This window comes from Paenibacillus sp. JJ-223 (assembly GCF_927798175.1).
GTDB classification, from domain to species: domain Bacteria; phylum Bacillota; class Bacilli; order Paenibacillales; family Paenibacillaceae; genus Paenibacillus; species Paenibacillus hubeiensis.
Genome location: NZ_CAKMMP010000003.1, coordinates 1 through 115,343, shown reverse-complemented (window position 1 = coordinate 115,343; position 115,343 = coordinate 1). Strand labels below are relative to the sequence as shown.

The 115,343-nt window shown below is 50.9% G+C and carries 99 protein-coding genes and 2 pseudogenes (1 of these 101 running past the window's edge); 23 read left to right on the top strand and 78 right to left on the bottom strand.

Annotated elements, in window-relative coordinates:
- A protein-coding gene (locus L6H98_RS06900) for a DMT family transporter (RefSeq protein ID WP_236414347.1) crosses the window boundary here: on the top strand, positions 1 to 233 show its final stretch. Its footprint begins 625 nt before the window's first position; the window shows 233 of its 858 coding nt (coding positions 626–858); its start codon lies off the left edge, out of view; it ends in the stop codon at positions 231 to 233.
- 299 nt (positions 234 to 532) lie between these two features.
- A complete protein-coding gene (locus tag L6H98_RS06895; RefSeq protein ID WP_236413879.1) occupies positions 533 to 1,507 on the top strand; it encodes a sensor domain-containing diguanylate cyclase in 975 nt (324 codons plus the stop codon).
- A 113-nt stretch (positions 1,508 to 1,620) separates the two neighbouring features.
- On the opposite strand, the gene L6H98_RS06890 is transcribed toward L6H98_RS06895, so the two are convergent.
- The 5 genes from L6H98_RS06890 to L6H98_RS06870 all read right to left on the bottom strand — a co-directional run bounded on the left by L6H98_RS06890 (position 1,621) and on the right by L6H98_RS06870 (position 6,383).
- Positions 1,621 to 2,025 carry a VOC family protein gene (locus L6H98_RS06890; protein ID WP_236413877.1) on the bottom strand — a complete coding sequence of 135 codons (405 nt, stop codon included), beginning with the start codon at positions 2,023 to 2,025 and terminating at the stop codon, positions 1,621 to 1,623.
- A gap of 47 nt (positions 2,026 to 2,072) precedes the next feature.
- Entirely contained in the window at positions 2,073 to 2,444 is a 372-nt protein-coding gene (locus L6H98_RS06885; RefSeq protein ID WP_236413875.1) for an iron chaperone, read from the bottom strand.
- 92 nt (positions 2,445 to 2,536) lie between these two features.
- A complete protein-coding gene (locus L6H98_RS06880) occupies positions 2,537 to 3,706 on the bottom strand; it encodes a GNAT family N-acetyltransferase (RefSeq protein ID WP_236413874.1) in 1,170 nt (389 codons plus the stop codon).
- A 195-nt stretch (positions 3,707 to 3,901) separates the two neighbouring features.
- Complete coding sequence (gene pdxS / locus L6H98_RS06875) at positions 3,902 to 4,783, bottom strand: pyridoxal 5'-phosphate synthase lyase subunit PdxS (RefSeq protein ID WP_236413872.1); 882 nt, start codon at positions 4,781 to 4,783, stop codon at positions 3,902 to 3,904.
- A 169-nt stretch (positions 4,784 to 4,952) separates the two neighbouring features.
- On the bottom strand, positions 4,953 to 6,383 hold the full coding sequence (locus L6H98_RS06870; protein ID WP_236413871.1) for a PLP-dependent aminotransferase family protein: 1,431 nt from the start codon (positions 6,381 to 6,383) through the stop codon (positions 4,953 to 4,955).
- A gap of 340 nt (positions 6,384 to 6,723) precedes the next feature.
- Here L6H98_RS06870 and L6H98_RS06865 point away from each other — a divergent pair, with 340 nt between their 5' ends.
- Complete coding sequence (locus L6H98_RS06865) at positions 6,724 to 7,473, top strand: YqcI/YcgG family protein (protein WP_236413870.1); 750 nt, start codon at positions 6,724 to 6,726, stop codon at positions 7,471 to 7,473.
- 110 nt (positions 7,474 to 7,583) lie between these two features.
- On the opposite strand, the gene L6H98_RS06860 is transcribed toward L6H98_RS06865, so the two are convergent.
- The gene (locus L6H98_RS06860) at positions 7,584 to 9,002 is read right to left on the bottom strand and encodes an amino acid permease (RefSeq protein ID WP_236413869.1); all 1,419 of its coding nucleotides are present in this window, start codon (positions 9,000 to 9,002) and stop codon (positions 7,584 to 7,586) included.
- A gap of 112 nt (positions 9,003 to 9,114) precedes the next feature.
- Between L6H98_RS06860 and L6H98_RS06855 the strand changes: the two genes are divergently transcribed.
- The 3 genes from L6H98_RS06855 to L6H98_RS06845 all read left to right on the top strand — a co-directional run bounded on the left by L6H98_RS06855 (position 9,115) and on the right by L6H98_RS06845 (position 12,908).
- The gene (locus L6H98_RS06855; protein WP_236413868.1) at positions 9,115 to 9,750 is read left to right on the top strand and encodes a LysE family transporter; all 636 of its coding nucleotides are present in this window, start codon (positions 9,115 to 9,117) and stop codon (positions 9,748 to 9,750) included.
- A 200-nt stretch (positions 9,751 to 9,950) separates the two neighbouring features.
- Positions 9,951 to 10,568 carry a TetR/AcrR family transcriptional regulator gene (locus tag L6H98_RS06850; protein WP_236413867.1) on the top strand — a complete coding sequence of 206 codons (618 nt, stop codon included), beginning with the start codon at positions 9,951 to 9,953 and terminating at the stop codon, positions 10,566 to 10,568.
- A gap of 27 nt (positions 10,569 to 10,595) precedes the next feature.
- The gene (locus L6H98_RS06845) at positions 10,596 to 12,908 is read left to right on the top strand and encodes an MMPL family transporter (protein WP_236413866.1); all 2,313 of its coding nucleotides are present in this window, start codon (positions 10,596 to 10,598) and stop codon (positions 12,906 to 12,908) included.
- A gap of 173 nt (positions 12,909 to 13,081) precedes the next feature.
- Here the strand turns inward: L6H98_RS06845 and L6H98_RS06840 are convergent, their stop codons facing one another.
- A complete protein-coding gene (locus L6H98_RS06840; protein ID WP_236413865.1) occupies positions 13,082 to 13,810 on the bottom strand; it encodes an amino acid ABC transporter ATP-binding protein in 729 nt (242 codons plus the stop codon).
- Positions 13,803 to 15,212 carry an amino acid ABC transporter substrate-binding protein/permease gene (locus L6H98_RS06835; protein ID WP_236414346.1) on the bottom strand — a complete coding sequence of 470 codons (1,410 nt, stop codon included), beginning with the start codon at positions 15,210 to 15,212 and terminating at the stop codon, positions 13,803 to 13,805. Before L6H98_RS06835 ends, L6H98_RS06840 begins: the two co-directional genes overlap by 8 nt.
- 456 nt (positions 15,213 to 15,668) lie before the next feature.
- Here L6H98_RS06835 and L6H98_RS06830 point away from each other — a divergent pair, with 456 nt between their 5' ends.
- Entirely contained in the window at positions 15,669 to 16,697 is a 1,029-nt protein-coding gene (locus L6H98_RS06830; RefSeq protein ID WP_236414345.1) for a pectate lyase, read from the top strand.
- Positions 16,698 to 16,834: 137 nt separating this feature from the next.
- Here the strand turns inward: L6H98_RS06830 and pcp are convergent, their stop codons facing one another.
- The 9 genes from pcp to L6H98_RS06785 form a co-directional block, all read right to left on the bottom strand.
- On the bottom strand, positions 16,835 to 17,482 hold the full coding sequence (pcp, locus tag L6H98_RS06825) for a pyroglutamyl-peptidase I (protein WP_236413864.1): 648 nt from the start codon (positions 17,480 to 17,482) through the stop codon (positions 16,835 to 16,837).
- Between the two features lie 126 nt (positions 17,483 to 17,608).
- Positions 17,609 to 18,313, bottom strand: a complete 705-nt coding sequence (locus L6H98_RS06820) for a glycosyltransferase (RefSeq protein WP_236413862.1) — start codon at positions 18,311 to 18,313, stop codon at positions 17,609 to 17,611.
- Positions 18,314 to 18,543: 230 nt separating this feature from the next.
- Positions 18,544 to 20,733: an MMPL family transporter gene (locus tag L6H98_RS06815; RefSeq protein WP_236413861.1), complete on the bottom strand. Its 2,190-nt coding sequence runs from the start codon at positions 20,731 to 20,733 to the stop codon at positions 18,544 to 18,546.
- A gap of 179 nt (positions 20,734 to 20,912) precedes the next feature.
- Positions 20,913 to 21,566: a response regulator transcription factor gene (locus L6H98_RS06810; RefSeq protein ID WP_236414344.1), complete on the bottom strand. Its 654-nt coding sequence runs from the start codon at positions 21,564 to 21,566 to the stop codon at positions 20,913 to 20,915.
- Positions 21,566 to 22,765: a sensor histidine kinase gene (locus tag L6H98_RS06805; RefSeq protein WP_236413860.1), complete on the bottom strand. Its 1,200-nt coding sequence runs from the start codon at positions 22,763 to 22,765 to the stop codon at positions 21,566 to 21,568. The genes L6H98_RS06810 and L6H98_RS06805 overlap by 1 nt, the downstream gene beginning before the upstream one ends.
- A 244-nt stretch (positions 22,766 to 23,009) precedes the next feature.
- Positions 23,010 to 24,662 carry a DUF4179 domain-containing protein gene (locus tag L6H98_RS06800; protein WP_236413858.1) on the bottom strand — a complete coding sequence of 551 codons (1,653 nt, stop codon included), beginning with the start codon at positions 24,660 to 24,662 and terminating at the stop codon, positions 23,010 to 23,012.
- Positions 24,646 to 25,179, bottom strand: a complete 534-nt coding sequence (locus L6H98_RS06795; protein WP_236413857.1) for an RNA polymerase sigma factor — start codon at positions 25,177 to 25,179, stop codon at positions 24,646 to 24,648. The genes L6H98_RS06800 and L6H98_RS06795 overlap by 17 nt, the downstream gene beginning before the upstream one ends.
- Before the next feature lie 325 nt (positions 25,180 to 25,504).
- Positions 25,505 to 26,731, bottom strand: coding sequence for a chromate transporter (locus L6H98_RS06790; RefSeq protein ID WP_236413856.1), 1,227 nt, complete (start codon positions 26,729 to 26,731; stop codon positions 25,505 to 25,507).
- A gap of 453 nt (positions 26,732 to 27,184) precedes the next feature.
- The gene (locus tag L6H98_RS06785; protein WP_236413855.1) at positions 27,185 to 29,215 is read right to left on the bottom strand and encodes a LuxR C-terminal-related transcriptional regulator; all 2,031 of its coding nucleotides are present in this window, start codon (positions 29,213 to 29,215) and stop codon (positions 27,185 to 27,187) included.
- Between the two features lie 116 nt (positions 29,216 to 29,331).
- On the opposite strand from L6H98_RS06785, the gene ilvB reads away from it, so the two are divergent.
- Together ilvB and ilvN are read left to right on the top strand one after the other, a co-directional pair.
- A complete protein-coding gene (gene ilvB / locus L6H98_RS06780; RefSeq protein WP_236413854.1) occupies positions 29,332 to 31,080 on the top strand; it encodes a biosynthetic-type acetolactate synthase large subunit in 1,749 nt (582 codons plus the stop codon).
- Positions 31,073 to 31,549, top strand: coding sequence for an acetolactate synthase small subunit (gene ilvN, locus L6H98_RS06775; protein ID WP_236413853.1), 477 nt, complete (start codon positions 31,073 to 31,075; stop codon positions 31,547 to 31,549). The genes ilvB and ilvN overlap by 8 nt, the downstream gene beginning before the upstream one ends.
- 165 nt (positions 31,550 to 31,714) lie before the next feature.
- On the opposite strand, the gene L6H98_RS06770 is transcribed toward ilvN, so the two are convergent.
- The 4 genes from L6H98_RS06770 to L6H98_RS06755 form a co-directional block, all read right to left on the bottom strand.
- Positions 31,715 to 32,713: a hypothetical protein gene (locus L6H98_RS06770; RefSeq protein WP_236413852.1), complete on the bottom strand. Its 999-nt coding sequence runs from the start codon at positions 32,711 to 32,713 to the stop codon at positions 31,715 to 31,717.
- A gap of 85 nt (positions 32,714 to 32,798) precedes the next feature.
- Positions 32,799 to 33,014 (bottom strand): DUF6366 family protein, encoded by a 216-nt coding sequence (locus L6H98_RS06765; RefSeq protein ID WP_236413851.1) that lies wholly within the window; start codon positions 33,012 to 33,014, stop codon positions 32,799 to 32,801.
- Entirely contained in the window at positions 33,011 to 34,528 is a 1,518-nt protein-coding gene (locus tag L6H98_RS06760) for a response regulator (protein ID WP_236413850.1), read from the bottom strand. The genes L6H98_RS06765 and L6H98_RS06760 overlap by 4 nt, the downstream gene beginning before the upstream one ends.
- A 12-nt stretch (positions 34,529 to 34,540) precedes the next feature.
- Complete coding sequence (locus L6H98_RS06755) at positions 34,541 to 36,310, bottom strand: sensor histidine kinase (RefSeq protein ID WP_339278079.1); 1,770 nt, start codon at positions 36,308 to 36,310, stop codon at positions 34,541 to 34,543.
- Positions 36,311 to 36,518: 208 nt separating this feature from the next.
- Here L6H98_RS06755 and L6H98_RS06750 point away from each other — a divergent pair, with 208 nt between their 5' ends.
- From L6H98_RS06750 to L6H98_RS06740, 3 genes are all read left to right on the top strand, one after another.
- Complete coding sequence (locus tag L6H98_RS06750) at positions 36,519 to 37,832, top strand: ABC transporter substrate-binding protein (RefSeq protein ID WP_236413848.1); 1,314 nt, start codon at positions 36,519 to 36,521, stop codon at positions 37,830 to 37,832.
- A gap of 69 nt (positions 37,833 to 37,901) precedes the next feature.
- On the top strand, positions 37,902 to 38,774 hold the full coding sequence (locus L6H98_RS06745; RefSeq protein WP_236413846.1) for a sugar ABC transporter permease: 873 nt from the start codon (positions 37,902 to 37,904) through the stop codon (positions 38,772 to 38,774).
- Position 38,775: 1 nt separating this feature from the next.
- Positions 38,776 to 39,606 (top strand): carbohydrate ABC transporter permease, encoded by an 831-nt coding sequence (locus L6H98_RS06740; RefSeq protein WP_236413844.1) that lies wholly within the window; start codon positions 38,776 to 38,778, stop codon positions 39,604 to 39,606.
- Positions 39,607 to 39,879: 273 nt separating this feature from the next.
- On the opposite strand, the gene L6H98_RS06735 is transcribed toward L6H98_RS06740, so the two are convergent.
- The 6 genes and pseudogenes from L6H98_RS06735 to L6H98_RS06710 form a co-directional block, all read right to left on the bottom strand.
- Positions 39,880 to 41,640 (bottom strand): CotH kinase family protein, encoded by a 1,761-nt coding sequence (locus L6H98_RS06735; RefSeq protein ID WP_236413842.1) that lies wholly within the window; start codon positions 41,638 to 41,640, stop codon positions 39,880 to 39,882.
- A 168-nt stretch (positions 41,641 to 41,808) separates the two neighbouring features.
- Positions 41,809 to 41,941, bottom strand: a pseudogene (locus L6H98_RS06730) (thymidylate synthase); the annotation flags it as partial.
- Positions 41,942 to 41,967: 26 nt separating this feature from the next.
- Entirely contained in the window at positions 41,968 to 42,474 is a 507-nt protein-coding gene (locus L6H98_RS06725; RefSeq protein ID WP_236413841.1) for a DinB family protein, read from the bottom strand.
- 83 nt (positions 42,475 to 42,557) lie between these two features.
- On the bottom strand, positions 42,558 to 43,475 hold the full coding sequence (locus L6H98_RS06720) for a YafY family protein (protein WP_236414341.1): 918 nt from the start codon (positions 43,473 to 43,475) through the stop codon (positions 42,558 to 42,560).
- An 82-nt stretch (positions 43,476 to 43,557) separates the two neighbouring features.
- Positions 43,558 to 43,986, bottom strand: a complete 429-nt coding sequence (locus L6H98_RS06715) for a DUF1801 domain-containing protein (protein ID WP_236414338.1) — start codon at positions 43,984 to 43,986, stop codon at positions 43,558 to 43,560.
- A gap of 245 nt (positions 43,987 to 44,231) precedes the next feature.
- Positions 44,232 to 44,975: an SDR family NAD(P)-dependent oxidoreductase gene (locus L6H98_RS06710; RefSeq protein ID WP_236413839.1), complete on the bottom strand. Its 744-nt coding sequence runs from the start codon at positions 44,973 to 44,975 to the stop codon at positions 44,232 to 44,234.
- A 388-nt stretch (positions 44,976 to 45,363) separates the two neighbouring features.
- Between L6H98_RS06710 and metE the strand changes: the two genes are divergently transcribed.
- Both metE and L6H98_RS06700 read left to right on the top strand, forming a co-directional pair.
- Complete coding sequence (gene metE / locus L6H98_RS06705) at positions 45,364 to 47,661, top strand: 5-methyltetrahydropteroyltriglutamate--homocysteine S-methyltransferase (protein ID WP_236413838.1); 2,298 nt, start codon at positions 45,364 to 45,366, stop codon at positions 47,659 to 47,661.
- A gap of 497 nt (positions 47,662 to 48,158) precedes the next feature.
- Positions 48,159 to 48,938, top strand: coding sequence for a DUF817 domain-containing protein (locus L6H98_RS06700; RefSeq protein WP_236413837.1), 780 nt, complete (start codon positions 48,159 to 48,161; stop codon positions 48,936 to 48,938).
- 153 nt (positions 48,939 to 49,091) lie between these two features.
- On the opposite strand, the gene L6H98_RS06695 is transcribed toward L6H98_RS06700, so the two are convergent.
- Positions 49,092 to 49,481, bottom strand: a complete 390-nt coding sequence (locus L6H98_RS06695; RefSeq protein ID WP_236413836.1) for a helix-turn-helix domain-containing protein — start codon at positions 49,479 to 49,481, stop codon at positions 49,092 to 49,094.
- A gap of 203 nt (positions 49,482 to 49,684) precedes the next feature.
- Here L6H98_RS06695 and L6H98_RS06690 point away from each other — a divergent pair, with 203 nt between their 5' ends.
- A complete protein-coding gene (locus tag L6H98_RS06690; RefSeq protein WP_236413835.1) occupies positions 49,685 to 50,926 on the top strand; it encodes an MFS transporter in 1,242 nt (413 codons plus the stop codon).
- Entirely contained in the window at positions 50,923 to 51,765 is an 843-nt protein-coding gene (locus L6H98_RS06685) for an aldo/keto reductase (RefSeq protein ID WP_236413834.1), read from the top strand. Before L6H98_RS06690 ends, L6H98_RS06685 begins: the two co-directional genes overlap by 4 nt.
- A gap of 225 nt (positions 51,766 to 51,990) precedes the next feature.
- Here L6H98_RS06685 and L6H98_RS06680 read toward each other — a convergent pair whose 3' ends face one another.
- The 4 genes from L6H98_RS06680 to L6H98_RS06665 form a co-directional block, all read right to left on the bottom strand.
- Positions 51,991 to 53,496 carry an S-layer homology domain-containing protein gene (locus L6H98_RS06680; protein ID WP_236413833.1) on the bottom strand — a complete coding sequence of 502 codons (1,506 nt, stop codon included), beginning with the start codon at positions 53,494 to 53,496 and terminating at the stop codon, positions 51,991 to 51,993.
- A 120-nt stretch (positions 53,497 to 53,616) separates the two neighbouring features.
- Positions 53,617 to 54,315, bottom strand: a complete 699-nt coding sequence (locus tag L6H98_RS06675; RefSeq protein WP_236413832.1) for a response regulator transcription factor — start codon at positions 54,313 to 54,315, stop codon at positions 53,617 to 53,619.
- Positions 54,287 to 55,789: a HAMP domain-containing sensor histidine kinase gene (locus L6H98_RS06670; protein WP_236413831.1), complete on the bottom strand. Its 1,503-nt coding sequence runs from the start codon at positions 55,787 to 55,789 to the stop codon at positions 54,287 to 54,289. The genes L6H98_RS06675 and L6H98_RS06670 overlap by 29 nt, the downstream gene beginning before the upstream one ends.
- Before the next feature lie 102 nt (positions 55,790 to 55,891).
- A complete protein-coding gene (locus L6H98_RS06665) occupies positions 55,892 to 56,791 on the bottom strand; it encodes a LysR family transcriptional regulator (protein ID WP_236413830.1) in 900 nt (299 codons plus the stop codon).
- 236 nt (positions 56,792 to 57,027) lie between these two features.
- Here L6H98_RS06665 and L6H98_RS06660 point away from each other — a divergent pair, with 236 nt between their 5' ends.
- Both L6H98_RS06660 and L6H98_RS06655 read left to right on the top strand, forming a co-directional pair.
- Positions 57,028 to 57,621 carry an ankyrin repeat domain-containing protein gene (locus tag L6H98_RS06660; protein WP_236413829.1) on the top strand — a complete coding sequence of 198 codons (594 nt, stop codon included), beginning with the start codon at positions 57,028 to 57,030 and terminating at the stop codon, positions 57,619 to 57,621.
- A gap of 76 nt (positions 57,622 to 57,697) precedes the next feature.
- The gene (locus L6H98_RS06655) at positions 57,698 to 59,026 is read left to right on the top strand and encodes a uracil/xanthine transporter (RefSeq protein WP_236413828.1); all 1,329 of its coding nucleotides are present in this window, start codon (positions 57,698 to 57,700) and stop codon (positions 59,024 to 59,026) included.
- Between the two features lie 79 nt (positions 59,027 to 59,105).
- On the opposite strand, the gene bshB2 is transcribed toward L6H98_RS06655, so the two are convergent.
- From bshB2 to L6H98_RS06585, 14 genes are all read right to left on the bottom strand, one after another.
- Positions 59,106 to 59,780, bottom strand: a complete 675-nt coding sequence (gene bshB2, locus L6H98_RS06650) for a bacillithiol biosynthesis deacetylase BshB2 (protein WP_236413827.1) — start codon at positions 59,778 to 59,780, stop codon at positions 59,106 to 59,108.
- A gap of 23 nt (positions 59,781 to 59,803) precedes the next feature.
- Positions 59,804 to 60,148 (bottom strand): YojF family protein, encoded by a 345-nt coding sequence (locus L6H98_RS06645; RefSeq protein WP_236413826.1) that lies wholly within the window; start codon positions 60,146 to 60,148, stop codon positions 59,804 to 59,806.
- 106 nt (positions 60,149 to 60,254) lie between these two features.
- Positions 60,255 to 61,580 (bottom strand): MFS transporter, encoded by a 1,326-nt coding sequence (locus L6H98_RS06640; protein WP_236413825.1) that lies wholly within the window; start codon positions 61,578 to 61,580, stop codon positions 60,255 to 60,257.
- A gap of 70 nt (positions 61,581 to 61,650) precedes the next feature.
- On the bottom strand, positions 61,651 to 62,316 hold the full coding sequence (locus tag L6H98_RS06635; protein ID WP_236413824.1) for a metalloregulator ArsR/SmtB family transcription factor: 666 nt from the start codon (positions 62,314 to 62,316) through the stop codon (positions 61,651 to 61,653).
- A gap of 190 nt (positions 62,317 to 62,506) precedes the next feature.
- Positions 62,507 to 62,896 carry a tautomerase family protein gene (locus tag L6H98_RS06630; RefSeq protein ID WP_236413823.1) on the bottom strand — a complete coding sequence of 130 codons (390 nt, stop codon included), beginning with the start codon at positions 62,894 to 62,896 and terminating at the stop codon, positions 62,507 to 62,509.
- A gap of 80 nt (positions 62,897 to 62,976) precedes the next feature.
- A complete protein-coding gene (locus L6H98_RS06625) occupies positions 62,977 to 65,565 on the bottom strand; it encodes a glycoside hydrolase N-terminal domain-containing protein (protein ID WP_236413821.1) in 2,589 nt (862 codons plus the stop codon).
- A complete protein-coding gene (locus L6H98_RS06620) occupies positions 65,562 to 66,707 on the bottom strand; it encodes a glycoside hydrolase family 88 protein (RefSeq protein ID WP_236413819.1) in 1,146 nt (381 codons plus the stop codon). The genes L6H98_RS06625 and L6H98_RS06620 overlap by 4 nt, the downstream gene beginning before the upstream one ends.
- An 80-nt stretch (positions 66,708 to 66,787) precedes the next feature.
- Positions 66,788 to 68,845: a glycoside hydrolase family 65 gene (locus tag L6H98_RS06615; RefSeq protein WP_236414336.1), complete on the bottom strand. Its 2,058-nt coding sequence runs from the start codon at positions 68,843 to 68,845 to the stop codon at positions 66,788 to 66,790.
- Positions 68,846 to 68,904: 59 nt separating this feature from the next.
- On the bottom strand, positions 68,905 to 71,199 hold the full coding sequence (locus tag L6H98_RS06610; protein ID WP_236413817.1) for a helix-turn-helix domain-containing protein: 2,295 nt from the start codon (positions 71,197 to 71,199) through the stop codon (positions 68,905 to 68,907).
- A gap of 185 nt (positions 71,200 to 71,384) precedes the next feature.
- Positions 71,385 to 72,926, bottom strand: a complete 1,542-nt coding sequence (locus L6H98_RS06605) for an extracellular solute-binding protein (RefSeq protein WP_236413815.1) — start codon at positions 72,924 to 72,926, stop codon at positions 71,385 to 71,387.
- 24 nt (positions 72,927 to 72,950) lie between these two features.
- Positions 72,951 to 73,820 (bottom strand): carbohydrate ABC transporter permease, encoded by an 870-nt coding sequence (locus tag L6H98_RS06600; protein ID WP_236413812.1) that lies wholly within the window; start codon positions 73,818 to 73,820, stop codon positions 72,951 to 72,953.
- Positions 73,820 to 74,683, bottom strand: a complete 864-nt coding sequence (locus L6H98_RS06595; protein WP_236414334.1) for an ABC transporter permease subunit — start codon at positions 74,681 to 74,683, stop codon at positions 73,820 to 73,822. The genes L6H98_RS06600 and L6H98_RS06595 overlap by 1 nt, the downstream gene beginning before the upstream one ends.
- 389 nt (positions 74,684 to 75,072) lie before the next feature.
- A complete protein-coding gene (locus L6H98_RS06590; RefSeq protein ID WP_236414332.1) occupies positions 75,073 to 75,645 on the bottom strand; it encodes an alpha/beta fold hydrolase in 573 nt (190 codons plus the stop codon).
- 169 nt (positions 75,646 to 75,814) lie between these two features.
- On the bottom strand, positions 75,815 to 76,213 hold the full coding sequence (locus tag L6H98_RS06585; protein ID WP_236413811.1) for a helix-turn-helix domain-containing protein: 399 nt from the start codon (positions 76,211 to 76,213) through the stop codon (positions 75,815 to 75,817).
- 136 nt (positions 76,214 to 76,349) lie between these two features.
- Here L6H98_RS06585 and L6H98_RS06580 point away from each other — a divergent pair, with 136 nt between their 5' ends.
- Complete coding sequence (locus L6H98_RS06580; protein ID WP_236413810.1) at positions 76,350 to 77,384, top strand: zinc-binding alcohol dehydrogenase family protein; 1,035 nt, start codon at positions 76,350 to 76,352, stop codon at positions 77,382 to 77,384.
- Positions 77,385 to 77,470: 86 nt separating this feature from the next.
- Here L6H98_RS06580 and L6H98_RS06575 read toward each other — a convergent pair whose 3' ends face one another.
- The 10 genes from L6H98_RS06575 to L6H98_RS06530 all read right to left on the bottom strand — a co-directional run bounded on the left by L6H98_RS06575 (position 77,471) and on the right by L6H98_RS06530 (position 88,334).
- The gene (locus L6H98_RS06575; protein ID WP_236413809.1) at positions 77,471 to 78,691 is read right to left on the bottom strand and encodes a PliI family lysozyme inhibitor of I-type lysozyme; all 1,221 of its coding nucleotides are present in this window, start codon (positions 78,689 to 78,691) and stop codon (positions 77,471 to 77,473) included.
- 267 nt (positions 78,692 to 78,958) lie between these two features.
- Positions 78,959 to 80,134, bottom strand: coding sequence for an MFS transporter (locus L6H98_RS06570; protein WP_236413808.1), 1,176 nt, complete (start codon positions 80,132 to 80,134; stop codon positions 78,959 to 78,961).
- A gap of 85 nt (positions 80,135 to 80,219) precedes the next feature.
- Entirely contained in the window at positions 80,220 to 80,975 is a 756-nt protein-coding gene (locus L6H98_RS06565; protein WP_236413807.1) for an ABC transporter ATP-binding protein, read from the bottom strand.
- Entirely contained in the window at positions 80,941 to 81,783 is an 843-nt protein-coding gene (locus tag L6H98_RS06560; protein WP_236413806.1) for an ABC transporter ATP-binding protein, read from the bottom strand. The genes L6H98_RS06565 and L6H98_RS06560 overlap by 35 nt, the downstream gene beginning before the upstream one ends.
- The gene (gene opp1C, locus L6H98_RS06555; RefSeq protein ID WP_236413805.1) at positions 81,764 to 82,648 is read right to left on the bottom strand and encodes a nickel/cobalt ABC transporter permease; all 885 of its coding nucleotides are present in this window, start codon (positions 82,646 to 82,648) and stop codon (positions 81,764 to 81,766) included. Before opp1C ends, L6H98_RS06560 begins: the two co-directional genes overlap by 20 nt.
- 2 nt (positions 82,649 to 82,650) lie before the next feature.
- Positions 82,651 to 83,586 carry a nickel/cobalt ABC transporter permease gene (gene opp1B, locus L6H98_RS06550; protein WP_236414330.1) on the bottom strand — a complete coding sequence of 312 codons (936 nt, stop codon included), beginning with the start codon at positions 83,584 to 83,586 and terminating at the stop codon, positions 82,651 to 82,653.
- Between the two features lie 10 nt (positions 83,587 to 83,596).
- Positions 83,597 to 85,237, bottom strand: a complete 1,641-nt coding sequence (nikA, locus tag L6H98_RS06545) for a nickel ABC transporter substrate-binding protein (RefSeq protein WP_290371425.1) — start codon at positions 85,235 to 85,237, stop codon at positions 83,597 to 83,599.
- 54 nt (positions 85,238 to 85,291) lie between these two features.
- Positions 85,292 to 86,617: an opine metallophore biosynthesis dehydrogenase gene (locus L6H98_RS06540; protein ID WP_236413804.1), complete on the bottom strand. Its 1,326-nt coding sequence runs from the start codon at positions 86,615 to 86,617 to the stop codon at positions 85,292 to 85,294.
- Between the two features lie 47 nt (positions 86,618 to 86,664).
- Positions 86,665 to 87,462 (bottom strand): SAM-dependent methyltransferase, encoded by a 798-nt coding sequence (locus tag L6H98_RS06535; RefSeq protein ID WP_236413802.1) that lies wholly within the window; start codon positions 87,460 to 87,462, stop codon positions 86,665 to 86,667.
- Positions 87,450 to 88,334 carry a diaminopimelate epimerase gene (locus L6H98_RS06530; RefSeq protein ID WP_356722656.1) on the bottom strand — a complete coding sequence of 295 codons (885 nt, stop codon included), beginning with the start codon at positions 88,332 to 88,334 and terminating at the stop codon, positions 87,450 to 87,452. Before L6H98_RS06530 ends, L6H98_RS06535 begins: the two co-directional genes overlap by 13 nt.
- A 309-nt stretch (positions 88,335 to 88,643) precedes the next feature.
- Between L6H98_RS06530 and L6H98_RS06525 the strand changes: the two genes are divergently transcribed.
- From L6H98_RS06525 to L6H98_RS06515, 3 genes are all read left to right on the top strand, one after another.
- Positions 88,644 to 89,294: a bZIP transcription factor gene (locus L6H98_RS06525; protein WP_236413800.1), complete on the top strand. Its 651-nt coding sequence runs from the start codon at positions 88,644 to 88,646 to the stop codon at positions 89,292 to 89,294.
- Between the two features lie 282 nt (positions 89,295 to 89,576).
- Complete coding sequence (locus tag L6H98_RS06520) at positions 89,577 to 90,485, top strand: winged helix-turn-helix domain-containing protein (protein WP_236413798.1); 909 nt, start codon at positions 89,577 to 89,579, stop codon at positions 90,483 to 90,485.
- A gap of 50 nt (positions 90,486 to 90,535) precedes the next feature.
- Positions 90,536 to 91,792, top strand: a complete 1,257-nt coding sequence (locus L6H98_RS06515) for an MFS transporter (protein ID WP_236413797.1) — start codon at positions 90,536 to 90,538, stop codon at positions 91,790 to 91,792.
- A 126-nt stretch (positions 91,793 to 91,918) separates the two neighbouring features.
- Here L6H98_RS06515 and L6H98_RS06510 read toward each other — a convergent pair whose 3' ends face one another.
- The 16 genes and pseudogenes from L6H98_RS06510 to L6H98_RS06435 form a co-directional block, all read right to left on the bottom strand.
- Positions 91,919 to 92,323: an RDD family protein gene (locus L6H98_RS06510; protein WP_236414325.1), complete on the bottom strand. Its 405-nt coding sequence runs from the start codon at positions 92,321 to 92,323 to the stop codon at positions 91,919 to 91,921.
- Between the two features lie 190 nt (positions 92,324 to 92,513).
- Positions 92,514 to 93,623 carry a nitric oxide reductase activation protein NorD gene (locus L6H98_RS06505; RefSeq protein WP_236413796.1) on the bottom strand — a complete coding sequence of 370 codons (1,110 nt, stop codon included), beginning with the start codon at positions 93,621 to 93,623 and terminating at the stop codon, positions 92,514 to 92,516.
- Complete coding sequence (locus L6H98_RS06500) at positions 93,620 to 94,720, bottom strand: AAA family ATPase (RefSeq protein WP_236413795.1); 1,101 nt, start codon at positions 94,718 to 94,720, stop codon at positions 93,620 to 93,622. The genes L6H98_RS06505 and L6H98_RS06500 overlap by 4 nt, the downstream gene beginning before the upstream one ends.
- A gap of 18 nt (positions 94,721 to 94,738) precedes the next feature.
- Positions 94,739 to 95,947, bottom strand: coding sequence for an MFS transporter (locus tag L6H98_RS06495; RefSeq protein WP_236413794.1), 1,209 nt, complete (start codon positions 95,945 to 95,947; stop codon positions 94,739 to 94,741).
- Position 95,948: 1 nt separating this feature from the next.
- Positions 95,949 to 96,428, bottom strand: coding sequence for a DUF6530 family protein (locus L6H98_RS06490; protein ID WP_236413793.1), 480 nt, complete (start codon positions 96,426 to 96,428; stop codon positions 95,949 to 95,951).
- 216 nt (positions 96,429 to 96,644) lie between these two features.
- On the bottom strand, positions 96,645 to 97,124 hold the full coding sequence (locus tag L6H98_RS06485) for a DUF6530 family protein (RefSeq protein WP_236413792.1): 480 nt from the start codon (positions 97,122 to 97,124) through the stop codon (positions 96,645 to 96,647).
- A gap of 113 nt (positions 97,125 to 97,237) precedes the next feature.
- The gene (locus tag L6H98_RS06480; protein WP_236414324.1) at positions 97,238 to 98,734 is read right to left on the bottom strand and encodes a right-handed parallel beta-helix repeat-containing protein; all 1,497 of its coding nucleotides are present in this window, start codon (positions 98,732 to 98,734) and stop codon (positions 97,238 to 97,240) included.
- Positions 98,735 to 99,114: 380 nt separating this feature from the next.
- Entirely contained in the window at positions 99,115 to 100,284 is a 1,170-nt protein-coding gene (locus L6H98_RS06475; RefSeq protein ID WP_236413791.1) for an MFS transporter, read from the bottom strand.
- Between the two features lie 328 nt (positions 100,285 to 100,612).
- Positions 100,613 to 101,137 carry an HPP family protein gene (locus tag L6H98_RS06470; RefSeq protein WP_236413790.1) on the bottom strand — a complete coding sequence of 175 codons (525 nt, stop codon included), beginning with the start codon at positions 101,135 to 101,137 and terminating at the stop codon, positions 100,613 to 100,615.
- A gap of 164 nt (positions 101,138 to 101,301) precedes the next feature.
- Entirely contained in the window at positions 101,302 to 102,699 is a 1,398-nt protein-coding gene (locus L6H98_RS06465) for a PQQ-binding-like beta-propeller repeat protein (protein ID WP_236413789.1), read from the bottom strand.
- 287 nt (positions 102,700 to 102,986) lie between these two features.
- Positions 102,987 to 103,079: pseudogene (locus tag L6H98_RS06460) on the bottom strand (DNA-binding response regulator); the annotation flags it as partial.
- 141 nt (positions 103,080 to 103,220) lie between these two features.
- Positions 103,221 to 104,231: a phosphotransferase gene (locus tag L6H98_RS06455; protein ID WP_236413786.1), complete on the bottom strand. Its 1,011-nt coding sequence runs from the start codon at positions 104,229 to 104,231 to the stop codon at positions 103,221 to 103,223.
- Between the two features lie 197 nt (positions 104,232 to 104,428).
- Positions 104,429 to 105,223 (bottom strand): SDR family NAD(P)-dependent oxidoreductase, encoded by a 795-nt coding sequence (locus L6H98_RS06450; RefSeq protein ID WP_236413784.1) that lies wholly within the window; start codon positions 105,221 to 105,223, stop codon positions 104,429 to 104,431.
- Between the two features lie 31 nt (positions 105,224 to 105,254).
- On the bottom strand, positions 105,255 to 106,307 hold the full coding sequence (locus L6H98_RS06445) for an AraC family transcriptional regulator (RefSeq protein ID WP_236413782.1): 1,053 nt from the start codon (positions 106,305 to 106,307) through the stop codon (positions 105,255 to 105,257).
- A 290-nt stretch (positions 106,308 to 106,597) separates the two neighbouring features.
- Positions 106,598 to 107,518 carry a DUF4180 domain-containing protein gene (locus L6H98_RS06440; protein ID WP_236413781.1) on the bottom strand — a complete coding sequence of 307 codons (921 nt, stop codon included), beginning with the start codon at positions 107,516 to 107,518 and terminating at the stop codon, positions 106,598 to 106,600.
- A 167-nt stretch (positions 107,519 to 107,685) separates the two neighbouring features.
- The gene (locus L6H98_RS06435; protein WP_236413779.1) at positions 107,686 to 108,558 is read right to left on the bottom strand and encodes a LysR family transcriptional regulator; all 873 of its coding nucleotides are present in this window, start codon (positions 108,556 to 108,558) and stop codon (positions 107,686 to 107,688) included.
- 112 nt (positions 108,559 to 108,670) lie between these two features.
- Here L6H98_RS06435 and dapA point away from each other — a divergent pair, with 112 nt between their 5' ends.
- Positions 108,671 to 109,558 (top strand): 4-hydroxy-tetrahydrodipicolinate synthase, encoded by an 888-nt coding sequence (gene dapA / locus L6H98_RS06430; RefSeq protein WP_236413777.1) that lies wholly within the window; start codon positions 108,671 to 108,673, stop codon positions 109,556 to 109,558.
- A gap of 296 nt (positions 109,559 to 109,854) precedes the next feature.
- On the opposite strand, the gene L6H98_RS06425 is transcribed toward dapA, so the two are convergent.
- The 6 genes from L6H98_RS06425 to L6H98_RS06400 all read right to left on the bottom strand — a co-directional run bounded on the left by L6H98_RS06425 (position 109,855) and on the right by L6H98_RS06400 (position 114,954).
- A complete protein-coding gene (locus L6H98_RS06425; protein WP_236413775.1) occupies positions 109,855 to 110,454 on the bottom strand; it encodes a sugar O-acetyltransferase in 600 nt (199 codons plus the stop codon).
- A 185-nt stretch (positions 110,455 to 110,639) separates the two neighbouring features.
- Positions 110,640 to 112,031 carry a HAMP domain-containing sensor histidine kinase gene (locus L6H98_RS06420; protein ID WP_236413773.1) on the bottom strand — a complete coding sequence of 464 codons (1,392 nt, stop codon included), beginning with the start codon at positions 112,029 to 112,031 and terminating at the stop codon, positions 110,640 to 110,642.
- Positions 112,022 to 112,681, bottom strand: a complete 660-nt coding sequence (locus tag L6H98_RS06415) for a response regulator transcription factor (protein ID WP_236413771.1) — start codon at positions 112,679 to 112,681, stop codon at positions 112,022 to 112,024. Before L6H98_RS06415 ends, L6H98_RS06420 begins: the two co-directional genes overlap by 10 nt.
- Positions 112,682 to 112,743: 62 nt before the next feature.
- Positions 112,744 to 113,502, bottom strand: a complete 759-nt coding sequence (locus L6H98_RS06410) for a lantibiotic immunity ABC transporter MutG family permease subunit (protein WP_236413768.1) — start codon at positions 113,500 to 113,502, stop codon at positions 112,744 to 112,746.
- Between the two features lies 1 nt (position 113,503).
- On the bottom strand, positions 113,504 to 114,244 hold the full coding sequence (locus L6H98_RS06405; protein ID WP_236413766.1) for a lantibiotic immunity ABC transporter MutE/EpiE family permease subunit: 741 nt from the start codon (positions 114,242 to 114,244) through the stop codon (positions 113,504 to 113,506).
- 2 nt (positions 114,245 to 114,246) lie between these two features.
- Entirely contained in the window at positions 114,247 to 114,954 is a 708-nt protein-coding gene (locus tag L6H98_RS06400) for a lantibiotic protection ABC transporter ATP-binding protein (protein ID WP_236413764.1), read from the bottom strand.
- Positions 114,955 to 115,343: the final 389 nt, after the last annotated feature.

Genomic DNA, 115,343 nt, shown 5'->3' with positions numbered 1-115,343 from the left:
TTTCCGGCATTGTTGCGTCCGCGCTTGCGTTTGTATTATGGACCAACATTCTGTCCAAACTTGAGGCCAGCAAAGCATCGATTACATTGTTGACTGTTCCCATCATCGGGGTGTTGTCCGGTTGGCTCTTCCTACATGAATCCTTCAAGATCGCCACGCTTGGAGGCATCGCCCTCGTCCTGTTCGGCATTTGGATCGTAAACAGCAAACCTGCGGCGCCTAAAGCCGCTTGATGATCCTCTCATGCTCTTTTTTGATCCAACTAAACTTTTCCCTAGAACATTTTCCAATTGGTCAGCATTATACGATGGACTTCCTAAACCTCGTTTTAGGAAGTCCTGTTTTTTCATTTTATTAAAAATTGAAAATATTTTTGTTTTTTTGAATGTAAGTTTTTAGTAATATATAGGTTGATACTATTTTTAAACGAAATCAACAAGAAGACCCGGACACCCGGTCTTGAATACATATTTCACAGCGATAACCTGATCGTCTGCAACTATATATATTTGATATTAAGGAGAGTTACATTATGAGTCAGCCCATCAAAGAATTTCCTTTTTATACAAATTTCAACGAGGTCACGCACGATATTTTGGAAATGGCCAATCAGATTCTCCGGGATAAGTTTTTATTCCTGAGTTCCCTCACCGACACAGAGCAAGTCATCCTGAAAGTGTTGGACAATGATAAAACGATCGGAATCCATGAAGGGATGACGATTCAAGTCGACTCCACCGTATGCAACCGGATTGATTTCTCATGCGATGCGCCGTTGGTCTATGAAGATATCACCCAAGACTCGGCATTGGATGATCTGCTGCCTGCTTTAAAGGAAGCCAGGATCGGTTCCTACCTAGGGGTTCCCATAATCCTGAGAAACGGGGATGTATTCGGCACGTTATGCGCCGTGAATTCCTCGGCTTCGGTATTTGACTGCACAAGCGTGAATTTGTTTCAAAAAGTGGCGAGGCTGTTTTCATATTATTTGGATTTGGAAAAATTGGCCTTCAGGGATTCGTTAACGGGGGCTTACAACAGGCAGTTCCTGCATAAATACTTTGATGAGCATCCAACAGCATATGGAGCTTTGTTGTTCCTTGATCTGGATGGCTTCAAAAATGTCAACGACTTGTTCGGCCATCATGCGGGAGATTTGGTATTGAAGGAAGTGTCCCTTCGTTTGGAAGAGCTGATGCTGCACAATGACGGGTTTGTCGTTCGGCTTGGCGGGGATGAATTCGTGGTTTATTATCATCATTTGTCGGATCGGCATCAGATTGTGAACCAGGCAGAGTTGATTCTGGGTCGGTTATCCTCCTGGGACAGTCTCAGGGATAAGGAGAAATTCCAATTATCGGTGAGCATTGGCATTATTCCTTATACCGAACAAATGAATATCGATCTGTCCACGCTGCTTGAGCATGCGGATGCCGCATTATATCAAGCCAAATCAAGCGGCAAAAACAAGTATCAGTTTTATGAAGGCGTGGGTCTTGAAGCCTGAAATCATTGCTTATCGGAGCAATCGAAGATATTGAACGGAGCAAGCTTGTCCGAATTCTTGCTCCGTCATGATTGCTTTCAGCCTACGATTTACGCGCTTTTTCAGAGAACGGATCAGGCCAGGTTAAGCTGCCACGTCACGCCGAATTTGTCTCCGACCCAGCCGAATTTGGAACTGAATGGATAAGCGCCAAGCGGCATGTACACGGTTCCTCCATCCAGCAATTTGGCAAACGTGCGTTCAATTTCCTCATCCGATTCACACTCCACAAACAGGGAAATGGCAGGCGTAAACGAAAAAGCATGCTTCACGTAGCTATCGATACACATGAACGTTTGCCCGGCCAGCTTGAATGTTGCTTGATGCAAAGAACCTTCCGGACCATCTTCATTCGGGCCGTATCGTTGAATGCTTGTGATTTCAGAGTCTTCGAACAGACTCACGTAGAAGTTCATCGCCTCTTCTGCCTGACCTTCAAACATCAAAAACGTTTTGATTTTAGGGCCGATTTTTGCCATGACGGGATCTCCCTTTTTATTTTTGTAGTGTGCTTCGAGCTTGCTTACTATTTTCTCCAAAACGTAGTGCACTCAGCCTTGTCCATTATATTGAACTCGATCAGTTTCGCAAGCAAACCAAAATCGACTTCATTTTTCCACGGCATACGAATCAGTTCCTTGGTATGGGTGTATCCTGCTTGGGTAATGTCATCCGCAAAACGTTCAATGACCACCTTCTCTGGAGCTACGGCGATGTGCTGTTTGGACACGCTAAACCCGATAATAAACGTATCGTGATCGGTAAACATGGGCTGATTCCATGCAATTTTGGGCGATAAAACCGGATAAGACTCCTTTACCCAATTCAATACTTCTTCCATTCGGGCACGGTGCTCCGGATGATCGATGCGCGTCAAATATTCCGCAAAAAATTCCATAATCCCCCTCCTCAAGAGCAATATTTTCAGTTGACGATGATCATCGCCATCCCATTTTACCATGAATCGAAACCGTACAAGGATGAACATATTTACTTTAAAACATTCGGAGATGCCAGCACGACCGACGTTTCAATCTGCCTTTCCGGCACGTCCCAATATCGCTGCAGCAGCTCCGCTTTTTTCTCCGGCGGAACCAGGGCGAAGCCGTTTTTCTCATAAAACGCGATGGCCCACGATGCCGCTTCCCATGTGCCGATCAGGATCGGTTTGTCGGTAAATCCAACGATGTGATTCAGCAGCATGGTGCCAATGCCGCCCTGGCGGCTTGACGTTTGTACGTAAGCATGACGGATTAACGCCACATCCCCTTTGTCTTGGATACCCATGACGCCGACAAGTTGTCCGCCAAGCTCGACGCCCCAGAAGTTTACGCCACTGTTCATCTCCTGCTTCAGCTCTTCCAGGCTCATATACGGCACATGATACCGATCTTCCGGAATAACCCCTTGATAGGCGGTAGCTGCATCGTTAATAATGCGGAAAATGGCAGGTTCATCGCTCTCCTCACATGGTCGAATGACGGGTGTCGTATGTACGATTTCTTGCAGCCGTTCCTTCACATGATTCGTGACGGCGCCGCCATGATAAGCGATCACTGCATCCACGTCGAGCTCCAGCAATTTCGCGATCGACTGCAAAGCGGTGGATGGATCTAACGTATGTTGGGGGTCAAAGGAGAGAAGATTGCCTTCTTGCGAAGTCAATGCATCACCGGCGATCAGCGTTTTGCTCGGAATATGGTACAGTGACATGTGATCCGGCGTGTGCCCCGGCGTATAGACGACCTGAATGCCGCCGGCCAACGGAAGAATGTCGCCATCCTGAAGTGCCGTATGCACCTGCACGGACGGTGCGAAAACCTTGCTTTTGATGAGCGGGATCGCTGCGGTCAAATAAGGGACGGCCTCCTCATGCGCCAGCACCGCGACCTGGCCTTCCCTGGCTTGCACCACTTCCGGCAGACTGCCGATATGGTCGCGGTCTTGATGGGTGATGATGACATGCGTCAAATCGTCCAAAGCAAACCCTTCCTTTTCCAGCATCGTACGGATCAGGTCCAATTGCCCGGAAATGCCGGTATCGACAAGAACGACATGCTGCTCGTCCCACAACAATGTCGGATGTACGACGAACGCTTCCCCATTCACGTCCATCCGAAGCTCCATCGCTTGAATTCCTGCGGGGGTCAGTGGCATCATTTCATCTTCCTTTCTTCTTGCGGATATGCCTTATTGTATAAGGTTTGGCAGGGTATTAAAAGTGTAAGTCGTTCCTTCGGCATTTCCCCTTTTCGTACAGTTGCCCTGCGTAAAAAGAAGAAGCACCACTCCATAAAGAGTGATGCTTTCTTGACCTATAGTCCTCCACGGTCACACACCATGGTCTTGATGATCTTACCAGCCGCGGTCCGACATGCGCTCCGACGGTGCAAGCGTGGCAATGTCGATGCCTTTCATCGGCGTACCCAGGTTTTTGGATACTTCGGCGATCAATTTGTAATCCGTGTAGTGCGTCGTTGCTTCCACGATCGCACGCGCAAACTTCTCAGGGCTGTCCGATTTGAAAATGCCTGATCCTACGAATACGCCGTCTGCGCCCAGGTGCATCATCAACGCCGCATCCGCCGGGGTGGCTACACCGCCTGCCGCAAAGTTGACGACCGGCAGTTTGCCGTTTTCGTGTACATCCAGCAGCTGCTCATAAGGAACGCCGAGCAATTTGGCTTCATGATACAGCTCGTCTTTGGACATGCCCGCCACTTTCTTGATCTGGCTGTTGATCAAACGCATATGACGGACCGCTTCAACGATATTTCCGGTTCCCGGCTCGCCTTTGGTACGGATCATCGAGGCACCCTCTCCGATCCGGCGCAGCGCTTCACCCAGATCCTTCGCGCCGCAAACAAACGGAACGACGAATTCACGTTTGTCGATATGGTACACCTCATCGGCTGGTGTCAACACTTCACTCTCGTCCAGGTAATCCACGCCCAGGGATTCCAGCACTTTGGCTTCCACGTAGTGGCCGATGCGTGCTTTGGCCATAACCGGGATCGTTACCACTTTCATGACTTCTTCCACGATCGTTGGATCTGCCATCCGTGCAACGCCGCCTGCGGCACGAATATCCGATGGCACGCGCTCCAGCGCCATAACTGCTGTCGCTCCGGCCGCTTCTGCAATCTTTGCCTGTTCGGCGTTCATGACGTCCATGATGACGCCGCCTTTTTGCATTTCTGCCATGCCTCTTTTCACACGATCGGTACCTGTATTCATCTGTAGTCCCCCTATCCGAATTCGAACGAACCATCCAAGCATTGCATGCTTTTATTTCGTCTTTGTTAACTGGCTCTTATAAATTAAACCATTCCGGGAGTAATGGGTAGGGCCAGATTTTAAATTTTATATAGGACCACAACGCGTTACCGTGCAAAACCGGGACAAATTATCGTCCACGAAACCAAGCCTCGCAGAGCAGAGAAACGCCTTCGCGGATCCGTTCCTCATTCAATCCTCCGAAACCAAGCAGGACCTGCGCGTTTCCCGAATGATGCTTTTTCTCATAAAAAGCAGACATCGGATAGACCAAAACGCCATTATGCTGCGCGGCGGCGATAAGTTCTTCCTCGGTCATGCCGTTGCGCGGCTCCAGCACCAGGTGCAGCCCTGAAGCCGAACCGATGATTTGAACGCTGTCCTTCATGTAATCCTTGATTGCCGTCAATAACGCATGATGTCTTTTTTTATAAATGTTTCTGGCTTTGTTGAGATGTTTGCTCCATTCGCCGCTTTCCATGAACATCTCCAGCGTATGCTGATCCAGTTTGGACACGGTTTGTTTGTAACCCGCGTACCGCTCGTTGTACGTTCCTAGCAGTTTTTCCGGAAGCACCATGAAGCTGATTCGTATGGAAGGCATCAACAGTTTGGAAAACGTGCCTAAATACACGGTGTTTCCATGCATATCCAAACTATGCAGTGAGGGAATAGGCCTGCCTTCATACCTGAATTCGCTGTCGTAATCGTCTTCGATGACGTACCCGTCGTTATTTTTTGCCCATTCGATCAGCTCCAACCGCCTGGAGATCGGCATGACGGTACCTGTCGGGAACTGATGCGAAGGCGTAACATATACGGCCTTTACGTCTGTGTTCATCAGCTCGACCACGCTCAGGCCGTGTTTGTCGAGAGGGATCGGTTCTACTTGTTTTGCGTAATCCTTGATGACCAGAAGGGCCTGATCGTACCCGGGATCTTCCACCCCGAAACCATGCTCCCTGCCGATGATCTTGCATAGCATGCTTAATAGATACTGCGTGCCCGCACCAATAACGATTTGTTCTTCCCGGCAATTTACGCCGCGGGATTGATAGATGTACTCCGAAATTTGCTTGCGCAGTCCAAGTTCTCCTTGCGGTTCCCCGGCCAAAATCACGCTATTTTGTTCGGCCATGATGCTTTTCATCATCATTTGACGCCATAGCTTGAAGGGGAAATGAGTCAGGTCCACTTCCCCATATTTAAAATCGAATGCGTACTTTTGCGCCGGTCCCTCGAGTCCGGCAGCTTCACCTTCGCTTCCGGACTGCAGTGCATCATGCGGAAGGCCGGCCAGCAGAAACGTATCCTGCATCTCGGCGACGAACAGCCCCCGGCGTTCTTCGCTGATGACGTACCCTTCGGCAACGAGCTGCTGGTATGCCGCGTCTACCGTATTGCGGCTGATGTTCAAATACGAGGACAAGCGCCGTTGCGAAGGCAATTTGCCGTTAGCCGGAATTCTTTTTTTCTGTATTTCGTCTTTCAGGTATTCATATAGCTGCAAATACATCGGCTCATCCGAGGCCGGATCAAGATTAGGGGTAATTTCGAGCATATGTTCCATCTCCCAAAGATCATTAAATCAAAAATTCTGGCCCCCCTAGTTCTTGTCTTTGTCATTATTTCAACGAGGCCAAAATCATATTCATCTTAAATGGGATCAGGTTGGATGTAAAGATCCATAAGCGGGAAAAAGCCGCCATTAAGGACGGCTTGCCGAATACCTTCGTGCAAACAAAGCAGCCCATTCAATCTCCGGATGTGCGCTGGGCTGTTTGTTTACACGGGCAAGACAGCACGCGCCTGTTGTCGTTATAGGCCTTGCGCAAAACGTCAACTGGACAGTCACCATTTTCCTTCTGGGCGATATCCTATAAGGAAAAGGAGGACTGTTCATGTCGCTGTTGTTCGAACATACCGAGATCGAGCGTGAAGAGCTTTCACTGGATGACTGGAAAAAAGACGCCTGTAAGCGATTCGCTTCCAAAATGGGCGATCGGGAACACCGGTTTCCCTGCATTCCGGCAACGCATGCCTTCGCACTGGGCCACCTCCGTTATGGGTTCGTGTCCAATTCGGGCAATGGGTCTGCAGGCAGCCAACTGGCAGCCATCATTGCAGAATATGGACAATATTCACGCTCTTTCGGCGATTATTCTTCCCTGGTCGTTTTTTTCGAACCCGGGGATAGTATTGAAGACGTATTGAGTTATGAAACGTTTTTCTGGAATCTGTTAAGCGAGGTCAGCGGTCACGACGATGCATCCTGGCCGTCCGACATTCCGGAAGATCCGGAAAATGCCATGTGGGAGTACTGTTATGACGGGGAACGTTATTTTGTCTATTGCGGCACGCCGGCGCACGTCCTTCGCCAAAGCCGCAGCTTCCCTTATTTCATGTTAGCCTTAACGCCCCGTTGGGTGCTTGATCGCTGGAATGCCCATCCCCAAAAGGCGGCTGCCATTGCTCCGAGAATCCGCGAGCGCTTGGTCAAATACGATGCTGCTCCCGCCCACCCGGAATTGAAACCGTACGGATCGCAAGGAAACCTTGAATACAAGCAGTATTATCTGCGGGATGACGAGACTTCTTTATCCAAGTGCCCGTTTCATCGCGCCCTGCAAAAAGGACAGCGGCAGGAGTGATTCGAAACGTGCTTGTCAACGAATTAACAGAACCTTGTCCTAGAAGGACCCTCCTTCGAATAGGATGTTAAAAGCAGTCCTTTCGAAAGAGGGCTTTTGTCATGCCTTCATCATTTCAGTTTGTTTCTTCGCTTCGCAAATGTCGGCATCCGTTCGGAATAATGCATCGCATCGGCATTCCCTGGATGGGGCTCTGACAGACGCGCCCTCTTTTTGCGGACATGCTGGACCATGAAGTCGCTTGCACCAATCAGTGCAACAAGCAGCAGGCTGACGAAAAATCCGGGGCGGCTGAGCGGATGGAACAAGCTTCCCGTAACGGCCGCTCCGATGAGCAGCAATCCGACCCAGCGCTTGATTTTCCCGAAAGCAGTCGCCTTAACCAACTTGCCCGAAGACATCAAAATAAAGGACCAGTTGTACAGCAACATTAATCCGGCTGCCGTCGTAACGTACTCATACACTTTTTCCGGCAGCATTATGGAAACGGCAATGGTTCCGATCAAGCCGCAGCCGATGAGGGTTAACGCAAACAGCGGATATTTTTTCTTCCATTTTCGCGAAAAAAGCTTAGGCGCATCCCCCTCCTGTGCTAGGGTGATCATCATCGACGTGACGGCGTACAGGGATGCAGTCATGGTGGAAAATCCGGCAATGATCAACACTCCATTGAACACGTGGGGGATGAATTTCAGATGATCGCTGCTCAGCGCCAACACGAACGGGCTTTCCTTCGGATTAAACGCGCTTAATGGAACCATGCTTACGGCAAGTCCGATGGATAAGGCGTAAACTGCCGCAAGGGTGATCAACATGACTTTCCCGGCTCTGGGCGCCTGTTTGGGGTCTTTTAGCCGATAGGACAAGATACCTAACACTTCAATGCCGCCATAAGCATAGAACGCAAACAGAAAAGACGACCACAGCCCGTTCCATCCTTTGGGCAAGACCTCTGCAGCATCGAGGGGCAGATCGGCATTGAATTTCGCTCCCCCGATCCATCCGGCCAGAAGTGAACATGCCAGTATCAAAAACATCGCAATGGCAGCAATCTTGATGATCGCCAACACATGCTCGACCCGGTCGAATCCTTTATTGCCGAAAAAGACGATGCACATGCCTGCCAGTCCGAAACCAGCAGCGAATATCCACAACGGAACTGCAGGAAACCAGAATCGCGAGAAAATAGCTAATGCGGTCAGTTGGCTTCCCATGATGAGCAGCTCCGAAAACCAGTAGATCCATCCGCTCGCAAACCCTGCCCAGCTGCCATACGCGTTCTTCGCGTAGGAACGAAAGGAGCCTTGCTCGGGATGACCGGCCGTCATCCGAGCCAGGGCATCGAACACTACATAGGTCCCCAGCGCGGCCAAAACATAAGCAAACAATACCGCCGGTCCGCCGATGGAGATGGCCAGTCCCGATCCCAAAAAATAACCCGTACCGATCGTGCCAGCAACGCCAAGCAGGCTTAGCTGCCACCATTTCAGTTTTTTCTCCTTGTCTGACGCATTTGATGCAGTACCCATGGATTCATTCCTTTTTCATATGAGTGAGTGATGTTGCTTTCTAAGTAGCTTTGCCCATGCCGTCTTTTTTCATGTCTCCACGTGGATTCCCGATAGTGAAAGGAGCTTTTTTATGGAAATTTACATCAAATATGTTTTAATCGGTCTCGCCATAGCCATGCCTGTCGGCGCTATTACGGTCGAGATGACGAAGCAAGGATTAAAAAACGGGTTCGTTCACGGGTGGGCCGTGGGTCTGGGCGGCATGACGGTCGATGTTTCGCTGATCCTGGCGATGTATTTCGGGTTTGCTTCCTTGCTTGCATTGCCTTATGTGCAAATTCCGCTTTGGCTTGCGGGCGCAGCCGTTCTGGCCTACCTGGGCTATGATTCGATCCGGAACGCAGACCAGGACATCACCCCGGCAGATGAAAAAACGAAAAAATCGTTCTGGAGCACATTCTTCAGCGGACTGCTGGTTGCTGTATCCCCCGGCAATCTGATCTTCTGGATCTCCGTTTTCGGAGCCGTGTTATCGGCTTCTTACAATTCGGGCAAAGAAAGCTTTGCCATCGCGGCCATCGGCGTGTTATGCGGCATTGTGATTCATGACTTGGGCTTGATGTCCATCGTTTCCGTTTCGCGCAAAGTGATGAGCCGGGCCATGATTCGTTTTGTCTCCGTCATTGCAGGCATACTTTTATTGGGATTTTCATTCTATTTCTCCTATCAGTTCATATTGGCACTCTGGCACATGTTCAGTGTCTGATTGGTTGTATGTAACGTACGCTAGCAATAGACGTATGTGACTTGCATGTGAGACCTTGGGCCCTCAGCCTTATGGTCTTTTTTTCATGCAACTTTCTCGATTTTAAATATTGCACTTTAGGCAAAATTGCACATTGGGCAATTAATTGATATGATTGAGGCATCTTTCCCACATTTTTATGGAATCGGAGGTGAACCATCGTGAACCGCAGTTTACGCGCTATCAAAAAAGAAGCCACCGCCAGCGCTTTGGCTGAAGCCGCTTTTCAACTTGCCCTGGAACGCGGGCTGGATGGTTTCGTGGTCGAAGATATCGTGCAGCGCGCAGGATATTCCCGCAGAACGTTCGCGAATCATTTTTCGTGCAAGGAGGAAGCCGTAGTCATGGCGGGCGAGCATTTTCACGGGATTGACGAATATTTGGACATGATTGAACGGCTGCCCGAAGATACGACGCCGCTTGAAGTCATGTACCAGTTCATCAAAATGCAATTGACGGAAGAGGTCCTTCGGAGAATCCATCAAATTCTGGAACTGTCGAAAACGTATCCGACGCTGGCTCCTTACACGCTCAGCCTGTTGCACCGATTGCAGACCGCTGCCCAGGAAGCGCTGAATGGACTGTTCGAAAACCGTTATCCGGTGGGCTATAACCATTTTCTTGCCGGCGCCGTTTGCGCGGCGATCATCCCCCTGCTGGATGGAAGCGTCCCTGTTAACATTCCTGGGCTGCCTTCCGAGGATACGCCGGGTTCCGTTTCATTCGATGAATATATCGATTCCGCGTTTACTTATTTGCGCAATGGATTCCAGATTTAACGAACGTTAGGAGAGAACGAAAAAACGATGTCAAAACTACTTTATAGACTTGGAAGGAAAGCTTACGACAAACCGTGGTACTTCATCTTGGGCTGGGTTCTGATTCTGGGCATCGTCGCAGCGGCCTTGGGCATGAACGGCGTGCATGTCTCGTCCGACATCAAACTCGAAGGAACCCCTTCCCAGCAAGTGCTGGACCGTTTGGAAAAGGAATTGCCCGAAGCTTCGGGAGGCCAAGGCAGCGTTATTTTCAGCGCTCCCGAAGGAGAGCGTTTGGATACGCCCGATAACCTGAGCGCCATCACCAAAGCGGTGAATGATGTATATCAATTGGACTATGTCATCAATCCTGCGGAGCTGGCGGCTGCTGCCGGTGCCGACGCTTCAGCCATGCAGCAGCAGGCTGCGCAGGCCGCCGCATCGGGACAACCAAGCTCGGAGCAAACGGAGTTACCGCCTTATGGGCCTCTTATAGTTAATGGCATGCCCGTACCTGGCGTGAATATTTCCTCAGACGGCAACGTGGCATTGTTCCAATTCCAGTTCACGGTGCAGCAGAACTCCTTGCCCAAAGGCGTCACGGATTCCGTCATTCAGGCGGTATCGCAAGCCGAACAAGGAACGAATATAACCATCCTGCCGAGCGATTCGTTGAAAGAAGTCGGCATCCCGATCGGAAGCAATGAGATTTACGGCCTGGTTATTGCCGCAATCGTTCTGTTTATGACGCTGGGCTCCGTCGTTGCGGCAGGTTTGCCAATCGTCATCGCATTGTTCGGTGTAGCCGCTGGTGTAGGCGGTGCCTTCGCCATCTCGAATTTTGTGACGATGACCTCCTTTACACCGGTATTGGCGCTTATGATCGGCCTCGCCGTCGGCATTGACTACGCACTGTTTATCGTCAACCGGCAGCGGAGACTGATTTTTGACCAAAACCTAAGCGCGCGCGAAGCAGCGAGCCGGGCCGTCGGCACCGCAGGCAGCGCCGTATTCTTCGCGGGTCTGACCGTGATCATCGCGCTGTGCGGATTGCTCGTCATCGGCATTTCCTTCCTGAGCATGATGGCGCTCGTCGCGTCCGTTACCGTACTGTTCAACGTGCTGATCGCCTTGACGCTTCTTCCGGCCTTGCTTGGCCTGTTGGGCGAACGCATCTGCTCCCGCAAAGCGAGAGAAAAGAATCATGCTCAAGGAACTAAACCAGCAAACAAACTCGCGGATCGCTGGGTTTCCGGCGTCGTGAAGCTCCGCTGGCCGGTCATCGTCGCCGTCATTGCCATTCTCGGCACGGCTGCGCTCCCGGTTGCCAAAATGGAACTGGGCATGCCATCAGGCGCTACGGCCAATCTGGATACAACCGCGCGCCAAAGTTACGACGCCATTACGAAGGGATTCGGAGAAGGCTTCAATGGGCCTTTGCTCATTGTGGCCGAGCCTAAGGATGCGTCGCAGACGGTCTCGCTTCAAACGTTGGGCATGCTTGCCCAGCAATTGCAACAATTGGACCACGTTTCCGTCGTAACGCCTGCCGGTGTGAGCAAAGACGGCAAAATGGCCATTCTAAGCCTCATTCCTGAAACGGGCCCAACGGATCAGGCGACCAAACAGCTGGTCGAGGAATTGCGTTCACCAGACTCTGCGATTGCACGCGATCAGGACATGAAGCTTGGCGTTACAGGACTTACTGCGGTCAACATCGACATGTCTGCCAAACTGGCAGAAGTTTTCCCGGTATATATCGGAATCATTGTAATCCTTTCATTGGTCATCCTGCTCCTGGTCTTCCGGTCCATTCTGGTACCCATTAAGGCTACCATCGGGTTTTTGCTGAGTATCCTTGCTACGTTCGGGTTAACTACAGCCGTGTTCCAGTGGGGTTGGGCAAAAGAATGGTTCGGGTTTGACACGGGCGGTCCTCTGCTTAGCTTTATTCCGATCATGGTTACAGGCATTCTCTACGGATTGGCCATGGACTATCAGGTTTTTCTGGTATCCTCGATGAGAGAGTCCTATGTGCACGGACATCGCGGAAACGACAGTGTCAAACATGGTTATCAAATGGCAAGCCGCGTCGTTGTCGCAGCAGCCATCATTATGGTATCCGTGTTCGCCGGATTTATTTTCACCCATGATATTATGATCAAACAGATTGGATTCGCGCTTGCGCTTGGCATATTGATCGACGCCTTCGCGGTCCGTATGGCACTTGTGCCTGCGGTGATGTCCCTCTTTGGCGACAAAGCTTGGTGGCTGCCGAAATGGCTGGATCGCATGCTTCCAAACCTGGACGTCGAAGGAGACAAACTGATCGCAGAACTGAATGCACAAGAAAAACGCTGAAACTTATGAAAAGCACCCTAGAGAATTCCCCGTTGTCTCTCGGGCAAGGAATATTCTCGAAGGTGCTTTTTGTTATTAGCCGATCGAAGCGATCGGCAGCCATGCCGCAAAAAAACCTTCCAGACCTAAAAGTCCGGAAGGTTTTGATTTTGTGTTTAACACGTTACGACACGTCACAGCACTTTATCCAAAAAGGTGATGGTACGTTCATTTTTTGGATTCACAAAAATATCTTCAGGTTTGCCTTGCTCCAAAATATAGCCGCCATCCATGAAAATGACGCGATCGGCTACTTCGCGGGCGAATCCCATCTCATGAGTAACGATCATCATGGTCATGCCTTCGCGGGCAAGATCCTTCATGACGCCAAGCACCTCGCCGACCATTTCGGGATCAAGCGCGGATGTCGGTTCGTCGAACAGCATCACGTCCGGGTTCATCGCAAGCGCGCGGGCAATCGCTACCCGCTGCTTTTGTCCACCCGAAAGCTGGCTCGGGAAGCTGTCTGCTTTATCCTTCAATCCCACTCTCTCCAGCAAACGAAGCGCGGTATCACGGGCCTTTTCTTGGCTGAGCTTACCGAGTTCCATCGGCGCAAACATGATGTTTTTCAGTACGCTGAAATGCGGGAACAGATTGAAATGCTGGAAGACCATGCCGATATTTTCGCGTGCTTTGTTAATGTCCGTTTTTGGATCGCTCAAGTCTTGGTCATCCACGATGACCCTTCCTTCGGTGATCTCTTCCAGTTTGTTGATGCAGCGCAAAAACGTGCTTTTTCCGGAGCCGGACGGCCCGATGACGCAAACCACTTCGCCTTCGTTGACCGTCATGTCGATGCCTCTCAACACCTGATTCGATCCGTAACTTTTTTTCAATCCTTCGACTTTGATTTTACCCACGGCGAAGCTTCACCTCCAGATAGCCTGACAATTTGGTTAGTATGGTGATCACGATCAAATACATAATGGCAACCGTCAACCAGATATCGAACGAAGCAAAGGTTCTGGCAATGATGATTTTACCGGATTGCGTCAGCTCGACCAGACCGATGACACTCAGAATAGACGTATCCTTTAAGGTGATCACGAGTTGGTTGACAAATGCCGGAATCATAACGCGAATCGCCTGAGGAATAACGATCTTGATCATTGCCTTGCGGTAAGGCAGACCCAGGGAGCGAGCCGCTTCCAATTGTCCGCGATCCACCGACTGAATTCCCCCGCGAATGATTTCGGTGACGTAAGCCCCAGCATTCAAGCTGAGTGTCAGAATCGCAGCCAAGAACAACGGCATCGTAAATCCTAATGCCTGCGGAATGCCGAAATAAATAAAGAAAGCCAATACAATTAACGGCACACCGCGGAACAAATCGACAAACACCGTAGCTACGCCCCGCAGAAATTTATTCTGGCCAACCTTCATGAAACCGAAGATCAGTCCCAGAATGAACGCAAAGAACAACGATACGATCGTGTATAATAACGTCTTGCCCATGCCCTTAATCAGCGCAGGCAGCGATTTCTGGATCAATTCCCAGCGGCCGAGCGCAGCCGTGGAGGAACCTTCGCCCAAGTATTTTGCGAGGATGGCGTCATATTCGCCACTTGCTTGAATGTTGGTCAGACCTGCATTGAACTTCGCCAGCAGCTCTTTATTCTGTCCTTTGCTGACCGCAAAGCCATAAGAACCGCCCGGTTCTTTATCCGTCACGATCTTTAATCCGTTATTTTGGGTGACTCCATAAGCCATAACGGGATAGTCTTCAAAACACGCGATCGAATTTCCGGTTTTGACATCATCGTACATTTGCGAAGAGTCGTCGAACGGAACGATCGTAAATCCGTATTTCGAAGCAATCGATTCTGCAAACGTGTAACCTTCCGTCCCTGTTTTTACAGCGACTTTTTGGCCACGCAGATCTTCATAGCTTTTCACGGTATCATTGTTGGCACTTACGCCCATAACAACGCCCGATTGGAAATAGGCTTCGGAAAAATCGAATTTTTGCTTGCGCTCATCGGTAATGCTCATACCCGCAATCACGCCATCGACCTGATTGGATTCCAGTGCCTGAACGGCTGCGTTAAATCCAAGCGGTTTAACTTGTACCTTGAAATTTTGATCTTTGGCGATCGCATTCAACAGGTCCATATCGATGCCGACGAAATCACCGTTCAAATCCTGGAATTCAAACGGAGCAAACGTAATATCCGTACCGATGACGTACGTTTTAACTTCATTGGATTGTGCGGCAGTGGTACCTGCCCATCCGGTTAATCCCGCCACCAGAAACAGCAGCATGGATAGTAATGCAAATGAGACCTTTGTTGTTTTCATGTGTCCTCCTTCTTCTCGGCCCTCACCGGATAACATCTTTCTTTCCCGCTTTAGCGTGACATGTTTGTTCACGTGTATTGCCCATTATACATTCCAATTCATTGCATGAAAATGAAAAATTTCAAATTTTAATATTAGGATTTGCAGCACCGGACTTATTGATTCGTTTTTTGTTATGATTTTGGCAGAAAAACAAATAACTTGCTTATTATTTCTTGAAAATGGAAATCCAATTTCCTGAGTTCAAAGCCTTTCTTATTAATCCTATATACATTGCCTCTCCGTTAACGTGTGTATGTTTTTTGCAGTTTATATCGTATTAAATCATTATTATTGATGCGAAACTAAATACATAATATAATCAATATGTAAAATTAAGGACAAAACAAAGGATGGTGACCTATTTTGAAAAGGCTTTCAATTTTATTGCTCGCCGCTGTGCTGTTTTTGTTGAACTTCCCCGCAAGTTCACCCTCTTATGGTGCAGCCAGTTTTCCGAACACCGGCACAACGGGACTTACCGGTTTCGCCGGGAACGCCAAAAACGAAAATGGCGTTTCCAAGTCGGCCGTCACCGGCGGCAAAAACGGTCAGATCGTCTATATCAGTACCTTGAGCGACCTGCGAACCCAAGTTGCAGATACTACGCCGAAAATTATTGTCATTGAAAAAAACATTTCTTCATCCACATTGCAAAAAGTGAACTTTGGCGCCAACAAAACCATTGTTGGTTCGTACAACAACCACACGCTCACCAATATTCATTTCCGCTCCACCTCCAGCTCAAGCAACGTCATTTTCCAGAACCTCACGTTTGAACATTCTGCCAGCATAAACGGAAATGACGACATCCAGATGTACATTACCTCCGGCACGAACTACTGGATTGACCATGTAACCTTCTCGGGGCATGCGTACAGTTCCAGCGGCAGTGATTTGGACAAGCTGCTTTACATCGGCGATCGTGCCGACTACATTACGATCAGCAACTCCAAATTCGCGAATCACAAATACGGAATCATTCTGGGGCACCCTAATGATGGTAACAGTGCTTATAATGGCGTGCCTCACGTCACGATGGCCAACAATTACTTCGAGAACCTGTACGTTCGCGGACCCGGACTCATGCGATACGGATACTTTCACATCAAAAATAACTACGCCAACAACTTCAACCAGGCGATGACCATCGGCGAAAAAGCTCGCATTTACTCGGAAAACAATTACTTCGGAGCAGGTGCCGAAAAAGGCGGCATTCTCGATGACAAGGGCAATGGCGAATTCACCGATACAGGCAGTACGCCAGCCTTGACCGCTCCCAAATCACCCAAAACCAATTGGAGACCCAGCAGCAATTACAGCTACGAAGTGCGGGATGCCAGCTATGCCCGCGAATTCGTGACCAAATACGCCGGATCATCCAATACCACGCTCGTTTTTGGCAAATAAACGTTGGATCAAGTTCTTGTCCGCTTGTTTTTGGCAAGAACTTGATTCCGTTTCGATGCAAGCTCAAGCTGCCTAACAAAAAAGAGCCGCTATAAAGCGACTCCCGGGTTTAACTTTTAAAGACCAACAGCTGGACTTCAACATATCTGCCCGTGGGCAGCAACGATGTCGCTCGGATGCAAGATGGCCGCGCGAATGCCTGCTTCCACTCCTTTCAGGATCATCTCCATACCCATGCTCGGTCCGCTGCGCGATACCGCTTGTTCCGGAAGCATCGGGATGTGGATGAAGCCTCCCCGAACGCGGCCTCCGCATGGTTCGAGTTTATGCATTAAACCGTAAAAAACATGATTGCACACAAACGTTCCTGCCGTATTGGATACCGAAGCCGGGATGCCCTGCTCGTTCATCGCATTCACCATAGCTTTAATGGGAAGCGTCGACCAATAAGCGGCCGGACCGTCCGGAAAGATGGGCTGGCCCGGAGGCTGATTGCCTTCATTGTCCGGAATGCGTGCATCATCCACATTGATGGCGATCCGTTCCACCGTAATGTCAGGTCGGCCCGCCGCCAAGCCAAGGCATATCACCAACTCCGGCTTTATTTCGTCGATCGCTTCGTAAAGCTGCTCGATCGACGAACCAAACACGGTCGGCAGTTCCTTGGCATAGATCGAATAACCCTCGATGGATCGCCCTTCAAACCATTCGAGTACCTTTTGCGCCGGATTGATTGCATCCCCGCCGAAAGGCTCAAAACCGGTTAACAGAATCGTTCTGCTCATAAGTTGATCTCCTCTGCTTGATTATGCTCGGCACAGGATAATATTAACACAAGCAGGGATCAAACGGGCGTTCTATCCTTCCTAAGCCGGTGAAGCGCTATTCACGGTGCCTATCGTGGAAACCGTTTATCCGCTCTTCGTTTTATACCGGATCACTCTTGTCTTCAGCAATGCGACGACGATGGCGTCCATCACGCCTGCACAGATATTATGGAAGAAACGACGTTGTGTGCTGCTCCTCGCACGATTCCGTTCAACCGTGACCTCTATCACGGAAAATCCATGCATCCTCGCCATCACGGGCAGAAATCGATCGATGCCATTGAAGAAAAACAAACGATCGGCTACTTCCCTTTTAAAAAGCTGCAGCGGACATATCGAATCTATATTTTTATGGCCTGTAATCCAACACCGGATGCGGCTTCCCAAATCCATGGACACTTTATTCAGAAATTTGTCGTCGCATGTGCGCCATCTTCCGTTCACAAAATCCTTTCTGCGGATAAACGGCATTAATTTGAAAATATCTTTGGGATGGGTTTGCATGCTGGCATCCATCAGCGCGATGAGCGGATAGCTGGAATGCAGGATGCCTGCCTGAATGGCCGCGCTTTTCCCGTATGTCCGGTCAAGGCTGATCCTTCTCACGCAAGGATCGATTTGCACAATTTCACGCAATACCCGATCGCTGCCGTCCTTGCTCCCGTCATTGACGAAAATAATTTCATAACGTTCCAGCCGCTCATGAAAAGCGTCCTTAATATCCATATACAGGTCATAAATATTTCGTTCGTCATTGCAAACAGGGATGATTAACGAAAGCTTCGTCATGGTTCGTTCACCTCCGGTAGAACGTTTTTCATTTCATGGCTGGAGACACTTGCGACTAAAGAAACCGCACTAATCAATCACACTCGATCACTGCGAGTACAGTACCGTCTTTCGATCGCCATTATCCCCGATTTTTACGAATCTCCTTCTTCAATGGGAAAATCTGGGATTGGTTCTGCCTCTCCGTTGACGTGTGCATATTTTTGGCGGTTTATACAGCCGCCTTGTCCTTATGCCGCTTTGTCCCGTTCAAGTTCCTGCAATACGCTCTCGCCTTCAATATCAAGGTTCGGTATGAGGCGATCAAGCCACTTCGGCAAATACCAGGCAGACTTCCCAAGGATCGTCATGATGGCAGGCACCAGCATTAAACGCACGACGAATGCATCGAACAGAATGCCGAATGCAAGCGCAAACCCCATCGATTTAACGATCGGATCTTCAGCCATCATAAACCCCGTAAACACCGAGATCATGATCAGGCCGGCAGACGTCACGACAGCACCGCTATTTTTGATTCCTGCCAAAACGGCTCGTCGCGCATTCCCCGTATGTTTATACTCTTCCCTCATCCGGCTGACCAAAAACACTTCGTAGTCCATGGCGAGCCCGAAAAGAACGCCGACGACGATAATCGGCAGGAAATTCAGCACAGGCCCGGGAGCTTCGAATCCAAACCAGTGGCCCAGCTTGCCATCCTGAACGACATAAACGACGAAACCCAGGGTTGCCATAAAGGAGAGCACAAAACCCAGTACTGCCTTGATGGGTACAAGCAGGGAACGGAATACAACCATAAGCAGAACAAAGGCCAAACCGACAACAACCAACCCAAATTTCGGGATTGCATCATTCAATTTCTGTGAAATATCAATGCTGACGACCGTGCTTCCGGTCACCATGACCTGCACGTCTTGTTCTTTTTGCATCTCAGGGGCTTTGCTGCGAATCTGTTCCACAAGCTCTTTCGTTTGAACGTCATGCGCACCTGTGGAAGGAATGATGCGGATCATGCTGACTTCTCCCGACGAACCTGGGATTGCAGGGGACACACTGGCCACATTCGGGAATTTTTTAAATTCGCTTACCACCTGATTTATCTTTTCCGTATTCGAATCGTTCTCTTCATTGCCCGACGTTTTCGCCAGCACAATAATCGGACTGTGGTATCCGGCGCCAAAACCTTCGGATAACAAATCGTATGCCCGACGCTCCGTCTTGGCCGTGGACTTTTGCGCATCATCCGGCATGCCCAAATTCAAATGACTGAATGGTGAAGCAACAATGGCAAGCAGGCCGGCCCCGATCACCAGAATGGACCAAGGTCGTCTTGTCACGAAACTTCCCCAGCGGCTATCTACGCCCGTTTTTTTGGACTTGCTCACAAACAGGGATAAGAAACGGTTTTTCTTTTCCGGATCCAACCGTTTTCCAAGCAGCCCCAGAATGGCGGGCACAATAACAATTGCTGTGATGACCGCCGTGAATACGCACAATGCACCTGCAATCCCCATTGCCGTCAAAAACGAAATCTGTGCGACGGAAAGCCCAATCAGTCCGATGATGACCGTGATGCCCGCGAATACGACGGAACTACCCGCAGTAGCATTGGCAATCGCAATGGATTCATGTATGCCATATCCTTCTGCTCGTTGCTGACGGAACCGGGAAACGATGAACAGCGCATAGTCGATGCCCACGGCCAGTCCAAGCATGGCTGCCAATGAAAGCGAACTTGAAGTCATTTCCGTTACATTCGAAGCCAAAAGCACGCCCATCAGTCCAAGTACGAGCCCCACAATAGCAGTAATAATGGGCAGCATGCCTGTCAGAAACGAAGTGAAGGTAATGGATAAAATGATAAAGGCAAAGAGGATGCCGATGGCTTCGGTCGCCCCGCCGGTTTCCATCTGTACGTACCCCGTGCCGGTTAGCTCAACTTCCCAGCCTGCATCGCGCATCGCATGAGCAACCTGTTCCACCCGTTCTTTGGACTGGTCTGTAACTTCGTCACCCGCAACCTTGTAGTTAATTGTCGCAACCCCTATGGTTTGGTCTTCGCTAATGGTTTTGGTGTCATAAGGACTTACAGTCGATTGTACGCTTGTATCCTTGGCGATTATTTTCAAATTCTGCTGAATGAACTGCCGGGCTGAACTTGCGGACAGATCTTCATGCCAAGGCGTTTTCATCACCATTTGAATCTTTCCGCCATCATCTTTCGGTGAAGGGAACTCCTTGGACAGCAGCTCCAATGCATCCTGTGATTTCAATCCAGGCATGGACGAGCCTTCACCAAACGCCGGTCCGATGGATAATGCAAAACCTGCGGTGACCAGCAGGCTCAGTAATCCGATCCATATCACTTTCAATCGATTTTTGGCCGACCACCATCCCAGTCGATACAACATTTTAGCCATTCCGCCAACAACTCCAATCCAATAACATTAAATTTCTTGATCTGTTATTAGGTTAATGGAGATTGCGCGCAGCAGCATCGTACCATCGGGCATGTACCTTTGGGCAAAAACGGGCAAGCCCGTAACCAACAAAAAAACGATCAGATGGCCATCTGATCGTTTCGCATTCCTTTAACCCTCTATGATTTTAATATGCCGCGTTCCATGGCGATGGCAACGGCCTGTGATCTGGAATCGACGCCAAGTTTATTATACACGCTCGTTAAATGCGCTTTGATCGTACGCTCGGATACATCCATGGCTGCAGCAATTTCTTTGCTTTTATATCCTTTGGATACAAATTGCAGAATCATAAGTTCTTTGTCAGTCAGTGCCAACTTGCTGCTTACCGTGGTGCTTTCGCTTTTGGGCTGCATCTTGGCCTGGATGACCTTCTCCAACATATCCGAGGAGAGCAGCGTTTCACCTCTCACTGCGGATTCAATGCTGCGGAACAGGCTTTCGCGGCTGGTATCCTTAAGCAGATACCCCTTGGCGCCGAGCGCAAGCCCTTTAATCATCAATTCGTCCTCATTATAAGTGGTCAAAATGATGATCGGCACTTCACAGTTTCGATCCTTGAGGATTTGCATCGCTTCCAATCCGCCCATGACCGGCATGTTCAGATCCATCAAAATGATATCCGGCAGCTGTTTCTCCAGCATTTGTACGGCTTGTTTCCCGTTTTCCGCTTCAGCGATGACCTGAAATTGCTCGCCTGTCTCCAGAATAAGCTTGAGACCTTCACGGACCACATAATGATCGTCAACGATCATGATTTTATACGTATTCATCATTCATCATGTACTCCCTCATCCAATGGGATTTCCAATGTAATGCATGTTCCGTCTTCACTGCTGGACAACGTAAGCGTTCCGCCCACTAATCTGGCCCGCTCTTGAATGCCAAGCAATCCGTAATGCCCGGAAAGTTTGCCGATGGTGTCCACGTTAAAGCCGACCCCGTTATCCTTAATCTCAATGGTTAAGGCACCATGCTGATCGGTCACCGTCAATAATACCATGTTCGCCTTGGCGTGCCGAGCAATGTTCGTAAGGCATTCTTTAACGATGTGCAGACTATGCTCCATGATGAGTCTCGTTAAAGGTCTGCTCCATCGAATAGTCGCTTCGATCGGAATGCCGGTAGCATGTTTGAAATGAATCATCTCGTCTTCGATGCTTTCCTTGAAATTCATATCAGACGTTGAGGTTGACCTCAGGTCATCGATGGCCCTTCTTGCCTCAGCCAATGTTCTTCGTGCCTGCGTCAGCGACTGCTGAACAATTTCGTGAGCCCGCTCGGTGCGTCCTTGCGCCAAATGCGCATTCGTCGCTTCCAGCCGCATGATGATTCCCGCAAGTCCTTGTGCGAGCGTATCGTGCAGATCCCTTGCCATACGCTGCCGTTCATTGGAAAGGGTCAGCTCCTCCACCTTTTTATGCGCTTCCTGCAAATCCATGAGAAAGCTTCGAATACGAAGCCGTTCATGCACTTGACGAAAGAACAACACCGTATACGCGATGACGATAATCAGCATCATGATGAAGATGGGGATAAATAAAAAGAGCTCTTGTCGCTCTCCCACCGTTAAGGCAGAATCAAAAAAGATCATGACACTAATGATGGAAACGAACACGGCTCTTTTGACGCTAAAGGAATATCCGAGCGTTTGCGCAATCAGCGCCGGAAGCAGCCCGATCAGAACAGGCTGATACCCTTCTGGCATAATAATGGCGCAGGAGTAAATCAAAATACTTTGTAAAAAAAAGTATAACCAGAAGTTTTTTTCAAGGAAGCGATAAGAACTGAGATGAAGATAGACATGAATGATAAACAGTAAGGAAAAACACAATGACGAAACGATCATGGGTTCCTTGATCGACTGCATGATTATCGTAGCTGCGTATACCAGTCCAAGCCAGATCAGAATGGGCAGCCTGAACGCAAACAGTTCATTTGTATCCTCTTTATTTTTGAACTTGCCAAACATGAGGTTCCCCCTATAGTCGTCTTATTCCTTTATCATACAACCGATCCACATTTAATACATTGTCTGAACGGGCAAACGCGCTTCCCTTTTGGGCAAAGTGACAGTTAAATAAACGCACTAAAATGCGTGTGTATGTTTTTTCGGTTATATATAAGCTAAAAAAGCTGCCAGCAGGCAGCTCTTTAGGAAATTCATACGATATTGTGAAAAGGATCGTTCTGTTACTAACTTCTATGGATAAATATCACTTTGTTGTCGTAAGCGGAATGCGCAGCTCATCCTGTTTCTGTCTGGTGGTATAGTTGTGCACATACAAATCCAGCTCAGCAGCATGTACGTTTTTGAACACATCTGTATGCTTGTTTTCGGCATCGTTATAAAACTGTGGCGTCGAATACTGTTTGTCGCCCCCGCTCAGGAAATAGGTTTGGTTGATCCCGCCAAAGGTATCGTCCGTGCTTTCCGAATCGACATACAGATTCCCGTCCTTGCTGTAATAGGTCCACTTGATCGGAAATCCTTCATAATCCGTTGTCACCGTCCGGGGTTGTTCTGAAATATTTTGCAAACGGATGGGCACTCCGCTCCCCGCATGTTCATCTACGCGCTCTTTCGCGATCAATGTCATCGGTTTGTTGACGAGTTCGTCCATGTCCATCAGGATGGAGTCGTTCTGTTCAAACCTCAACTCGGTCTGGTGGGGATCGGGTGTTCCCTCGACATTGACGTAACCGTCCATGATTTTTCCGCCGACCTCCAGTTGATAACTCCGGTATGGCAATCTGAAGTATTCTTCATCATGGTTCAACGTTACGCGAATCTGTGTTGGCGTCACAACAAGTTCGTTGATGTCCACTTTGGAAGGATGGTCAAGCAGCGGTAGGTTCAGTACCTTCTTGAAAGCCCCTGTCTCCATTTGCTGCCCCGACAAAGACAGATCCAGGCTCCATGTGCCCTCCGTTCGTGCCTGTTCATGTGTGTACGCAAAGGTGAAACGGTTTCCCTGCTGCTGCCATTTCTGTTCATCGAATATCTGCCTGCTGAAGTATTCCCCCGTTGGGCCGTCCATGCCATAACCCGGGCTTTCTGTTTCTTTGATGAGGCTCTGATCCTTGTCATAGGCCATAATTCTTGCCCAGGTCTGAGCCTTCAATTCGGGTTGAGCAAAGATCACGCTGGATTGAATTCTCGTCTCTCCTTCCGCATGTTTGAAGGACTGCACTTCAACCGATAAAATTCCGTCTTTCTGAATATCGAACCTCTGTGTGCCCGAATCCGCAGGGTCCAACGCAATGGATTGCTGCACATCTTGAAGATAACGTACGTTGGTAATGGAGAATTGAAGCTGTGACTGCGGCTTGTCCATCACCTGCTCTGTTTCGTAATAACCTTGATATACACCCTGCTCCGCGTTCCACTCCTGATAATAACGTCCTCCAAGCGGCGTCCCGTTGGCGTCTTTAAGCACGATCTCGTCATATCTGACTTCTTGTCCGTTCATGTGTGCTTCCGGCTTTAGCGTATACAACAGAACGGTTCTGTTTTCATCGGTAAAAGCGGTGTGAACCGTTAAAGTAACTCCATGGTTCGTCACGCTTTGTTCGATGACTTGTCCGTAACCGGCCTTTAGCGCGGATTCGATGCCCGATTTGCTGGAAAGGATGCTGCTCCAATCGTATTGGAAGGCCGCATAGACGGGAGTTGCAAGCATGGCAGCCGATAAACCAAGCACGATGGCCGTTTTCGTTTTTGACCTGTTGCGTGAGTCAACGCCCTCAATGCCCATGCGCAACTGATCCTTTTGAATGCTGGCAAACATTTGATCAAAATCAGGATAATTGACGTGGTTTGCATGATTCATATGGGCTTTAACCTTGGTTTCAACGGAGTCCAACATAACTCTCTCCTCTCATGGTGCGTTTTTCGTAACTCTCCATCTTCTTTCGGATCAACTTCAGAGCCTTGTGCAGCCTTGAATTTACCGTCCCTTGGGGTATGCCTAGCGCTGCCGCGATCTCGGCAATGGTAAGATCACCGATAAATCGCAGCGTCATGACGCTGCGCAGCTTGTCCGGCAGCATCTGCAGTTGTTTCTCCAATTCCTCGTTCGAAAATTTGGTCATGACGATGTTGTCCACCGCATCGGTTTTTTGGCTCATCTGGTCGTGCAATGCTTGCAATTGATGCTGCTTGTCATGTTTGACTTTGTTTTTTCGGATCACGTTCAGACACTGGTTCATCGCAATGCGCATAATCCAGCTTTTCAGATATGTCACGCTTCTCCAGTCCTGGCGGAACACGATGACGAATACGTCGTGGCTGGCGTCTTCCGCATCCTGGCTGTTCTTCAGCATGTACAGGCAGGTACGATAAACATCTTTGCTGTAAGTTTGAAACAGTTCATGCTCGTCCACCCCTGACGCTCCTTTCTGGATGAGATATCTATTAGACAAGCGAGAGCGAATTTTTCTTCACTTTTTTTATTATGCCATGATAATGGTAGAGGGTATATTTGCTTTTTTGAAAGGAGTGTGGCACATCATGCGGTTTTTCGATGGGCGTGGGAATGTGTATGGATTCGTAAATATGATGAGCGGAGATTGTTTTTTCTGTTGTGAATTTTTCATATATTGTAATAATATAAATAGCGATTAAAAAGGTGAAACCAGCCCAATTTTACGCCGGTTTCACCTTCGTTGTTGGAATAATTAATCGATTAATTCCACATTCCCCTATATTTTAACAAAAACAAGGTGAAAGAAAGTTAATGATGGTGCCTCCCAATGCGCCGGCAACAACCACGACCCACGGCGGTACTTTCCAAAAAACGAGCATCAGAAATAAAAAGGATGCCAGTGCAAAATCAACAGGGGCCACAATCGCCGTAGTCCAAAGCGGATCATACAGCGCCGCCAACAGGATGCCTACAACGGCTGCGTTAATCCCGGTTAAAGCTCCTTGCATTTTTGAGCTTTTGCGTAAAGAATTCCAGAAGGGCAGTGCACCTGCGACCAAAAGAAAAGCAGGCAAAAATATAGCGAGCGTGGCAATCAAAGCGCCTGTAAACCCGCTTATCATTGTACCCAAATATCCAGCAAAGGTGAATAGTGGTCCAGGTACAGCCTGTGCCGCACCATACCCTGCCAAAAAGTCGGACTCGCTGACCAGACCTGTAGGGACGACTTCACGTTCCAACAGCGGAAGAACGACGTGACCACCGCCAAACACAAGCGCTCCCGATCGGTAGAAGCGATCAAAGAAAGACAGCCAGCCCGAGCGATCCAACGGGCTAAGCCACGGGAGAAGAATAAGAAGTCCAACAAAGGCAGCTATACAGAAAAGGGCGAATTTACGGCTAACGGGTACGGACAAGTCTGTCATCTCAGAAGCTGCTGTTTTACGATATTGCATCATTCCAAGGATGCCTGCAATAACAATCATCAGGATTTGAGTGAAGGCCGTTTGCCACAAGAGGATTACAGAAGCGGTAACCATAGCAAGGGTTGCCCTGCTGCGGTCAGGCGTCAGTTTTTGCCCCATCCCAAGCACGGCCTGTGCGACAATGGCAACAGCAACGATTTTAAGACCATGAATCCAGCCTGCACTTCCAATATCCATCCCTTGCAAAAGGAGAGCGAACAACATCAGAGCAATGACTGATGGAAGCGTAAAACCTAGCCAGGCCGTCAATCCCCCAAGCAATCCGGCACGGATGACGCCAATGCCAATCCCTACTTGACTGCTGGCAGGACCGGGCAAAAATTGACACAATGCTACTAAATCCGCATAACTACGTTCATCCATCCACTTTCGGCGGCGCACGTATTCCTCATGAAAATACCCCAGATGGGCAATCGGTCCTCCGAATGAAGTCAGGCCGAGTTTGGTGGATACGGTCAACACTTCAAGAAGTGCTTTGAGTTTGCTTTTCGGTTCATGCGGGGTTGCAGCTTTATTGTTTTCCACGCGCTTTTGATTCCTCCTGACCATTCGTTTGCACGATCTGATTCATTTCACAGTGTCAGAGAAGTAAATCTATTCCCTTTTCCCGACAATATAAACCGCAAAAAACATACACACGTTAACGGAGAGACAGAACCGATCCGAAGAAGCAAAGCGTGCGCGCATAATAGCTTTCTGAAAAAAAGCTGCATCGGAAGCATAGGCTTATCACCGGATTTTCCCTTTTGAAAAAGGGATTCGAAAAAATCTGGGGATAATGACGCTCGAAAGATGGTACTGTACTCGCAGTGCCCTAGTGTGATTGATAAGTACGGTTTATATACCCACATTATAACGATCATTTTCGCATTCCATTTTAACTCGGGGTTAAATAAAGTGGATAAAGCTTCATAACCGATAACAAAAAGCCCGGTTCATCACCGGACTTAAATGGCAGCCTAAATGGGATTGCATTTTTTAAAGGTCTGTCCGCGAATTCAGCAGCTCGGCAGCAATTTGCGTACGGTTCTTTAGGCCTGTCTTTTGCAGCATCGCATTCAGATGTTTCTTGACGGCCGCTTCGCTAATAAACAGCGAGCCGGCAATTTCCTTATTCGTGGACCCGCTGGCAATGCGTTCGGCTACTTCAAGCTCCCGCGGGGTTAGTCGGCTTATCAGGGGGCCCTCCGCTTTTCGCCGAGCCGAATGAGGATGTTCTTTCATTGAACCATTTTCCGTTCGTAAACTTGCCGCCTTCTCCAAAAATGCGTGCAGCTTGTTCCCACGGGTATCCAAACGGTACGCTGCGGCCTGAACGCCGCCGTTGTAAACATAAGGACATTCTATGCCGAGTAAGGGTTCAAAGCCCATGCTGATATGGGAATCCCGGTAAAAGGGCAATGCCGGAGGGCAAGCGATGAGCAAAGTCCCTGATAAAACGTGTTCCATGATCAGATTAACGCTGTCCGAACGCAATTCGCGGCTTTCCGGGTCCATCACATCTACGGCGAATATAAATTTGCATGTCTCGTTCTCCTGCGGATCATGTGCCTCCGTTAACAAACGGAAGCAAGGAGCCGAAAGCGGGTTCCGCAGTAAATACGGCAGCGTATCGGCCCGAACGGACAGCATTGCCGCCAGCCCGAGAACGTCGCCATCCGGTCCCCGCAGCAGACGGAACGAATCCAGCCCAAATGCGGTCAATTCGGCTGGATCCCATCCGGTTAACCGGAGCAGGCTCTCTTGCCCCGTCAACTCATATCGGAACCACTCATCACTGTCCGGATCGGAGCATACGATTCTGGCCGTCTTGGCCGCGGCTTTCCGCCGTTCAATATACTTCTCCATTTCCGGCAGTGTCTGCTCCGTCACCGGCTCCCAATAATTTGCCGAGCTGCGATTGTACCGAAAATGTGCGCGCAGAATCGGATGGCCGGTGTGGCTGATCAACTCGTATATATCCGCAGCGGCGCTTGACCCCCCCTCCATTTTTGAACGGATCCGTTCGTTAAGAACCGCGATCAGCCGCTCAAGGTACAGCGCGAACGTATCCGGCTGCCGTTCCCGAAAACTCTGCCGGGCAGCGTCACGGACAAGGTCATGCAGCTGCCATCCTCTCGCAGAGCTTCCGACAAAGGAAAGCTTGATCAAACGTTCGAATACTTCGCGAGGCAGCTCTGCCTCCATCATCCGCTGCAGCATTTCGAGATCGAAGCTCCGTGGAACGGATGCCGCATATACCAAGGACCGGAGCGTTTCGTCAGGCACCTCCTCAAGCCAATATTGCAGCAGTTCCGCGTGCGTTTCCCGCTTAGCGCTGCTGCGGAATTGGCCGCTTCCCGTATTGACGGCGAGCAGCGACAAGGAAAGCGGATGCCCTGATGAGATCAGCCACAGCCGGTCGATCAACGACTCGTCCGTGATTCCCTGCCGCCGGAGATAGGTCCTAGCCTCCTCATACTGCAATTCGGACAGCGGAAGATTAACGATCAGCCTCCTCCATAACGAAGACAGCTTCCAGGGGCCGCCCAGCGGGTACCTCCCCGCAATGACGATCAGCAGATCGGACCGGAGAAGGGGGAAAAAGGTTTCACGGAGCCAAGAATCAATGCTTCCGGCCTCCTCGTATTGATCCAGTGCGAGCACGATCTTTTTTCCCGCCGCGCTGTTGTGGAGATGCTCGATAATTCGTTCTGCAGTCACTGTCCCCATAGGTCTTTGCCCATCCGAGTCCAGTCTGGACGCCAGATCCTGCATAAAAAGGTCCGGGCTGCCCATATAATCCTGCATGTCCATCCGCACGAACCCGGCACCGACATTGTCCGCCAAGCGGCTAAAGCGCGTCAGCAGCGTGGTTTTGCCGATTCCGCCCGTGCCGTGCACGTTTAATATTTGTGCCGTTCCCTCCCTGCCGGCTTCCAGCATCCTGCCGAAATATTGGCATTCGAAGGCTCTCCCCGTAAATTCCTCGGCACCAAGCCTGATCATGACATCCCTTATCGTTTCCATGTTCGGTACGCTCCCGGTTAAATTATTAGCCAAAAGTATACTATCAAAGTAACAGGATGGGTAGTACTCTCCTTCGTTTCCGCATGTTACCGTGTAAATGAAGGGAGTGAATGTGCATGAATCCAACGGATCGTGAACGTTTGTTAAAGAGAGACCGAATCAGCGGATCGGAGATACTGCTGCGATCCCTGCTTCTTGAAGGGGTTGAATGTGTCTTCGGGTATCCTGGGGGCGCCGTGCTGTATATATATGATGCGATGCATGGAAACCCGGATTTCAAGCATATCCTGACCAGACATGAACAAGGAGCCATTCACGCCGCAGACGGATACGCCCGCTCCACTGGCAGAACAGGAGTTTGTCTGGCAACATCGGGACCTGGTGCGACGAATCTGATCACCGGCATTGCGACCGCTCATATGGACAGCATTCCGCTGGTCGTTATAACCGGCAATGTGGCTACGTCGCTGCTCGGCACCGACGCTTTCCAAGAAGCCGATATCGGCGGTATGACCCTGCCGGTGACCAAACACAGCTATATGGTACGTACGGCGGATGAACTGCCCCGAGTGCTTCGTGAAGCGTTTCATTTGGCCAATTCCGGACGAAAAGGACCGGTGCTGGTCGATATCCCGAAAGACGTTTCCGCTGAGATGACAGAGTTTATATATCCTGAGGAAATCTCCATACGGGGCTACCAACCGCTTCCCTTTGTCCGACCGGATCAAATCGGCAGGTTGGCCGCCGTTCTGCGGAGTGCCAGGAAACCGCTCATTCTGGCGGGGGCAGGCATTATCCACGCCGGGGCTGAACAGGCGCTGTCGGAACTGGCTCGTCACTGCGGCATCCCGGTGACGACCACGCTGCTCGGAATCGGGGGATTTCCTTCCGATGATCCTCTTTCGCTCGGCATGGCAGGCATGCATGGAACGGTTACCGCCAACCGGGCTTTATTGCAGTGCGACTTGCTTGTCGCCGTTGGTTCCCGGTTTGATGACCGGGTGACCATGAGGCTTGACGGCTTTGCTCCGGAGGCGGTCATTGCCCACATCGACATTGACGCCGCCGAGATTGGCAAGCTGGTGCCTTCGTCCATCTCGGTTACGGGGGATGCCTGCACGGTACTCCGCGCACTGCTTGATGAGCTGCGGGCAGATTCAGGTACGTACGGCCATGCCAACCAAACCGCATCGTGGGTTTCCGAGCTGAACCGGATGAAAATGCTTCACCCGCCGCGTTACCGCAAAGACGGACAGGAACTGAAGCCCCAATATGTCATCGAGATGATTGCCGAAACCACCGGGGGCGAAGCCATTATCACGACGGACGTCGGACAGCACCAAATGTGGACCGCGCTGTTCGGCCGCTTTAACCACCCCCGTACGCTGATCACTTCAGGCGGCCTCGGTACGATGGGATTCGGCTTTCCCGCTGCGATTGGCGCTCAAATCGGTAATCCCGGGCGCACTGTCATATCGATCAATGGCGACGGCGGAATGCAGATGTGCGCACAGGAACTGGCGGTGTGCGCCATCCACCAAATCCCGGTGAAGATTGTTGTGATCAACAATCGCACGCTGGGCATGATCAAACAGTGGCAGGAGCTTGTCTATGAAGGACGCCACAGCCATATCGATTTGTCCGGCAGTCCGGATTTCGTCAAACTCGCGGAAGCTTACGGCATAACGGGATTAAGGGCGCAGAACCCAGAGGAAGCACAACGGGTGTGGCAGCTTGCAATGGAAACGGAAGGACCTGTTCTGATCGATTTTGTAGTCGATCGGGATGAGCTAGTATATCCTATGGTGCCGCAAGGGATGGCGCTGAGCGATATGATGACGGGGGAAGAGATAACCAATGGATAGACATACCATTTCCGTATTGACCAATGATCATCCGGGGGTGCTGCAGCGGGTCGCCAACTTATTCAGCCGCAGAGGATATAATATCGAGAGTATTACGGTAGGCGGCTGTGAGCTCGAAGGTTTGTCGCGGATGACGATCGTCGCCGCGGGCAACCGTCAAATGCGCGATCAGCTGATCTTGCAGTTGAGCAAGCTGGTCGACGTAATCCAAGTCCATTCGCTTGATCCCGCTCCCAAGCTGTCGCGGGAATTGATGCTCGTGAAGCTGAAGGCGTTGCCTGCCCAGCGGCAGGAAATTGGCTCGATCGCGGAAACGTTTCGATGCACCATTGCCGACGTCGGTCTGGACGCGCTCGTTGTGCAGGTTGTCGGCGAGATGGCGCAAAACAATGCCCTGCTTCAGCTTCTTGAGCCATATGGCCTGCTTGAGCTGACACGAACCGGGGAAACCGCGATGAGCCGGCCGTAAGTTGGATGACAAAAGGCAGCCAAGGGCAAGCATTTGTCCTTGACTGCCTCCTCGGCTAACAGCTATCGTCCTTTAAAGGCACGGGAACCAAGTTCCTGTCCTCAACATATAAAAATCGGCAGGACGGTCCCTTTTTTTCAAAGTGTCCATCTTGAGGGTTACCATTCACTTTTTTGCGGGGATTACTAGCAGTGGCTCCCAGGTCAATCCTTCCTCGCCCATTTTTTTGCGCTGGTCGGAAATGTTTTGCAGCGTTGCATTACGCTGCTTCTCGAGCGCCTGGATGGTTTCCAGATAAAGCTTCTGAATCTTCAGATCGGCGGATGCGACCTTTTCGGCGATCTCCTTTTTGTAAGCCGCAGTATCCCTGGAAATTTGGGCGGTATAGTCTTTATACAGTTTGCTGTATTGCTGCTGTGCTTTGGATTTGCTGATCTTTCCGATCGAATAACGATACAACGGGCTGGTGAGGTAGTCAGTGCTGGAGTTTTTCATTAAAAGATACATCGGGCTGGTGAGGTAACGATCCGATACCGTTTTTTTCAGCGCAAAAGCGGGACTGGTTAAACTGTCTGGATCAACCGCTTTTTTATATTCGGCCATGTAGCTGGTCAGTGCGTTCTCGTTGATTGCGCGGTCGTATATGCCCATCGTGCTGCTCAGGGAATTGCGGTTGGCCGCCCGGGAGTAAAGACCCATGGGGCTGCTGAGCGAGTTCGGATTGATATCGCGTTCGTACTGATTCAATGCATCCCGCAGCTCGCGGTTATCCCCGTATTTTTCCGTAAGTTTCGCCAAATCCTCCTTCAGCCATTCGTTCCACTTTTTTTGGTCTTCCAGGACAATGCTTTCCAGTTCGTCCAGACGGCTGTTTTGTTTCTGAAGATAGGCTTTGTATGTATCCGTCGCCTTTTTCATATAAGCGTTATAATTTGAGACCGTTTTCTTGTTATACGCCTTGTATTTGTCCCATATCTGGTTGATCCATTTGCTGTCTGCAGCCTGGGCGGAGCCCGCCGGCAGAAGGGCCAGGGACATCAGCAGCAAGCTTAAGGCCAGCAGCCCACCTCTTCGTAGAATGATGCCTTTCCTCTTCTCGGTGCCCGTCATCTTGTATTTCTCCTTCCAAGCGAATGTGATTAGAATCAAGGATATTTTATCCAAATCTGCCTCCTGTTCCAATAGTTCTATTGAACCTTCCTAAAAAAACACCTGATTTGGCGACTTCACCTCGATCCACACGCCCCATTCAAAAAAACCTCGGCATTACGATGATCGCAACGACAAGCACCAGCACAACGATCAAGGTTCCCTTCCACCCCAAACCGCGCATCAGTTCCGACAGGTTGCCGCCCGCGGCCCGATCCATACCGTCCTTAAATACCACCATCGGAGAATCTTTACGTTGTTCTTCTTGAATTAAACGTTCCCTCATGTATTCCGGCGTTTCCTTGTTTTCACTCACCTTGATCCCTCCCTTTTATGCTCCTTATACTCTGTGGGCGTGAATCCCGTGTATTCTTTGAACACTTTGGAAAAATAGTGCTGATCGCTGAATGCCAGCAAATCGGACAGTTCCCTGAACTTCATGTGTGGTTTGCTCTCCATCAGCCGGCATGCTTCTTTGATTTTCAACCCTGTATAATACTGAACAAACGTACTCTGGGTAAAGTTTTTAATGACTCTGCTAATATATGACGGACTCACGTGAAATTTTACGGCAAGGTCATTGATCGACAATGACGAGTATCGGTTCATTTTCATATATTCGTCAATCTGTTCGAACAGCACCTCTCTGCTTTTGCGAGAATGCGATTGCAGCATGTCGAAGCATTGTCCCGTCCACGCCATGAACGCAATGCCAAAATCGGCATAATTCGTTTCTTCAAGCAGCTGTTTAGCACGTGCTTCAAGACCAAGCCGAATCCCCGACCCCCGCTCCTCCAGCAAATGGGCAAACGTATCGACCAATAAACCGATGAATCGTTCCAGCTCCGCCAGCTGTACATTATTTTCCTTCCATTTCACCAGCAGCTCGGACAGCTTCAGTTGAAAACGTTCCTTCTGATTCCGTTGGATCATGCGCACAACGTCCGTTTCCGGAGCGATGCCCATGCCTCCTGTTTCCGAACGGGCAAGCGAAACGGGATTCCCCGTATCCAGCGCACATCCTTGATTGATCCGCTGCTGCTCCCCAATAATTCCGGAGATCCGATGGTATAACTCCGGCAATCTGCCGGATTCGCCGGTTAACAGCTGTCCTCCGATCATTACGTCCATGCCCTGCTTCGATAAGTGCCGCCGAACGGATTCGAGGCACTCATACACGGATGAGTAACGATCCAGAACGGCACGGTTTACGAACGCAATGATTTGTTGCGAGCTCTGCGCCGGAAACGCCTTGCAAGGATAAGGAGCCAAATATTCCGTCAGCGCATACAGGATCGTCTCTCTTCCCCACTGTTGGCCGCCGCCTGTGAAAGGCTGTCTGCGAAGAACAAACATCACCTGTCCGACCAAAGACAGGTCTTCTCCCAGCTTGAAGTTCGCGTATAACTCGGGGGCTACGATATCCTTCAACAGCTCCGCATCATTGGGCATTTGCCGGTTCAACTGGTCGATGACGCGAGCCATGACCTCTTCCAGCGCTTTGCGATCCACCGGTTTGAGCAAATAATCAAACACCTGCAGATTCAACGCTTTGCGCGTATATTCAAAATCGCTATAACCACTGATCAGCACCACTTTAAGATTCGGGTGCAGTTGTTTGACCTGTTCAATCAATGATAATCCGTCCATTTTGGGCATCCGGATATCCGTCAGCAATATATGGATGGACTCATGGCGTATTGCCTCAAGCGCCTCCTCTCCATTCGTTGCCGTGGCGACGACCCGAAGCGGCATGTCGAGCGCATCCAACAGGGTCTTAATGTTGCGCAAGATCGGTTTGCTGTCCTCTACAATGATGACGTTGTACATCTCTTCCGCCTCCTACTCTTGGTAAAAATCTTGGCTCATGGAGCCAATAATCTGTACCGTTGCGCCTTTTTCCTGATCAGAATGGTGATTGAAAATATTAAACATAAGCCGATTGGCATACATCAGCTGGAGCCGGTTGACGCTGTTGACGATCCCCATGTTGCCCAGCCCGGTATGCCGGCTTTGTCTTTGACTCGCATTCGAAGCGTTCTCTCGAATATTGTTCATAATTTCCTGTATTTTCTCCGCCCTGAATCCGTCCCCGTTGTCTCTGATCTCCAAAGCCCATAAACCGTTGAATTGTTTTACGGTAATCCGGATGCTCCAAGGAGGAGCCGTATTCATAAATGCATGCTCAATGCAATTTTCGACAAAAGGCTGAATCACCAGTCTCGGCAATTGAATTTCGTTGGACAAGTCGTCCGATACGATCTCCCATTCCAAATCTTCCTCGTACTTCTGTTGAACCAACGACAAGTAATGCCTCGTATGTTCAAGCTCATCGGCTAAAGTCACATGCGCGTATGGAGAAGATACGATATAACGCAAGCTGTCCGACAAATGTTTGCACATATCGGAAACAACGTTCGTTTTGCCCTCTTGGGCTGCAATGCTGATGAGGTATAACACATTATGAATGAAATGAGGTGCGATCTGCGCCTGAAGCGCCGAATTCCGGGCCATGACTTCTTCATGCAGCGCCACTTTCTCCCGGTCGATCGATTGCTGCAGCCGCTGCATCAAATCCTGGAAGGCTTCATTCAGCAGCAGCAAATCGTTATTTTTGGGACGATCGTCAACCTTTAAATTCATATTGCTATAATTGATGCGCCAGATCTGGCTGCGAAGCTTGCGGATGGGGAGCAGCAGGTTCCGCGTCGAAACTAAAATGTACACAAAAGAAACCAGCATAAGGGAAGTAATGAGCAGGATCGAAATCAGCTGCACCGAATTCACCGATCCAAATACGGATTTTCTCGGCGTAACGATATACGTAATCCATCCCGAATGCAAAGATTGGGAATGCGTTATGTAATTGCCTTGCTCATCGACATCCAGCCCCTCGGACGACGACGGTTCAATTTGTTTCACTTGCTGGGCACCCTCATCCAAGCCGGTCATCTGCTCTCCGTATTGATTGAGGATATAGACCTCTCCAGCCGTTACTCCTTCGGTCAGCTTTTGCACGTAATCCTGGTCCATTTGAATGTTCAGATAACCGTATATTGTGCCATTCTGATCATTGATGGAGCGGATGAACGAAATGGTGTCCGCATGCCGGAGCAACACGAATCCGCTGCCTGACCACTGCCGCCCCGCCTCACTGCCCTCCAGCGTCCGCTGCAAGGACAACTCCCGATTGGTTGCTCCCAAGTACGAAGTAAGCATGACCCCTCTTGGATCATAAATGGACATGTCCTTGATATTCATGCTAGGCCCAATCGCTTGAAACATGATATCTTTTAACTTGCGAATTTGCTTTAGTCTCTCATAGCTGTTCTGGGCCTCATAGCTTTTGTCCATGGTAGCGAAAATGTCTTTATTCGACAGCAGCCGCTGTGACAGCTGGTTCTGATGATCAATGTAAAGGTCAACCTGCTCCCTGACTTTGGTCGCCGTCATCAACATATCCTGAACCGTTTTTTCTTTAAGAGGCCGGATGACCACGACATTGACGTACACCAGGAAACAACCCAGCACAAACAACAGCAGTGCCAGAAACGTCAGAAACACCTTGGTTTGCAAACTGAATTGCGTTGCGCGATGCATGAACTTGGCCACTTGCGAGACCGCCTCCCGTTCTGTCTTGTTGTCGAATCCGTTTGCATTCATTCCTTACTGTATCACGAGTGATCATGAAATGATAGCGATTTCAAGTTCAGAATTTTACACATCAACGCTCAACCACAGACATGTACCCTGCATGGAGGAAAACGTATAATCAGGTCTGTAAGCGGATTCAATCAAACGTTTTAGAGGGGGATTTGCATTGAAGATTCATCAAAGAAAAAAAACGGCGTCCGTTCTTCTGGCCGGATTATTGTCCATCGCGTTGACGGCATGCGGCTCGGGTAGCTCGGATTCAGGAACGTCCGCAGGCGGCGAAAGCAAAGGTGGCAAAGTCACGCTGGAGCTGGCCATCTCCAAAAGCTCTCAAGATTCGGCCTTTATCCAGCAGGACATTTTGGACGAATTCGAAAAGCAAACCAACATCGCCGTGAATTTGCAGCTTATTCCGGCCGAACAAACGACGACCGTCCTGCAAACCAAGCTGGCCGTGGATGAAACGCCGGACATTATTCAATACAACCTGGCCAGCGCCGTTACGGACTTAAACCTGGAACGCAACTTCGAAATTCTGGATAACGAGCCTTGGGCAAGCAGAATCGTGAACAAAGACGTTCTGTCTGCAGGCGGCCATATTTACAGCTTCCATGTCAGCCAAGATACGGGTATGCAAGGCGTTGTGTACAACAAACAGATCTTTGCCGACCTGGGCTTGTCGATCCCGAAAAATTTTGATCAATTCCTGGAAGTCAGCGAAAAAATCAAAGCGAGCGGCATTACGCCGGTCTTTATGCCTTATAAAGACGCTTGGGCAGCCAACATCTGGCCTGCGGCAGCCTTTGCCGATTTTGTGTCCAAAAATGATCCGACCTTCTTCGATGACTTGAACAGCAACAAAAGAAAATGGTCTGACATCCCGGAATTCAAAACCTTCCTGGAACAGCAGTACGAAGTGTATAAAAAAGGGTACACCAACGCAGACGTGCTTAGCGACAGTTACGACATGGCGGTTGGCAAGTTCCTGAACAAGGAAGTCGCCATGATGTTTATGGGTGACTGGTTGATCGAAGGCGTGGCCCAGCAAGACCCGAGCATGGAATTGGGCGTATTCCCGATCCCTTCATCCGAAGATGCTAGCCTGGGTGCAAGTCCACTCGGCGGTCAGCTGTTCATTCCGAAAAAAGCGAAACATTTGGAAGAAGCCAAAAAGTTTCTGGACTTCATCGCTTCCAAAGACGTAGCGCAGAAAATCGTAGATTCCAAAGGCTACGTATCCAATCTCAGCGACGTAACGACGCCGGAGCTGCCGGCTTACAAACAAGACATCGTAGACAACTACATTACGCCGAAGAAAACCGTGCTGACGACGGATGCATACATGCTGGTTGACCGCAGCGAGCTGTACCGTTTGCTGCAGGATCAGTTTGCCGGCGGCATGACGCCGGAAGAAGTGCTCAAGGCTTGGGACGAGAAATTCAGTCAACTGATGCAGGACAAAGGCGTAGCCGGTTTCTAAGAGAGCGAAATAAAGGGCAGCATGACATTCCAGATGTTGTGCTGCCCAAGCCATAACGGAGCGTGAGACATGAAAAGGGCAAAAAACTTATATTCGTATTACATGATACTTCCGGCAATCCTCATCTACTCCATTTTTTTCGTCATTCCGGCCCTTGCGGCCTTCTATTATTCGTTTACGGACTGGCGGCTCGACCGGATCGACCTGAAATTTATCGGCTGGGCCAATTTCGAAAAAATCTTTTCCGACAAAACGCTTATTCTCGCGCTGAAAAACACGGCCATCTTCGCCGTAGTCACGGTTGCCGGCAAAAACATCATCGGTCTTCTGCTTGCGGTAGCGCTGAACATGCGATTGAAAACGAAAAACCTGCTGCGCGCGATTTTCTACTCCCCTTCCATTCTCAGCATTCTTGTGATCAGCATTTTGTTCACGCCGATGCTGCGTACGGAAGGTACGATTAACAACGTACTTGATGCGGTCGGCCTGCATTCGCTTAGCCAAGCCTGGCTGACGAATCCTTCGCTCGTCATCTGGACGATTGCCATCGTGTCCATCTGGCAGAGCGCCGGGTTTCAAATGGCCATCTATCTGGCCGGATTGCAATCCATTTCCCAGGAATACTACGAAGCGGCCAGGATCGACGGAGCAAGCTCCTGGAAAAGCTTCTTTAAAATTACGCTGCCCCTCCTGCTGCCTGCCATCAACATCAACGTGATGCTGACGCTGATTGGCGGACTCAAAGTATTTTCCGAAGTATACGTCATGACCGGCGGTGGCCCGGGCAATGCATCGCAGGTCGTCGGTACGATTATTTTGCGTTCGTTCGGCGAAGGCAACTGGGGACTTGGTACCGCGGTCAATACGCTATTGTTCGTGGCAGTCACCATCATCGCCATTCCGCTTCTGATTTTCATGCGGCGCAAGGAGGTTACCGAATAACATGGGATACACACGCAAACTCGCCATTCGCAATTATATTGTGGAGGGCATACTGATTCTCGCTTCACTGCTTATTCTTTTGCCACTGATCATCCTGATTTTCGGTTCGTTCAAAACGAGTGCCGAAGTGCTCAGCTTCTCACTCAGTTTCCCGAAAGAGTGGCAGTTCTCGAACTACGTTAAAGTATTTCAAGAAGGCGGATTGTCCCGCGCTTTCTTGAACAGCATCTGGATTACGGGGATCTCGTCCATCATTAACATCGTTGCCTCTTCGGCAGCATCGTTCATTTTGGCACGCAGGGAAACGAAGGTTTCCGGCGCGATCTATATGTATTTCTTCATGGGATTGATCGCCCCGATGTCCATCATCACGACGATTCGCGTCGTGCAAGGACTTGGATTTTACGGCAGCATCACCAGCGTCATTCTGATCTATGCCGCGCTGAATACGGCATTCAGCGTGTTCCTGTACAGCGGTTTCATCAAAACGATTCCGAAAGCGCTGGACGAAGTGGCTTTTTTGGAAGGGGCGAGCGTCTTCGGGGTCTTTTTCAAAATCGTCACGCCGCTGATCCTGCCTGTTAACGCCACCGTTGCGATCATGGTGTTCATGTCCGTATGGAACGATATCACGATACCGGTTTATTTCCTGACGGATAGCTCCACCTGGACGATGCCGCTTTCCATCTACAACTTTTACGGCAAGTACAGCCGGGACTGGAACCTGATTTTCGCCAACCTCGTGCTGACGTCGCTGCCCGTGTTCATTCTTTATTTGTTCGGCCAGAAATATATCGTCAGCGGCCTTACCGCCGGTGCGGTGAAAGGTTAACTCATGTGGTTGGCTATATAAACCGCATTAATCATTCACACAAGGGCACTGCAAGTGCAGTACCATCTTCCGATCGCTGTTATCCCCAGATTGGTTCTGCCTCTCCGTTAACGTGTGTATGTTTTTTGCGGTTTATATATTTCAATTTATATAAACGCAACAAAGAGGTCTGTGCCTTTCGGCATGGACCTCTTTGACATTTCGTATTGCAACATACTCTGTTTCATTTAGCATCGTACTGCACATGGATTGCGTGAATATGTTTTCGCTAAATTATTTAGATTCCTTGCCAGTGCTGCTGTTGTTACTGGTACTGGTACTGGTACTCGTGCTGGTGTCGGTGGATTGTTCAGTTTGATCCTTACGCTGGCCGCCGCCAAATCCTCGTCCTCCACCTCCCATGCCATCACTCAATTTGGACAAGTCGATGGATGAAGTGTCAATCAGGGAGTTCGAATTCGCTTGCTGCTCCTGAGTCGTGGCAGGGATATCTCCGTCCAGTTGGCCTTGGATGCTTTGCGCACGCAATGTGCCCAGTTTGGACAATTCCGCTACAGCTTCTTCGTATTTGTCATACGTTACGAACGCCGTAGAATCTGCCTTCACGGATTCTGCGATCAGGTCGTTCAAACTTTGCACTTTCTCCTCAAATTTCCCATCTGCGAAGTAGCCGTCCATGATTTGTTGCAAGTATTCATGATACTTCTCCTTATACTCCGGCACCTCTAACAGTTTGCTCAGGATCGGCCGTTCTTCCATGCTGACGCCGGACACCGGCGTGTCGATCGGCTGATTGACGACATCGGACGCGCTGCCCGACTGGAAGCCACCGAACGCCATATTGTAATCCCATGGCAGCATGCTGATTTTACCGTCATTTTCATACAAATAATAGTTATGTCCCATACTGGACGTATAGCTGTCCATATTTACGACGACCGTATGCGCCGCAAAATATTTCAGTACGGCATCCACATCCACGTACTTCTCCAAATCCGTGCCTGTGCTCAAGTTTTTGAGCGCTTCAATAACGCGCTGTTCATCCTCTTCCGTTGTCTTCGTCTTGGCATTGTCGAAGATCGCAGAATAACTGGAGATTTCATCATCGGTGTATTCCAGCGAAACGCCGTTGCCTCCGCCGTTCATGCCGCCTCCGCGGCCACGGTTTCCCCCCATGCCACCTTGCGGCCAACCATTCTCGCCATATCCGCTTTGCTTCCCATACATATCCGGAAATTCAGCACCATCGGGCGGTTCCATACCAGCCGCCCGTGCTTGATCCGTCTGTTGATCGCCGTCAGACGTTGTTTCGTTTGGAGTTGGCGGGTTACCTCCTGGTTGACCCATGCCGCCTCCGCCCATATCATTATCATCATTGTTCGGCTTGTATATTTCGCCTTCATCATTTTTGGCACGAGCCTTATATGATCCATCGATGTCTTCGACTGCCAGATACAGTCCCCAAGTGTTCCCGTTAACGCTAATGTTGGCGAACGAGAACAATGGTGCATCCACGCCGATATAACTCATGATGTCGTAGCTCAAATATTCTTTCATATAGCTGCTGTCCGAAATCATATTGTTAACGACAAGTTTGTCAAGCCCTTCCCACGTTTGATCCTCAACGAATTCGTCGAACTTAATTTTAAAACTGTAACGGGCCGTCGTATCGTCTGACGCCACTTGTCTAAGGCTGGAGTTACCCTTTGGACGGATACCGACATTTTTGATCGTTGTTCCGTTAATCGTGATGTCTGCAGAAATGTACTCTTCATTCGTGGCATTGTCGAGCATTTGCTGCCATGCATCTTCATCTGCGTCGATGGAGATGGACATGATCTTTGTTTTATCGATCTCCTCCGCATATGAAGCTGTTTGCGCAGTTCCGTCAGATGTACTTTGATTATCTGTACTCGCTTCATTGGTTGTGCCAGTTTCGCTTGCAGTTCCTTGGCTGCCCGAACTGCATGCTGCCAACATGGATGAACATAATATCGCCACCCCAACCAACTTGGTCCATTTGTTTACTGTCATGATTCATCCACCTCTTTGCTTTTTAATCTGTTTATTGAAATTCATCTTAAAAAACTTTTCTTAAATGAATCTGAAACAGATGACAGCATAATTGTTCCAAAAGGCCAAAAAAGCCGCCATTGTGGCGACTTCCTGGGTTAATTTTCACGATCCGAGTAATATCAACTGCTAATAATCCAACAAACGACCCTGATCATTCCACTGACCATACATGATGTTTTCTCTCGTGTTCGCAATGAAATTGTCCAATCGGCTAGTGTATATTTTTTGGCTGGCTTTTATAGCTTTGGATCGTGTTGATTATCGCTCCCTTCGAGTTAAATGGATTCACGCCAAGCCTTGATACCAATACAAAGCATAGTCATTCATCGTTGAAGCATGACCCAACTGACGCAGCATTGTGGATATGTTCCCCCTATGGTAAGTCCCATGATTAACAAGGTGCAGCACCATTTCCGATAGACGCGTTTCGCGGATGCCTGCAAACGGATTATCGAGCAAAATGGTTTGTTCCAAATCATTTTGGCCTTGGAGCCATTGCTTCAATCGTTCCGCCAACTCGGCAAAAGCCTGGGTATATTCTTCGATGGACGGCAAAATCTGAGCGTTTAGTGGCATACCTTCCTGGAGCGCCTCTTGCATGCCCATTCCTGACAATACCTTGTACCACATCGTATCCACCGCATAAATATGGCTGAGGGCATGGGCGATCGTGGGGTACGAGCTGTTCACTTCCTGATGCAGCACCGAGGTTGGCAGCTCGCCAATTCTCCCTAAGATCGTTTGGTTCGCCCAAACATGGTAATGATACATTTCCCCTGCATGATTTGTCATTCGTAGCGTCTCCTTTGAATTAGCAATGATTTTGTTTACGTTTCTGAACATGATTATAAAAAAAGAAGTTTGACAACAGCGTGTCAGCCTTCTTCATAAAGTTGGAGCGTATTTTGAAGTTGTTTTTTTAAGATGCCCCGCAATTCATAGGGTTCAAGCACCTCTGCCCTGCTGCCGAATCCGAGCAGAATGAACCAAAGCCACTTCGCTTCCATCGGTTTATACACGGGAATTCGCATCGTCATGCTGCCGTCGGCATGAAATTGCTTGTGCATGTGATGAAATTGATCCAACGCTTCTGCCAAGGCATCGGGTCCGACGCGAATCACAACATCCTCCAACTCGCCTTGCCATGCTTGGTTCGATCCCCTTGTTTCTTCCGGCTGCTCCTCATGCGGTTGAAAAGTTTCTTGAGTCAGAACCAAGTTCATCAACCTGGATAACCGAAATTCCCGGCAGTCGTCCCGAGTCCGGCAAAATCCGTAAATGTACCAATTTCGATATTTATAATGAAGCCTCATCGGTTCCAATTCGCGAAGCGTACGTTCATTGTTGGCATTGATATAGTCAAAGCGAACGACGCTTCGATTCGTTATGGCTTTACGCAAAAGCTGAAGTGCTTCGGGTGCCGTCCTGCGGGTTTCCAAATCGACCGATACATTCGGCGTCCGATGTTCAGGCCCGATCGTTTGCAACCGTTCGATGGTTCCCTGCGCACGCTCGTCGTCAAACACGGTGGACAGACTTTGGAGCACGGTGATCAAGGTACTCACGTCATACGATCCGAGCAGGCTTTTATCCATTTTGTAGCCCTCCATCATGCCGTACCCGCCCTTGGTTCCCTGGTGCGATACAACCGGGAAACCGGCAGCGCAGATCACGTCAATATCCCGATAGATCGTTCTTTGCGAGACTTGAAACTCTTGGGCTAATGTGGAAGCCGAGATCACTTCATGATTGATCAACTTATAAATGATGGAGATCAATCGTTCCAACTTCATAGACATTCCCGCCTCATTCTTTTTTCATATAGTTAGATGTTAGTACATCACGGATGCTTTCCTGCTTTTACGTTATCTTGCCTCAAGCCGGGCCTGCGGGGTACCTTTCCTTCAAAAAGCGGACCGACTGTTGGATTAAAGCTTCCAATATCCCGACGTTAATATCGTCCACCTTGTTAATGTAGACGCATGCTTTTCCTGTCGTATGTTTGCCGAAATCTTTCAAAAGATGTTCCCGCTGCGGGTCTCCTGTCGCAAAATACAAGCTGATTTTTGCTTTTCTTGGGGAGAATCCCACCAGCGGCGCATGGCCTTCATGGCCGGATTCATACTTGTAATGATACGCTCCGAATCCGATGATGGTCGGGCCCCACATCTTGGCTTCATCTCCCGTAGCCTTCGTGAATATATCCAGCAATCGATAGGCATCCTCCCGTTTTTTCGGGTTGTCCACGCTTTCGATGAATTCAACGACACTGCAATCGGTTTGTTTCGTCTTTTGTTTATACATGAATGGTCCCTCGCTTCTCATCATCGATAAGCAGGCGTCCTCCTGCACCATACAACATAGCACAGGAGCAGCCTATACATCTAGGAGAGAATTATTCAAAGATCCAAAGCCCTTTTATACCAATCAGGCATGCTATACTGACAGAACTTCCCATCAAAAATGGACCATTGCCAAAACAAAAAAGCAGTACAAACCATTTTCGGGTTTGTACCGCTTTTCGGCTTCAAATGCTATAGATCGGGTAGTTATTGGGCCAGATATCCGCCGTCCACTAACACGGTTGTTCCTGTAACAAAATCATTTTCAGCCAGGAATACGACGGCATGAGCAATCTCTTCCGGTCTGCCCAAGCGGCCCAGCGGATGTTTCGCGACCAAACCGTCGTAGAATTCTCCCAGTGCCTCTTTGTTGACCATGCCGCTCTCGACGAATCCGGGAGCTACGGCATTAACGCGGATGTTACGATCCGCATATTCCAGAGCAAGCGATTTGGTGATCTGGTTGACGGCACCTTTACTTGCTGCATAAGGCATGGACGTGGGTTCACCCACGGAACCAAGAATCGAAGACGTGCTGATGACAGAACCTCCGCCTGTTTTCAGCATTTCGCGGATGGCATATTTTGAACCGTAGAATACGCCGTCTTGGTTGATGGAAATGACACGTTTGTATTCTTCGTCCGTCAATTCATGCGAAGGTTTCTGCACGCCAACGCCGGCATTGTTAAACATCACGTCCAATTTTCCGAATTGTTTAACTGTTTCTGCCACCAGGTTTTCGACTTGTTTCTCATCGGCTACATTCGTTTTGATAAAAACAACATCTTTATAGGTCTGTTTCAGTTCTTGTTCCACGCTTTTTCCGTGCTCCTCGTCGTAATCGGCGATCACGACTTTCGCGCCTTTGTCCAGAAAAGCTTTTACCGTTGCCAAACCTATACCGGAAGCCCCGCCCGTAATAATGGCAACCTTGTCTTTAAGATCCGTCATGTTGATTCCTCCAGTATAAACGATTTTGACGAAAGTCAAGCTACTATACACAAAATAAACGCTTGGAATATGTAACCGTTCCGTCTTAGATTTGAAACATTGATCGTATCCCCATAACTTAATTACGAAAGTTACTAATTAAATGAATAGTGACTTAATATCGTAATCCCCCCTCTATTTCGATGACTATTATGCCCCACAACCATTGGTCCATTCGTGATGCCGATCTCCCGTACATTTCCGAAGCTTCTTCAGGTTCGCTCCATGCAGTCATCGTCATTCCCACTATAGCTTTTAGCTATAGCTAGATATAATTTTCTGGAATTACATGGTGCCGGGCATTCTATGATACCTTTTCTGTAACACATTTGTAGAGGGGTTATGAGCAATGACGAAGAGCAGTGTATTGGGATATCCGCGAATCGGCGCGGACCGTGAATGGAAAAAAGCATTGGAAGCCTTTTGGGCCGGAAAACTGGAAGAAACGGAATTTTTGCAGCGGCTGCAAGACATTCGTTTAGACCATTTGCGCAAACAGCAGGCCAAAGGCGTCGATCTCATTCCCGTGAATGATTTCAGTTTCTACGATCACATATTGGATACAGCCGTCATGTTTGGCATCGTTCCGAAACGCTTTTCTTACGACGGCGGCGCCGTTCCGTTATCCGTCTATTACGGCATTGCCCGCGGTACGAAAGATGCGGCAGCCAGCGAAATGACAAAATGGTTCAACACCAACTATCACTATATCGTTCCCGAGCTGGACGGCGCCGAACCCGCGCTCACCGAGAACAGACCGCTGGTCGCTTACCGCGAAGCCAAGGCACAGCTGGGGATTGAAGGCAAACCCGTGATCGTTGGTCCGCTGACTTTCCTGAAATTGTCCAAAGGGTACGACAAATCCGAAACCGATGCTTGGCTGGATCGCCTCCTTCCACTCTATTCGCAGCTTCTTAAAGAGCTTGCGGACGAAGGCGTTCAGTGGGTTCAAATCGATGAACCGATTCTGGTCACTTCCTTGGATACAGCGGATATCAGCCGGCTCAACAAAATCTACAAGACATTTGCCACAGCGACACCAGGCCTGAACATCATGCTGCAAACCTACTTTGAATCGGTGGAACATTATGACGACATCGTGGCATTGCCCGTGCAAGGCATCGGTCTTGATTTCGTTCACGGGCTTTCCGGCAATCTGAAGTCCATCCAAACGTCCGGTTTCCCGGCAGACAAGGTGCTCGGTGCAGGCGTCATCGATGGGCGTGGAATCTGGAAGGCTTCCCTTCAGGACAAGCTGCTGTTGCTGGAGTCTTTGGCCAAAATCGTGCCGTCGGAACGCATCATCGTGCAGTCCTCTTGCAGCCTGCTTCATGTGCCGGTTACTACGGAGCGAGAGACGAAGCTTCCGTCCGAGTTGAACAACGCGCTCGCTTTTGCCGATGAGAAGCTCCATGAAATCGTTCTGTTGACCAAAGCCCTGTCTTCCGGGAAAGCAGAGATCGAAACCGAATTGCATGATGCAGAGCAAGCCCTTCAGGCTCTTCAGCAATCGGCAGAGCGGAATCGGGCTGCCGTTCATCAGGCGGTGGCTGCATTGAGTAAGCAAGAGCCGAAGCGTTCCCTTCCTTTTGCGGAACGTTACGTCTTGCAGCAAGCCAAATGGCAGTTGCCTCTTTTCCCAACGACGACGATCGGCAGCTTCCCTCAATCCGCCGAAGTGCGGAAAGCACGCCAATCGTGGCGCAAACGCGAGCTCAGTGATGAACGATATGCCGACTTTATCCGGAAACAGATCGATGCTTGGATTGAAATTCAGGAAAATATCGGGCTGGATGTACTCGTACACGGGGAGTTCGAACGTACCGACATGGTTGAATTTTTCGGTGAAAAACTGGCCGGCTTTGCGTTTACGCAATTCGGCTGGGTCCAGTCGTATGGTTCCCGTTGCGTAAAACCGCCTGTGATCTATGGGGATGTCGCCTTTATCGGAGAAATGACCGTTGAAGAAACCAAATACGCCCAATCCCGAACCGATCGCCCGGTCAAAGGCATGCTGACCGGACCGATCACCATCATGAACTGGTCGTTCGTGCGCGACGATATCCCGCGTGAGCAGATCGCTTATCAACTGGCTTACGCGCTTAGACAAGAAGTCGAAGCTTTGGAACAGGCAGGCATTGGCATGATTCAGGTCGATGAACCCGCAGTTCGCGAAGGTTTGCCGCTTAAGGAAGCGGAGCAGGCGAATTACCTGGATTGGGCGGTCAAAGCATTCCGAATCACGACGTGCACCGTACAGGAAACAACGCAAATCCATACGCATATGTGCTATTGCGAATTCCATGACATGATCGACTCGATCGAAGCGATGGATGCCGACGTCATCTCGATCGAAACGTCCCGCAGCCATGGCGAGCTGATTCACAGCTTTGAGCTGAACACATACAAACTGGGCATCGGTCTCGGGGTCTATGATATCCATAGTCCGCGCGTTCCGAACGTCGAGGAAATGAGCACCATGATCGACCGTGCCTTGCGGGTGCTCGATCCGAAGCTGTTCTGGATCAATCCGGATTGCGGCTTAAAAACCCGGGGACAGGAAGAAACGATCGCCTCCCTGCGCAACATGGTCGATGCCACTAAAATTGCCCGTGCCAAGTACGTTTCAACCACTGCTGTAAATTAAGACCATGATGAAGTACACGAACATGTAATAACCGTTTGATTCACATGCGCTGCTTTTATCGCGTATTCCTCAGAAGCTGGTCCCGCCTGCAACAGGCGTGTCCGGCTTTTTTTGTGTGCGTTATGCTAAAAGCAGTCGTTCGCTTTCCTTCCTTTTCGGCTAAAACAAGAAGATGCACATCCGTTTTTTTCTCTTTTTCTGCCTGATCACATATATTATGATGAATGGGCTATGTAAATAAACCGCAAAAAACATACACACGTTAACGGAGAGGCAGAACCAGTCTGGAGAAGCGAAGCGGTCGCATTTATCACCGGATTTTCCCCTTAGAAAGGGGATTCAAAAAAATCTGGGGATAACAGCGATCGGAAGATGGTACTGCACTCGCAGTGGCCTTGTGTGATTGATTAACGCGGTTTCTATAGACATTAAAACGAATGAATGACGTCATGTCATCCATCGCATTCAGGCAGTGCATCGGAAGGAGCACAACCGTTTTGAAAGCTTTCATTCAACTTTTCCATTTTGGATATCATCAGGCGATGAGCTGCATTTTCCCGGTCGCCATCTTTGGAACGCTGGCCCTGACCAGCATCATCGAGATCCCTTTCCTGCATCGTTACGATGCGATCCTGCTCATATTGCTCGGCGTGCAGTATGTTATGTACCGCAGCGGACTGGAAACCCTCGACGAAATCAAAGTCATCTGCGTCTTTCACGTCATCGGCCTGGCACTTGAATTGTATAAAGTCTGGATGGGATCTTGGTCGTACCCTGAAGAAGCGTATACCAAACTGTTCGGAGTTCCGCTCTACAGCGGGTTCATGTACGCGAGCGTGGCGAGCTTCATGTGCCAGATCTGGCGCAGGCTGCGGATGGATATGACCGGATGGCCGGGAGGCGCATCTTCCTTCCTGCTTGGCGGAGCGATATACCTCAACTTTTTCACCCATCATTTCATCCCTGATTTTCGCTGGTGGTTGACGGCGTTGGTGTTTATCGTCTTCTGGAAAACTTGGATCATCTATAGAGTGCGTACCAAAACGTATCGCATGCCGTTAACGATCGCTTTTCTCATTGTCGGATTTTTCATTTGGGCAGCCGAGAACATCGCTACCTTTTTTAATGGCTGGAAATATCCGGACCAGCACGAAACCTGGCATCTCGTCAGTTTCAGCAAGATCAGCTCCTGGTTTTTGCTGGTCATTATCAGCGTGATCATCGTTGCACAGCTTAAATATGTGAAAGCTGCACGGGCAACCAAGGAACCGCGTTGAATGCAAAACAACTCCCATGCATACATCATGCTGTAGAGTATCCATGTTAGACGATGTAACAACCTTCAAAAGCCCTGCCAATCCATGGATTGGCAGGGCTTTTGTCATTTTCCAGAGAGCTGCGAGACGGCTTAAGTTCATTCTGCGGGTTCGTTATTGCGGTTCATTCGCGGAGGATCGCAAATGTTCGTTCAGCGGATTTTGGTCGAGCACGTCGTAATGGCCGTAAACATTACAGATGTGCTGTTCCCCCCATGCGCATAACGCATCGAGAATGCTTTGCAGGCTTTGCCCGTATTCGCTCAATTCATACTCCACCTTGGGAGGAATTTCATGGTGCACGATCCGTTTGATAATGCCGTCGGCTTCAAGCTCGCGCAGCTGCTGCGTCAGCATTTTTTGCGTGATGTCTGGCATGAGCCGCTTCAACTCGCTAGTTCTTCTCCGTCCATGGGTCAGATGGCACAGAATGACGCATTTCCATTTCCCCCCGATGACGTCCAGCGTTGCCTCTACCCCGATGTTATATTTTTTGTCCTTCATCTTCATCTCTCCATTGCATAAGGTAGGCACCAAAAAGTACCTATCGTACTTTCAGGTTCCTATAGTACAAAAAAGTACGTACTTCCAACCTTTGAATTCATCCTCCATAATAGCATTTGTCGCCGAGGAGTGCCACGCTTTACGGATTAACAAATCAAGCTGGCATCTACTTTGCATCATAACCTATACAGGAGGGAACATTCATGTCTACGGACAACAAACGCAGCCTGCTTGCGCTGTTGGCTTTGGCCATTAGCGCCTTTGCCATCGGCACCACCGAGTTCATCAGCGTCGGGCTGCTGCCCCTGATCGCGGAGGACATGCATATTTCCGTCACAACGGCAGGGCTGACCGTTTCACTATATGCGCTGGGCGTCACGTTCGGAGCGCCCGTACTGACGTCCGTCACTTCGAAAATACCACGCAAAACGTTGCTGCTGTGGATTATGGTCGTATTCATCATCGGCAACGCGCTGGCGGCGTCGGCAACCAGCATCGGCATGCTGCTGGCCGCACGGGTCGTGTCCGCGTTCTCCCACGGCGTGTTTATGTCGATCGGGTCGACGATCGCCGCGGACGTCGTGCCTGAGCACCGACGGGCGAGCGCCATTTCGATCATGTTTACCGGCCTTACCGTGGCTACGGTAACCGGAGTGCCGATCGGTACCTTTATCGGGCAGCAATTTGGATGGCGCGTCGCATTCATCATTATCGTCGCCATCGGTGCAGCAGCATTTGTCGCAAACGCCCTGCTCGTTCCGTCCGATCTGCGCAAAGGCGCGAAGGCTTCTTTCCGGGATCAGTACAAGCTGATCACGAACGGACGCTTGTTGTTGATGTTCATGATTACCGCTTTGGGATACGGCGGCACCTTCGTGGTGTACACGTACCTGTCGCCAATGCTTCAAACCATTACGGGATTTGGAGAAAGCACCGTTGCCATCATTCTTCTCGTCTACGGCGTTGCGATCGCCATCGGCAACATGGCTGGCGGCAAACTGGCTAACCGCAATACGCTGCGCGCATTATTTTTCATGTTCATCATTCAGGCCATCGTCCTGTTTGCCATGTACTTCACAGCACCGTATAAGGTTGCCGGTCTCATAACTTTAATTCTCATGGGATTGTTCGCTTTCATGAACGTTCCCGGCTTGCAGTCGCATGTCGTCGTGCTTGCAGAGCGTTATGTTCCATCAGCGGTGGATGTCGCGTCCGCGATCAACATCGCGGCATTTAATGCAGGCATCGCCATCGGCTCGTATCTCGGCGGCGTGATCACCGATTCGATCGGCTTGATCCACACCGCCTGGATCGGGGCGCTGATGGTCGCAGGCGCGGTTATTCTTACAGGCTGGAGCCGACTGCTTGAAAAACGCGACGCCCGAGCCGATAAACCGCAACAAACAAAATACCAACAAAACCATTCATTGGAGGCACAATCATGATAAAAAACCTGCAAGATACAGTCACGCTGCATAATGGAGTCAACATGCCAGGCCTGGGCCTCGGCGTATTCAAGGTGGAAGAAGGACAGGAACTCGTTCATGCGGTTCAATATGCGATTGGGCAAGGTTATCGGAGCATCGATACCGCTGCTATTTATGGCAATGAAGTAGGTGTCGGCGAAGGCATCCGCCAAGGTATGAAAAATGCCGGAATAAGCCGTGACGAATTGTTCATCACTTCGAAAGTATGGAATGCCGATCTTGGATATGAGTCCACTCTTGCCGCATATGAGGCAAGTCTGCAAAAATTGGGATTGGATTACCTGGATCTGTACCTCATTCATTGGCCGGTTGCCGGAAAATATAAAGAGGCCTGGAGAGCATTGGAGACGCTCTATGCATCCGGCAAAGTGAAAGCGATCGGTGTCAGCAACTTCCAGGTTCATCATCTGCAGGATTTGATGAAGGACGCCAAAGTTGTGCCCATGGTCAATCAGGTGGAATACCATCCTCGTCTCACCCAGCAGGAAGTCGGCGACTTCTGCCGCGAGCACAGCATTCAATTGGAGGCGTGGTCACCGTTGATGCAAGGACAATTGCTCGACCATCCGCTGCTCCGGGAAATCGCGGACAAACACAACAAGGAAGTGGCCCAAGTCATCATCCGTTGGGATCTGCAAAATGGCGTGGTGACGATTCCGAAATCCACCAAAGAGCAGCGGATCGTTTCCAATGCCGATGTGTTCGACTTTGAACTGTCCGCCGATGAAATGAAGCAAATTACGGCGATGAACGAAAATCTGCGCGTCGGACCCGACCCGGACAATTTCGATTTTTAAGCCTTGTCATTCCATCAATATACATTGACGATTACAAAAGACCGGCCTTCTCCTGATGCGGAGAAGGCCGGTTTTCGTTTTTGATGGGATTTGCAATTTGAAACTAAGTCTACTCTTTGGCACTCGCCTGCAGCAGGGATGGCTTCTATTTCCTTAAATCCGTTGTACTTGGCGTGGGTGAGCGGCGATACGCCGCCTCGGTCCGGAATGTTCACGTCCGCTCTCTTACTCAAACGTCGTCGTTACCGAAGAACCGGCCGCCCATTCGCCGACAGGTGCCACCGTGTACGTTGTGCCAGTTACCAGCTTGCCGTCGCCAGACAGGTCAAATACGCCTGTCGCGCCTTTGCGGCTCGAATATTTGTATGTCGCCGTCAATACGTCTCCTTCCGGCGATGTCAGCGTGACGCTGCGGCCGGAGAACAGTTCATCGCCAGGATCTTGGGCCAGCGTGACTTCCACGGACGTTTCACTCAAGGCCTGCGCGCTTTCAATCTGGAGCGGTTCGAACGTTGACGCCACGAACGAAGGATTGGCAATGTTTGCCCAATCGGAAGTCACCGTATATTTCACGCCAGGTTGCAGCACCTGCCCTTCCGGCATGCGGAATTTCGGCTTTTGTTTGCCATCCGTCGATTGGGTGAACGGAACGTATTTCGCAACAATCGGCTCGCCGCCTTCCGGTGTGATCACCACTTCTCTTGCTTGCATGGAAGAGATGATCTGATACGTTTTTCCTGCTGCTTCTTCGCTGTCGTCCAGCACGAATGCGTTTGCGCCACGTCCGCCGCTGTATGCGGAAATGACGTACCCGTAGTCGACGACGCCATTCGCTTGCAGAGCTTCAAGCTCAAATGTATCGTTCGTGATCTGGGTTGCTGTCGTCATATTCAGTTTGGTGCCGCTGCCCGTGAATGTGCCTGCAGCTGTCCCTTTGTATGTAAGACGATAGAATTCGCCCTCGTTCTGAACGGACGTCGGAACGATATAGGTTGCGATCGACCCTGTTTTCAAACGAGGCATGTTGGTTAATTTCAACCCTCCGCTGATCGCCAAATCCGTTTGTGCTTTGGCAAAAACTTCATCCGCTGCTGTCAATGGTCTGTCGAACGTAACGATCAGTGTAATGGCGTTCAGCGATCGAACGCTGGTCACCTGTGCTTCTTCGGAAGAAATGGCCAAACGGGCCGTTTGCAGCAAGACCGCCGTTTCTCCCCGCGTTACTGGGCTGCTCTCCACGTAAAATGCGTTCATCCAGTGCTGAACGGATTTGATGTCCCGCTGCAGCACCGAGGAAACGGCTTCAGCGAGCTCCGCATCCGTTATGGTGGCTTGCGGATTGAACTGACCGTTGTCGGCTTTCATGATGCCGAGTTCAACAAGCTTCGATGCGTATGGCGCATACCATGCATTGGCATTGACGTCGGACAATTGCACGCCTTCACCCGACTTGTTTTCCAGTCCAAACCCTTTATATAACAATGTGGCGAGTTCGGCACGGTTGATTTCCCGCTGCTCTCCCATCGAGCCGTCTGCATATCCGTTCATGATGCCGAGATCGTTCAATTCCTTAATGGCAGCTTCAATCTGCGAGGCCAACTGCAATCCTGTCGCCGAGACGTTCACGGTGCTTGGAGCTGCGTATGCCTGATGATAAGAGGTCGGAAGTGCTGTCGTTCCTAATGCGGCTATGGTTAACAATGCGGCGAATTTTTTGGCTGTGAGTTTCATGCTGAATTTCCTCCTCTAATGGGTTGTTATTGCCTGTATTCCTAGCATAGAGGATAGAAAGAAACTCCCAAGGGCAAAAAGATTAACAAAAAATAAACTTTGGCGAATTTTTATCGAAACTCAGACCGTAAACCGGTACCCTGCTCCCCATACCGTTTCGATATACTCCGGATTCGACGGATCAGCCTCAAGCTTTCCGCGAAGCTTGCGAATGTGCACAGTCACCGTGGCGATATCCCCACTGGAATCCATGCCCCAAATACGTTCGAACAATTCGGTTTTTCCAAATACCCTGTTAGGATGGCTGGCCAGGAAGACTAACAGATCGAACTCCTTCGTAGTGATCGCGATTTCTTCGCCATTCGCAAACACGCGGCGGGATGCCTTGTCGATGTGCAGTCCGCGAACATGAATTTCATCCTGCTCCGCGGGTTTGCTTTTGCCGAGCAGCCGCTCGTATCTCATCAAATGGGCTTTGGCTCTGGCAACCAATTCGCTTGGACTGAACGGTTTCGTGATAAAATCGTCGACGCCCAGATTGAACGTCCGGATTTTGTCGATCTCTTCCTTTTTGGCGGACACGACGAGAATGGGCACTTCCTTCACCTCGCGAATGCGCCTGCACAACTCGAAACCATCCAATCCCGGCAGCATCAGGTCAACAATGATCAGGTTATAGTCTTCCTCCAGCCCCAGCTTCAGCCCTTCGTTTCCGGTATGGCAAAGATCGACAGCGAATCCGTGAAGCTCAAAATAATCCCGCTCCAATTGCGCAATCGTCGTTTCGTCCTCAATGATCAATATGTTGGCTTTCTCCATGCCGTACCTCCTCTTCCGTCAGCCGTTTCAATTGGATGAAAATCGTCGTCCCTGCCCCCTTCTCGCTCTCTGCCCAGATCAAGCCCCCATGGCCGTCGATGATTTGACGGGCGATGGCAAGCCCTAGTCCGCTCCCTCCCGTTGCGGAATTGCGGGATGGCTCCGTACGGTAGAAACGCTCGAAAATATGGGGCAAGGCCTCTTCCGGTATGCCTTTTCCGTTATCCATGAACGCCATCGTGATCCATTCGCTGTCCGCATCCAGCGTAATGCCGAATCGCCTCTGTCCGTCGGTTTCCATATATTTCAGCGCATTGTCCACGATGTTGACCACCGTACGCTGCAGCTTGTCCAAATCCACTGATGCCATGACTGGCCCGGCCGCATGGTTGAACCAACCGAAGACGACGCCTTTGCCTTCCATGTCGTATCTTAATTCCTCGATGCTGTCTTCCAAAAAATCGACGATGTCCACCGTTTTGAACAGAAACGGTTCTTGATTCAAGTCGAGCTTGGAGTACAAGAAGAGCTCATCGACCAGCTTGTCCATGCTAACGGCTTTGGCGTGAATGATGTTGACGTAGCTTTCCATTTTCTCAGGGGTGTTGGCCACGCCGTCGCGAATGCCTTCGATGTATCCTTTAATGTTGGTGATCGGCGTACGCAAATCATGCGAAATGTTGGAAATGAGCTCCTTTCGGTTCTGTTCGTCCAGTTTCCGGAGCTCGTTCGAACGCTGCAATTGGTTGCGCATGCTCTCGAAAGCTTCGCTCAATTGTCCGACCTCGTCATTGGAATTGCGCTTGAGTTGGAACGCGAGGTTGCCCTCCTTGATTCGCTCTGCAGAGTCTTTCAGTTGATTCAACGGCTTAATGAAACTTCGAGTGATCCAGCGGTAAAGCAGCAGGTTCGTAACGATCAGCACGCCGATCAGCAAAAGCGACATAACCGGAAGCAGTTTACGCGTAAGTTCGGCAACCGGGCTTCTCTCCCGAATGACGAACACGCTCCCCCGCTCACCGTCCGAAAATGTGAAATCGAATTTGGCGTAAGCATAGAATCGTTCGCTGATGTTAAACGTGCTGCGGATTTGGTTGTTGTTCAGATCATAGGGAGGCAGCGCCCTCCCCAGTTCCGGTTGATTGAACGTCAGCGATTCGAAAATCTGATGACTCTCGCGCCTGACGAACAGCCCTGATTTCTCGACTCGCAGCTTCATGTCGTACTCGCGCAGCAAAACGACGTCCTGAAGGTCGTCCGGGCTGTTTTTGGCTGTATATTTCAATTCCTGGAAGATGGCTTCTCCTTGATCGGTTAGCGGGTTGACTTGGTAATGTACTTTATAAATATCGCGGAAGCTTTGCAGATCACCCGTCGCTGCAATGGTATAGAGACTTGCCGTAAACAAGACAAACAACAGGCTTATGACCACCATCCCCGTAAAGGACAACAGCATTTTGATTCGAATCGACATGGGTTCACCTTCTTCATGTTGCTATGAATGCGTTAGTGCACATGTTAACACAAGTTTGATCCGGTTGCCCATATGCGGCATGCCGATGCAACAATACCGGTTTCAACGCTCGCGGGATGACCTGTCCGATATCGAATCGATCAGCAGCATGGCCGCTTTGCTCAAATAATGGCGTTTCAGCCAGACTACGGCCGAACCGGATACCGCCTTTGCATCATCGATGCGATACGTTCGCAGGCGATGATCCATATATCTCGCCAGTGACGTCTTGGGCAATATGGACGCCCCGAATCCGGAGGAAACGAGTTCCAGCAGCATGCCGATATCGGAGCATTCTCCGATAATGTCCGGCGTTAGCCCTTTGGAGAGGAATTGCTCCAGCAACAGATTGTATAGTCCTAGACCTTCCGTACTGGGGAGCAGCAGCGGATAACCCGCGATCGTTTCGTAGGATACGGCCTGAGCAAGGTTTGCTACGGATGCCGGTCCGTTCTCCCCGACAACGAATTGAAGAGGCTCTTCCCCGAGCAGCGCGTAGTCCAGTCCTTCCATATCGACGGGCATGCGGACGATGGCCATGTCGAGCATCTTTTCCCGGATCAACCGGATGAGCGTATTCGTTTCGTTCTGCTGGATCTTGAACGTCACTTTGGGATATTGCTCCCGAAAACGGCTTAGTGCACCCGGCAGCCCCGGATCGGACAACGTATTGACTCCAATGGACAATTTCCCCCGAATATCCGTGCCGGATTCGCGCACCTCTTCTTTGGCTTCCTCCATCAGGCGGGTAATCGTCAGTGCATGCTCGTACAACGTTTTCCCGGAAGCCGTCATCTCCAAATGACGCCCGTTCCGGTGAAACAGCCGTACGCCCAGCTCGCTTTCCATCAGCTTCAGCTGTTGACTGAGCGGGGGCTGGGACATATGAAGCCTGCGCGCTGCCGAAGTCACCTGCTTTTCCTCGGCAAGGGCGATGAAATAACGCAACTGTTTGATATCCATGAGTTCCTCCATACTCGGTAAATGCGTACATGAATGGTTGACGGCGTGATCAAACATACTTTTTTCATATACTTTCGCTACGAATTTAATATTTTTCATATAGATAAATCCCATGATAACATAAAAACGTTACCTATTCATGGAGGGATAATGTGAGTTATTTAACCCAAGGCCTCTTGGCTGCGATAGTTATCATTCTGGCAGGTTGTACGGTTAACACGAAAGGAGATGAAGTTATGCAAAAAGAATGGTTCGCGGCTGCCGAACAGGGCAACACCGCAAAGATCCTCGCCCTGCTTCAGGCCGGCGCCGACATTAACGCTACCGACGAACGCGGACGGACCGCAGCATTAGCTGCCACCCATGGCAACCATCCGGACACGCTAAAAGCGCTGATCGATGCGGGGGCCGACATCAACCAGCGCGATCATCGCTCCGATAACCCGCTGCTGTACGCAGGTGCCGAAGGCTTGCTGGATATCGTCAAACTGACCGTGGAGGCGGGAGCAGACACGACGCTTACGAACCGGTTCGGCGGGACCGCACTCATTCCGGCCGCCGACCGCGGACATGTGGACATCGTGCAGTACTTGCTTGAGCACTCCGACGTCAACATCGATCATATCAACAATCTGGGTTGTACCGCTCTTCTGGAAGCCGTTATTTTGGGTCATGGCGGCACCAAACATACCCGGATCGTGCAGCTGTTGACCGAGCACGGGGCCGATGTAAATCTGCCCGACAACGAAGGAGTAACGCCGTTGGCACATGCGGAAAAACGCGGATATATCGAAATGATCGCGATTCTGAAAGCGGCGGGCGGCCGCTAATACGCTTAATCAAATATGTTTATAGAAGCCGTATTGATTAGTCGGTTTGTATAGTACAGAAAGATGGGAATGAATTATGGAATTTGCACAGTCTAAACATGCCATCAGCACCCTTCTAGCAGGCGTGCAGTGGCTTTTCTTTTTGTTTACCAACACGGTGCTTGTGCCGCTGTCGATCGGCCATGCGCTTGGGCTGGACGCTCCGGATCTTGCTGCTTCGATGCAGCGTTCGTTTATTTTGACCGGCATATTATGCATCGTGCAAGCTCTCTGGGGACATCGTTTGGCACTTATGGATGGACCTGCCGGGGTTTGGTGGGGGCTTGTTTTGGGCATCATCGCTTCCGCCCCGACCATGGGCATGGATGCGGCCACCGTTGCGGCGAATTTGACAGGCGGGTTTATTTTGTCCAGCATCCTGGCGATGGCATTGACGTTATTCGGCTTCTTGAAGCTGCTGCAGCGCATATTTACACCCATCGTTATGGGTGTTTATCTGCTCCTGCTGACCTTCCAACTGGCGAATACGTTTTTTAAAGGCCTGATCGGCTTCAACGAAGAGGGCAAATGGGATTTGAAGCTTGCGGGACTATCGCTTTTTGTCATGGTGGTTGTATCGCTGATCCACATGAAAGGAAAGGGCAAAATCGGCCAATTTTCGCTGCTTGGCGGCTTGGTTATCGGTTGGATCGCTTATGCGGCCTTGTTCGGCCAGCATGACGGGACGGCATCGGCGAACACGGGCAGCCTCGCTATATGGAACTGGATGCCTTGGGGCAAGCCTTCCTTCGAACCGGGAATTTTGCTCGTCGGCCTCGTCGCCGGCCTCGTTAACATGACCAACACCTTAACGAGCCTCACGGCAGCAGGCAAACTGTATCAGCAAAACATTGAAAACAAGCGATTTGTGCGCTCGTTATTGTTCACCAAATCGTTTTCGGTGATCGGTGCATGCTTTGGCTTGATACCGTTCGGCACGTTTGCCTCCTCCATCGGCTTTCTGGAAAATACGAAAGTGCTGCGCCGCGCCGCATTTGTGCTGGGGGCAGCCTTACTCGTGCTGGTGGGGATCGTCCCCGCCCTTAGCCACTGGCTAGCCACACTTCCGATGTCGGTGGGCAGCGCGGTGCTGTTCATTGCGTATCTGCAAATGTTCGGTACGGCAATCCGCTCATTCACGCTGACTTCGTTCAACGACAAAACGATCTATCGCGTGGCCCTTCCGGTATTGACCGGGATCGGCATCATGAACATTCCTGCCTCCGCATTCGCGGATTTTCCGCCGCTGTGGTCGCCGATTTTTTCGAACGGACTCATCGTTGGAGTCATTGTAGCCATTGTGATGGAGGTTGCCATACGATGGGAAACCTTCGAATCCAAACCAGCAAAACAGGCAAACCAGTAAATACTGGCTGGCCTGATCAAACGAAAAGCCGCCAATGGCGGCTTTTCGATGTGTAATCATATGGACGGATGCATGGAAATTACTCGAAACGATAGGTCCAGAATGCTTCCCGGCCGTACCTCCCGCGAATTTCTTCATCGTCCAGCTCACGGTTTCCGAAAAGCTCTGCGGCCTGGAATTGCGAACGGTGCGCACGAATCGAATTCACCTTGTTGGCAAGAAAATCACTGACGTCCACCAACACGTCCGGTTTTCCGATCGCCTCTTCATGATTGCGGGAAAACGCCACGCAGTATACGAGCGGTCTCTCTTCTGCCGGCAACCGTTGGATCGTACGAATGACGGCGGCACCGGTCGCATCATGATCGGGGTGTACGCTGTACCCTGGATAGAAGGTAATGACAAGTGCGGGATTCAGTTCCTTGACCAGTTCCATGATCTGACCGTCGAGCAGGTCTTTATCTTCGAATTCGATCATTTTGTCATGGAAGCCGAGCATTCTCAAATCCTGAATGCCGATCGCCTCGACAGACTCCTTCAGTTCCTCTTTGCGAATGATCGGCAGAGTGACCCGGTTGGCGAACGGCGGAATGCCCATGTTGCGACCCATCTCGCCAAGCGTAAGGCAAGCATAAGTTACCTGAGCACCTCCGGCTATGTACTTGGCCAACGTTCCCGATGCAGCGAATGCTTCATCGTCAGGATGGGGAAACACGACAAGAATGCGTTGATTTTCATATGTTTTATTGTTCATGTTTGCTTGATCCTCCGCTTTCTTCAAAAGGGTTCCCGGCTCAACTGCAGGGCGACAACCAATTTGCCTTGGCTATCGTGCCCGGCCAGGATCAATCGCTCCTGCTCGTTTTCGTCGACGTGAGTAAGTCCTTCGGCATAGATCCAGCCTTGCGTTGTCTTCAAACCGACACGGTAAGGGTTTGTACCGGAGATGGAACCTTGCGTATATCGAATAACCGCATTGGTAATGAATGCCGAAGCCGGGTGTTTCGAGCTGTCATAATGATTGGCATATGCACCTGACGTCAGTTCCAGGTGTACGTACAGATCCTGATCGGCCAGCCGATCGATCCGGGATTGGATATCTTGGGGTTGTATCAGCTGCATGTGGGCCTCCTTATTTGCTAAAACGTAAGTACTGTTCCATTTTAACATATGTTCGCAAGAATAGACATGGAGTGCCCAGCGGCGCCAATGATAGTCACAATCCACCTTATTCACCCTTCGATTCGTTAAGCCCCATTGTATTCAATGCTACGTTCGCTTGCCTTTTACGAGGCCAGAACATAATCGGTATCAGCAATGTCGATAGTGCGCTTCCTGCAAAAGATAAGGCCGCATAACTGGTATGTGCCAGCATCATACCGGACAGCGCTCCGCCAGAGGCACCCGCAAGCGCGATCAATACATCCACAGAACCTTGCACTTTTGCACGATTCGTCGATCTCGTTGAATCCACGATAAGTGCCGTACCACTGATGAGTCCAAAATTCCATCCGAGCCCCAAAAGCGAAAGGGCAATGATTAACAGTGTCATGGAGTCGGCTGGCGCAAGCGCTGCCGTGATTCCCGCAAGGAGTAACGTTACCCCCGATGCGATGGCCATGGTCGTTCGACCGATTTTATCCACCAAAATGCCTGTAATCAACGAAGGAAAATACATCGATCCAATATGGAAACCAATGACAATCCCTACCTCGCTTAACCCGTGCCCATGATGTTTCATATGTACCGGGGTCATCGTCATAATGGCAACCATAACGATTTGAGTCAGAATCATCACGGAAGCACCAAGAATGATTCCTCTGCGTTCAAGCAGTGTTTCCGTTTGTCCCGCAGATGTTGTATTGTGCACTGTTCGCGTAGCTGCAGCTTTCGCAACTAAAAGTGGATCAGGTCGAAGAAAGACCAGCAGTATGATCCCAGCCAAAATATAAGCGGCCGCAGCCAGAATAAAGGGTCCCGCAAGCTTAGGTACACCAATCGTAAGCGCAAATTCGCCCATAACGTCGACCAGATTAGGTCCAGCAACCGCACCAAAGGTCGTGAATACCATCGCCATGCTCGCTGCAGTTGCTCTCTGTTTCGGTGATGCCAAATCTGTTCCTGCATAACGCGCCTGCAAATTGGTCGCTGTCCCGGCACCGTATACGAGCAACGAAGGTAAGAGCAGCCAAATGCTGTTCAGGAGTGCCGCGAAAATCACCCCGATTGCGCCTATGCCCCCGATTACAAATCCCAGACCCAGGCCAAGCCTTCTCCCTTTTTTCTGAGAATACCTGCCGACCATGTAGGCTGCCGCAGCCGATCCCAACGTAAACAGTGCCGTGGGTACGCCCGCGTAACTGTCCGTACCCAGCATGTCCTGAGCCAGCAAAGCGCCCACCGTGATTCCGGCGGCAAGGCCGGCACCTCCAAAAATTTGCGAGAAAATCACTGTTGCAAGTGTACGCCGATACAGCTTCCGTTGTTTCTCCGGGGACTCCGCATAGCTATTAATCAATTCTTGTTGCCTTGTGACAGAGCTTGCCATTCCCATCTTGTTAACACCTTTCCCTGAATCAGGCTGATTTTTCATATCGGTCAGACCTTGCTGATTGGTTCCAAGTTTATGAAGTGGTTGCTTCCTTACTCACGTAATCATTCCAATCATGAACACTTCGATCAAGATGGAAGGCCTCGTAACCCCGAGCCTTGAGCATTTCAATAGCTTTGATCGCCATAAGGCAATATGGTCCACGACAGTAAGCTACGATGGCGGCATCTTGCGGCAATGAGGATAATTGCTCGGCCAATTCTTCAATGGGGATTGATACCGCCCCCGGAATATGTGCCGCTTCGTATTCATCTATCGGACGCACGTCCAAAAGCACGACTTCTCCTGCATCCATACGCTTTGACAATTCATCCAGTGTGACGGCCTCCACATCCGAAAATTGCCCCATAAATTGCTCTTTAATATGTTGGACTTCGACCAGCTTTTTCTCTGAAAGTCCGTAAAGAGAATGGAGAAAATGTAATACTGCCGGATCGGAAAGCTCGTAAAACACATAATTTCCACGTTTCTTGGATACGACCAATTTAGCTTGATGTAAGGTTTGCAAGTGCTGGGAAGCGTTCGCCACAGAAATCGAAGTCATTTTGGAGATGCTTTCTACCGATTTCGGTCCCTGCGTCAGCACGTCCAAAATTTCCAACCGCTTGGGACTGGATAAACACTTACCAATCCGAGCGAATTCAATAAACAAGCCGTCTCTAAATTCTCTTTCGTCCACTCTCGACCACCTCTAAACCATTCAATTGATTTCTTTAATAGATAAAATCTATTGCATCTCTCATCACATGTCAAGAAAAAAATGAATTGCGCATCTTAAACTTCCATCGGCAACCCCAACACCATCCTGATTCATTAAAAACCAAAAAAGCCACCTTTCGGCGGCTTGGCATCTTTTATTCCTTACTTAATTACACATCCACCTTATAATCAAGATCCAATTCGTCTCCGGGTAATCCCCGTATGCCCCAGTTGGATTTCGGCGTCTCGAAGATCGTGATTTCAACATCCTGAACGGCAATAGCCAGCTCTTGCTCGATTCGTTCGAAAAGCGAACGAAACAGCTGTTTCTTCGCCGCTTCCGACCGGCCTTCAAAAATGCTCAATTCAATGATCGTATACGCTTCCGTGCGTCCGGGCGCATAATGAAAATCCTCCCGGTCCATGGGGAAAAACCGATGGAATTTTTTACTTTCAGGCAAATCGAAGCTTGCGACAACGCACTCATGGACGATGTCCGACAACCTCGCTTTCACCGGATTCAGGCGTTCCTTTATCCCGAAAATTTTGACTTGAGCCATGCTCCTCATCTCACCTTTCTCTGCTCTACTCAGCTAATGTATTAAAACCAAATTATAACATCCAGTTCATCATTTTGACATCATGCCTGTTCAACCACAAGCCTCTCCCCGGCTTCTAATTGTAGGTTATACTCACCCGGCGCCATCGGTCCCGAAATGCCATCCTTTCGTCCATAGGCATGAATGCCTGGAACCCATGGCGGCAATTGAAGCTTGGCAACCATCGGACGAAGGGCGCTTATTTCTGCGCGGAATGCTCCTGCTGACCGATCCCAGTGGAGAGACAGGCTTCCTTCCGGTATGCGCCAATCGCGGAAAGAACCCTTCACCCATGAGGACGGCAATGCCGGCAGCAGTTTGATCCACTGCGGTGAAACGTATAGCAGCATTTCCTGTACCGCATTGACCCAGCCCAAATTGGCATCCAACTGCACGGGTGCAGCAGGCATCGTCATACTCACCCCCATTTGGCGCCAGTCATTATGCAGGGTAAAACCGTTATGGAGCACGCAGGAGCGCGCGAGAACGTCCAGACACTCCAGTGCCCGATCACCATCGCCCAGGCGTGCATAGACGGAAGACATATGTGCAAGCGACCAGCCGCTCTGGGCGCCGAGTCGGCGCTGATGCACCGCCGTTTCGAATGCTTTGAAAAGCTCCGGCTGCTGCTCACGGGTCACCTCCTGTCCCGGAAAAACCGGATACATATGCGAAAGATGACGATGATCCTGCCGATCCTCGAACGCGGGATACAGCCATTCCTTCACTGCGCCGGCCGGATTGACCATATACGCAGGCAAACGGCCGAGCATGGCTTCCCAGCGCGGGATGTCTTCTTTGTGAATGCCGAGCAAATGGCTGGCCTGAATCGTATGCTGAAGCAATTCCTTCACGATGGCCACATCCATGGTAGCATTCATAGCGGTGGGCATTGGATGTGCAAGCTGCTGTCCGTCTTTGGGCATGAAGTTCTGCGGCGTGTTCTCCGGAGATACCGATGGATAGATGATATATTTCCCGTCCGGGCCCGGCACCAGAAAGTCCTCATAAAACAGCAAAGCCTCACGCATAAACGGCAAAGCTTCGTCCCGCAGAAAATGCAGGTCGCCGGTATATCTGTAATGTTCGTAATAATGCCTGGCAAGCCAGCCCGCTGCTCCGGTCCAGTTCATGATAACCGGCACGATCTGGTTCGGCACACCGATGCCCGGCGTCGTTCCGGCAGGGATATAGATGCCCCGGCAGCCGTAGAGCTTGCGTGCATTATCCCGAAAATCCTCCATTAAACCGTTATAGTAACGGAACAATGCCCGGTTCAGGCAGGACAACCCGCCCACATTGGAATGCCAATGCATCATTTGCACGTTTTCGTTGGCCATGTGATGGCCCCAGATCAGCCGGTAATCCCCGCCCCACAAGCCATAAAGACCAAAAGGCGTTTGCCCGTGCTCATGCGTTCCACTGATGAAAAGGTACCTGCCGAAAGCCCAAAGTTTGCGAACCAGCCCCGCAGGAGCGGCGCCTTCATAGGCTGCCAGAAGCATCTCTTCATTGCAGCGGCCATCATCGCCTTCATCATCCAGATCAAGTCCGACAGAGCGGAATAGCGGTTGATGCAGCGCGACATGCCTGGCGAGCAAAACATCGTAATCGGAGGCGAGCTGCGACAGTTCCTCTTTTAACCGAGGCCACTGCCGCTGCCTTTCCCCGGTCGCAAACACTTTGACCAAAATCAGCCATGTGCCTGGCATTCGAAAATGGAGATGACCCGCAAGCGCTTGGCCGCTTCCTTCGTGTTGATCAGCTTTGCCTGAACCTTCAGCCTGCTTGTCACTGCCCTTTTGAGCAGTACTGCCTACATCCGTTGAATTCTTCCTTACCGTGTGCCCGCCATCTAAAGGATTCAATACAAGCACCGCGCCAAAATCTTGCCCGTCATCGTTGCGGCCACCGTAATAGATCGTGTTGTCTTCTACTCTTACAGTGATCGAAGACGCCAAAGCCTTGAATTCGTCATCCTCCCGCACCTTGTCGCCGGGGTGAAACCGCAGCCCGATCATTCCTTCGATCCAACCTTCGAGCGGACCTTCAGGCGATGCTCCAGCCCGGTTTTCCGTACCCTTTATAGGGTTTGTTCTTTCCAGCTCTCTCCCTTCCACCTTATAGACGATGCAATCGTCCGCCCGGGAGACGAACAAACATCTGGAGTATTCCCGCTCGCCGTCTTGCCAGCGAACCTGAACCTCACCCGTGTCCATCTCCAGTTCCCGGCGGTAGCTGCGGAAAGCACGGTTGCCAGGCATCGTTACGGTTAGCGCCACCATCGGAAATCGCGAAGACAACCTGGAGGCATACCCGAGCGACTGCAGCGTTCGCGTCAAATGCCAGCTCGCCTCCAAATAACGTTCCTCATCCATCAGGCGACGCGTCTCCGGCAGCGTATGACTGACGTCAGGCAGTTCGTGCTTTTGGCCCCAATGCCATAGATCGGCATGCTGCAATAACACAATTTCCTCCTGAACGCCTCCCTGAACGGAAGCGCCAAGTCTGCCGTTGCCCGAAGGAAGCGCTTCACGCCACATGCCTTGCCACCACGATGCAGGATATTTCAACAGCAGTCTGTTTTGGTCCGGTCTGGCGGCATTCGAATCTCCTGCCAAGCTGCTCATGGTTCTCCTGCCCCGAGCTTCTCCATTTCAATGCTGGCCAGCAGGAACGGAGCAACGCCCATCTGCGCATCACTCACGATCTCTTCGTTAATGTAATAAGCGTATGAGCCGTCCCTGTATTTCTTGCCGCCAAGGCCTGCGCCGTGGCAAATATGGTGCAGGTGTATCCCCTTTTCATCCTCGGTAACCAGCCTGTTCAAAATTCCATCATACGCACGTTCAATGACGCTGCGATCCAACTCGGCCAAATACCGAAGCCGCAGTCCCTTCGCCAGCGCATAAGTCAGCATGCAGGAAGCGGAAGCTTCCAGGTAATTGCCTTCCCTGCCGTTCTGGTCCATGACCTGATACCATAGCCCGCTGTCATGGTCCTGCGCGTGGGCAATCGCATAAGCCATCCGCTCGAAAATGCCCATGATCTGCCCGCGCTGCGAGTGATCGATCGGAAAATGCTCCAACGCATCGACCACAGCCATCGCATACCAGCCCATCGCCCGGCCCCAGACATGAAAAGATTGGCCGGTTTCCTTGTCGCACCAACGCTGCTCCCTGCTCTCGTCCCAGGCATGATGCAACAGCCCCGTCTTGGAATTGCGCGTTCTCCGCTCGATCAGCAATATTTGACGTGCCGCTTCATCGAAGCTCTCAGGATGATCGAACGTACTGGCATATTCGGCCAAAAACGGAGAGGACATGTACACGCCGTCCAGCCACATTTGATACGGATAAATCTTCTTATGCCAGAACCCGCCCTCGCTCGTGCGCGGCTGTCCTTTCAACTGCGCGACCAGCCGCAATATCGCCAGGCGGTATTTCTCGTCGCCCGTTTTTTTCCACTGGGAAAAGAGGTTTTTCCCTTCATTGATCATGTCCAGGTTATAGTCTTCCAGACAGTAGGTCCGGATCGTTCCGTCGTCGCCAATCAAGCCGTCCATGTGGCGGTGGACCATTTCCGCATATTTCGCTTCTTTATTCCAGGCTGCCGCACGCTCTAGGGCCATCAGCGTCATTCCGGCAACGTAGCCCCATTTTCCCGCAAGCTTCGGGTGGTTCCCGTCCGTGCACTCGGACAGCAGCGTATCCGCGATTTTGGCGGACATTCTGCTTTGCCGCTGTATTGCGTTTGCCGACATTTCGCCCATATCGCTCTCCCCCTGTCGTGTTCTTCAACGATTGCCCGACAAGTGCCAGGTGTTGTTATGAATAAAGATGAAACTGGTCATCAAAGCAACGGTTTAAGCCCTTCCCACTTCACGTTCCAGCTCCCGTCTTGCGGAAATCCCGGATTCTCCCGTTCAGCGGCTCCCGTCCATCCTGCGGCCATCATCGCCACCGCCGTCAGCAATCCGCCATTTCCGGGCAGGTATGCCCATAGTCCGGGTCTTTGATAGTTGTGTCCATTTGGCAAATACGTGTTCTTCGTCGCCTCCATCAGCAGGAAATCGACGGCGAGCTCAGGTTCGTTCAGCCTGGCCGCCGTCATGGCGCACATCGGGAAATCCCACCCCCAGGCAGACTCCCAGTCCCAGCATTGCTTTACCTTGAGCAGCGTTTCTTTCATGATGCCTTTGTCGACCAAGGAGCCAGGCAGCAGGCCGAGCGCTCCGAGCATCGATGGATGATCCTGATTTTTGGCGGTAAAGGTGTTCGGGCAGTGTTCATGCGCAAGGTACACGCCTTCCTCATGCCGCGGTTTCGCCATTTGAGAGGCCACATCGATCCATTCCGGCGGAGCTGTTATGCCCAGCCGTTCTGCCCATCGCACCGCAATGTCCAGCCCGTATTTCCAGTATTCCAGCTCATACGGCGGATTCAGGCTTTCGGCCATGGCATGGTTTTCCTGTGCCGGAATGAGCGGCGGACCCAGAACATACGCCTTCTTTTCGTCATCCCAATGAGCATAGGAAACCATAAAATCAGCCGCCTCGAACACGATGTCTTTGTATCGTTCCAGCAACGATACCTCCGGGCGTGCTGCATAACACATTTCGGCCAGTGCCGTCGGATGCGGCTGCTGCCAGATCAAACCCGGTGCGACGGGCGACGGCGATTGCTGCCCATCGTACGCGACCATCTTGGGCCAGCGGGCACCCGCATAGCCCTGGGAACGAGCCAATTTGCGAGCCTCCGGCAGGATGGCCACATACCAATCCATGCTTCTCAGCAGCAGATCGGCACGCCCCCACAGCGGAAAATGCGCCGCATGCCACCAATGCATCTCCAGATGCATTTTGCCGAACCAGCTGTTGTACATGTACCCCGTTTCCTGCGGCGGCATGCTTCCTGCGCTGTGTACGGCAGAGAGGAACTGGGATAACACGATCCGCCGTTCCAGTTCGGCAGCGCGCGGGTCCGTGCTGCCGGACAAATCGACGGCGGCCCCGCCATTCCAAAATCGCTGCCAGTGATCCGAGCTTGCTTGCATAATGGCATGCGCCGGCTGCGGCTCCGGATTACGGGGAGCAAACGCGATGCTGCATTCCCAGCTTTCCGAGTCGGAATCCATGCGCGGCATTAGCGTAAATTCGTGAGTTCCCGTTTGCGTCAGCCGCCCTTTGTCCCACATCCATTTCACGGCATATTCGTCTTCATCCAGCAAACGTTTCCATGCAGCGGAACCATCCCTTGTTTCGATCAGCGCCGTGCTGTGCCTGTCATCCCGGTTCCATTCCGGAAAAACAGACTTCGACCAGCTGCGGTGGGTCATGTCCGGTGAAGGGAACGCAACGAACAGCTGCAGGCGATTTTCGCGAATCAAAGCGGAGTGCACGCGAATGCCGATGCAATCCCGCTGCGGATCACAGGTCGTTTCCACCCTGACTTCCGTACCTTGCACCGCGAAGATGCTGTGAAGCACGCCTGTCCAGAGATGCATCTCCTGACGGATCGGAACAACGTCGCTCAACTCCGCCTCTTGTCCGTCTTGCCGCAGCAGCCGAAACGAGATGCGTCCAAGCTGGAGACGATGCGGATTTTGGCGCAGCCAATGATAGGCCTCGTCTTTGCCTTCCGGTTTCATCGGATATAATACTTGCCGGCCATAGGTATCGAAAGGCTGGAAGACGATATGCTCGTCACCGAATACATGGCGGCCTCCGGTTGAATGCCAACCCCAAGCGGATTGGGTTCCCAAAGGAATTTCGTAGGCTTCCGGAAAGGTCTGGAGCCCTGTGAAATCGGCGCTGAATCCAAATTCCCCGTTGCCTACTGATAAAGGTGACAGGGGTTCGATCCGCGTCAGCACCGGATGGTTTCTAGTGACGATCGATTGGCGATCCATCATATGTCCGCTCCTCCTTTTCAACTCCGTTCAAAACTGAGAAATACACAGCAAAATCTTCAAGGCTCCAACAAGGAATCCCTTCGGGTGCGCATCATCTCCCTGTATTTCCCCGGAGTAATGTCCTTCGTTTTGCGATATACGCGAATAAAGCTGTTCTCGTGCTGGTACCCCACCATGGAAGCGATTTCCGAGATTTTATAATCGGTGTCCACCAGCAGCCTGCATGCACGCTCCATCCGCAATTTGGTGAAATATCCATGGATGGTTTCGTTCATTTCCTGTTTGAAAAGCTGGCTGGCGAGGCTGGTACCGATCCCGGCGTGCTCGGCAATGTCCTGAATGCCTATGGGCTCCTCCAGATGATCGTTCATGAACGCAATCATCTGCTGGCACAGAACGAAATCCTTGCTGAGCAGCATGCCGCCAAACCACGCGCACATCGCCTCGACCTGCTCTTTAAGCAGCGCCTGGACATCCTCCAGATGCATCGTGCGCAAGCTGGACAATTCAAGATCGCGGCATTCCGCGGCACGACTTAAACGAAGGGTTTCCAACGTTTCAGCCACGGATCGCAAACAGGCCATGGCTCTCGAAGGGTGCGTATTCTCCTGCTGCAGGCGAGAGAGCATTTTATCCAACACATGGAGCGCCGCCTCCGCATGACCGGCTTCGATACTCTCCGTCAAAGGAGCCATCGTCTCCTGATCTTCACTAACACCATCGTCCAATGGCGCAGCAGCCACCTCACGAAACGGAATCGCTTGCTCATAACCCCGATAAAGCCTATAGTCCAAGGCGAGCTCGGCTTCCTGCATCGCTTTTTGCAAGTGCATATATCCGTCGTGATTCGCGCTGACCCCTGCCGACACCTGGAATTTGAGCAGCCTGCGAATCATCGGGAGTGTCTCTCCGATGGCAGTCACTGCGTCGCCGTCACTGAAACGGCCAAGCGGCTGAAGCATCACCATCATGCGATCTCTTCCAAGATCGGCGGTCAGCACGCGCCATTGCCCGGACAGCAGCTCGGCTGCGATATTGGCGATGGCGAACTTCAACAGGGAATGATCCGGTTTGTTGAATCGTTTACACCATGCCTCATAGTCGTCGATCGACAACATTGCGATGATGAGCGGCGCTGGATCCCATTCCCTGAAATATCGCTCCCACTTCTCGCTGAGTTCCCGGGTCCCGGACATATGGCCGGCATGGATGTCCATCAAAAATTTGCTCGAAGCCTCCGGCAGCGTTTGCCGCAAATTCATCGCCTGCTGGGCATGGTCCGTGAGCAGCTGGCTCGTGATTTTCTCCAGATCGATCGTGCCCGTATCCATCCGTACCCTGTCATAACCGCTGAGCAGTTGTCGCATCCGCTTCACCGGCCTGAAGGCGGATGCATTGTAGAAGGCAATGGCCGCCGCCCCGGCCGCAAGCGCAAGCAGCGATACGACAAAAACGGTATTGCGGATCTTCTGCGCGCTCGCGAGCAGGCTGTCTTGCGAAATGACGGACAAGTAGCGCCAACCGGTATACGGGGACACGATTTGCGAAGCAAGCAAGGTTTTGCCTTCGTGCTCGAATTCCCCGATCTTCTCCCCATCCAGCTGTGAGAGGACCTGATCCACCACTTCTGCCCCAACGCGATAATTTCCCAGCTCGTATAACGGTTGATGATCTACATCCAGAATCAAACGGCGGCTGTCAAGGCGGGAGACCGACGATTGCAGCATATGCCTGAACATCTGCTCCGATTTGAAATTCACGGCAATGATGCCCTTGAACTGGCCCGATATCATGATTTTGCGATAAAGCGTGATTTGCCTGGCAGGTGGGCCCGAGGCCGACGGGATTTCCCGCTGCTTGACCAGCATGGGCCGGTCCTTAAAATCATCGGCAACGTCTACCCAACCGGAATCGGGAAAGTTGGCTTTGCTTGAACTGAATCCTTGGGGAAAAGCAACCATGCTTCCACGTTCCACGTCATAAATGTAAGCGCTTTTAATGAAAGACGTGCTGCTGATCAGCGTTTCCATAAACTTCAGCAGCTCGGTGATGTTTTGGTACGAAGCCTGGACGTCGCTCGTCAGAAATTGATACACGTTCCCGTTCAGGGCGATTTTGACCGCGATTTGGTCGCTTTCCCGCATCATCTCGTCAATGTCGTTCATGCCGATGCGCAGCATCTGATGTTGGGGTTCGCTAAGCTCCTGCTGCAGCACGGATTTGGAGGAATAATACGTCGTCATGCCAACGGCGATGATGATGGCGAACACCGCAATCGTCAAAATCAGCAGCAGCCGGGTTTGGGTATTGGTCAAATTAAATTTCAACCATTTCAAAAACGAAAGGGGCATGGCCGTCTCCCACCTTATTTGCGTGATAACGCCATTATACAGCGGTGATGTGACCAAGACGACCCGGCCCTACCTCCTAATTTTCCTCCCCCGTCTCGTCATCATTTCCCGCGTTTCTACGAAATTTCGCCTTTTTTGCCATCGAACTGCTCGCAAGCCATGGGGAGGTTAGCGAATGCATGTTTTTAATTTTTAACCTTCTCATACCATTCCTGCACTCGCTGGGTCACGGCTTCACCGCCGGCAGCATACCATTTGTCCACATAGTCGTCATAAGCCTCGATCGGGAGCTCACCAATGACAATTTTGGTCAAAACCTCCTGGAACAACTTATGGGACTGGATATCCGGAAATCCTTCATATACCGAGGCCGGGAGTCCGTCACCGGCAATTTGGCGCGCATCGGCGGTGCTGACGACAAACATGTCTTTGACCATCTGCTGCTGGTCTTCCGGATACGTTTCTTCGATTCGTTTGTTCATGTCCTCTGCCGTCGTCAAATTTTTCATGCCCAGGGCAAGCGGTTTGTTGTCTGCGGGCGGGAGGATCACTTTGCGTCCGTTGACGACTTCATGCTGTTCGCCCTCGAGGCCGAAGCGCCCAAATTCATCGTTTTCAGCATTGTAGAAAAAATCCAGCAATTTCAGGGCATTGGGGGCATTGTCCTTGTTTACGGTGGGAATCATCCACTCCGGCTCACCCATGCTTTTCTGCGTGACAAACGCTTCGAACCCCTCTGCTTTCGGCAGCGGCATCGCTGCAATGTAAGCATCCGGCGCCTGCGTCAGCATGGCATTGTACCGATCGCGCACGTTCGCCGGCAGATGATACCAGCTGCCCACTTGATTGTTGTTGATTTTGGCCTGCCATACTTCCCCTTTGTTGAGGAACGTTTCGTTGTCCAGCAATTTTTCTTCGTATAACTTCCGGATGAACTTGATGGCCTCGCGCATGTTGTCCGTTACGCCTGCGTACTGGATTTTGCCGTCATATTCGTCCCATTCAGGATATCCTTCCCACATGGCTACCCCGTACATCGCAAACAAATGGTCCATCCATCGGCCGAACTCCCTGCCGCTGGTAGGCAGCTCATCCGCTTTGCCGTTGCCGTTCGGGTCTTTGTCCCGGAAAGCTCGCAGTACCTCCACATATTCATCGGTCGTTTTAGGCATCTCCAATCCGAGTTTATCCAGCCAATCCTTGCGAATGAGTGGCGCACGCTCGGGAACCAGAAATACTTTAGGCACATAGTAGATTTTGCCGTCAGGCGAAGCGGAGCGCACGATATCCCACGCTTCCTGGGGAATGCTCTCCCAGACATGGGGTGCGTACTCGGGCAGCAGTTCATCCAATGGCAGCGCACCGCCCTGCTGAATCAGCGTTTGCTCCACGCCTCCGATCGGGCGCAAAATATCCGGCAGCTCATTCGAAGCGATCAACAAATTCAAGTATTCGGACGGCTCCGATCCGGGAGGTGTCGTGATCAGTTCATATTGGACGCCGGTTTTCTCCTCGACATACTTCACGTGCGGATTATCCGCAGCAGGCAATGTGCCTACGCCCATGTGGCTTTTGAATACTTTGACTTTGGCAGCACCGGAGCTTCCTCCTCCATTCTCGCCGTCCTGCGATCCGGCATTCGGGCTGCCGCTTCCGCAACCCGCGACCAGCAGGAGCGCCAGACTGAGAAATGCCGGTACGATTTTACGTGTCCATTCTTGTCTCATGAAATTGTCCCCCTCAATCCTCGTTTATTCTTTGAGCGACCCCAACAGCGATCCTTTCACGAAATATTTCTGCAAATAAGGATACACCAAAATGATGGGAACGCTTGCAAAAAGAATCGTTGCTGCCTTCAACGTCGTTGTATTGAAATTGTAATCACCGAGAAACATGTTCACCTGAGCCAATTCCTCCGGGCTGGTCAAATACGCACGCAGCTTCATTTGCAAGGGCCATAACCCTGGATCGCGGATAAAAAGCACCGCCCGCTGGAACGTATTCCAGTACCCCACCGCATAGAACAAGCTGACCGTGGCCAGTACCGGTTTGGAGAGCGGCAGGTAGATCTGGAACAAAATGCGGAAATCATGACACCCGTCGATTCGGGCGGAATCGTCCAGCTCCTTGGGCAAATTCATGAAAAACGTACGCAAAATGACCATGTTGAACGTACCGATCACCCCGGGAATGATCAAGGACCACAGCGAATTCATCATGCCAAGCTCCCTGACCGTCAGAAAAAACGGGATCATCGGAGCATTAAAAATCATCGTAATCACGATGCCAAGCATCACTTGTTTCCGGAACAGAAATTCCTTGCGGGACAGCGGGAAGGCGGTGAATACCGAAAAAAGCATGCTGAGCGCCGTACCTGCTACCGTAATGAAAACAGTTACGCCAAACGACTGCCATAATCCTGTGCTTTTCAAAATATGTTTCCAGGAATCCAGCGTAAATTCGACCGGCCACAGGAAGACGGCTTGGGAATCGGCTGCAACCGGCGAACTGAGCGAAACCGCCAACAGTTGAAGCAAAGGCAAAATCATCGTCAGGGCGGCTGCCGTAAGAAAGGCGTAGTTGAAGACCTGAAAGCTTTTTTCTCCGAACGTCTGCTTCATCACCACAATCCCTCCCCGGATTTTTTGGCCAGCCGATTGAAAATCCATAGCAGGATGAAACCGATCACCGACTGGAACAGGCCGATGGCCGTCGTTACGCTGTACTGCCCTTGCAGCACCCCTGAACGGTATACATACGTTTCAATGATATCCCCTACGGAGTACGTCATCGGCGTCAACAGGTTGTAGATCTGGTCGAAGCCAAGCTCCAGGAAGTTGCCGATGTTTAACAGGAACAGGATCAGAATGGTCGGAAACAGCGCGGGCAGCGTAATATACATCGTCTGTTTCCATCGGTTCGCCCCGTCCATCACGGCCGCTTCATATTGGTTCGGATCAATGCCGCTGATGGCAGCAAGGTAAATGATCGTGCCCCAACCGACTTCTTTCCATATGGACGACAACACCACGATGGAGCGGAAATACTTTTCCTGCTGCATATACAGAATCGCTTCAAAGCCAAACCATCCTCTCACCATGTTGACGAAACCGCCGGAGGACAGCACTTCAAACACGATCCCGCCGACGACGACCCAGGATAAGAAATGCGGCAAATAAAACAAGCTTTGCAAAAATCGTTTGGCGAGCATTTTTCTTACTTCATTGAACAGGAGTGCCAGCAGAATCGGAGCAGGAAAGCCGATCACCAGCTTGTAAAAAGCAATCAATGCCGTATTGCGGAGAACGTGATAGAAATCCTGATACGTAAAAATGAACTTGAAATTATCCAGTCCCACCCACGGGCTGTTCCAGATCCCCCTCATGATTTGATAATTCTGAAAAGCGATGACGCTTCCCCCCAGCGGGATGTATTTAAAAATGATGTAAAACAAAATGCCGGGAAGGATCATGACATAGAGCATCCAGTGTTTTCTAATGTTCCTCAAGTAACCTTCACGGATGCTTGGGTTAATGCTGACTCCGGGGTGCGGCGTCGATGCTTCCGATCGGTCAGCCATACCTGTCTTTGCCCCCTTTTGCAATGGATGATGGGATTGATGAGCTGGTTCTGTGGTTCACATGTTAAGGGTCCGATACCTGCGCATCAATCGTGCAATCCTCCGCCGCATGAACCAATTCACCTGGGCACCCTGTTCTGGAAGATCGGTTCATTCGGTGGAATATCGGTTGGTTATGACACCGAGCAGGCAGACATGTAAAAAAGACATGCAAAAACACGACTGCTTCAAGCAGCCGTGTTGGACATGGAGATTTGCGAGAGCTTTTTATCTTTAGGTGCGTAGAGTTTCAACTATTCGTTCAAAGCGGTTTTGATCAAGCCGTTCACCCGCGAGTTGAACAGCAGTCCGACATGGGACACGAGGGAAACCGGAATGTTCGTAGCACCTTCCAGCCGGGAAAGCACAGGCGACACGATCGTGTCGTTCAAGGAATAGATCGAGGTCACCGAAATGCCTTGCGGCGCGGTATTGGTCGTAAGGCGATTCGCTCCGCCAAGGGTTACAAGCTTGTCGACCTTGGACGCTCCGCCGCGGTTCAATATGTAATACAGACTGTTCGCTCCGCCCATACTGTGAGCCACAATGTTCACTTTCGAATGGCCGGTTTGGCGCAGCACGTCATCAACGAATTGGCTGATCGCTGCCGAATTCAACAGTTGGTTGCCCTGTTTGCTCGGCAGATCAATGGCGAACAATTCGTCTTTCGCCCAGCCTTGGCTGCGCAAATAACTTTCAATGAACGTAAAATTGCTATCCGAACCTGTTAGACCGTGGACAAAAACAACGGGCGTTCGTGCCGTTGCCGCCGCTGCCCTTTCGGTCTGGCCCAGCCCGGTGAAGGCCAAGACCAACATCATGCTCATAAAAACAAGCATAAATTTACTTTTTTTCACTTATAACACTCTCCTCCTTTATTTTTACATTTATATATTATAAGTAAATATTTGGAATTTAAATAGTTCAAACGCCTTATTTTTCAACAAGCCATCCTTCGTCTACGATCTAACTTTTTAGCTTTGCGAAACCGACCCGCTACATCGAATCAGGCACCGACTTCACAGCGGACTCCGCATGTTCGGAAGCCGCACCCGACAACTTTTTGTACTTTTCCCCCCAGATTTTCATTTCCGTAATGATCGGCACTAACGTACGACCGAATTCCGAAAGCGAATATTCCACTTTGGGAGGAACTTGCTGATACACTTCGCGATGCACGACGCCATCTTCCTCGAGCTCCCGAAGCTGAAGGGTCAACATTCTTTGGGTAATGGCAGGACAAATCCTCCGGAATTCATTAAATCGTTTGGGTCCTTCGATCATATGGTACAAAAGCACCCCTTTCCACTTTCCGCCGATGACGTCCAACGTATATTCCACCGGGCAGCCTTCTTCATTCGGGCTATAGCCGTATCCGGATTTGCGGTCACGCATTTTGCAGCCTCCTCTTTTATTGGTATACAAATGTATACTACATAACATTAATGTGCGTACTATTCATGGTAGTTGATATGCGTTATATTTACAACCATAAATCAATAATACATGCATATCCGAGGAGGAAACCATAATGTCAACCAAACAAATGAAAGCCGTTGGACTACTGAACTATTTGCCAATCGAACACCCTGAAAGCCTGCTGGACGTGGTGATCGATGCACCTGTGCCTACAGGGAGGGATCTGCTGATTCGAGTCAAAGCCATCTCCGTCAATCCCGTCGACGTTAAAGTGCGGGCACCCAAAAATCGGACCGAAAGCACGCCAAGAGTGCTCGGCTGGGACGTTGCAGGCGTGGTCGAGCAAGCCGGACCGGAATCTTCGCTGTTCAAACCCGGCGATGAAGTCTATTACGCAGGCAGCATTACCCGCTCTGGAGGGAATAGCGAGCTCCATCTCGTCGACGAGAGAATCGTCGGCAGCAAACCGGCAACGCTGGATTTTGCGCATGCAGCCGCTCTGCCGTTAACTGCCATTACCGCATGGGAAGGACTATTCGACCGCTTGGACATAACCGCAGACAAAGAGCGCAACGAAGGCAAAACGATTCTAATCATCGGCGCGGCGGGCGGCGTCGGTTCCATCGCAACGCAGCTGGCCAAATACGCCGGATTGACCGTGATCGGTACGGCTTCCCGCCCCGAATCGTCCGACTGGGCCAGATCGATGGGAGCCGACCATATCATCAACCATTACGAACCATTCGTTCCCCAGCTTCAAGCGATGGGCTTCGAACACGTTGACTACATTTTTTGTCTGAACAGCACGGAGAAGCATTGGGCCAACATGGCCGAGGCTATTGCCCCGCAAGGGAAGATCTGCTCCATTGTGGAGACGGATGAGCTGCTCGACCTGACCTTGCTCAAAAACAAAAGCGCAACGTTTGCCTGGGAGCTAATGTTCACCAGACCGATGTTCCAGACGGCGGATATGATAGAACAGCACAACCTGTTAAACGAAGTTTCCCGCATGGTCGACGAGGGCCGTTTGCGGACTACGGTGGCAAAAATCTACTCCCCGATCAACGCAGCCAATCTGCGAAAAGCCCATGCCATATTGGAAGAAGGCCGTATGACAGGCAAAATCGTGATTGAACGCTTCGAGTAACACTCCCTTCGTTCCTGTCCTTGTCTCTGGAGTGCATCTCCTGACCAAGGGCAGGAACGATTACACTTGACGGCAAAAAGCCGCCATCATGGCGACTCCCCAAATGGATCCTCAATTTCTTCCCATTGCCCGGTGAATACATCCAGTTTAATGATGAATTGCCGATCGTTGTGCTGCACCCGCCCGAACAAATATCCATCACCGATGAATCCTTCGATCCATTCCCGGTTAACCGGCTGCAAATCGGCAGCTTCCAGCAAAGGCCCAGCCAACTTATACAGCTCAGCCTGATACCGTGTGCCATTCGTGATTTTCGCAAGATCTGGCGCATCCTTATTGACAAGGCTTTTCAGCGGGCTTCCGGAAGTGCTGTCATGCACCGTGCCCGTCATCGGATTGACCTTCATCACCATGGCCTCGGCATCCTGGTCTTTTTTGACGAATGTCACGGTATACTGATCATCCGTCTGTTTGACCTCCCACTCATCGTTCGGCAGCCAGTGCTGCAGCAAGACGTTGATATCTTCCTCGTTTAGCGGCGTCTCCATAAAGTAAGCGCTATGGAGTTCTACATTCGCGATATGAAGATCATGGCCGTAATCGACCACAACCTGCAGCGGAAATTCCGAAATGGAGGCCTGGCCATCGAGTTTTGCCCGCAATCGCCCATCCACCACCTCATAATATACGATGGAGCCAAAACCGACCCTTTTTCCCCAAGCTCCCTCTTCATAGTCATACACCTTGCTCAAATGCTGGCCGTTCAACTCTGCATGGACAAACGTTTTCCCGGACTCATGCTTCACGGAAGAAATAACCCTCTTATTTAACGCTTGGATGGGGTCCTCCACCGCCAGTTCCTCCAGCGTGTTTGAATTCAGAATATGAATTTCATAGATGGAGATCCCGGTTCCCCTGCCGGCATTCATATTTACGACAATCTCCCGTTCTCCGTCCCCATTCACGTCAACTTCCTCAATCGTCGGCGGGCGATTCGCGTCCATATCGGCGTTCCAGACAAACGTTTTCTGGACATCTCCCCGCAAATCCACCGTAATTTCACGCTGCATCTTGCTCCCTTTCTTGGCCGGCGTCGTGATAACGATCCCGTTATTCTCGCCTAAAACGACCGAATCAACGGCAGCATCGTTAGGCTTTCTCGTCTCGGGCTGGGTCACCTCACGTTCTGTTTCTACCTGCACCGAAGTCGGTTTCGCATTGGACAACGAACAACCGTTTAATACCAGAGCTAGAGCAGCCGCTCCGCACAACGCCTTTTTCCATCGTTTATTCTTCGACTCGTCCACGATCATGATCAACTCCATACTAAGAAATCGACTTGCATTATATTCCATTCCTTTCTATATAATGAACGTCTCCAATCATGAAGTGGTTGTCTCTAAAGTCGGGAACATGTCGAAAAAGTCATCGGATCGGGATTTGACATCCGCCCGGGACGATGCAGAATCAAAAAAACGACAGATATCAGGCAGCTTTCATAAACAAACCCCTTCAACGTTTCAGCGTTTTTTCAAACCATGAAATCATACTGCCGCTCCAATGCACGCAAGACATCAGCGGCGATAGGCAACAGGCAGCATGACCAGACCGAGCACGGCACATACGATGAACATTTGGGCATAATTGGCGGCATCCGCCACCATTCCCATCACCATGCCGCCAAGCGAAATGCCCAAATCGGCCGTGGCGATGAACAAGCCAAGCAGCACATTCCGATCTTCTGCAGGGAGCACGAACGATAAATGCGTGGTGAGTGCAGGGTAAAGAATCGCTTGCGCGATGCCCATCGGCACTGCCCCCAAATATAAGAAGGCAGCACCGCCGCCGGCAGCGTAACTAATGCTCAAGGCCGAAAGGGAGATTAGCGTCATCATGCCCACGATCAAGGGGGCACTCCACCGTGCCCCGGAAGGCAGCTTTTTCCCCCAGAACAACCGGGCGGCAACGACGACCGCAGCCTGTATGCCGAGGTACCCACCCGCATTGGCCCCGTCCACCTCTTGCGCGTATAACGGCATAAAAGCCGTGACCGCCCCGAACACGACGGATGCCGACAACATCAGCATGCCGCAAGTTCGCAGTGCAGGCTGCTTCACCAGCTGAGCGAACATGCCCCACATGCTCCGTTGTTCCGTTTCTCTGCCAAACGCTTTGCTATTCTTGTCAGGGTGCTCCTGTTGGTCCGAGCGAATCGTATATCCGAATATCGCCGTCGCCACGGCAATCACGATCAGAAGCACCGAAAAAGACGGCATGCCTCCGCTTTGCCACAAGGCAATAGCCAGAAAGGGAACCATGATGCCGGGAATGTAACTGAACAGGGAATACATCGAGATGCCTTGCGCGCGATCGTTGTCAGGCAAGGCTTCGATGATGCCGATTTGCAGGGCCATGGAAAAAAAGGCCGTGCACACGCCCTGTAACGAACGGGCAGCTATATAGCCGCCAATGCCCGTAAATGTATACAAAATCAAAGCTGCTCCGTTGAGCAGCAGAATCATACGAAGTATTTTGACGGCCCCGTGCCTCTGAATGATGCGGCCTGCCCACGGGCGGAAAAACATCGTGGTCAGCATGTACGCGCCCATGATCAGGCCAACCGTCGCGCTGCTTGCGTCCCATGCGGCGCCTTGGAGCGGAATGATGACGTTCAGCACCGCATTGGCACTGAAATAGAGCAGCGTGAGCAGATACAGGCGCATGAAAGGCCAAGCTAAAGCTCCATTCACCCATGTTCCTCCTTCAAAATGGTTGACTGTGATTGCGCCGTTGCGACTTTGCGCAAGACTCGAAGGAAATCCCCTGCGGCCCCGCTTATAACACGATCGAGGATGCCAACAGCCGCCGGGCGTATTCGGACCGAACCTGTCCCAGCTTCGACACGTCTACCGTTTCTTCAATCCGTCCCGACTTGAGTATCACAAGCCGCTCGCACAGATAGGCCGCCGCCTGAATGTCATGTGTGATGAAAACATAACCCATGCCATACGTTTCCTTCAGTTGTTTCAACAGCTCGAGCACCTGTGCCTGAACGGATACGTCCAGCGAACTGATCGCCTCATCCATGACAACGAATTGCGGCCGGGTCAATACCGCCCGGGCGATACAGACGCGCTGGGCCTCGCCGCCGGACAGTTCATGCGCATATTTTTTGCGGTATGCCGGACTTAACCCCACCTGTTCAAGCCAGAAGTCCAGACGTTCCGGCAGCTCCTGGCGATATGCGCTTGACCGTGGAAGGGCTGCGACCGGTTCGCATAACGCTTGTTCCACCGTATAAAAAGGATGGATCGACGACGTGTAGTCCTGAAAAACGGCGCTGACCCTGCCCGCACGCACGGACCTGCGGGAGACGGGCAGTCCCTCCAGCAGCACCTTGCCCGAATCGGGGCGTTCGATGCCCAAGAGCAGGCGTCCGATCGTGGATTTGCCGCTGCCGCTCTCCCCGATTATTCCCAAGCACTCGCCTGGTGCAACGGATAGATGGATGTCCCTTAAGATGTGCTGACGCTTTCTGAATAACATTCCCCCAGCACTATAATACTTTTCGACGCCGTTCATGCTCAGCATATCCGCCCTCCTCCAACATCGCTTTGAACGGTTCCGTGAGCTGGCGCCGGGTATGAATCAGATGCTGCGTATAAGGATGGCGCGGATGAGACAGCACATTCCCGGCATCCCCTTCCTCCACGATTCTTCCTTGTCTCATCACCAAAATCCGGTCAGCCATCGTGCGCACCACACCCAGATCATGCGAGATCAGCAGCATCGCGCAGCCGATGCGCGCCTTCAATTGTCGGAGCTGCACCAGCACCTCATATTGGGAAAGGGCGTCCAGCGCGGTTGTCGGTTCGTCCGCGATGATCAACTCCGGTTCCAGCAGCAGGGATAGCCCAATCATCAGACGCTGCAGCATGCCTCCCGAAAGCTCATGAGGGTATTTATTCAGAACGTCCTTGGCAGGCCGCAGTTGGACCTGCGCCAGGGCGATTTCCGCCCGTTCATCGACTTGCCTGCGCGTCCAGCCCATGTGCCGCCCCAGCGTTTCCCTGAAATGAACGCGAACTTTGCAGGACGGATCGAAGGCATTCATGCCATTCTGCATGACCAGGCTGATGCGTTTCCCCCTTCGCTCTCTCATGTCCCTCTCCGGCAGGTCAGACAAGCCTTCGCCTTGAAAACGGATCTCACCGGATTGCCGAATGGACGGATCATGGAGCCTCAGGATCGAGCGGCAGGTCATCGACTTGCCGCTGCCGCTCTCGCCCACAATGGCCAGGCATTCTCCGGCGGCCAGCCGGAAAGAACTGTCGTGCACGATGACGTGTCCGCTCTTCGCGTCCCATACGCGCAAACGATCAACTTCCAGCATATTCATACGTTCCACGCTCCTTTTTTACTTCTTTCCTTTGCCGGGAGGAAGCCAATTTGGGATCCAAGGCCGCCTGTAATCCATCTGCCGCAAAATTGAACGCACAGACGACGAGAATGATCGCAAGTCCCGGAGCAACCATCAATTCGGGCTTCGAAAACATAACATCCCTTGCTTCACCCAGCATCATCCCCCATTCCGCCGTCGGCGCCTGTACGCCGAGCCCGAGAAACGACAGGCCCGACACTTGCAAAATCATGGAGCACATCGAACTGCTGGCGACCACGGCGATGTCGGCCAGCGCCATCGGCAGCATATGTTTGCGTAGAATGCGGAAATGCCCGATCCCCGCAGCCTTGGCGAACTTTACGTATCCCGCTTCCGAATGCTGCATGACGGATGTCCGAATTACCCGTGCGAACCAAGCCCATTTTGAAATGACAAAGGCGAGCAAAATGTTTTCCAGGCCAGGCCCGAGCAGCCCCACCACCGCCAGCGTCGTGACATAACCCGGAAAGGAAAGCATGACATCGCATGCCCGCATCACGATGCTGTCGATCCTTCCCTTGAAATAACCGGCGGCCAGACCCGCGAACGTTCCGATGCCCAGCGATATGCCCAGCGTGGCCAGCACCCCGAGCAAACTCGGCCGAATCCCGTAGATAAGCCGCGACAGCACGCATCGGCCCAGATGATCGTTGCCGAGCGGATATGCCCAGGAAGGCGGCGCGTAACGCAGGCTCATGTCGACGGCATCCGGCGCATGCGGCGATACCCACGGAGCGAGCAGTCCCGCCAGCATGACCAGGCCCAACCATGACAAACAGATGCAGGCAAGCTTGTCTTGGCTCAAACGGCGAACGATGTTCATGTTTATGATGCCTCCTTCCGCCACCGCGGATTGAGAGCGGCATGGATCAGATCGGACAGTGCGTTAAACGCGACAAAAGTGACTGCCAACACGAGCACGTAGGCCTGAATCACGGGCAAGTCCCTGCCCAATATGGCTTTGACGGCCAATCTGCCCGCTCCCGGCCAGGCAAACACGTTTTCGATGACCACGGTGCCGCCAAGGATGATGGGGACGGACATGCAGAAGATCGATACGGCCACCTGCAGCGAATTGCGAAGAACATGTTTCAGAATCGTGCCTTCGGACAATCCGCAAGCACGGCCATACCGAACGTAACCTTCATGCAGGTTGGCAAGCATGGCGCTGCGGACGTTGCGAAAATACAAGCCGACGTACCCCGAGGCAATGACAAACACGGGCAGTATGTAGCTAAGATACGAATCCATGCCGCTCGTCGGCAGCAAATCCAGCTTCACGGAGAAATACCAGATGCATAGCGAAGCAAGCCAGTATGAAGGCATCGCCGTCAGCAGAAACGTCACTCCCCTGACGGAAAGGTCCAGCGTTCGTCCTTCATTCAGCGCGCAAACCACGCCGAAGAACACCGACAGCAGGATGATGAGCAGGCACGATATTAACGTCAGTTTGACCGTATTCCACATTGCTGGTCCCAGCATGGACCAGACCGGCTGCCCGGACACGTAGGATTCTCCGAAGTTTAGCCGCAAGCCGTCACCCAGCCACTGCGCATACCTGACCAACAACGGCTGGTCCATCCCCAAGCGTTCGCGTGTCTGTTCCAGCAGCGGTTCCGTAATCTCCGGAACTTCTTGCGCGCGCAGCACCATTTCCGCCGGATCCATCGGCGAAAGATTCACAAGCAGAAACGCAAGCAAAGAGATGACAACCAACAGCGGCACGGTGAGCGCCATTCGTTTAATCATATAACTCCCCATCGTCTGCGGCCTATCGTACGAACATCTGCTCAAAAGGCAGCTCGTATTGGGACTGTTTGAAAGCAATGCCTTGAAGCTCGCTTGGGGCAACGATGCTTACGCGGCCATAGGTCAGCGGAATGAATACGGCCTCGTCGTGCACGATGCCGAGAATGTCGGCGTATAACGATTTCCGCTTCCCTTCCTCCGTGGACACCATCACGTCGTCGATTTTCCGATATAGCTGTTGCGCTTCCGCGATGCCGCTGGTGGCATGTCGGTACGCAGACGCCGACGTGAATGCCGCGATCGTGCTCTGCGGATCATACGCGAGACCCCAAGTCTGGTTGAACAACAAATCATAATCGCCGCTTGCCCTGCGGCTTGCAATGGACGATGACTCCTCGCCCACAAGTTTCAGTTCCATACCCACGCTTTTAAGACTATGCTGGATGAACTCGGACATCGCTTTCTGGGCCGGCGCATTGCTGTCATAATACAAATTCATCGTCAGCGGCGCACCTTGCTTCGTGCGGATCGTGCCGTTCGCATCGGCTTTCCATCCCGCTTGGTCCAGCAATTCCGCCGCTTTCGCTTGATCAAAGCTTCTTGCCTCCAACTCCACGTCCGCATCGTTGACATTGGGGGAGAACAGCGTATTGGCAGGCAGCTCGGTCCCTTCGGTCAACCCCGAACTGATCGCTTCGCGGTCGATGGACAGCCAGATGGCTTGACGCACGGCCGTTTCCGCGGCAGGGCTGCCCGATTTTCCCGTGTTGGCCACGATCATGCGCGTGTTCATCGGCTCGCTGCGAATAATCTGGTACGTTCCAGACTGGATCAGCTGATCCATCGCCTGCACGTCCAAACTATCCGCTCCCCGATCATCGGTAAAAACAAAATTGACTTCGCCCTTTTGAAGGGCAAGGAACGTGGTCTCTCCCGCCGGAAGCACCTTTGCCGTAATTTTTGGGATTTGCGGCACGTCGCCCCAATAATTTTCGTTGGCTTCGAACACGGCATATTCATCCGGTTTATGCTCTGTGATCCGGTAAGGGCCTGTTCCATGAAATCCGTTTACGCCATCTTTCGTCCCGCCGTCCTTGAAATCGTTGGGCGACAAAAACACGTATGGACGCGTCATGGACAATTCGGCCAATGCCGGGTAATACGGTTCGCTCAATTTAATCTTGAGCGTGTGTTCGTCCACCGCTTCGATGGTTTGAATTTTGGTGGATAATTTGATCCAGCTGTGCTTCTCGGCGTTGGCCTGCACCGCATCCATGTTTTGCTTTGCGGCGTCCGCGGTGAACGGCGTGCCGTCATGGAATTGAACCCCTTTTCTCAAATGGAACGTATAGGTCAAGCCGTCTTCCGTGATGTCCCAGGACTCCGCCAGCAGCGGTTTGATGCCCTCGGAGGTATTCTCCACGAGAGATTCATACACCATGCCCTGCGCCGACATCGACCCGGTGTACAGGTGAGGGTTCATGTCCTGGATATCCTTGGCAGTCGCGTAGACCAATTCGAATGGCCGTGCGGCATCCTCCGGCGAACTTGCCGTTTGGTTGAACGTCTCTCCTTGTCCTGAAGTTGTACCGCACCCTGCAAGAAATAGCGATGCGATGAGCAGCAATGCTGCTAATTTGGGAATATGCCTGATTGATAACACCTTGATTCCTCCTGATTCGATTTCATGATAGGTTATGGCTGCCGTGACCGGCAGCTATATGGATTGCGCGGAACCATCGTTCTTTCTGATCATCGGATCGCTGCAGATCATGTCGACGTGATCATCGAAGCTGCACGCAGCAAAGGCTCGGGATAACGGGAACGGGGCATGAATGGCCGCAGCGCGTTCCAAGGCAGATTCGTACCTTGCGATCAAACGGTCCATCACCGGACTGGCTGCGCCGAGGCGTCGGGCCATGCCGCGAATGATTTTGATGCGATAGTAATCCTCCTTCGGCATTCGGGGAATATCCAGCTTCCCTTCCTTGTTTACGTAAGTCTGGCGGATCGGCACGGCCGAGAAATCAAAGTATTTCCCCTCAGGATCGGGATCGGAAAACGGATCGATCAGCAATGAGGCATAACGGACGTACAGTAGATATTGCTGATGGATCGGCTCCAGCTCCGTAAAACGTTCGATATCTTCCCGCGCCAAGCTCTCCGGACGGACAGGATAGCTGTCCTCGTTCATGCACGCGAGCAGATTCAATTTTGGAAGCGATAAACGCTCCGTGATGTCCATGATTTCTTTCCAATAGTCCAGCATTTCTTCAATCAACCGCATGGTGATCGGTCCTTCCGGAAAAAGCTTGTAGACGTATCGCCTTGGAGCGGATGCGTGAAATACGGCTTCCAAAGCGACATCGTTCATAAACAGCGGCGGATGAACGTACAGCGAAATGTTGCGCGTCTCGGCCGCAAGCGGCGTCCCAGCATCTTGCAATTGAATGCCGAGCCGCGAAAACAGCTCGGTCAAGCGTGCCACGTTAGGCGATGCCGGGGCAGTTGAGCCGACGTATACCTTTTTCTTGATGCCTGCCGTCAGAACCTGGAATGAAGGGGTGCCTTCCTTCCATCGCGTATCCCCGAAGTATGTGGAAAAACTGATGATCTCCACTTGATCATGGCCCCTGTTACGCATATAATGACTGACCAAACTGCCCGAACCGAATGTGGGCGACACCAGAATGACGCACCGAAGCTGGCGCAGAACAGAAGAATCCATCTGCTCAAGTACTTCGCAGTAGGCATCTGTCGTAACGGCTAGAACGAGCACATCCCACGGTTCATCAATGTCCGCATAGCGCGGATACACCCGGTCAAGCCTGCACTCTCCTTGCATTCGGCGATGCGATTCGTTCTGTGTTTCCGCTCGGATGGCCCCACGACTCTCCGCCAACGCCGCGAACAGAATCGACGAGCCTGCAGACTCCCTGCCTGCCAGTGCAACGGCGCAGCTGCCTTGCTGGTTCATGGTTACAGCCAGCTGAATGGCGACAGGACCCGTTCCAGCGATCAACACACGTTCAAATGGATTCATTCGAAACCTCATCCATCCTTTCTTGGTCTATTTTTTCTTCCTTAACGTTACGGAGCCTTTCGATACAAGGCGACATCGAACACATCGCGGGGTTGCAAAATGCAGCCTTCGAGCCTCCACGCCCGTTCATCCACTTCCTGCATCGGATAATTAAACAGGGACTTGAGCCCGTCTCCATAGCGCATTGCAACCACGATTTCCGAAGAAGTCAGCGGGTGGAGCCGATGGAGCATTTCGTATTTCTCGGGCACGGTGGAACTGAAAATAATATGCGTAATCCGGTCCATACCGGCCAGGTCATCCAAGGGCGATGACAAGAAGGAGACGTTCAGCTCCGGTCCAAGGGTATGGATGACATTTTGGCCAAGCGCAAGCGCATCTTCATCGATATCGATGCCGACGACCTCGGCTCCGGTTCGTCTCGCAATCATCAACGGGGTCATAGGAAATGCGCCCGAACCGACCATGAGCACTCTAGATTCGGACGTCAGGCGAAAACTGCCGAACTCCTTTTCGATGCAAGCTTCGATGTTTTGGAAGTAGTCGTCGATCCGCATCTCCCCACGCGCCAGCTTCCAAGCCCGATACTTTTCCATCATGCTCACGCAGCGGGCGGAAATTTGCCTGAGCTCTGCCCCCAGTCTTCTTGACGTGGCCGGCTTCTCATACAGCAGCCTGGTCCACAAAGCTTCATTTCTTTCATTGGTAATAAAGCCCGAATATTCATTGATGATGTGCTCCAACCGTACTCCATGCCCTGCGCTTCCATCGAATTCGCGGGCCAAATCGGTGAATGATTCCATGAAGGAATGCAGCTCGCGCTGAAAATCGATCATCGTTGCCATGCGATACCGACCTCCTCCTTTTCTGCTGTTTCGCCGACATGAATATATGCTTTCCCTTGTGCAACGATACCTACGCTGCCTTCGATGCGGACGGATGTGACCTCACCGTCCGTGTACGAAGCCTCCGCTTCAATGATGCCGCCAGGCTGCTTGACTTGCACGCTGACATGACTCCGAAGCTTCCATGCCAGGTACGCTCCTATGGAAGCCGTCCCGGAGCCGCATCCCCGTTCCCAGACCAGGCTGTCGAGCGTTCTGACATAGATCAACGGGGCCATTTGCCTAATGTCGGCTTGATACAGCATGATCCCGACAAGCGATTGACCCGTCGTTTTGCCCAGCAAACGAGCCAACTCTTCCGCTTGGGACCGGATTGCCTCATTGAAAGATTGGATCTCCATAATGATATGGATGGCATCGCTATAGTTGAGCTTGACCATGTGCCATATCCTGCCGCCATACGAAACGTGGAAGGCTTCAAAGCCGACAGGGACAGGCATTTCAACCCGGCAGCGGTAATTCTCGCCTTCCCTTCTGACCCGGCAAGCCACCAAGCGATCGGTTCCCGAAACTTCCAGCATCAGTTCACCTTCATTCGGCCGGTCATCGTTGTTATCGGACCACAGCCATGCCGCCAAGGCCATACAGGCATTTCCGCAAAACTCGCCACCGGCCATTCGAAGAGCCGCGCTAGCCGAAATGATGCGGGGTTTCTCGATGAATCCGACCTGTTCGGCATGAAGATGGCCATATGCCATAAGTTCTTTGGCCGTTTGCAGTCGTTCAAGATCGTCTTCATAAATCGTTGTTACAAGAATCGTCATATTTTGCGTTGGATTAAATTTGACAAAATCGACTATTTGGTTCACCATATGACCTCGATTCTCCCCGCGCTTAATCGTAATTATTACTATTAACTGGTTGTAATATAGCATAGCGGCAGCAACCCGTCAACATAAATTTCCATATATTCTTCTTATCCCCTCAGGGCAGCATGTTGTTCCGAATCGAATTTTTCTGATCCAATGAATGAATACCGAGAAGAGTGAACTCGGGAGCATGAATCGCCGTAATAGTTTCTTGGCCCTGTATTTTAATCAAATTTCAATAAAACGTAGAAAAATATTCCTAGGTCTGATAGACTATACAAATAAATATTTCCAGGAGGACTACATAACAAAATGAAAATTGCTACAGGAATTTTATTAGCTGCCACTTTATTGACGCTTACAGCTTGTTCTTCTACTCCAAGTACAGCAACGACAAGCACGCCGTCGGCCACGACTACGGATGCTTCAACAACAAGTGAAAATCAGACAGAGAACTCGAATGCGAGCGACACCGAAGAAACGAAACCAGAAGAAGTCGTTGAACAGAAACAAGAAGAAACGGTTACCCCACTCAAGAAAGGAGAAAAAGTAACCATTGAAAAATTTGCCGACATAACGGTGAGCGGAAGCAAAATTGCAAAAAAAATAGAGCCTTCCAACCCAGGAACTTTCTATACATATTACGAATCGAAAGAGGCAGACTCCACATACTTTGCCTTGACCATCAAAGCGAAAAACCTGAACACCGAAGGAATCGGTGCAGATGAAATTGCAGAGGTCAATTTGAAATTCGACAATCAATATGATTACAGAACGTTTAGTACCATTGAAAAGGGTGGCGGTGAAGACTTTACTTACACGAACATTACTACGATTGATCCGCTCAAATCAGGCACCCTTCTTTATCTTGTAGAAATTCCTAACGAAGTCGCCAAAAGCGACAAGCCGTTGAAGGCTGAAATCAAGATCCAGGATCAACTTTTCGAATACACCGTGAGATAGTGAGCTACTGGAATCTAAAAAAAAGAATACCTAATGCACAAAAGAGCAGCGAGGTTTTCCTCCTGCTCTTTGTTTTGCAGTACGAATGAATGAACCATCCTTACTCCCTCTTTTTTGATAATCCCATCCTTTCCCCCACAAATGATGGTTCGTGATAACCACCACCCTTAACTCATCTATTCGTGGAAATGGTAGTTGATACTCCTCTTATAGTTCGTATATAATAAAACAAGAATTTGTTCTATAAATATAGAACCAATGAAAGAGAGGGCAACCATTCGCATGAACGACAACGTCGAGTTTGACTTTGCACCGATTTATGAATGTGTCAGCAGCATGACCGCTTTTATGAACAAACAAAATCATGGGGTTCTCGATCTAGGAAAACAATGGGTGCGTGATGTGCAAGACCGATTTGCACCGACAAAACTGCAGCAAATGCGGGAAATCATGAAGGCCACCGACGATTTCAGTCTTGCGCCTTATATCTGGAGCTGCCCGGGAGATCGATCGGTAGATGGCTTTTTGAATTGGTTGGAGGATTTGTCCACAGGGCAACTGTACGATATCGCTGCAAAGCTCAAGTTAACCGTCCCTTCCAATCTGCCGGAGCTGCGCAGTCGGACGGCCGAAGCCGTACGGGAATGGGACCGGCAATATTTTTCCCAGATTGACCCTGCCATTTTGGAAGGACTTGCGCGGGAAGCAGAAACGAGACGTTCCACATTGAACGGAAGCAATGGCCTTGAGGTTTACGAACAGGTTACCGCGGGCATGAGATTGTATCCTAGCGATGCACTGAAACAAGTGGTCCTGATTCCTCAATATCATGCCCGTCCCTTTGTTATTTCGGCGTTCTATGATGAAGTGATTTTCAGCAGCTATTCTTGCGATATTATGCCACCCGAACCGGGACGGCCGACAGATGCCCTTTTACGTCTGACGCGTGCATTGTCCGACGAAACCAGATTGTATATCCTGCGCCTGCTGGCTGGACAACAGCTGACCTTTACCGAGATCGTTCGTGACGTTAAATTGTCCAAAAGCACGATACACTACCATCTTATCGCTCTGCGGGCAGCAGGACTGGTCATCGTTCATTACGACCAAAAAAATACCGCGTACAGTCTGCGCCTTGAAGCACTGCATGATCTCCCGCAGCAAATCGGTTCTTACATTCAAGGCAAATAGGAGAACATCCCGCCCCTTTCTGTGCAATACAACCAACTGGAGGAACCCTCATGCTCAAGCGCAGTTATTACGGCCTTCTGGCCACCATTACTCTTAGTTCGTTCGGTGATGCATTCGGCCTCTTGGCCATGGAATGGCTTGTGTACGAATTGACGGCATCCAAACTGGCTATGGGTGCCTTGGCACTCTGTTACGGCATTCCCGAACTGGTTTTTCGGCTGATCGGCTCCCCCCTATCCGATCGTTTGCACCGTGGCCGATTCATGGCCGGACTGGCTGCTGTACGATTGTTTGCCCTGCTTCTTCCTCTCGGCTTGGGCCTTGCAGGACAATTGCAATTATGGCAGTTATTTCTTGCTGCCGTATTAAGCGGTGCTTGTTCCGCATTGTTTATGCCTACAGCCATGGCAGTCGTCCCTGGAGTGGCGCAAGAACGCAAACTTGTACGGGCATTCGCCGTGATCGATGGCTGCCGTAATGCGGCAGCATTGTTGGGGCCTTCTTTGGCAGGGGCTGCCACCGCTGCCGCTGGGGCATTGCCGACGCTGGGCATCAATGCCATTTGTTACATGATGGCCATTGGCTTCTTGTTATGTCTGCCTGCCATGCAGAAACCAAACACAATAACAGATAAATCCTTCTCGCTGCGGTCGTATATCAAAGACATTGGAGAAGGCTTCACGTTTTATCTGCGCTTTCCTGCCATGTTATCCATCATGGGGATGGTAGCCGTCAGCAACATGTCTTCCATTGCCATTTCGACCATGATGGTTCCTTTTGTCCGGGAGGTGCTGCACCGTGACGCCGCCACCCTTGGAACGCTGAGTACAGCTTCAGCCATCGGCACATTGGCAGGGCTGACCATCATCTCTTGGATGGGCGATGTTCAAAAAAGGAGGACCGTTATGCTTGGCAGTCTGGCTGCGATCGGTTTGTTCCATGTTTTGCTTGGGCTGTTCCCGACGTATCCCTCTGCGCTTGTTCTTCTATTTGCAACGGGTGTGGCCATCCCTTTCTTCGGATCGCTTAGCTCATCGCTGCACGGTACGCTCGTCCCCCGGCAGCTGCAAGGGCGCGTCAACTCCATCCGTTTTTTGATTGGCGGAGGATTGCAGCCTATTGGTGCCCTGGCAGGCGCAGCAATAGCCGAGCATTATGGTTTGCCTTTTTTGTTCATCGCCTTTGGACTTCTTCCTTTGGTATGTGCAACTTTAGCGATATGGCTGCCGAGTCTGAAAAAACTGGATGGAGACTTAACTAACCTACGGATTGTCACAGATAACAAGGTTCATATAACAAGGAGTTAATACAAATCAAATCTTCTTGTTCTGTCTTATGCCGCAAAGTCATCCCCTTCCCTTTCATAAAAAGGATCAACGACAAAAACGCCGTTCGCATGCAGGAACGACGTTTTTGGTGCTTCGGTCTTTCCCCTAATCCCAGACCACTTCCGTGCCTGCGATAAAATCGTGAATGGCACGTTTATCCTCGCGTAAACCTACCATAAAGGCACTCACAATGATTCCGATTCCAAACGTAATGGCATAAACGATCCCGGCGACGAGGACGCGCAGCAGCATCGTGCCGATGGTCGGCGGCTCATGCGAGTCGTATTTCCGAATTCGAATTCCGCATATGCGCTTTCCAATCGTCCGGCCCTGCCAAAATACCGGCAGAAGCATCGAATACAGCCCGCTAAGAAGGTTCGCCACCGGGTTGTTGCTGTCATAATCTCCCGTAAGGATGCCTGCAATGACGGCCAAAGGCAGCGTGATGATGATGCTATCCAGAATGCTTGCAGCGAGTCTGACCCAAAAACCTGCGTTATACAATGGGATTCCTCCAAACTTGAAGTACTAAGGCGTACCTGAAAACTCATCTTATAGGCAAGTTTCAGGTACGCCCTAATCATAGTATAAATTTGTATTCCGAGGAATGTATATCAATAACACCCATTTTGCAAAATCAAACATCGACGGCTCCAAAACGATTGTTTTCTGTACAGCGCTTCAGCTTCATCCGCAGCATCTAAAGGTAACGCGCAATCGTACGCACCAACTTGGCCGGGAATTCCTTCAGATCCGTAATGTCCAAAAATCGTTCTTGGCCATAAATGTCGCCGATGAGCTCTTTATCATGCCCAATGGCGGCAGCCAGAAACGTAATGCCTTTTCGTTCATACTCTTCGATGGTTTGCCGCATGTCTCCCATCGCATAGCTGCCCGTGTAGTTCTCCATCGCTTTCGGTTGACCGTCGCTAATGCTGATGAGCAGCTTGGTTTGCTGCGTGGAAGCCACCAGTCGTTCGGAAATGATCCGCAACGCAAGGCCGTCCCGATTGTTGCTTCTGGCCGCGATGGTCATCAACCGAAAGCGGTCGTTATCATCTGTTCTGTCACCATCCGCGTACGCAAAAACGGACATTTGCTCCAGCCTGGATACATCCGCCGTATCCCCGTAGATCAGCACAGGCACATCGCACATGCGGCAAAATTCATACACTGCGAGGACTGCGCGCTTAGCGGCTTCCAGCCTTCCGAACGCAGACATGGAGGCCGATTCATCGACCCTGAGTCCAACGACCAGGGATGGAGATTCGGAAGGCGGACGTTTTTGGGCAAAATATCGATAATCCCCATAGGCCACGTGGTCCGCTTGAAACCTGCTGCCATAATAGCGATTCTTTGAAAAGTCAGGTGACTCTTCATGCTGGAGCAGCGGAAGCGCCTTCCTGGCGATTTCCCTAATGATCGGGAACAGCTCTTTGCTCATGCGAAGATACGCTTCCTGATCCTGGACACTGTAGTCGGGACGATGGACGATAAGCCGGATCCCTCGGTGGACCGAATCGGCAGCGATCTGCCGTGCATCCCGGTTCAGTCTTTTGCGAATATCCCGCTCTTGCTGTTTGGACTCCTCCAGTGCTTGCCTATGATCGACCTGATGATACTGCGGTTCTGCTTCGCCCTCGGTTTCCGATCGCTCGGTGTAAGCCGCGTCATCCGGGACTTCAGTGCTTCTCCCTTCGTGGTCTGCCGACGTTTTGAACGAAGCGCCTTGCTCCCCGGAGAGTTGTTCAAGTTCATTGCTTTGCTGAAAAATATCTCCCTCCAACTGAATATCCGCCGCTTCGCTCAAATTCCGTTTTTTTTTTCGAAAACGTCATCCAGTTCCGCGAGCAGCCCGCGTTTTTCGAGCGCTTCCTCCAATAGCCTGATTTCTTCGGCATCTGTCGTCATTTTGTATATCACTTTATAGTACATTGATTCGCGGGCAGAAGCCCCTCGGGCTACGGCATCGGTCCAGTAAAAGAATGAGCGCATGCCGGCAACGCCTTTGATGGCATTGGCCCGAGCCGTCTGATCCAGCAAAATAATGATTTCCGCGAGCACGCTCAATACCGCTTCATCGTGGAATCCAACTTTCGCCCTCGCCCGTTCCACCATGACCTCTTTAGTCGGCAAATCCATTTTCTCCGAATGCTGCACCCTGTCTCGCAATGCTTCGTTCAGCGGTCTGGCGCCCGCATAGCTGCGGTTCGCGGTAATCACCGCGACAAAATCCGGATGTCTGCGGATGATCTCTGTCGGGAGATTGATGCTGCCGTCCAGCTCCAGCGCCGAATTTAATGCCATCAGCACCGCGGCATCGCGAATGACGTTAGGCTCCTGAATTTCCAGAAGATAACCGTTTCGATAAGCTCTGACGATCTCGGAGGGATAGAAGCGGTATTCGACCGTTTCACGTTTGGCGTGATCTTTAACCTGCTGTAACAACCGTTTCATTCGGGCAGAAGCCTGCTCCTGCGTCACTCCCCATGCCTCTGTCAGCACTTCGGCGATACTTCGGAACCCATCGCTCTCGTACAAAGCCTGAAGCGCTTTTTGATCCGAGGAATCGAGCTGTTCCATCTGCTCCGGCCCGATGACGGGAAGAATAGCGCCAATGATATCCGACTTATCCATATCGGCAAAACAGGTGACCTTCGTATACGGCAGCCCCAAGTTGGCCGACAGCGCCTTCGCCAATTGCGTTTTCCCCGATCCGGCATCGCCCTCCAGCAAAATATTGGCGATCTTCATCTCTCCGCGATGCCAATTGCGTTTGATTTCTTCGGTGATCCGCAGTTCCTCCTGACTCGTTTTATGGGAATCCGGTTTATGCCATACCAGCTTTTGCTCCGCTTCCGTCCATATCCTCTCCGGCGACAGCACGTAAGCTCCTTGATTGTTCATGTAAACTCACCTTCCTTATTACAACTGTTGAATCCTGGCCTGTTTCTCCTTCTTGCGGGGAAGGATCGGAACAAGCAATAGTGCCCCGACGATAATCAAACCTCCGCTCACCGCATAGACGGCCAGCAGCGAAAACGAATCCTTCATATATCCGGATACAAGCATGCCGACGACCATCATGCCCATAAACACAGGCGTAATGGTCCCGGATACCCGCCCGATGTAAGCCGCTTCGCTGTTTCCTACGATTAATGTTTGGATACCGCCTTGAATGCATGGGTAGACCAAACCGCTAACGACAAGCAGCAGAACCGTGAGCCAGATCAAAGTGGAGGCTCCGATGCCGATCGTGCAAACGGAAGAGACGAGCAGACCTGCCATAAGCATCGTTTGCGGACTCATCTTCCTGGCCTGGGAAATAATAACGGCACCGCCGATCAGCATCGCCGCCCCGTTCGCCATAACGAACCATTGCAAATAGGACACGTCCAGCCTTAATTGCTCGATCACGAGAAAAATTTGTAGCGGCTGCGTTAATCCCGAGGCCAATCCGACGGCGGCAAACGTCAAACTAAGCGTCCTTAACGATCGGTTGGCACCAATGTACTTCAGTCCGGCAGCCAATTCCGCCATGAATTTGCCCGTTTGACCGGAATGGTTTTCTTCTTCGTCGCGAGGCAGTGAGGACAGGATCAGCGCAGATCCCAGAAATAGAACTGCCGTCAAAACAAGGGACACTTCAATGCCGAACCGGATGAAAATAAACGTCCCGATCACCGGACCAAGCACCATGAATGTGGCCACCAGCGTTTGCGACATGGCCATCACGCCCTGAATTTGTTCTGCCGGAACATGGCGTTTGTACAGTTTCATCGCAGAAGGCTGCGAAAACTGGGACAGGCTGGCGGAAACGAATGATCCGATGAGAAGCGCGATCCATCCCCCGTTCATCACGGTCAACAATACGGCCACCACCGACAGTGCAGACCATAGATCGCTCCACACCATCGTTCGTTTCGGCTTCCAGCGGTCGGCAAACGTGCCTCCAATCAGTCCGAACAGAAAGATCGGGGCAAATTCCGCGACCGAAATCAGGGAAACGTAAACGGGGTTGTTGTTCGTCCACTGCGTCACGAACAGCAAAACCGCGTAGTTCCGAATCCATATGCCCAATTGCAGCAGCACTCGGGAAAGGATGACGGTCCGAACGTATCGATTGGAAAACATGTCAATACCCCATTTCCTTCAAAATGGCCGACAACGTACGCAGCCGTTCGCCGATCATTTCGCCGTTGTCATTCAAAATCCGGCTGAACGCCTGAATATCCTCGCGAATGCTGTCATTTTCGGTGCAGACCGCCACCGTCATGGCACTGCCTTGCAGACCAATTTTTTGGATCACCGGTTGTGCGGGATCGTACAAATGCTCGTACCTGTAGGCTTCCTGAAAGTACTCCAACGATTGGCAAATCAGGATCGACAGGTCAAGCACCCGATGCATCAGCATCGGCTCGGATGACTCTGCAGCATCTCCACCAAGCTGGCTCCATAATATCGCGGAAATTTCTTCCCTACCCGTGCCGGCTTCCCGACTGACGCCCAATGTGAGACGTTTGCTTGCTTTATTGCCTGCCCTTACACCATCCACCTGCTCATAACGATCCGAAGCAATGACGGGTTGGTGATGGAGCTGCGTGGGTGATTTCATAGTTCTCCCCTTCTTTCACATTTACTAATTTACTAACTTAGTAATTTACTAAATTACTGCATCAGTTTATCCTGCTTTACCATGCAAGTCAACCTCATTTCTCGTTTTTCCAGAGCAGCCCAAAACGAAAAGAAGCCGAAATCCCCTTTATCTAAAAGGAATTTCGGCTTCTTTTTTTATCATGAAATGGTATTCCGTGAACACGCAAAAATGGGCTTAGTACCCCATGTCGCGAAGAATTTTGGACAAGGTGCGCAGGCGTTCCCCGATCATCTCGTCGTTGTCGCTCAGTGCTTGGCTAAACAGCTTGATATCGTCGTTGATTTTCTCGTTATCCGTGCAGACGGCTACATTCAAGGCGTCGCCTTGCAGCCCGACGCGATCAATAACCGGGTTGTTCTCGTCATACAGGTGTTCATACTGGTAAGCTTCCCGGAAATGCTCCAATGAACGGCAGATCAAAATGGACAAATCCAGCACACGATGAAGCGGCAGCTCCTCGGATTGCCGCGACCATTTCTCTCCCGTGTATCTCCATACTTTGGCGGAAATATCCACCTTCCCGCGATCATTCCATTGAGCCAATCCAAGGGAAAGGCCTTTGGCATCGCTGTCTGGACCAAGCCGGCCATCCACGCGCTCATAATTTTCGGCTACAACGACCGGTTTATGTTTCAAAGTAGTTGGAATTTTCATGCTTCTCCCCACTTCTCCTTTACTAATCCACTAATTTACTAAATCAAATTATTCTATCTTGAATTATTGGACAAGTCAATTCAGCCACAAAGCTTCCTCCCTGAATACAGGGGCTATTCGTAAGCCCCCATGTTCACGCCGGACCCGCTGACTCTTGGATTGCCATCCAGATCGAAGGTCCCCAGCATGTCCCCAAGCGCTTCTCCCGTATCCATCGCCGGGGACGCAGCCCGCAGACGGAAATCGCCCTTGCCTGCATGCATGAATTGGGGATCCATGAACCGGGAGTGTGCATCGTTCCCGCTTCCAGCTTGGTACGCCGCGAATCCGTTGTACCCTTTGGTCATCCATGTCCACTCCGCGTCCTCCGGGCCTCCCTTGGCAAAATACAAATTATGATCCACCACATTCCCAGCATTTTCGGTGTAATCGTTAGAAATCAGCACACCGGAGGCGCTTGCCACGAAAATATTATTTTGGATGACATTGTTCCGGGTATCATACTGGACGAAAAGCTGTCCACTTCCCTCTTCCAACGTATCGTTGTTGTACAACGTGTTGTTCACGATCTTCGTATGGGACGTCGAGCCCCGCTCGTCGTCATATCCGCCGATGGCGATCCCGGCAAGACGGTTGTTATAAACCAGATTGCTGCGAACCGTAATATGGTCTGTCGTTCGTCCAGCATGTTCTGAGGCAATCTCGATCCCGATATCGTTATCATAGCTGTAATTTCGTTCGATCACGCTTTCTTTGCCTCCATCGACGTAGATGCCTCCCGCAGAAAAACTGCCGTTGGGCAGCTCCTTTCCGTAGGAAGGATTGTTGTTCGCTGAAATGTTGTACACATAATTCTCCTTCACCACGCCGTTCCGTACCTGGTCATACTCAGCATCTGGTGCTATGCCTTCAAAACCGATCAGGTCGATGCCGATATTGTCGTTATCGTGGATTCGGTTGCCCGATACGACAAAATGGTCCACGTTGCCGTTCAACACCAGCGATTCGCTGGAACCAAGCACGAGATGATGCAGTTCGTTGTCCGCGATGGTAATATCATGAATTGATTCCGGTGCTTTTGTGCCGTAAACGGCGATTCCATGCGCATCCCGGCCGCGCAGGTCTTCACCGGCCGGACTGGCCGTGTTATGAATGTCGTGAATGTCGTTGTTCACTAACTGGATGAAACTGCCGGAACCATGTACGTATATCCCCATCGGCACCACATCCCTCGCTGCCGTCGAATAATTTCGAATTTCGAATCCCTGGATGGTCACATACTCTACATCGCTCAGTTCGACAAGACCTTCGCTGCCTGTGACCGAAAGCCCTGATCCGTCAATGATCGCCTTGTCCGATCCGTCGCTCACAAAAGCAATGGGTCCTTTCGATGCCGAACCGGAGCGCGTCATTTTCAGTTTTTCGTTATACACTCCTCCCCGTACATGCACCGTACCGCCTGCGGGAACCGTATCCGCTGCGTGCTGCAGCGTTTTCCACGGCTTGCTGCTCGTTCCCGGGTTGGCATCGCTGCCTTCTTTGGAAACATAATACGTCGAATCGGCCGAGCCTGCCGGTGCAGCAGGTTTATTTCCCGATTCCGTTCCCATGTCCGCAGCCATGCTCAATAAGAGCAATAAACATTGGATCCATTCCATTCGTTTCCTCAACTCCTTGCCTGCAACATATAGTTATATGTAATCCCTCCATTATACCGATTTTTACGAGAAAACTCGAAAAAACCGCCCGCCGGAAGGCTACGAATCGCTATCTTTGGGTTTGTAAATGCTCGGTTCGTCTTGACTGGCTGAGGCGTACGCATGTGCGCCGTTGCTACCCCATCAACGTTGGAGCGATGAAAAAAATAAACGGCCTCCGTCCGAATGATTTCAGGACCAAGGCCGTTCAACTGTTTTTTATCTTTTGCATGGTCTGCCAGAGATGGAGCACATTAAATCGTGGATAACCCGTGTTTCCGAATGAACAGCCGTCAGCGGATCCCCATCTTAAGAGCTCTGTTCGCCGTTTCAGTAGCAACAAACATGATGCCGAAGAGCGCGAGCAGAATGACGGGTACCCAGGACATCCCGAATCGGCCGGCCACCATACCCGTCATTAACGGAATAAGCGTGGAGCCCGTGTATGCGCTGGCCATCTGCAGTCCAATCACGCTGGATGAAGCCTTTTCTCCAAACCGCTCCGGCGTAGCATGGACGATGCTTGGATAGATCGGCGCACCGCCCATGCCGACAATGAACAAAGCGCCTGCCGCACCCCAATGCGGGACAGGCAAAACAAGGACAAGGAGGCCGAAGCAACCGATAAGTCCGCCATATCGTATCAGGTTTTTGCTCGAAACGCTCGTCGAAAGAAATCCCGAAAAGACACGACCGATAATGATCCCGATATAGAAAAGGGACGTATAGGCAGCAGCCTTAGCGGGATCAAGCCCTTTGCCCGCGATCAAAAAGGAGGCGATCCACAATCCGGCAGCGGTCTCTGACCCGTTGTAACAAAGCATGGCCAGCATGGACGATTTCACGCCGCGAATGCGCACGGCTTCCCTGTTGCTGACCAGCTTTTGCGCACTGCCCTCTTCGATGTTGCCTTTTTCGTAAATCCGCCATAACGGCAACGATGCCAGCAGTGCGATGACGATGACCAGCAGAAGCATGCCGACTGTGAAATATCCTGCACGCCAGTTGTTTCCATGGGTCAGCCAAAAAGACATTACAAACGGACCCGTCATGGCCCCAATTCCCCAAAAACAATGCAGCCAGCTCATATGCTTTGCTTTGAAATGCAATGCGACGTAATTGCTCAATGCCGCATCTACGCACCCAGCGCCAAGTCCCAACGGAATGGCCAAGAGGATCAAAAACACAAATTCGCTGGATGCCGCAAAGCCAAGCAGCGCCATCGTTGTGAACAAAATGCTGATGAGCGTAACTTTTCCCGTGCCCAGCCTGTGCAACAATCTGCTTGCAAACAAACTGGAGATGACGGTACAGAAGGAAACGGTTAATGAGATGTAACCCGCCATTTCCGTCGTGGCGCCGATATCCTGCTTCATGACGGACCATGCGCTGCCAAGCAGCGCATCCGGAAGTCCGAGTCCGATGAATGCAAGGTAAATCAAGATGAGCAATAATGTAGCCATTTCAATTCTTTCCTCCATCTGTATCGTGATCGCTGTTAACAGTCCTGTCACCCGGGCGTGATTCTATTGTTATAACCACAAATGTAATGATATTGATATTTTCTGTTGCAATCTCTCTATATTTTGACGTATATTATCACTATTTTGATATGTGTACAAAGATGAACGCTCAAGTATGTATATCCGTCCTCACCCTAGAAACTATACGAATCAATCACATTAGGGCACTGCGAGTGCAGTAAAGCAAAAAAGAGAACTTCACGGATGGAAGTCCTCTTTCTTTGCCCGTTCTGTATCGGTTCAAGTTAAATTCCAGATGCTCCGAGCATCAATACCAAAAGGTTGGATATCTGCGCGATTTATCAAGGTTGTTGATCACCAGCGCGACCAGCACGATCAGAAACGACCCCGTCAGCACCGGCATGAACAGGAACGACCAGCCGGTTCCGCCCAGCATGATGGCCAGCGGATTGGCGCCTGCAGGCGGATGGGTCGTTTTGGTGAGCATCATGACAAGAATCGATAAGCCCACACTTGCGGCGATGACCCAGTTGCTGTTGCCGAACAAGTGATACATGATCAGTCCTGTTAACGTGGAAATAAAATGTCCGCCGATAATGTTTCTCGGTTGGGATAATGGCGCATCCCACAAGCCAAAAGCCAATACGCAGCTCGCACCGAACGGAGCCATGAGCCACTCGCTGGAGGTCCAGCTTGTCAGGAAAGACAAGATGCCGATCGTTACAAAACCTCCGATGCCTGCTAGAATTGCGCTTCGTGGATGTACTTTCAGCGTACTCCTCCCCGGAGCTTTCATTTTGGCAAAAAAGCCTGCTTCATCGTTGTAATTCATTCACTGCCCTCCGAGAATCATGTTTACATAATATTTTAGTTATAAGTTTGTCAGTGACTTTTGTCAATATTATTATGACAATTTTGTCATTACAAAAGAAAAACCGCTGCACTTCTTTAAAGAAGTGCAGCGGCCAATTGTTCGTCAAACTGTAAGTATGTGCGTTATTTCAATGATGCCGGAAGTTTCACGCCGAGCAGCCGGCCTTCCGCCTGAATGATGATCATTCCGTTTGTTTTCAACGTGGATTCATGCAGGTCCGCCCCGGTTTTGACGCGGAACACAGGCTGATTCGTCAGCATGTTGATCGCCAGCAGCGTCCCGTTCCGTTCTGCCCGGTACATGCCCTTGCCGTACACGTTAACGTTAGATATCGGTGCATCCCCGTTCCATTGCACTGCCTGCCCGTTCGCCAACTTGATGCCTGCCAACTCCCCGTCTCCCGATTTGTAAATTAGCCGGTCCTGCGCAACGGTGAGCAGTTCCCAGCCCTCCCCATAGGGGCGTTGGAATGTCCGCAAAGGTTTCTCCCCTTCTTTGAACGCATCCAGCGGATACTCAGCCACCTTGTTGCCCTGCTCCATGTACAATTTGTCCCCGCTGGCCAGCACGGCTCCGTACCCGTACGTGTACGGTGGTTCGCCTTCCATTTTCCAGCGATATTCACGAGTGCCTTTTAAAGCCCCTGTCTTCAGGTTGTACGCACTGATCTTCATCGCGCGATCAGGGGATGATTCGTAATCGGTTAATCTCGAAGAATAATAATCGGCAGTATAGACAAGGCCGTTTTTGATATGCAGCGCTTCCCCCTGCCCGAACTCGTCCCATAATTTTTTGCCCGTTTTTTGGTCGTAAGCGTTCAGCTGAACCGATGTGAGCGCCCCCTGAACCATGAATGTCCGAAGCACGACGCCGTCCGCGATCTCCAAATATTCGGTGCCGTTTCCTTCCGCGAGCGCTTCATCGGCCTTCCAGCGCAGTTTTCCTGTTTGATTGTCGAAGGCAAACGTCGTGCTGCCGTTGATCATATACAGCGTATCCGCAGTCGGGACCAGCTTCTCGGTCCGCAAACGAGCTTCAATCCACGTGGACGAGCCGGATACCCATTTGGCTTTGCCCGTTTTGGCATCCACCGCATACGGTTTATGGTCAGCCGTCAAGCCGTATACGACGCCGTTCCCATAAGCAACAATCGGAGTCAATCCTTTGCCATAGGCCCACAAGCGTTTGCCTGTTTTTGCATCGAGCGCAATGAGTTTTTTGCCGGAGAAAACAAATACCTTTCCGTCCTCCGCAATCGCCTGCTGTCCGTAATAAGCTTCATTTTTCAAATAGTTGTCGACTTTCGCTTCCCAGACAGGTTTCAGTTCAGGTACCTGCAATTGAGGATATCCGTACCAATGGCTTATGGACACATCGGCTTTTTCGGCGTATGCATGGGACGGCCCCATGGCGGCAATCCCGCCGGCCATAAGCACTGCCGCAATGATGCCTGACGCTGTACGCCGAACTATTCTTCTATTGGACCCTTTAAAGTCCCGTTTGGTTTCGGTATTGGGCATGATCAGACCTCCGTATTGAAATCTTATAATGGTAAACCTCTCTCTTCATTAACCAACGTTCCCAACATCTGAAAAGTTGCATGCAAGAGCCAATGCTCATAGCGAAAAACCACGGCACCGAGTACGGCGCCGCAGTTCCATTCCGTTGAACGCATATTATTGAATTTGCTGCATGTACGCCTTAAATTCCCGGGCAATTTCTTTGTATTTCGTATGGTGCAGGTAATGCGAGCCTTCCATCGGGATGCATTTGCCCTGTGCGGATTGTTTGGCTTGCTCCTCATGGCAGCTTCAAGCGTTTCGAATCCGTCGTTGCAAAAAAACAAACAAACGAGCTCGCGAATGTTCGCGTCGTCGTCGGCAACAAGTGTCGCAGCCATGCCATCCCTCTTCCCCTGCTGTAAAATTCCAGTGCATGAATCGTTCAACTACGATAAATCATACAACAAATGTCGCTCCATCGTGTTATAGCACGATAATTGAGCCGGAGCTGCTATCTGTTAGATATCCATGTGGTTCTCCTAACTCCATATGTCGACGATCGAAATGCCGTTTTCGATTCTTGCCCTGCTTTCTGTTATCCAGTCCTTGAACCACTGGTTATTCGAACTGCTGAAGGTTTCGTCCCCGTCCCAGTTTCGAAATGAACCGATATATACGATGATCTCCCGTAATTTCAGAAACAGCGGAAGCTTCTGGAGCCAGTATTCGTCCAGATGATGTTCCTCCCGATAGCCCTTCATAAAAGGATCCATGAATCGCCGTGCCTGCTGTGCACGTAGTTCCGCCCCTTGTTCCCCGCCATAGACATACACCAAATAATACAGTTGTACCGCGATGTCCTCCACATACCAGCTGTACTGCGCTTCATCAAAATCGAACAGCGTGATCTTCCCTTGCCCGCTTACCCTGAAGTTGCCGACATTGATATCGCCGTGGATCAGCCCATAGGATTGGGCATCTTTCGGTAATGAACCGATTTCACGGATCAATGTGCTGCATTGGCGACGCGCCTTAACATGTGATTGCGGCAGCAAATCGAGATGCTGCAGGTACCAGTTTTGATGCCACTCATGCCTTTTGAGCTGGTGTTTGGCCGGCACATATTCCCTCGACAACGCATGCATTTTTCCCGTTAACCGGCCCAACCGTTCATATAAAGCGTTATCCCCCAGACATTCCGGATACTCCACTTTTCTTCCCTGCGCTTTTTCAAATACAACAAAGATCGCCCCACCTTCCATGGAGTAAACCACTTCCGTTCGTTTCCCCTGAATCGAAGGTATGGGTTTGGACAACGAAATGCCTTTGTCCGCTAAAAAAAGGAGCCAATCCAACTCACCTTGTACCATCAACTCCGAACGATTGGCGATTGGCGTCAATCTCAAGATGAGATTTCTATCGTCCTGTTTGTACTCATAGGCCTGATTCTGCGATCCCCCCAAAAATGTAAACTGAGGCAAACTCCCCGTCGTATACCGTCGCAATGCTTGTTCCACCATCGCCTGATTCTCTTGCTGTTTGTTGTTCATATCAACGACCTCCGTATGATTGGATTTTTGCATGAGATGAAGGCCTGTATAACAAAACAGCCCAAACCACAGACACCAATTTCCCTGTCTGCCGGTTGGGCGTATGGATCAAATGGACATGCATGAAATTCATGAGTTCATGTTATCCAAATGTTGGAACAGTGTCAATCGTTTCATGTCGGGAATAACGCGAACGATTAGAAAATCGTCGGCACCATTCCTCCATCCATGCGAATCGGGGAACCCTTGAACGGGGTCGCGTAGGGACTGCATACAAATGCAGCAAGCCTGCCGATCTCGCTCGGTCTGATGAACCGCTGCAATTCGGATTGCGGAAGATTGGCGGCCATGAAGGTTTTTTCTTTTTCTTCGAACGTCATGTTCTCGTCCTGAATGATGCTCTCGATGATCTGCTGCACGTTCTCGGAGAGCGTCGGTCCAGGCATGATCGTGTTGACCGTTACCTCCGTGCCTGCCGTCAATTTGGACAAGCTCTTCGACAAGGAGAGCAGCATGGATTTGGTTATCGCATATTGCGGCATCTGTCCGGACGGCATCACCGCTTCTTCGCTCGCAATAAAGATGACCCGCCCAAAGCCGTTGTTCAGCATGCGGGGCATATACAATTTGGTCAGCGCGTTTGCGGCAAGCACGTTGGTCTGAATATATTTTTCCCACACGGCCTCGTCCGCATCATCGTATGACATGATCTCATAAATGCCGGCGTTGTTCACTAAAATATCTATCTGAGGGAACTTTTCGAACAAGGCTTCGCGCCCGGCGGCATTCACGATATCGGCTGCCGCATTTTGTGGGGACGTATTCGGATAGGCAGACTTGATTTCGCCGACTACGCGTTCTACCTCTTCAGAATTTCGTCCATTGATGAGTACGTTAACGCCTTCTTTGGCCAATTCAATGGCAATAGCTTTGCCGATTCCTTTCGTCGATCCTGTTACTAACGCGGTTTTGTGGTTCAATCCCATATCCATAGTGCATTTCTCCCTTTTCTGTTCTCGTCGTTTAATGGAAATCCGGTCGATCTGCAGGCGTGGATGCGTCTTCGTCATGCGTCTCTGCATGCGCGCTGCGCCAATGAGCGGGCGTATCGCCTTCCCAGGCGCGAAATGCGCGGTAAAACGAGTTCTGGTCTTCATATCCGATTAAAAAGGCTACTTCCTTGATATCGAGCGATGCGTCTGCCAAATACATCCGTGCCTGTTCATGTCTTGCTTGCGTAAGCAAATGATTGAAACTTGTGTTTTCATCGGTTAGCCGGCGCTGCAGCGTACGGTCGCTCATGCCTAATTCCTTGGCAACCGTCCGAATATCGGGACGCCCCCCGGATAGGCTGCGCTTCATGATCCATTTGGCCATGTCCGACACGGAACGACTTCCCTGGTGTTCATCCAGCGTGCGGTCCAATGCAGGGGTCAGAATCTCCAAAAGTTGTTCATTGTAGGTCAAAAAAGGACGATCCAGATCGTTCCGGTGCAGCGTCAACCGATTGTGATCGGCATCTGTCCGGACTTGGCATCCAAAGTATGCTTCGAGCGCATGCATATCCCCCATCGGCTGCGTGAATTCCACGGCGCGCGCCGTCAAAGGCTGGCCTGTGCCCCGCCGTCCCAATTCAAGCAGGAATGCCAGTGTGATGCCTACAAGCAATGGCGGGCAAGATTGGTCGGCAACGAGCCACTCCAATGTAATGGCACATTCCTCGCCGTTCTCGCTCATGCGCAAGCTTTCGGGAGGACAGAGCTGTTTATATCGGACCATCCGCTGCAAGGCATCCCGATAATCCCGGGCATGGTATGTCGCTAGCACGGTTGGCGGATATTTCGCGGTTTCATAAATCGTGGCAAGTTTGATCATGCCTTGGGCAATATCGCCTGCCAGGTCGGAATACGCCTGCCAAATTGCGTAATATTGGGCGGTGTTTACGGCTGGTTCGGAAATGATCGTGAGCGGCAATCCGGCTTTACGAGCTACGTCCTGCGGAGCAATCCCCAATTGACGCAGCCCTTCCCAGAAACCCGGCGGCATTTTGATGCGATCAAAGGAATCGGTTGTCATTTGTTTGCGCCTCCTTCTGCGGACTGACACATTCGGATGTAAAGCAGCTTGCTTATGAGCCTACGGTACTTATCATATCCTTTCCGTAATGCCATGTAACTAGCAAAGCACGACAGCATGCTTGCTAATCGCGCCTTACTTTCATTGACGCATGTTGGGCCTGTACATGTAGAAAATGGGAGAGAACGAACATGCCATTACGAACAAAAAACCGCATCTTATGCGGCTTTTTTAGGCGATGGCATTGAACTTTGGAATGACAATCGATCAAGATTGCGTGTCTTTAGTGTTTAATCTTTCAACAGCCACTGCTGCGCGTCGTGTTTATGTTCAAATATGCGAAATGCGCTGCTGCCGCTGGATTCAGCGGCCATTTCTTTAAAACGTCCTTGCTGGGCCAATTCCGCCGGGATGACAGCAGCCGTTTTGACGCGGTAGTTGATCCATTTTTGAATCATTTTGCCGGCCACCCCTGTTCTCAGCTTGAAGAAATCGTCGGAAAGAGCCTCGCCATGCAGCATAAGCAAGCTAATCTCTTTTTCCATGCACAACCCGATCAGGTCAAGCGCATCCTGTTCCGTGCCAAGGGGCGTTTCGGCGGATAATACTTCGATATACTTTCGTCCGTCTTGTTCAACAATGGTATGATTCATTTGGGTCATCTCCTTGCTTGTTTTGGTTTGGTGAAGTTCTTCGCGGACGCTTTGGAGCCATTCCAATTCATGGTGATAGGACGACAACAGATTTTCGGAGATTTTGTTCCATATGAACGTTTCGCGTTCGCTCCGATGAGGTGCCGGGACGCCCCGGTTCAGTTTTTCCTGTTGGTACAGAAGCTCTGCCTGGATTCTGCTCTCATACTGCGACAACAACTCAAGCAATTCCTCGTCACTCAACGCTTCAGACCATGCCAATTGAATCAGGAACGTGTTTTTGAACTCGGGAAGCTCCGGTTCGGTAAGGACCCATTCTTTCAATCTGGACCATCCTGCATCCGTGATGCTGTACACTTTTTTGGATGGGGAGCTCTCCTGGTGCTGAACTTCATTGGTCACGTAGCCTTTGTCCAGCAATTGGACAAGGGAGCGGTAAATTTGATTGTTGTTGCCGGACCAATGCATGGTCGGGGACTGCTCGATGACTTTTTTCAGCTCATAGCCCGAAGCCGGTTTCCAGCTCAGCAGCCCGAGTATGGCATATTGGATGGACATTGTATCCTCTTCTCCCCATTCTTATGTTATTTGAAACTTGTGTTAACTGTAACATAGGTTACTCGTATAGTAAATATCCGATAAAGTTAATTGGATGACTTATATGAAAAAAAACAACCGCTCCCCGATCATCAATCGGAAAACGGCTGTTACACATGTGCCCCTAGTTATACTTTCAGTATATCCATAAAATGCCGCAAGGCGTTGGACACCCACTTCTTGGGATGCAGAACCAGCTGAATCTCCAGCTTCAGCTCGGGATGATCGAAAGGCAGTGTCATCAGTTCCCCGCGTTCGATCTCCTCCATGGCTGCCATCTGCGGCAAGATGGATATGCCTTCCCCGGTTTTGATGCTGCGCTTGATTGCCTCGGGATTGCCCAGTTCCAACCCTACCCGATACGGAATGCCATTCGCGCGAAGCACGCGTTCCAGCAGCTGCCGGTAGTTGCACGTATGCTCGGGCATGATCCATTCCGCATCGTTCAGGTCGTCCAGAACAATCTCTTCCTTGCTGAGCAGAGGATGGCCGGGGTGAACGATGAGCACTAGGGGTTCCTCCCTGATCCTTATCCACTGCAAAGCAGGATCGCTGGAATCGTCCGCAAGAATCAGCCCAACGTCGGCTTCCCCTTCCTTCACCTGATGCAAGATCAATTCTTCCGAATCCGTATGCAAACGAATGTTCAGTTCGGGATACTCCTTGCGGGTCGCCTGCATATAAGTTGGCAGATAATAGGATGCAATCGAATCCATCGTGCCGATCGTCATGGAACCTCCGCCTTGCTTGGCCATTTTCTCCTTGGACTGCTCAAACAATTCCAGCATTTGCCCCGCGAGCTTGAACAGTTCCTCCCCTGCGGAGGTCAAGCGAATTTTATTGTTGCTGTATCGTTCGAAGAGCTTGACGTCATAAGCCTTTTCGAGCTTCTGAATTTGGGTCGTCACGCTGGATTGCGCGTAGCCGAGCACTTCTGCGGCTCTTGTAAAGCTTTCGCGTATGGCCACTTCGCGAAACGTTTGAAGGTAGATGAAATCCAATCCGGGTCACCTCATCGAAAAAATTGATTAGAATCATCGTTTATTATAGATAACTCTGATATCCACTCCTATGTTACATTAGAATCAATCCAACGGGAAGGGATAACTGATCATGATGAACGAAAAACATATTCATGGGATTTTCATACCGGTGATTACACCTTTTACGAGCGATCATAAGCTGGACATCGAGTCTTACCGGAATTACGTCACTTATTTGGCAGAGCACGACATTCAAGGCCTTGTCGTAAACGGCACGACGGGCGAATCGCCGACCGTATCCTGGGACGAAGCTGCGCAACTGGTACAAACGACGCAGGATGTGCTCAAAGAGCTGAACAAAACCATTCCAATCGTCGTCGGCACGGGAACCAATGATACGTACTCTACGGTACGCCGCACGGAAATGGCTGCCAAAATCGGCGCAGACGCGGCCATGGTGGTCACTCCATATTACAACCGTCCTACGCAAGAAGGCATTGTGGAGCATTTTCGCGCCGCATCCGGCACCGGATTACCTGTTCTGGTATACGAAATTCCGGCACGTACCGGCAGTCGGATGACGCTCGACACGATTCGCACCGTGCTTGACCTGGATGGCGTAATCGGCCTGAAAGACAGCTCCGGCGGACTGGACCTGCTCCTCCAGTTGACGAAGCATGATACGAAACCGATTCTGTGCGGGGAGGATTTCTATTTCCACGCGATGCTCTGCCAAGGGGCTGCCGGCGGCATGCTTGCATCCGCGCACCTGAACTTGCCGAAATACGTGGACATCTACCAGCGCTTTGCAAGCGGCGACGTTACAGGCGCCCGAGACAGCTTCAAAGAGGTGGAGTCGTTGATTCGCCAGGTCTTCTCGGAACCTGCTCCCGCAGCCATCAAATGGTGGCTGTCCCAGCAAGAGATCATCGCGACCGGACAATTGCGGCTGCCGCTCATGCCCGCATCGGATCAGCTCAAGCAAAACCTCATGAATACCATCGTTTCTTATGCATAAGTTGTTCTTTTAACGATCAAAACGAGCGTCTCCTGGCGGAGGCGCTCGTTTATTTAATGTGTATACTATCTTGCATTGAAGGGTGTAATGCGTCCATTGCCAGCAAACGCAGTCCCGTCTCGAAATCCTGCTGAAATGTTTGCGTCAGCACGATCTCGGGATAAGACGGCATCGGTTCGCCGTTTCCATAAACTGAATGTCCGCAGCGAAGGACGGCACACGCAAAAGCTTGTACAACATAAAGTGTCTTGTATGGGATCGTGCCCCATCAAAATGAATTCGGGTTAACGCCCAGCTTAGCCTTTATCCATTTCGTTGTCATTCCGATTCATCGAGGTTTCCTCGATCTTTCGGATCACTCTTGCAGGATTTCCACCGACGATCACGTTGTCGGGTACATCCTTGGTGACCACCGATCCTGAAGCGATGACGACATTGTTGCCAATGGTCACGCCCGGATTGATAACAGAGCGCCCGCCGACCCAGACATGGTTACCGATCGTTACCGGTTTGCCGTATTCCGGTCCTTGGCTTCTTTCGTACGGGTCAACGGGATGAGTCGCAGTGTACACGTGAACGCCCGGTCCGAACAAGCAGTGATGCCCGATCCTTACTTCACATACATCCAGAATAGTGCAATCGAAATTCGCGTAAAAATGATCGCCGACGTGCACATTGTATCCATAATCCACCCGCACATTCGGTTCCATGCTCAAGTTCTCGCCAGTCGAACCAAACAGTTCTTTCAGAATCTGTATACGCTTCTCCTCATCGGCTTCGGTGGTCTGATTGTACATTCGGGTCAGTCTTCTGGCATGGGTCCGATCACGCGTCAATTCCGGGTCCCAGGCCTTATAAAGTTCTCCATCCAGCATTTTTTGTTTCTCTGTCTTCATTCCGCTTACCCGCCTTCACTTCATATTATACTTTTAATAAGTATTAACATATATGAATTTAAACGGATTGTCTACCCTAAAAAATCCTTCATTTCTCTGACGCGAAAATCGTCATAAATCCAATCCATGCATACCAAATAGCGGCAGCCATGGTTTAGGCCAAACCAAGAGCTGCCGCTATTCAGTTATCGTTTGGCACCGACGGGGATTTCCAGCGTCACTTGGGCCCCTCCGGTTTCATCCGAATTGCCGAGACGAAGCATTCCCCCGTGCATTTGCATGATGTGCTGCGAGATGTAAAGCCCCATTCCATAGTGGCCGGTGGAGCTTCTGGAGGCATCTCCCATATAGAATTGATCGGTGGCATATTTGAGCGCCTCGGCCGAAAAACCAGGGCCTTCGTCGATGATCGTCCATCGCACGCCTTGTCCCGCCGCCTCCATTCGAATCGTCATTTGTTGATGTTCTGCCATATGGTCTGAAGCGTTATGGACCACGTTCATCAACGCTCGCTCCAGCAAGTCTTCATCGGCATAAAACCTTGGAGGGAACGAAGAAGCCGCCCAAACCGCATGCTGTTTTTTGACTGCAACCAAGGCGTGGATTTGTCCTTTTACCCGTTCGACGAATTGATGCGCATCTACCTCTCTCCTGTTCAAAGACATGGATGTTTCGGTATTCGCTATATCGATCAAGGTTCGAATGTATTGCTCCATCTGGCGGACGCTATCGGTGATATAAGCGGTATATTCCTGCTGCTCTGCCGATTGCCCGGTTTCCGACAACAGTTCGACGTTTCCCCGTACAATGGTCAGCGGCGTTTTGACGTCATGGGCCAAGGCGGAAATTTGCTCGCGGCGGCTCTGTTCCAGCTTCCACTGCTGCTGCAGTGAGCTGCGAAGCGCTTCCTTCATCTGATGCATCGAGTCCAGAATCTGATCGATCTCGCTTACGCCGCTCATTCGAATCTCAAAGTCCAAGTCCTGGTTCTGCACATGCTCTGCCGCCTGCCTGAGCCCCCTCAGCTTGAGCGACAACGTCCGCCCAAAAGCCGATGCAAGCCACAGAACGCCGGCGATCAGCAGGCCGAGAAAGGCAGCAAAGAAAGCAATTTCTGCGCTCGGTATAACGTTTCGCAGCCATAGAGGCTCGAATTGCGCCGAGACGGAGTAACGGAACAGCATCACCTGATCCTGATGAACGGCTTTCACGTAAACATGGGTAAGGCTTGTGTTGACCATCCGTTCCTTAAGCTCGGTCCAAGCTTGTAAAGCATCCCTTGGGGATAACGTTCCCGCTGCCCATTCCCCATCGGATGACAACAAAGCATATCGGAACAACGCGTCATCAGAAGAAGGGACGGTTCCTTCCTGCTCGAATGAAGCGGCGGCAGCCGCCGCTTGCTTTTCCGCGTAATTGGCAGGAAGAATGGCTCCCCAGGACAGCATGGCAATGAAGAGGCCTCCCAACAGCAATCCGAGCACGATGATCCCTGCGCAGAAAAACATGAGGTATTTCATAAACAAGGAACGCAGCCTGGTCGGTTTCCGATTCTTCGCTCGTGTCGTCATTTCCATCGGTAACCGATCCCCCACACGGTCTCGATCGGCGATTCGCCAACCCGATTCAGCTTGGCGCGAATGTTTTTGACGTGCTCCACGATCGTGGAAGAATCGCTTTCCCCTTCATACCCGAACACCGATTCATAGATTTGTTCCCGGGAAAACACCTGTCCCCGCTTCATCGCGAGAAATTCACAGATGGCGTATTCGCTTTTGGTTAAAGGAACGTCCTGACCCCGAACCCGTATTTCCTTTCCGGACAAATTGAAATGCATGTCGCCGATGCACAGCACGTTACGCTTTTCGCGATTTTCGCGCCTTAAATGGGCCTGGATTCTTGCTCTCAGCTCTCCGGCGCCAAACGGCTTGACGATGTAATCGTCCGCTCCTTCGGCAAGGCCGGACATGATGTCCCCTTCCATCGATTTGGCGGTAAGGAACAGAATGGGACAATCGACCTTGTCCCGAATTTGCCGGCATAATTGGAAACCGTCAATCCCGGGCATCATCACATCGAGCATGATCAAATCGAAGGTTCCAAGCTGTTGATCCTGCACGGTGGACGGGTCGGAAACGGCCGTCACCAGATGACCGTCCTTTTGCAGAATGTTCGATAGCAGCGCGAGCACGGCAGGTTCGTCGTCAACGGCCAATAGTCGTGCCATGTTCGGACCACCCTCCTTCTTTTTCACTTCATGATATCCATGGGCAATCCAACCCGCTGATCCTATTCAAGCGCATGCTTTCCTTCCCAACGCCATACCCATGCAACTGATATTGCAATCATCAAGAGGGTCCCCGCCGCCAGACAGGCGATTCCCATGCCCAACATCGAATGCGCACGTACGGAGCTTGCAGCCTCGCCTGCAAACCTTGACCACAAGGTGATCAATCGGGATGGCCAGGCAAACGGAACGTAAACCCAATTGGCGTCCCCCAGTCCGGTCAACAGCAGCGCAGACACCAGACTCCCCGCGATGCCCAGTCCCATGGAAGCACCTCTTCCCCATCTCAAACTAACGATAAAATGAAATACGTAAAGGAATATGCTGCTGCCGAACAAGATCAGTCCCGCCAGTATGTAAAAAGATATATCCTGCATTTCATTTTGCAAAATGAATACATTTCCAACGCCGAATCCTACGGCCGCCGTTAGGATGCTTGCCAAACCAAACACCAGGAGAAGGCTGAGCTTGCTAAGAAAAGGAAACACCTTGACCGGTGATGTCAGCAAATGTTGAAAGCCTCCTGCATTATACTCCTGTTCCGCGGCAATTGCACATACGATGCCGATGATTGCAGGCAGTGCAATGGCAACGGCCTGCAGGTATCCATCGATTTTGGAGGCATCGGAATACGGTGTGAATGCATAATACGAAAGAAACAGCACGATGCCGATGAACGGGATCGCCAGGTGAATCCATGGCAGCGATTGTCTGCGCAGCTTGATCACGTCGGCACGCATATAACGAATGAACATGCTCATTTTACTTCGACTCCTTGCCCTGGAATGCTTTGGCCGTTATGAAGGACAGCAGCACGAACCATCCGATGTTGATAAGCAATCCCGGCAGAATGACCGATTGATCCAGAAGCGGATCGCCGGCAGGCACCGGAAGCCCGTTCGGCAGCACTTGAATGATGGCGCACATCAACCGGCTGGGAATGCCGTAAGGAATCCACCATAGATCCGACGTCGGGAGAAAGATAACGCCTGCTCCGAAGTTGCCGATCATGCTTATGATCAGCGTAACGAAGGTGCCGACACGGTCTGCCAGAAAGAGGCAAAACGGAATTTGCCAGAGGAACGTGGCGAAAATGGCCAGCGTCCCCAGCAAACTGTCCATGGCAGAGATGGTACCAGCCAAGAGCAATCCTACAGCGAATAAAGCGACCCACAAACACATCGACGCTCCGAAAAACAGAATGACCACTTCGCCGATTTTGCCCAGCCAACTCAGCGATGCAGGTATCGGCAGCGAAAGGATCGGACGATATCGGAGCTTTCCTCCATCCTTGCGAAGCACGCCGCTGCACATCAGCGTCAGCGCACCGGGCAAGATCATGGTATACCACCAGTTCAAGCTTCCGCTTTGAAAGAAACGCCCTCCCATTAACATGAAACATAGAAATAACGTAAGCAGCGGGGCCGTCAACATCAATTTGCGCGTAAACGTTCGTTTGAGCTTGAGATGTTCGGCCCGAAGAATACGAATATATTGGCTCATGCTCACGCTCCCTCCTTGCGATGTTTGCTGGCGATCTGCATGAACAACGGCTCCAGTTGTTGACCGGGTTTCACGGCTTCTTGATAAGCGAGAACCCCTCCGGCCATAATGCCGATATCGTCGGCAACCTGCTCCACTTCCGAGAGGATGTGGCTGGAAACGATGACGGTAATGCCTTGTTCGGCAAAAGAGCGGATCAATGCGCGCTGCTCCTGAATGCCGATCGGATCGAGGCCATTGGTCGGCTCATCGAGAATAAGCAGCTTGGGATGATTCAACAACGCAATCGCAATGCCGAGGCGCTGCTTCATGCCGAGGGAGAATTGGCCTGCACGTTTGCGTCCCGTTCCTGTCAGATCGACCTGTTGAAGCACTTCGTCAATCCGGGAATCAGGCAATCCGTAGAGCGTGCACCGGACCTTCAAGTTTTCGCGTGCCGTCAAATTGTCGTACAGGGGCGGCGTTTCGATCAACGCGCCGATCTGATGGAGGTCTGCCCGCGTCCAGGGCCGGCCTTCGAAACGGATCTCCCCGGAGGTCGGTTTCAGCATGCCGGTCAACATTTTGAGCATCGTCGACTTTCCTGCGCCGTTCGGTCCGAGCAGCCCGTAAACGGTGTTGCGCCGGATCGCAAGCGATACCTCGTTGACCGCGATTTGTGATTTAAACGTCTTGCTTAAATGCTCGGTTTGCAAAATAAATGGTTCCATTCTCGTCTTCATCCTTTTCGTATGTGTCCTTGAAAAGAATGTTATAAAACAATTCTAAGGATTTTATAAGGATCCCATTAGAAATCGAAATTTCAAACAAAACATGCAAAAAAGGCCAGCCAGCAATAACTGGCTAACCCCATCATGCAAAACGTCTGTTCAATTGTATGCCATGTTTTACAGCCGAATTCCTTCCTTGCTTTCGATGTTTATTAATAACTCAACTTTCGCACCTAGAAAAATGGCTTAAACCATTGAGTGCGTAAGGATAATTCAGTAGATTTACTCGTATTGACAAAAAAACACCTCGCTTGTTTGGTATCATGGAAGTGCGACCAACCATGCCAACAAGAAAGGTGTGTAACCCTATGTTACAACAACATTCCCTG

Excerpts from the sequence above, each read along its gene's own strand:
- L6H98_RS06865 (WP_236413870.1), top strand. The coding sequence starts at position 6,724 with ATGTCGCTGTTGTTCGAACATACCGAGATCGAGCGTGAAGAGCTTTCA.
- L6H98_RS06605 (WP_236413815.1), bottom strand. The coding sequence starts at position 72,926 with ATGAGACAAGAATGGACACGTAAAATCGTACCGGCATTTCTCAGTCTG.
- pdxS (WP_236413872.1), bottom strand. The coding sequence starts at position 4,783 with ATGAATACAGGTACCGATCGTGTGAAAAGAGGCATGGCAGAAATGCAA.
- L6H98_RS06445 (WP_236413782.1), bottom strand. The coding sequence starts at position 106,307 with ATGACAACCGATTCCTTTGATCGCATCAAAATGCCGCCGGGTTTCTGG.
- L6H98_RS06785 (WP_236413855.1), bottom strand. The coding sequence starts at position 29,215 with ATGGAAACGATAAGGGATGTCATGATCAGGCTTGGTGCCGAGGAATTT.
- L6H98_RS06585 (WP_236413811.1), bottom strand. The coding sequence starts at position 76,213 with ATGCGTGACCGCAAATCCGGATACGGCTATAGCCCGAATGAAGAAGGC.
- L6H98_RS06740 (WP_236413844.1), top strand. The coding sequence starts at position 38,776 with ATGGGATACACACGCAAACTCGCCATTCGCAATTATATTGTGGAGGGC.
- L6H98_RS06760 (WP_236413850.1), bottom strand. The coding sequence starts at position 34,528 with ATGTACAACGTCATCATTGTAGAGGACAGCAAACCGATCTTGCGCAAC.
- bshB2 (WP_236413827.1), bottom strand. The coding sequence starts at position 59,780 with ATGAACAATAAAACATATGAAAATCAACGCATTCTTGTCGTGTTTCCC.
- L6H98_RS06590 (WP_236414332.1), bottom strand. The coding sequence starts at position 75,645 with ATGAGCATGATGTTGGTCTTGGCCTTCACCGGGCTGGGCCAGACCGAA.
- L6H98_RS06870 (WP_236413871.1), bottom strand. The coding sequence starts at position 6,383 with ATGCTCGAAATTACCCCTAATCTTGATCCGGCCTCGGATGAGCCGATG.
- L6H98_RS06625 (WP_236413821.1), bottom strand. The coding sequence starts at position 65,565 with ATGAGCAGCTTGGCAGGAGATTCGAATGCCGCCAGACCGGACCAAAAC.
- L6H98_RS06890 (WP_236413877.1), bottom strand. The coding sequence starts at position 2,025 with ATGGCAAAAATCGGCCCTAAAATCAAAACGTTTTTGATGTTTGAAGGT.
- pcp (WP_236413864.1), bottom strand. The coding sequence starts at position 17,482 with ATGAGCAGAACGATTCTGTTAACCGGTTTTGAGCCTTTCGGCGGGGAT.
- L6H98_RS06425 (WP_236413775.1), bottom strand. The coding sequence starts at position 110,454 with ATGAAGACAGAGAAACAAAAAATGCTGGATGGAGAACTTTATAAGGCC.
- L6H98_RS06640 (WP_236413825.1), bottom strand. The coding sequence starts at position 61,580 with ATGGGAATGGCAAGCTCTGTCACAAGGCAACAAGAATTGATTAATAGC.
- L6H98_RS06610 (WP_236413817.1), bottom strand. The coding sequence starts at position 71,199 with ATGCCCCTTTCGTTTTTGAAATGGTTGAAATTTAATTTGACCAATACC.
- L6H98_RS06710 (WP_236413839.1), bottom strand. The coding sequence starts at position 44,975 with ATGACGGATCTTAAAGACAAGGTTGCCATTATTACGGGCGGGGCTTCC.
- L6H98_RS06835 (WP_236414346.1), bottom strand. The coding sequence starts at position 15,212 with ATGCTGCTGTTTCTGGTGGCGGGATTAACCGGATGGGCAGGTACCACT.
- L6H98_RS06580 (WP_236413810.1), top strand. The coding sequence starts at position 76,350 with ATGTCAACCAAACAAATGAAAGCCGTTGGACTACTGAACTATTTGCCA.
- L6H98_RS06685 (WP_236413834.1), top strand. The coding sequence starts at position 50,923 with ATGATAAAAAACCTGCAAGATACAGTCACGCTGCATAATGGAGTCAAC.
- L6H98_RS06645 (WP_236413826.1), bottom strand. The coding sequence starts at position 60,148 with ATGCAGCTGATACAACCCCAAGATATCCAATCCCGGATCGATCGGCTG.
- L6H98_RS06470 (WP_236413790.1), bottom strand. The coding sequence starts at position 101,137 with ATGAATTACAACGATGAAGCAGGCTTTTTTGCCAAAATGAAAGCTCCG.
- L6H98_RS06660 (WP_236413829.1), top strand. The coding sequence starts at position 57,028 with ATGCAAAAAGAATGGTTCGCGGCTGCCGAACAGGGCAACACCGCAAAG.
- L6H98_RS06465 (WP_236413789.1), bottom strand. The coding sequence starts at position 102,699 with ATGCCCAATACCGAAACCAAACGGGACTTTAAAGGGTCCAATAGAAGA.
- L6H98_RS06720 (WP_236414341.1), bottom strand. The coding sequence starts at position 43,475 with ATGAAGTTGGAACGATTGATCTCCATCATTTATAAGTTGATCAATCAT.
- L6H98_RS06450 (WP_236413784.1), bottom strand. The coding sequence starts at position 105,223 with ATGGATATGGGATTGAACCACAAAACCGCGTTAGTAACAGGATCGACG.
- L6H98_RS06735 (WP_236413842.1), bottom strand. The coding sequence starts at position 41,640 with ATGACAGTAAACAAATGGACCAAGTTGGTTGGGGTGGCGATATTATGT.
- L6H98_RS06810 (WP_236414344.1), bottom strand. The coding sequence starts at position 21,566 with ATGAATACGTATAAAATCATGATCGTTGACGATCATTATGTGGTCCGT.
- opp1C (WP_236413805.1), bottom strand. The coding sequence starts at position 82,648 with ATGAACATCGTTCGCCGTTTGAGCCAAGACAAGCTTGCCTGCATCTGT.
- L6H98_RS06620 (WP_236413819.1), bottom strand. The coding sequence starts at position 66,707 with ATGGGCGAAATGTCGGCAAACGCAATACAGCGGCAAAGCAGAATGTCC.
- L6H98_RS06530 (WP_356722656.1), bottom strand. The coding sequence starts at position 88,334 with ATGGTGAACCAAATAGTCGATTTTGTCAAATTTAATCCAACGCAAAAT.
- L6H98_RS06455 (WP_236413786.1), bottom strand. The coding sequence starts at position 104,231 with ATGAACAACAAACAGCAAGAGAATCAGGCGATGGTGGAACAAGCATTG.
- L6H98_RS06540 (WP_236413804.1), bottom strand. The coding sequence starts at position 86,617 with ATGAATCCATTTGAACGTGTGTTGATCGCTGGAACGGGTCCTGTCGCC.
- L6H98_RS06410 (WP_236413768.1), bottom strand. The coding sequence starts at position 113,502 with ATGAGCATGTTCATTCGTTATATGCGTGCCGACGTGATCAAGCTGCGC.
- metE (WP_236413838.1), top strand. The coding sequence starts at position 45,364 with ATGACGAAGAGCAGTGTATTGGGATATCCGCGAATCGGCGCGGACCGT.
- L6H98_RS06500 (WP_236413795.1), bottom strand. The coding sequence starts at position 94,720 with ATGAACAATCAAGGAGCTTACGTGCTGTCGCCGGAGAGGATATGGACG.
- L6H98_RS06485 (WP_236413792.1), bottom strand. The coding sequence starts at position 97,124 with ATGAAAATTCCAACTACTTTGAAACATAAACCGGTCGTTGTAGCCGAA.
- L6H98_RS06895 (WP_236413879.1), top strand. The coding sequence starts at position 533 with ATGAGTCAGCCCATCAAAGAATTTCCTTTTTATACAAATTTCAACGAG.
- L6H98_RS06665 (WP_236413830.1), bottom strand. The coding sequence starts at position 56,791 with ATGGATATCAAACAGTTGCGTTATTTCATCGCCCTTGCCGAGGAAAAG.
- L6H98_RS06480 (WP_236414324.1), bottom strand. The coding sequence starts at position 98,734 with ATGGGAACGGAATCGGGAAATAAACCTGCTGCACCGGCAGGCTCGGCC.
- opp1B (WP_236414330.1), bottom strand. The coding sequence starts at position 83,586 with ATGGGGAGTTATATGATTAAACGAATGGCGCTCACCGTGCCGCTGTTG.
- L6H98_RS06515 (WP_236413797.1), top strand. The coding sequence starts at position 90,536 with ATGCTCAAGCGCAGTTATTACGGCCTTCTGGCCACCATTACTCTTAGT.
- L6H98_RS06525 (WP_236413800.1), top strand. The coding sequence starts at position 88,644 with ATGAAAATTGCTACAGGAATTTTATTAGCTGCCACTTTATTGACGCTT.
- L6H98_RS06495 (WP_236413794.1), bottom strand. The coding sequence starts at position 95,947 with ATGTTTTCCAATCGATACGTTCGGACCGTCATCCTTTCCCGAGTGCTG.
- L6H98_RS06440 (WP_236413781.1), bottom strand. The coding sequence starts at position 107,518 with ATGTCCATCCAATATGCCATACTCGGGCTGCTGAGCTGGAAACCGGCT.
- L6H98_RS06415 (WP_236413771.1), bottom strand. The coding sequence starts at position 112,681 with ATGGCACGACTATTGGCCGTTGACGACGAACCTGCCGTGCTCGCGCTG.
- ilvB (WP_236413854.1), top strand. The coding sequence starts at position 29,332 with ATGAATCCAACGGATCGTGAACGTTTGTTAAAGAGAGACCGAATCAGC.
- L6H98_RS06405 (WP_236413766.1), bottom strand. The coding sequence starts at position 114,244 with ATGAGCCAATATATTCGTATTCTTCGGGCCGAACATCTCAAGCTCAAA.
- L6H98_RS06725 (WP_236413841.1), bottom strand. The coding sequence starts at position 42,474 with ATGACAAATCATGCAGGGGAAATGTATCATTACCATGTTTGGGCGAAC.
- L6H98_RS06670 (WP_236413831.1), bottom strand. The coding sequence starts at position 55,789 with ATGTCGATTCGAATCAAAATGCTGTTGTCCTTTACGGGGATGGTGGTC.
- L6H98_RS06655 (WP_236413828.1), top strand. The coding sequence starts at position 57,698 with ATGGAATTTGCACAGTCTAAACATGCCATCAGCACCCTTCTAGCAGGC.
- L6H98_RS06855 (WP_236413868.1), top strand. The coding sequence starts at position 9,115 with ATGGAAATTTACATCAAATATGTTTTAATCGGTCTCGCCATAGCCATG.
- L6H98_RS06615 (WP_236414336.1), bottom strand. The coding sequence starts at position 68,845 with ATGGATCGCCAATCGATCGTCACTAGAAACCATCCGGTGCTGACGCGG.
- L6H98_RS06680 (WP_236413833.1), bottom strand. The coding sequence starts at position 53,496 with ATGAAACTCACAGCCAAAAAATTCGCCGCATTGTTAACCATAGCCGCA.
- dapA (WP_236413777.1), top strand. The coding sequence starts at position 108,671 with ATGATGAACGAAAAACATATTCATGGGATTTTCATACCGGTGATTACA.
- L6H98_RS06805 (WP_236413860.1), bottom strand. The coding sequence starts at position 22,765 with ATGTTTGGCAAGTTCAAAAATAAAGAGGATACAAATGAACTGTTTGCG.
- L6H98_RS06565 (WP_236413807.1), bottom strand. The coding sequence starts at position 80,975 with ATGCTGAGCATGAACGGCGTCGAAAAGTATTATAGTGCTGGGGGAATG.
- L6H98_RS06520 (WP_236413798.1), top strand. The coding sequence starts at position 89,577 with ATGAACGACAACGTCGAGTTTGACTTTGCACCGATTTATGAATGTGTC.
- L6H98_RS06885 (WP_236413875.1), bottom strand. The coding sequence starts at position 2,444 with ATGGAATTTTTTGCGGAATATTTGACGCGCATCGATCATCCGGAGCAC.
- L6H98_RS06595 (WP_236414334.1), bottom strand. The coding sequence starts at position 74,683 with ATGCTCTATGTCATGATCCTTCCCGGCATTTTGTTTTACATCATTTTT.
- L6H98_RS06860 (WP_236413869.1), bottom strand. The coding sequence starts at position 9,002 with ATGGGTACTGCATCAAATGCGTCAGACAAGGAGAAAAAACTGAAATGG.
- L6H98_RS06820 (WP_236413862.1), bottom strand. The coding sequence starts at position 18,313 with ATGACGAAGCTTTCGTTAATCATCCCTGTTTGCAATGACGAACGAAAT.
- L6H98_RS06745 (WP_236413846.1), top strand. The coding sequence starts at position 37,902 with ATGAAAAGGGCAAAAAACTTATATTCGTATTACATGATACTTCCGGCA.
- L6H98_RS06815 (WP_236413861.1), bottom strand. The coding sequence starts at position 20,733 with ATGGCTAAAATGTTGTATCGACTGGGATGGTGGTCGGCCAAAAATCGA.
- L6H98_RS06695 (WP_236413836.1), bottom strand. The coding sequence starts at position 49,481 with ATGAAGGACAAAAAATATAACATCGGGGTAGAGGCAACGCTGGACGTC.
- L6H98_RS06535 (WP_236413802.1), bottom strand. The coding sequence starts at position 87,462 with ATGGCAACGATGATCGATTTTCAGCGCGAGCTGCATTCCTTCATGGAA.
- L6H98_RS06630 (WP_236413823.1), bottom strand. The coding sequence starts at position 62,896 with ATGGCTCAAGTCAAAATTTTCGGGATAAAGGAACGCCTGAATCCGGTG.
- L6H98_RS06490 (WP_236413793.1), bottom strand. The coding sequence starts at position 96,428 with ATGAAATCACCCACGCAGCTCCATCACCAACCCGTCATTGCTTCGGAT.
- L6H98_RS06675 (WP_236413832.1), bottom strand. The coding sequence starts at position 54,315 with ATGGAGAAAGCCAACATATTGATCATTGAGGACGAAACGACGATTGCG.
- L6H98_RS06400 (WP_236413764.1), bottom strand. The coding sequence starts at position 114,954 with ATGGAACCATTTATTTTGCAAACCGAGCATTTAAGCAAGACGTTTAAA.
- L6H98_RS06800 (WP_236413858.1), bottom strand. The coding sequence starts at position 24,662 with ATGTTGGACTCCGTTGAAACCAAGGTTAAAGCCCATATGAATCATGCA.
- L6H98_RS06475 (WP_236413791.1), bottom strand. The coding sequence starts at position 100,284 with ATGGCTACATTATTGCTCATCTTGATTTACCTTGCATTCATCGGACTC.
- L6H98_RS06600 (WP_236413812.1), bottom strand. The coding sequence starts at position 73,820 with ATGAAGCAGACGTTCGGAGAAAAAAGCTTTCAGGTCTTCAACTACGCC.
- L6H98_RS06845 (WP_236413866.1), top strand. The coding sequence starts at position 10,596 with ATGTCAAAACTACTTTATAGACTTGGAAGGAAAGCTTACGACAAACCG.
- L6H98_RS06560 (WP_236413806.1), bottom strand. The coding sequence starts at position 81,783 with ATGAATATGCTGGAAGTTGATCGTTTGCGCGTATGGGACGCGAAGAGC.
- L6H98_RS06715 (WP_236414338.1), bottom strand. The coding sequence starts at position 43,986 with ATGTATAAACAAAAGACGAAACAAACCGATTGCAGTGTCGTTGAATTC.
- L6H98_RS06880 (WP_236413874.1), bottom strand. The coding sequence starts at position 3,706 with ATGATGCCACTGACCCCCGCAGGAATTCAAGCGATGGAGCTTCGGATG.
- L6H98_RS06690 (WP_236413835.1), top strand. The coding sequence starts at position 49,685 with ATGTCTACGGACAACAAACGCAGCCTGCTTGCGCTGTTGGCTTTGGCC.
- ilvN (WP_236413853.1), top strand. The coding sequence starts at position 31,073 with ATGGATAGACATACCATTTCCGTATTGACCAATGATCATCCGGGGGTG.
- L6H98_RS06420 (WP_236413773.1), bottom strand. The coding sequence starts at position 112,031 with ATGGAAATGACGACACGAGCGAAGAATCGGAAACCGACCAGGCTGCGT.